At 71.4% G+C, this 95,766-nt stretch carries 78 protein-coding genes and 2 pseudogenes; 38 read left to right on the plus strand and 42 right to left on the minus strand.

From position 1 onward, the window contains the following. Window positions 1-243: 243 nt before the first annotated feature. The 5 genes from RIN75_RS28975 to RIN75_RS28995 form a co-directional block, all read right to left on the minus strand. The gene (locus RIN75_RS28975) at window positions 244-972 is read right to left on the minus strand and encodes a hypothetical protein (RefSeq protein WP_309115204.1); all 729 of its coding nucleotides are present in this window, start codon (window positions 970-972) and stop codon (window positions 244-246) included. A gap of 182 nt (window positions 973-1,154) precedes the next feature. Then, window positions 1,155-3,098: a discoidin domain-containing protein gene (locus RIN75_RS28980; RefSeq protein WP_309115205.1), complete on the minus strand. Its 1,944-nt coding sequence runs from the start codon at window positions 3,096-3,098 to the stop codon at window positions 1,155-1,157. A gap of 135 nt (window positions 3,099-3,233) precedes the next feature. Continuing rightward, window positions 3,234-4,061, minus strand: a complete 828-nt coding sequence (locus tag RIN75_RS28985) for a carbohydrate ABC transporter permease (protein ID WP_309115206.1) — start codon at window positions 4,059-4,061, stop codon at window positions 3,234-3,236. Beyond that, on the minus strand, window positions 4,058-5,032 hold the full coding sequence (locus RIN75_RS28990) for a sugar ABC transporter permease (RefSeq protein WP_309115207.1): 975 nt from the start codon (window positions 5,030-5,032) through the stop codon (window positions 4,058-4,060). Before RIN75_RS28990 ends, RIN75_RS28985 begins: the two co-directional genes overlap by 4 nt. 1 nt (window position 5,033) lies before the next feature. Beyond that, window positions 5,034-6,317: an extracellular solute-binding protein gene (locus RIN75_RS28995; RefSeq protein WP_309115208.1), complete on the minus strand. Its 1,284-nt coding sequence runs from the start codon at window positions 6,315-6,317 to the stop codon at window positions 5,034-5,036. Window positions 6,318-6,587: 270 nt separating this feature from the next. Between RIN75_RS28995 and RIN75_RS29000 the strand changes: the two genes are divergently transcribed. The 4 genes from RIN75_RS29000 (at window position 6,588) to RIN75_RS29015 (ending at window position 11,539) form a co-directional block, all read left to right on the plus strand. After that, window positions 6,588-7,616: a LacI family DNA-binding transcriptional regulator gene (locus RIN75_RS29000; protein WP_309115209.1), complete on the plus strand. Its 1,029-nt coding sequence runs from the start codon at window positions 6,588-6,590 to the stop codon at window positions 7,614-7,616. Continuing rightward, on the plus strand, window positions 7,613-9,787 hold the full coding sequence (locus RIN75_RS29005; protein ID WP_309115210.1) for an alpha-galactosidase: 2,175 nt from the start codon (window positions 7,613-7,615) through the stop codon (window positions 9,785-9,787). Before RIN75_RS29000 ends, RIN75_RS29005 begins: the two co-directional genes overlap by 4 nt. Before the next feature lie 255 nt (window positions 9,788-10,042). Further along, entirely contained in the window at window positions 10,043-11,176 is a 1,134-nt protein-coding gene (locus RIN75_RS29010; RefSeq protein WP_309115211.1) for an RNA ligase family protein, read from the plus strand. Window positions 11,177-11,224: 48 nt separating this feature from the next. Beyond that, window positions 11,225-11,539, plus strand: a complete 315-nt coding sequence (locus RIN75_RS29015; RefSeq protein ID WP_309115212.1) for a hypothetical protein — start codon at window positions 11,225-11,227, stop codon at window positions 11,537-11,539. 219 nt (window positions 11,540-11,758) lie between these two features. On the opposite strand, the gene RIN75_RS29020 is transcribed toward RIN75_RS29015, so the two are convergent. Continuing rightward, window positions 11,759-13,048 carry a methyltransferase domain-containing protein gene (locus RIN75_RS29020; protein ID WP_309115213.1) on the minus strand — a complete coding sequence of 430 codons (1,290 nt, stop codon included), beginning with the start codon at window positions 13,046-13,048 and terminating at the stop codon, window positions 11,759-11,761. Between the two features lie 35 nt (window positions 13,049-13,083). Between RIN75_RS29020 and RIN75_RS29025 the strand changes: the two genes are divergently transcribed. Together RIN75_RS29025 and RIN75_RS29030 are read left to right on the plus strand one after the other, a co-directional pair. Next, window positions 13,084-13,503, plus strand: a complete 420-nt coding sequence (locus RIN75_RS29025) for a hypothetical protein (protein WP_309115214.1) — start codon at window positions 13,084-13,086, stop codon at window positions 13,501-13,503. Window positions 13,504-13,668: 165 nt separating this feature from the next. Beyond that, window positions 13,669-14,829: a serine hydrolase domain-containing protein gene (locus tag RIN75_RS29030; protein ID WP_309115215.1), complete on the plus strand. Its 1,161-nt coding sequence runs from the start codon at window positions 13,669-13,671 to the stop codon at window positions 14,827-14,829. Between the two features lie 216 nt (window positions 14,830-15,045). Here the strand turns inward: RIN75_RS29030 and RIN75_RS29035 are convergent, their stop codons facing one another. Both RIN75_RS29035 and RIN75_RS29040 read right to left on the minus strand, forming a co-directional pair. Then, window positions 15,046-15,519, minus strand: a complete 474-nt coding sequence (locus RIN75_RS29035) for a cupin domain-containing protein (RefSeq protein WP_309115216.1) — start codon at window positions 15,517-15,519, stop codon at window positions 15,046-15,048. A gap of 37 nt (window positions 15,520-15,556) precedes the next feature. After that, entirely contained in the window at window positions 15,557-16,948 is a 1,392-nt protein-coding gene (locus tag RIN75_RS29040; RefSeq protein WP_309115217.1) for a PLP-dependent aminotransferase family protein, read from the minus strand. A 46-nt stretch (window positions 16,949-16,994) separates the two neighbouring features. Between RIN75_RS29040 and RIN75_RS29045 the strand changes: the two genes are divergently transcribed. After that, complete coding sequence (locus RIN75_RS29045) at window positions 16,995-17,936, plus strand: aldo/keto reductase (RefSeq protein WP_309115218.1); 942 nt, start codon at window positions 16,995-16,997, stop codon at window positions 17,934-17,936. Between the two features lie 89 nt (window positions 17,937-18,025). Here the strand turns inward: RIN75_RS29045 and RIN75_RS29050 are convergent, their stop codons facing one another. Further along, window positions 18,026-19,204, minus strand: coding sequence for an MFS transporter (locus RIN75_RS29050; protein ID WP_309115219.1), 1,179 nt, complete (start codon window positions 19,202-19,204; stop codon window positions 18,026-18,028). 75 nt (window positions 19,205-19,279) lie between these two features. On the opposite strand from RIN75_RS29050, the gene RIN75_RS29055 reads away from it, so the two are divergent. The 4 genes from RIN75_RS29055 to RIN75_RS29070 all read left to right on the plus strand — a co-directional run bounded on the left by RIN75_RS29055 (window position 19,280) and on the right by RIN75_RS29070 (window position 23,023). Next, entirely contained in the window at window positions 19,280-20,251 is a 972-nt protein-coding gene (locus RIN75_RS29055; RefSeq protein WP_309115220.1) for a LacI family DNA-binding transcriptional regulator, read from the plus strand. A gap of 188 nt (window positions 20,252-20,439) precedes the next feature. Beyond that, window positions 20,440-21,354 (plus strand): GDSL-type esterase/lipase family protein, encoded by a 915-nt coding sequence (locus RIN75_RS29060; RefSeq protein WP_309115221.1) that lies wholly within the window; start codon window positions 20,440-20,442, stop codon window positions 21,352-21,354. A 938-nt stretch (window positions 21,355-22,292) separates the two neighbouring features. Beyond that, window positions 22,293-22,565 carry a hypothetical protein gene (locus RIN75_RS29065; RefSeq protein ID WP_309115222.1) on the plus strand — a complete coding sequence of 91 codons (273 nt, stop codon included), beginning with the start codon at window positions 22,293-22,295 and terminating at the stop codon, window positions 22,563-22,565. Continuing rightward, a complete protein-coding gene (locus RIN75_RS29070) occupies window positions 22,562-23,023 on the plus strand; it encodes a DUF2243 domain-containing protein (RefSeq protein WP_309115223.1) in 462 nt (153 codons plus the stop codon). The genes RIN75_RS29065 and RIN75_RS29070 overlap by 4 nt, the downstream gene beginning before the upstream one ends. Before the next feature lie 14 nt (window positions 23,024-23,037). On the opposite strand, the pseudogene RIN75_RS29075 reads toward RIN75_RS29070, so the two are convergent. Beyond that, a pseudogene (locus tag RIN75_RS29075) lies at window positions 23,038-23,292 on the minus strand (transposase); the annotation flags it as partial. Window positions 23,293-23,755: 463 nt separating this feature from the next. Here RIN75_RS29075 and RIN75_RS29080 point away from each other — a divergent pair. The 6 genes from RIN75_RS29080 (at window position 23,756) to RIN75_RS29105 (ending at window position 32,105) form a co-directional block, all read left to right on the plus strand. Next, window positions 23,756-26,155, plus strand: coding sequence for a glycoside hydrolase family 3 N-terminal domain-containing protein (locus RIN75_RS29080; RefSeq protein WP_309115224.1), 2,400 nt, complete (start codon window positions 23,756-23,758; stop codon window positions 26,153-26,155). After that, the gene (locus tag RIN75_RS29085) at window positions 26,152-27,138 is read left to right on the plus strand and encodes an ABC transporter permease subunit (RefSeq protein WP_309115225.1); all 987 of its coding nucleotides are present in this window, start codon (window positions 26,152-26,154) and stop codon (window positions 27,136-27,138) included. Before RIN75_RS29080 ends, RIN75_RS29085 begins: the two co-directional genes overlap by 4 nt. Next, window positions 27,135-28,070 carry a carbohydrate ABC transporter permease gene (locus RIN75_RS29090; protein ID WP_309115226.1) on the plus strand — a complete coding sequence of 312 codons (936 nt, stop codon included), beginning with the start codon at window positions 27,135-27,137 and terminating at the stop codon, window positions 28,068-28,070. Before RIN75_RS29085 ends, RIN75_RS29090 begins: the two co-directional genes overlap by 4 nt. 51 nt (window positions 28,071-28,121) lie before the next feature. Beyond that, on the plus strand, window positions 28,122-29,753 hold the full coding sequence (locus tag RIN75_RS29095; RefSeq protein ID WP_309115227.1) for an extracellular solute-binding protein: 1,632 nt from the start codon (window positions 28,122-28,124) through the stop codon (window positions 29,751-29,753). 124 nt (window positions 29,754-29,877) lie between these two features. Continuing rightward, window positions 29,878-31,410, plus strand: coding sequence for a xylan 1,4-beta-xylosidase (locus RIN75_RS29100; protein ID WP_309115228.1), 1,533 nt, complete (start codon window positions 29,878-29,880; stop codon window positions 31,408-31,410). Continuing rightward, window positions 31,407-32,105, plus strand: a complete 699-nt coding sequence (locus RIN75_RS29105; protein ID WP_309115229.1) for a DUF624 domain-containing protein — start codon at window positions 31,407-31,409, stop codon at window positions 32,103-32,105. The genes RIN75_RS29100 and RIN75_RS29105 overlap by 4 nt, the downstream gene beginning before the upstream one ends. A 60-nt stretch (window positions 32,106-32,165) precedes the next feature. On the opposite strand, the gene RIN75_RS29110 is transcribed toward RIN75_RS29105, so the two are convergent. The 4 genes from RIN75_RS29110 to RIN75_RS29125 form a co-directional block, all read right to left on the minus strand. Beyond that, window positions 32,166-34,142, minus strand: coding sequence for an alpha-glucuronidase (locus tag RIN75_RS29110; RefSeq protein ID WP_309115230.1), 1,977 nt, complete (start codon window positions 34,140-34,142; stop codon window positions 32,166-32,168). A 95-nt stretch (window positions 34,143-34,237) separates the two neighbouring features. Continuing rightward, the gene (locus tag RIN75_RS29115; RefSeq protein WP_309115231.1) at window positions 34,238-34,408 is read right to left on the minus strand and encodes a hypothetical protein; all 171 of its coding nucleotides are present in this window, start codon (window positions 34,406-34,408) and stop codon (window positions 34,238-34,240) included. 103 nt (window positions 34,409-34,511) lie between these two features. Then, on the minus strand, window positions 34,512-35,327 hold the full coding sequence (locus tag RIN75_RS29120) for a hypothetical protein (protein WP_309115232.1): 816 nt from the start codon (window positions 35,325-35,327) through the stop codon (window positions 34,512-34,514). A gap of 694 nt (window positions 35,328-36,021) precedes the next feature. Further along, window positions 36,022-37,866 (minus strand): cellulase family glycosylhydrolase, encoded by a 1,845-nt coding sequence (locus RIN75_RS29125; RefSeq protein ID WP_309115233.1) that lies wholly within the window; start codon window positions 37,864-37,866, stop codon window positions 36,022-36,024. A gap of 222 nt (window positions 37,867-38,088) precedes the next feature. Here RIN75_RS29125 and RIN75_RS29130 point away from each other — a divergent pair, with 222 nt between their 5' ends. The 5 genes from RIN75_RS29130 (at window position 38,089) to RIN75_RS29150 (ending at window position 43,467) form a co-directional block, all read left to right on the plus strand. Beyond that, window positions 38,089-38,397: a hypothetical protein gene (locus RIN75_RS29130; protein ID WP_309115234.1), complete on the plus strand. Its 309-nt coding sequence runs from the start codon at window positions 38,089-38,091 to the stop codon at window positions 38,395-38,397. After that, window positions 38,384-39,862 (plus strand): HAMP domain-containing sensor histidine kinase, encoded by a 1,479-nt coding sequence (locus RIN75_RS29135; protein WP_309115235.1) that lies wholly within the window; start codon window positions 38,384-38,386, stop codon window positions 39,860-39,862. Before RIN75_RS29130 ends, RIN75_RS29135 begins: the two co-directional genes overlap by 14 nt. After that, window positions 39,859-40,524 carry a response regulator transcription factor gene (locus tag RIN75_RS29140; RefSeq protein ID WP_309115236.1) on the plus strand — a complete coding sequence of 222 codons (666 nt, stop codon included), beginning with the start codon at window positions 39,859-39,861 and terminating at the stop codon, window positions 40,522-40,524. The genes RIN75_RS29135 and RIN75_RS29140 overlap by 4 nt, the downstream gene beginning before the upstream one ends. Window positions 40,525-40,873: 349 nt before the next feature. Further along, window positions 40,874-42,271, plus strand: a complete 1,398-nt coding sequence (locus RIN75_RS29145) for an SLC13 family permease (protein ID WP_309115237.1) — start codon at window positions 40,874-40,876, stop codon at window positions 42,269-42,271. Window positions 42,272-42,306: 35 nt separating this feature from the next. Beyond that, window positions 42,307-43,467: a glycerate kinase gene (locus RIN75_RS29150; protein ID WP_309115238.1), complete on the plus strand. Its 1,161-nt coding sequence runs from the start codon at window positions 42,307-42,309 to the stop codon at window positions 43,465-43,467. Window positions 43,468-43,636: 169 nt separating this feature from the next. Here the strand turns inward: RIN75_RS29150 and RIN75_RS29155 are convergent, their stop codons facing one another. The 3 genes from RIN75_RS29155 to RIN75_RS29165 form a co-directional block, all read right to left on the minus strand. Then, entirely contained in the window at window positions 43,637-46,627 is a 2,991-nt protein-coding gene (locus tag RIN75_RS29155; protein WP_309115239.1) for a BTAD domain-containing putative transcriptional regulator, read from the minus strand. Between the two features lie 270 nt (window positions 46,628-46,897). Beyond that, window positions 46,898-47,260 carry a hypothetical protein gene (locus RIN75_RS29160; RefSeq protein ID WP_309115240.1) on the minus strand — a complete coding sequence of 121 codons (363 nt, stop codon included), beginning with the start codon at window positions 47,258-47,260 and terminating at the stop codon, window positions 46,898-46,900. A 218-nt stretch (window positions 47,261-47,478) separates the two neighbouring features. Beyond that, on the minus strand, window positions 47,479-48,123 hold the full coding sequence (locus RIN75_RS29165) for a class I SAM-dependent methyltransferase (protein ID WP_309115241.1): 645 nt from the start codon (window positions 48,121-48,123) through the stop codon (window positions 47,479-47,481). Here RIN75_RS29165 and RIN75_RS29170 point away from each other — a divergent pair. Next, complete coding sequence (locus RIN75_RS29170) at window positions 48,122-48,535, plus strand: helix-turn-helix domain-containing protein (protein WP_309115280.1); 414 nt, start codon at window positions 48,122-48,124, stop codon at window positions 48,533-48,535. The two genes, RIN75_RS29165 and RIN75_RS29170, sit on opposite strands and share 2 nt — an antisense overlap. A 694-nt stretch (window positions 48,536-49,229) precedes the next feature. On the opposite strand, the gene RIN75_RS29175 is transcribed toward RIN75_RS29170, so the two are convergent. From RIN75_RS29175 to RIN75_RS29195, 5 genes are all read right to left on the minus strand, one after another. Beyond that, window positions 49,230-49,832, minus strand: a complete 603-nt coding sequence (locus RIN75_RS29175; RefSeq protein ID WP_309115242.1) for a KH domain-containing protein — start codon at window positions 49,830-49,832, stop codon at window positions 49,230-49,232. A gap of 399 nt (window positions 49,833-50,231) precedes the next feature. Further along, window positions 50,232-51,209, minus strand: coding sequence for an ABC transporter permease subunit (locus RIN75_RS29180; protein ID WP_309115243.1), 978 nt, complete (start codon window positions 51,207-51,209; stop codon window positions 50,232-50,234). Continuing rightward, a complete protein-coding gene (locus RIN75_RS29185; RefSeq protein WP_309115244.1) occupies window positions 51,206-52,102 on the minus strand; it encodes an ABC transporter ATP-binding protein in 897 nt (298 codons plus the stop codon). The genes RIN75_RS29180 and RIN75_RS29185 overlap by 4 nt, the downstream gene beginning before the upstream one ends. Next, entirely contained in the window at window positions 52,099-52,494 is a 396-nt protein-coding gene (locus RIN75_RS29190; RefSeq protein ID WP_309115245.1) for a GntR family transcriptional regulator, read from the minus strand. The genes RIN75_RS29185 and RIN75_RS29190 overlap by 4 nt, the downstream gene beginning before the upstream one ends. Before the next feature lie 575 nt (window positions 52,495-53,069). After that, the gene (locus tag RIN75_RS29195; protein WP_309115246.1) at window positions 53,070-54,938 is read right to left on the minus strand and encodes a hypothetical protein; all 1,869 of its coding nucleotides are present in this window, start codon (window positions 54,936-54,938) and stop codon (window positions 53,070-53,072) included. A gap of 266 nt (window positions 54,939-55,204) precedes the next feature. Between RIN75_RS29195 and RIN75_RS29200 the strand changes: the two genes are divergently transcribed. Further along, on the plus strand, window positions 55,205-55,735 hold the full coding sequence (locus RIN75_RS29200; RefSeq protein WP_309115247.1) for an RICIN domain-containing protein: 531 nt from the start codon (window positions 55,205-55,207) through the stop codon (window positions 55,733-55,735). Window positions 55,736-56,196: 461 nt separating this feature from the next. Here RIN75_RS29200 and RIN75_RS29205 read toward each other — a convergent pair whose 3' ends face one another. From RIN75_RS29205 to RIN75_RS29220, 4 genes are read right to left on the minus strand one after another with little or no spacing between them, the layout of a single operon-like run. Further along, complete coding sequence (locus RIN75_RS29205; protein ID WP_309115248.1) at window positions 56,197-57,273, minus strand: lanthionine synthetase LanC family protein; 1,077 nt, start codon at window positions 57,271-57,273, stop codon at window positions 56,197-56,199. A 37-nt stretch (window positions 57,274-57,310) separates the two neighbouring features. Further along, window positions 57,311-57,442 carry a hypothetical protein gene (locus RIN75_RS29210; protein ID WP_309115249.1) on the minus strand — a complete coding sequence of 44 codons (132 nt, stop codon included), beginning with the start codon at window positions 57,440-57,442 and terminating at the stop codon, window positions 57,311-57,313. Between the two features lie 50 nt (window positions 57,443-57,492). Further along, window positions 57,493-59,892, minus strand: a complete 2,400-nt coding sequence (locus RIN75_RS29215; RefSeq protein ID WP_309115250.1) for a hypothetical protein — start codon at window positions 59,890-59,892, stop codon at window positions 57,493-57,495. Continuing rightward, window positions 59,882-60,673 carry a thiopeptide-type bacteriocin biosynthesis protein gene (locus tag RIN75_RS29220; RefSeq protein ID WP_309115251.1) on the minus strand — a complete coding sequence of 264 codons (792 nt, stop codon included), beginning with the start codon at window positions 60,671-60,673 and terminating at the stop codon, window positions 59,882-59,884. The genes RIN75_RS29215 and RIN75_RS29220 overlap by 11 nt, the downstream gene beginning before the upstream one ends. A gap of 519 nt (window positions 60,674-61,192) precedes the next feature. Here RIN75_RS29220 and RIN75_RS29225 point away from each other — a divergent pair. Next, the gene (locus tag RIN75_RS29225) at window positions 61,193-61,609 is read left to right on the plus strand and encodes a hypothetical protein (protein ID WP_309115252.1); all 417 of its coding nucleotides are present in this window, start codon (window positions 61,193-61,195) and stop codon (window positions 61,607-61,609) included. Between the two features lie 541 nt (window positions 61,610-62,150). Then, entirely contained in the window at window positions 62,151-62,612 is a 462-nt protein-coding gene (locus tag RIN75_RS29230) for an SRPBCC family protein (protein WP_309115253.1), read from the plus strand. Between the two features lie 141 nt (window positions 62,613-62,753). Here the strand turns inward: RIN75_RS29230 and RIN75_RS29235 are convergent, their stop codons facing one another. Next, entirely contained in the window at window positions 62,754-63,398 is a 645-nt protein-coding gene (locus RIN75_RS29235) for a VanZ family protein (protein WP_309115254.1), read from the minus strand. A gap of 154 nt (window positions 63,399-63,552) precedes the next feature. Between RIN75_RS29235 and RIN75_RS29240 the strand changes: the two genes are divergently transcribed. Both RIN75_RS29240 and RIN75_RS29245 read left to right on the plus strand, forming a co-directional pair. Next, window positions 63,553-64,677 carry a histidine kinase gene (locus tag RIN75_RS29240; RefSeq protein ID WP_309115255.1) on the plus strand — a complete coding sequence of 375 codons (1,125 nt, stop codon included), beginning with the start codon at window positions 63,553-63,555 and terminating at the stop codon, window positions 64,675-64,677. Then, a complete protein-coding gene (locus RIN75_RS29245) occupies window positions 64,674-65,306 on the plus strand; it encodes a response regulator transcription factor (protein ID WP_309115256.1) in 633 nt (210 codons plus the stop codon). The genes RIN75_RS29240 and RIN75_RS29245 overlap by 4 nt, the downstream gene beginning before the upstream one ends. 102 nt (window positions 65,307-65,408) lie before the next feature. Here the strand turns inward: RIN75_RS29245 and RIN75_RS29250 are convergent, their stop codons facing one another. Continuing rightward, entirely contained in the window at window positions 65,409-65,960 is a 552-nt protein-coding gene (locus RIN75_RS29250) for a helix-turn-helix domain-containing protein (protein ID WP_309115257.1), read from the minus strand. 52 nt (window positions 65,961-66,012) lie between these two features. Here RIN75_RS29250 and RIN75_RS29255 point away from each other — a divergent pair, with 52 nt between their 5' ends. The 3 genes from RIN75_RS29255 to RIN75_RS29265 all read left to right on the plus strand — a co-directional run bounded on the left by RIN75_RS29255 (window position 66,013) and on the right by RIN75_RS29265 (window position 68,006). Then, window positions 66,013-66,435 (plus strand): hypothetical protein, encoded by a 423-nt coding sequence (locus RIN75_RS29255; protein WP_309115258.1) that lies wholly within the window; start codon window positions 66,013-66,015, stop codon window positions 66,433-66,435. Then, on the plus strand, window positions 66,435-67,154 hold the full coding sequence (locus RIN75_RS29260; protein ID WP_309115259.1) for a hypothetical protein: 720 nt from the start codon (window positions 66,435-66,437) through the stop codon (window positions 67,152-67,154). The genes RIN75_RS29255 and RIN75_RS29260 overlap by 1 nt, the downstream gene beginning before the upstream one ends. 135 nt (window positions 67,155-67,289) lie before the next feature. Next, window positions 67,290-68,006, plus strand: a complete 717-nt coding sequence (locus tag RIN75_RS29265) for a thiopurine S-methyltransferase (RefSeq protein ID WP_309115260.1) — start codon at window positions 67,290-67,292, stop codon at window positions 68,004-68,006. On the opposite strand, the gene RIN75_RS29270 is transcribed toward RIN75_RS29265, so the two are convergent. From RIN75_RS29270 to RIN75_RS29290, 5 genes are all read right to left on the minus strand, one after another. Next, window positions 68,003-68,248 carry a hypothetical protein gene (locus RIN75_RS29270; RefSeq protein ID WP_309115261.1) on the minus strand — a complete coding sequence of 82 codons (246 nt, stop codon included), beginning with the start codon at window positions 68,246-68,248 and terminating at the stop codon, window positions 68,003-68,005. The genes RIN75_RS29265 and RIN75_RS29270 overlap by 4 nt on opposite strands. A 197-nt stretch (window positions 68,249-68,445) precedes the next feature. After that, on the minus strand, window positions 68,446-69,429 hold the full coding sequence (locus tag RIN75_RS29275) for a DUF6492 family protein (RefSeq protein ID WP_309115262.1): 984 nt from the start codon (window positions 69,427-69,429) through the stop codon (window positions 68,446-68,448). A 299-nt stretch (window positions 69,430-69,728) separates the two neighbouring features. Next, window positions 69,729-71,219 (minus strand): hypothetical protein, encoded by a 1,491-nt coding sequence (locus RIN75_RS29280; protein ID WP_309115263.1) that lies wholly within the window; start codon window positions 71,217-71,219, stop codon window positions 69,729-69,731. A gap of 51 nt (window positions 71,220-71,270) precedes the next feature. Continuing rightward, a complete protein-coding gene (locus RIN75_RS29285) occupies window positions 71,271-72,980 on the minus strand; it encodes a hypothetical protein (RefSeq protein WP_309115264.1) in 1,710 nt (569 codons plus the stop codon). After that, on the minus strand, window positions 72,964-76,128 hold the full coding sequence (locus RIN75_RS29290; RefSeq protein ID WP_309115265.1) for a hypothetical protein: 3,165 nt from the start codon (window positions 76,126-76,128) through the stop codon (window positions 72,964-72,966). The genes RIN75_RS29285 and RIN75_RS29290 overlap by 17 nt, the downstream gene beginning before the upstream one ends. A 511-nt stretch (window positions 76,129-76,639) precedes the next feature. Between RIN75_RS29290 and RIN75_RS29295 the strand changes: the two genes are divergently transcribed. Then, complete coding sequence (locus tag RIN75_RS29295; RefSeq protein ID WP_309115266.1) at window positions 76,640-77,734, plus strand: alpha/beta hydrolase; 1,095 nt, start codon at window positions 76,640-76,642, stop codon at window positions 77,732-77,734. Beyond that, on the plus strand, window positions 77,734-78,966 hold the full coding sequence (locus RIN75_RS29300) for a SpoIIE family protein phosphatase (protein ID WP_309115267.1): 1,233 nt from the start codon (window positions 77,734-77,736) through the stop codon (window positions 78,964-78,966). Before RIN75_RS29295 ends, RIN75_RS29300 begins: the two co-directional genes overlap by 1 nt. A gap of 141 nt (window positions 78,967-79,107) precedes the next feature. On the opposite strand, the gene RIN75_RS44255 is transcribed toward RIN75_RS29300, so the two are convergent. The 5 genes from RIN75_RS44255 to RIN75_RS29320 all read right to left on the minus strand — a co-directional run bounded on the left by RIN75_RS44255 (window position 79,108) and on the right by RIN75_RS29320 (window position 84,134). Further along, window positions 79,108-79,380 carry a hypothetical protein gene (locus RIN75_RS44255; RefSeq protein ID WP_375296042.1) on the minus strand — a complete coding sequence of 91 codons (273 nt, stop codon included), beginning with the start codon at window positions 79,378-79,380 and terminating at the stop codon, window positions 79,108-79,110. Window positions 79,381-79,400: 20 nt separating this feature from the next. Continuing rightward, window positions 79,401-79,583: a hypothetical protein gene (locus RIN75_RS29305; RefSeq protein WP_309115268.1), complete on the minus strand. Its 183-nt coding sequence runs from the start codon at window positions 79,581-79,583 to the stop codon at window positions 79,401-79,403. 262 nt (window positions 79,584-79,845) lie between these two features. Then, window positions 79,846-80,718 carry a calcium-binding protein gene (locus tag RIN75_RS29310; RefSeq protein WP_309115269.1) on the minus strand — a complete coding sequence of 291 codons (873 nt, stop codon included), beginning with the start codon at window positions 80,716-80,718 and terminating at the stop codon, window positions 79,846-79,848. Window positions 80,719-81,100: 382 nt separating this feature from the next. After that, window positions 81,101-81,958 (minus strand): SGNH/GDSL hydrolase family protein, encoded by an 858-nt coding sequence (locus RIN75_RS29315; RefSeq protein WP_309115270.1) that lies wholly within the window; start codon window positions 81,956-81,958, stop codon window positions 81,101-81,103. A 34-nt stretch (window positions 81,959-81,992) separates the two neighbouring features. Next, entirely contained in the window at window positions 81,993-84,134 is a 2,142-nt protein-coding gene (locus tag RIN75_RS29320; protein WP_309115271.1) for a GDSL-type esterase/lipase family protein, read from the minus strand. A gap of 792 nt (window positions 84,135-84,926) precedes the next feature. On the opposite strand from RIN75_RS29320, the gene RIN75_RS29325 reads away from it, so the two are divergent. Both RIN75_RS29325 and RIN75_RS29330 read left to right on the plus strand, forming a co-directional pair. After that, entirely contained in the window at window positions 84,927-86,726 is a 1,800-nt protein-coding gene (locus tag RIN75_RS29325) for a rhamnogalacturonan lyase (RefSeq protein WP_309115272.1), read from the plus strand. Window positions 86,727-86,877: 151 nt separating this feature from the next. After that, window positions 86,878-88,872 carry a beta-galactosidase gene (locus RIN75_RS29330; RefSeq protein ID WP_309115273.1) on the plus strand — a complete coding sequence of 665 codons (1,995 nt, stop codon included), beginning with the start codon at window positions 86,878-86,880 and terminating at the stop codon, window positions 88,870-88,872. 87 nt (window positions 88,873-88,959) lie between these two features. Here the strand turns inward: RIN75_RS29330 and RIN75_RS29335 are convergent, their stop codons facing one another. After that, window positions 88,960-90,474, minus strand: coding sequence for a cellulase family glycosylhydrolase (locus RIN75_RS29335; RefSeq protein ID WP_309115274.1), 1,515 nt, complete (start codon window positions 90,472-90,474; stop codon window positions 88,960-88,962). A gap of 241 nt (window positions 90,475-90,715) precedes the next feature. Between RIN75_RS29335 and RIN75_RS29340 the strand changes: the two genes are divergently transcribed. Continuing rightward, entirely contained in the window at window positions 90,716-92,401 is a 1,686-nt protein-coding gene (locus RIN75_RS29340; protein WP_309115275.1) for an ABC transporter substrate-binding protein, read from the plus strand. Window positions 92,402-92,413: 12 nt separating this feature from the next. On the opposite strand, the gene RIN75_RS29345 is transcribed toward RIN75_RS29340, so the two are convergent. Then, complete coding sequence (locus RIN75_RS29345) at window positions 92,414-93,700, minus strand: ROK family transcriptional regulator (protein WP_309115276.1); 1,287 nt, start codon at window positions 93,698-93,700, stop codon at window positions 92,414-92,416. A 155-nt stretch (window positions 93,701-93,855) separates the two neighbouring features. On the opposite strand from RIN75_RS29345, the gene RIN75_RS29350 reads away from it, so the two are divergent. Beyond that, window positions 93,856-93,981: a trypsin-like serine protease gene (locus RIN75_RS29350; protein ID WP_309115277.1), complete on the plus strand. Its 126-nt coding sequence runs from the start codon at window positions 93,856-93,858 to the stop codon at window positions 93,979-93,981. A gap of 196 nt (window positions 93,982-94,177) precedes the next feature. Next, window positions 94,178-94,519, plus strand: a complete 342-nt coding sequence (locus tag RIN75_RS29355) for a hypothetical protein (protein ID WP_309115278.1) — start codon at window positions 94,178-94,180, stop codon at window positions 94,517-94,519. A 249-nt stretch (window positions 94,520-94,768) separates the two neighbouring features. Here the strand turns inward: RIN75_RS29355 and RIN75_RS29360 are convergent, their stop codons facing one another. Beyond that, a complete protein-coding gene (locus RIN75_RS29360) occupies window positions 94,769-95,554 on the minus strand; it encodes a carbon-nitrogen hydrolase family protein (protein WP_309115279.1) in 786 nt (261 codons plus the stop codon). Between the two features lie 30 nt (window positions 95,555-95,584). Continuing rightward, window positions 95,585-95,766: pseudogene (locus RIN75_RS29365) on the minus strand (GNAT family N-acetyltransferase); the annotation flags it as partial.

Here is a 95,766-nt window from a genome sequence, read left to right on the forward strand (position 1 = left end):
CCCGCACCATCGTGTCCTGAACCACGTCGTCGACATCGCTGGACAGGGTCCGGCCGACGATGCTGTAGACCAGCGGCAGGTGCGCGGCCACCAACTCCTCCAACGCCCTGCGGTCCCCCGCCCGGGCAGCCACCACCACCGAGTGCTCCACCCGCGCGTCCGCCACGTCATCGGTCACGCTGACAACCTCGCCTTCCACCAAGTCGACCCCACGTACGGGAGACCTCCGCGCACCGACCCGGGTCACACGAATTTCCGAACCGATCGGTCAGCGCCGACGGCGGTGAGCACCGGCTCGGCCTCGTCGAGCCGAACAGGTACTGCGTACCCGGCGGGCACCGGGAGCAACGGCACACCGGAGAGCAGTGCTTCGGCGGGCACCGGTTCATACGCTCCAAGTCGGCACCGCTCGCAACCCTGGACGTGCCACAGCAAGGGACCCCGCCCGTGCCTGTGGTCGCCCGTCATCACCAGGCCCGGACACCGAGGTGTCGCGGTCAACGCCCGTTCGAGCAGGCGTGCCACCTCGAACCGGCGCTTCGCCCTGCTCACACCGGTCGCGACCCGGTACGGGTCCTGTCCGAGCGCATGACTCATGTCCCCTGCTCCGATGTGACCGCCGCGTTCCAACGACCACAGGGCCGGCAATTCCCTCTCACCATCCCCGAGCCGGCGCGCAGCACGTGCCGTTTCCCGTCGCTGCCGCAGCGCGGCGGCCCCGTCCAGCGGCCGGTCCACGAACCCGACCTCCATTACTGGTGCTTCGCACTCCGAACCGACCACGTCGGTGCGCTCACGGACCGCATCTCCGGTGACGGCGACGATCTCGGCTCGGGACCACCCGTCGACCTCCCGCGGCAGCCGGACCATGGCGTCCTGGACCACGTCGCAGACCTCGGCGTCCGATGACAGCACCCGGCGTACGATGTTGTACACCAAGGCCAGCGCACTCGCGGCCGATCTGTCGTCCACTCGCCACACCTTCGACCTGGACTCCCCTACGTCCGGGAGACCGTCGAGGTGCCGGGTCGATCACACAAATACCGGCCGGTGGGCACGCACCGGTGCTCGGCGGATCACGTCGGTCCGAAACGCGGACAACGCGCATGGGCCGGCTGTGAGGGCTCTGCCCACGCGCGTTCCTCATGCCAGGGTCAGCCGAGGATTTGGACCTCGGCCAGGGACAGCGGCCGGTCCGAACCCACCAACTGGACCCGGACGTAGCGCGCGGTCCGGTTGACCGGCAGGGTCAGCGTCTGACCGACCGCTTCGGCCCGGTAGCTGCTCCACACACCGCTCTGCGTCTTGAGCACATTCGGGTCGTTCGACGTAAACGGCGAATCCGACGCGAACACGTAGAAATTCCTCAACCGGTCGGCACAACAATCCGTCCGATTCCACAACTTGACCGACCCCACGGTCTTCGACGCGCCCAGGTCCACCTGCCACCACGGGTTGGCGTCCAACGGGGTCTCCGAGGTGTGCGTCACCGAACCGGAGAAGAAGCTGCCGTTGGTGTTCCCGTCGTTGGCCCGCTCTGGGCCCGCGCCGGACGGGTGCTTGCTGGACTGGGCGACGGGCTTGTGCAGCGCCAGATCACCAAAGACCTCGACCTCGGCCAGGGACAGCGGCCGGTCCGAACCCACCAACTGGACCCGGACGTAGCGCGCGGTCCGGTTGACCGGCAGGGTCAGCGTCTGACCGACCGCTTCGGCCCGGTAGCTGCTCCACACACCGCTCTGCGTCTTGAGCACATTCGGGTCGTTCGACGTAAACGGCGAATCCGACGCGAACACGTAGAAATTCCTCAACCGGTCGGCACAACAATCCGTCCGATTCCACAACTTGACCGACCCCACGGTCTTCGACGCGCCCAGGTCCACCTGCCACCACGGGTCGGTGTCCAACGGGGTTTCCGAGGTGTGCGTCACCGAACCGGAGAAGTAGTTCGCGGTGGTGTTGCCGTCGACTGCCAGCGAGGCGTCACCGCCTCCGGCGTACGTGCTGGACTGGGTGGTCGCCCTGCCTCGGGACAGGTTGCCGTCGAACGCCTTGAGCGCCAGGCCGAGTTGCTTGAACTGGGCCATCGCCGGGTCGGAGATGTGCCCGTTCTCGCGCTTGTAGCCCACGTCCCAGGTCACCGCGCCGCCGACGCGGAGAGCACCGGTGGTCAGTTCGACGAGGCGGTCGGCGCTGTAGGACATCGGTGTGTCCGGCGGGTATCCCCAGTCGCTTTGCGCGACGCCGAGGTACTGCAACTGCATCTGGGTGCCGCGGTTGTCCACCCAGCGGCCGTTGGTCGGGCGAGGCCAGTTGTTGACCCCGGTTTCGCCGGGGGTGAAGTCGGACTGGGTGGTGAGCGAGGTGAGGGGGACGTTGAAGCCGGCGTTGAAGGACAGCAGGGCGTTGGGGTTCCCGCTGCGCAGCTTCACCGCCATCTGGTCGTAGAACGGTTCGAGCTGGCTGTAGTAGGCCCCGTCGACCCAGTAGCCGTCGACGTCGGTCCCCCACTGCTGCGACCACGTGTTCACGACGTTGAGCCAGTTGGCCTGGTAAGTCGTGTTGGGCGCGCCCCAGCCCTGACTCGGGCCGCCCAACTGCTGCCGGGCGTAGTCGTCGCGTTGAACGGCGTCGGAGGTCAGGTAGACGATGAACTTGATCCCCGCCTGGTGCAGCGCCGCGCCCAACTCCTTCACCAGGTCCCGGCGCGACAGCCGCGAGGGGTGGGACTGCGTCGGCGGCACGAGCGCTTCGTAGGTCGCGTTCGGTGCGGAGAAGTAGCCGGTGTTCTGCCCGACGGAGAGCTGGAACCAGCTCGCGCCGACCGACTTCACCTGCTGGACGACGCCCGCGACGTCGAAGTTGTCCACACGAGCGTTCCACTGCTCGACGGTCGGCATGGAATTGGGGTAGTCGCTGAGGTTGCAGCCGGCGGGGCACCCCTCGGCAAGGTAGTGCATCATCACGCCGAACCGCCCCGTCATCCAGTCGGTGGCCGGGCCGCCGGCGGCCTGGGCCGGCGCGGTGGGGGTCGAGGCCAGGGCGATTCCGAGCAGGAGCGCCACTGCTGCCGCGAGAAGCGGTCGAAGTGACGTCATCGGGCTTCGACGAGCGCCGCGCACGCGGCCCTCGTGCTGTGGGCGGTGGGCACCGGCCGCCGTACGCGCGGCCGGGCACACCACCTCTCGGGTCGGGAGCATCATTGATCCTTTCTGGGTGGGGGAAGGGAGAGGTCAGCCCTTGGTCGCGCCTCCGGTGAGCCCCTTGACGAAGTGCTTCTGAAGCGCGAGGTAGAACACGAGGACGGGCAGCGTGGCCAGGAACATCAGCGCGAACACCGAGCCGAAGTCGGTCTGGTACTGCCCGATCGACCGGTACACGCCGGTCGTCACGGTCGTGCCGCGGCCGGGGCCGAGGATGACCAGCGGGTTGATGAAGTCGTTCCAGATCCACACGCCCAGGAAGATCAGGACGCTGGCGCTGGCCGGGCGCAACAGCGGGAACACCACGCGCCAGAACACCTGTGTGCGGCGGGCGCCGTCGAGGAACGCGGCCTCCTCCAGTTCGATCGGGATGCCGCGGATGAACCCGGTGAAGACGAACACGCCGAAGGGCACGTAGTAGCCGACGTTGAACAGCACCAGGCCGGGCACGGTGGCCATGAGTTCGGTGGCCTTGAGCACCTCGGTGACCGGGATGAGGATGACCTGGGGCGGGATCATGAGCCCGGCCAACAGGACCAGCGTCAGGGCGGTGGCCCACGGGCTGCGGCTGCGGGCGAGGTAGTGGCCCAGCATCGCGGACAGCACCGTCAGGACCACCACGGAGACGGCCGTGACGATGACGCTGTTGGCCAGGCTGACCCAGAACAGGTTGTCCGGTCGGGACAGCACGGCGGTGATGTTGTCCAGGGTCGGTGGCCAGGGCGGTGACGCCGGTGACGCGGAGATCTGGTCGCCGGGCTTGAACACGTTGGCCGGCACCAGGTACAGCGGCACGAAGAACAGAGCGCTGAGAACGAGCGCCACGATCGGGCGCAGCCAGGGCAGGCGTTCGGTCACAGGTCGACCTCCCGGCCGCGCAGGATCTTCAGGGCGACCGCCGTGGCGACGCCGACGATGACGAGCATGAGCACGGCCATCGCGGAGGCGTAGCCGACGTGGTTGCCGTCCAGGCCGGTCTGCAGGACGTTGAAGGCGATGGTCGCGGTGGTCCCGGCGCCGGGGCCGCCGTTGGTGATCACCTTGATGTAGTCGTAGGTCTTGAACGCGGAGATCAGCAGCACGACGGTGTTGATGGTCAGCGCCGGCGCCAGCAGCGGCCACGTCACCGCCCGGAACCGCCGCACGGGACCTGCTCCGTCGAGGGCCGCGGCCTCCTGGAGTTCGACCGGCACGCCTTGCAGGCCCGCCAAGTAGACCACGACGCAGAAGCCGATCATCTGCCACGAGATGATCGAGGCGACCGAGTACAGCGCGAAGTCGGGGTCCGACAGCCACGCGGGCGGGTCGTCCACGCCGAGGGCGCGCAACGCCCGGTTGAGCGGGCCGTCGACGTCGAGCAGCCGGGTCCAGATCACGCTGACCACGACCGAGCTGAGGATCACGGGGGTGAAGAACACGCTGCGCATCGCGTTGTAGAAGCGGCCCCGCTTGTCCAGCAGCAGCGCCACCAGCAGGCCACCGACGTTGGGGACGATCACCACGATCAGCGTCAGGATCGTGGTGACCCGCAGCGCCGTGAGGAACTCCGGGTCCTGGACCAACGCCGTGTAGTTGTCCAGGCCGACCCAGCGTCGGGGCGGGCGGAACGGGTTGGCGTTGGTCAGGCTGTAGTAGACGCTGAGCACGATCGGGGCCACGACGAAGCAGGCGTAGGTCAGGACGCCGGGAGCGGCGAAGATCCCGAAGTGCGCCAGCCGGTCCCGGATCGCGCCGCGCCGGCGTCGCCTGGCGGGAGGGGTGCCGGTCGTCCGGCCCCCGCCGGGCGCGGTGGGCGCGCGCCCGGCGGGCAGTTCGGTGTGCGTGGTCACGTCAGCTCGCCTTGGTCCACTCGGCGTCGAGGTAGGTGGCCACCTCGGCGGCGTTCTTACGGCCGGTGACCAGGTCCTGCGCCGCGGCGTCGATCTTGTCGGCCATGCCGGGCAGCAGGCCGTCGTCGGCGGTCTCCCAGCGGAACGCGTTCACGACGGCGTTCTCCTGCACAGCCTTCTGGTAAAGCTCGTAGCCCGCCTTGAACACCGGGCCCGTGTCGGCCGGCGGCTGGTAGCCCTTGATCGCCGGGAATAGCCCGTCGGCCTTGACCGACTGGTCGAGCTGTTCCTTGTCCAGCTGGAAGGCGAGCGCGAACTTCCTGGCAGCGCTCTGGTTCTTGGCGTTCGCGCTGACGATCATGCCGCCGCCGGTGTAGGCGGGGACGACCAGCTTGCCGTCCTGCGTGGGGAAGTTGAACACGCCGATCTCGAAGTCGTGCTGCTTGCTGTCGGCGCTGGCGGCGAACCAGTTGCCCATCGGGTACATCGCGCCCTGGCCGTCCAGGAACGCCTGCTCGGTGGCGGCGTAGTCGCGGGAGACGTTGTTCTTGTCGATGTAGCCCCGCTCGGCGAGGTTGCCGAACTTCTCCAGCGCAACGACGAACTCCGGGTCGGTGAACTTGACCTTGTCCTCGCGTCGCTTGCTCAGCCAGTCCTTGCGGTCGCCGTAGAGGTCGGTGCTGACGATGCCCGCGAGGATCATCGACGACGCGAAGCCGTCCTTGCCGCCGCCGATGACGAACGGCGTGGTGCCCGCCGCCTTCAGCTTCTCCGCCGCCGCCAGCAGCTCGTCCCACGTCTTCGGCTCACCGGTGACGCCCGCGGCCTGGAACAGCTTCTTGTTGTAGTAGATCGGCGGGATCGTCTGGGTGTTGGCAGGAAGCTGGAAGTACTTGCCCTGGATGGGGTTGGCCGTGGGGAACTGGAAGTCCTTGAGGTCGTCGGGCTGCCACGCGTACAGCTCGCCCGCCTCCGCGAAGCCCGCCGGCGAGACCCCGACCAGGACGTCGGGGAACTGGCCCGACTGCAACAGCTGCTTGGCGTAGGCGGTGCGGCCGTCGGCGCTGGGCGCGACCAGCTTGGTCACCTTGATCTCCGGGTGCTTGTCGGTGACCCGCTTGATCGCCGCGTCCCAGTAGGCCGGGGTGAGATTGGGTGTCTCGAAGGTCAGGAAGGTGATCGCCTCACCCCCACCGGAGCCGCTCGGCCCCACGCTGCACCCGGCCAGCGCCGCGGTGGTCAGCAGTGTCGCCGCCGCCCCGCGCAGGAACTTCCGTCGAGTCACCGATGTCATGGCGACTGCCCTTTTCCGAAACCGCGCAGTCATGAACGCGCGTACATTGAGTTGAACGGTGGGGAAGTTACCCCGGTCACATGTGTGGGTCAAGTGCCAGCCTGGCCTGCAATGACAGTCCGTTGACACGCCATCACCCACACGTCGATACTCGACACGAACCGTCGAACGCGTGTTCATTGCGAGCCCGGTGCCATGATCGTCGGCCTCGGGCGGGGTGGCCGGCACGAGGGGCCGACCACGGGAATCGAAAGGTGGACGATGGCCACGAGTGAAGAGGTGGCACGCCTGGCCGGCGTGTCCCGGGCGACGGTGTCCCGCGTGCTGTCGGGGGCGGCGAACGTCACCGAAGCCACGCGCACCCGCGTCGAGGAGGCCGCGGCGAGGCTCGGCTACGTGCCGGACGTGGCCGCGCAGAGCGTGGCCGGAGCACGCTCCAAGACGATCGCCCTGGGCTTCTTCGCCAACGACATGTGGGCGCTGTCCCAGTTGACCCGCCCGCAGTACCACTTCCACCTCGACGTCCTGCGCCACATCGAGGGCGCCCTCGCCAAGGCGGGCTACGACCTGCTGCTGCCCTCCCGGCCGACCGACGCCTCCAGCGACGGCTACGTCCGCCTGCTGCGGGCCCGGCGCGTGGCCGGCACGATCATGGTCGCCTGCCCGCCCGGGGACCTGCGCATCCAGGCCCTCGTCGAATCCCGGCTGCCGACGGTGTTCATCGACACGGTCGGCCAGGGCCCGAACGCCACCTACGTGACCTCGGACAACGTCGAGGGCGCGCGCCAGATCACCGAACACCTGCTGGAGCTGGGCCACCGCCGCATCGCCCGCATCACCGGCACCGAGACCGACCCCTCCGGCCACGACCGCCTCACCGGCATCAGAGCGGCGCTGGCCACGCGCGGCATCCCCGACGACCCCGGCCTGGCCCGCACCTCGGACTGGTCCACCGAGGGCGCCTACCGGGAGATGCGCGACCTGCTGGCCGCACGACGCGACTTCACCGCAGTGATCGCCGAAAGCGACATGATGGCCATCGGCATCCTGCGCGCACTGCACGAGCAGGGTCTGCGGGTGCCCGAGGACGTGTCGGTCACCGGGTTCGACGACATCGACCTGTGCGCGTTCACCGAACCGCCGCTGACCACCGTGCGACAGGACGCCGAGGCGATGGGCACCAGTGCCGTGCGCGCCCTGCTCGGCATCATCGACGGCACGACCGCACCGCCGATCGTGCTGCCCACCGAGGTCGTCGCCCGCCAGTCGACCACGGGCCCGCGCGCATGACCGCCACGCAGGTCGCCCACACCACGACCGCCGCTCGGCCGGACATCGAGGTCGTCCGGCTCGCCGCCGCCGGTACCGCGCTCATCGTCGGCGTCGAAGGGGCGGCCGTGCCCCGCGTCCTGCACTGGGGCGAGGACCCCGGCGCCGCCGCCCCGGACGCGCTCGCGCTCGGGACCTTGCCACCGCCACCCGTCGCCGCACTCGACGTCCCCGTGCTGCTGCGACTGATCCCACAGGAGAGCGACGGGTGGGCGGGCCGCCCCGGCGTCGCCGGACACCGCGACGGCCGCGTCCCCCACCTCAGGCTGCAACTGGCGGAACCGGTCCCGGTGACCGTGCACGAGTCCGGCGGCGGCAGCCTGCTCATCCACACCCGGGACACCGACGCCCAGCTGTCGATCCGCACCGAGCTGGAGATGGACCGGTTCGGCGTGGTGCGCATCCGGCACGAGGTGACCAACGACGGCCCCACGGCCTGCACCGTCGACTCCGTGGCCGGCCTCCTCCCGGTCGACAGCCGGGCCACCGAGGTCATGGACTTCACCGGACGCTGGTCCGGCGAACGCGTCCCACAACGCCGTCCGCTCCAGCACGGCCTGACCGCCCGGGAGTCCCGCCGCGGCCGGACCGGGCACGACGCGACCGGTCTGCTGATCCTCGGCGAGCCGGGGTTCGGGTTCCGCCGGGGCGAGGTCTGGGCGGTGCACGCCGGGTGGAGCGGCAACCACCTGCACTACGCGGAACGGCTCCCCGAACACGGACCGGTCCTCGGCGCCGGAGAACTGCTCGCCGCGGGCGAGGTGCGGCTGGCCCGCGGCGAGTCCTACCGCAGCCCCTGGGTCCACTTCGCCTGGTCCGGCAACGGCCTGGACGAGCTGTCCAAGCGGCTGCACGACCACCTGCGCGACCGGCACCATCACCCGCACGCCCCCCGACCCGTCATGCTCAACACCTGGGAAGCGGTCTACTTCGACCACCGGCTGGACACGTTGCGCGACCTGGCCGACCGGGCGGCCCGCATCGGCGTGGAGCGGTTCGTCCTCGACGACGGCTGGTTCCACGGACGCCGCGACGACACCGCCGGGCTCGGCGACTGGACCGTGGACCGCACGGTGTGGCCCGACGGCCTGCACCCCCTGGTGAACCACGTGCGCGCCCTCGGCATGCAGGTCGGGCTCTGGGTAGAACCGGAGATGGTCAACCCCGACTCCGACCTGGCCCGCGCCCACCCCGACTGGCTGCTGACCGCACCCGGCCGCCCGGCGCTGCCGCAACGTTCCCAGCAGGTGCTCGACCTGGCCCGCCCCGAGGCCTACGCACACGTCCTGGCCCACCTCGACGCGCTGGTCACCGAGTACCGCCTCGACTACCTCAAATGGGACCAGAACCGCAACCTGCTGGAAGCCGTCCACGATGGACGCGCGGGTGTACGCGCCCAGACCCTGGCGACCTACCGTCTCCTGGGCGAGCTACGCACCCGGCACCCGCGGTTGGAGATCGAGTCCTGTTCCAGCGGCGGCGCCCGCGTCGACTACGGCATCCTCCAGCACACCGACCGCGTCTGGGCCTCCGACACCATCGATCCCGTGGAACGGCAAGAGATCCAGCGATGGACCGGACTGCTCGTGCCACCGGAAATGATCGGCTGCCACGTCGGTGCCGCCACCGCCCACACCACCGGCCGCAGCACCTCCCTCTCGTTCCGCTTGGCGACCGCGCTGTTCGGACACGCCGGCATCGAATGGGACCTCACCGCCTGCACCGACACCGAACTCGACCAACTGGCCACCTGGGTGGCCCTCCACAAACGCCTACGCCCCTTGCTCCACAACGGAACCACCGTCCACGCCGACCACCCCGACCCAGGCACCCGCTTGCACGGGGTCGTCGCACCCGACCGCCGGCACGCCGTATTCAGCCTCGCCCAGCTGACGAGCGCCACAAACTCCGTCCCCACGCGCCTGCACTTCCCCGGCCTGGACCCCCACCTCCACTACACCGTCACCCTCTGCCCGGAGATCAGCATCCCGGCCACCTTCCCACCACGCCCGGTGCCCTGGCTCGTCCAGGGGAGCATCCGGCTACCGGGATCCGTCCTGTCCACCATCGGCCTCGCCGCTCCCCTGCTGGACCCGGCGCAAGCCATCGTCCTGGAACTGCTGGCCACCTGACCCCGCACAACGGCCTCTCCCCCGCGGTGGCAGGACTCGCCCCCGGTCCACACGTCGGTCTCAAGCGTCCGCGAGGCGCGGTGGCCACGCCCATCGCCACCGCGCCCCTGTCCACCACCGCTTTCGACCGGGACTCCCCACGTCCGGGAGACCATCGACGAGCCGGGTCGGCCGCACAAGTGCGCCACAGACAGGCGACATTACGACATTCAGGCTAACCTGCTGGTCGAGGGTGACTACGGGAGGCCGCCGCCGATGCCAGTCCTCCACCCGCCGGTCCCGCTGGCGCTGGCGCAGTCGGAGCGGGCTGTGCCGGACGGCCCTGGATGGTGGTTCGAGCCCAAGTACGACGGCTGGCGCGGCTGCCTGCACGTCGCCCGCGGGAAGCTGCACTCCCGCTCGGGCGCCGACCTGTCCTGCCGCTTCCCCGAGATCCTCCGCGCCGCCGAGCAGCAGGTCGGCGACCTCGTCCTTGACGGCGAGTTGGTCGCACTCCAAGCAGGACGACTGGACTTCGCCGCCCTGCAATCAGCCCCGGGCCGCCGCGCCACTGAGGGCATCACGATCCACTTCATGGCCTTCGACCTGCTCGCCGAAGAAGACCGCGACCTGCGCAAACAGCCCTACCAGGCGCGGCGTGAACTCCTCGAACAGGCACTGGCCACCGTCAGGGCACCGCTCGCGCTGACCCCCGCCACCGCGGATCGCGAACGGGCCCTGCGCTGGCTCGACGCCGACTTCGCGACCGTGGGCATCGAGGGCGTGGTCGCCAAACACGCCGACAGCCGCTACCTCGGCGACCGACGCGAGTGGATCAAGGTCCGCCACCAGGAACGGGTCGACGCGGTCGTCATCGGCGTCACCGGGACCGTCGGCCACCCCGACTCGCTGGTGCTGGCCCAATCCGACGGCCACGGCCACCTCCGCGCCGTCGGCCTCTCCCTCCCGTTGAGCCGCACCATGCGGGCGAACCTCGCAGGACGGTTGATCCCCGTCGCCGGAGCCGAACGGACCGCACTACCCGGCCCGGTCGGCGGCCTACCGGGCCAGCCGGCCGCGATGTACCTGCCGGTCCACCCCAAGGTCGTCGTCGAGGTGGAAGCCGACCCCAACGTGGAGTTCGGCCGCTTCCGCCATCGCCCCAAAGTCCTCCGAGTCCGAGCCTTATCCGCTGTGAGCGGCGCGACGCTGCCGGCGATCCACTCGCGTTCGGTGTCGGTGGCCGTAGCGACCTCGTGTCACACCCAATCCGCGATCGAGGCTGCCCACGGCACCAGTCGCGTCGTCGTGCTCACGCCAACATGGCAAGGCGGCGAGCCCTCGCGCCGCAGGGGTGACCTTGGCAATCACGGTCGCGTCGAACCGCATTTTTGCGGATTCGCGACGTAAGGTCTCCCGACGCAGCAACAGCACGTCCAGGCAGGAGCACCACCACCCGTGGCCAATACCCTCGACCCCGCACGCGCGGAGCAAGAAGCACGCACCCGCTTCGCCGACCTCGGCATCGCCGCCCCGGCCGTCCGCGACGACCGGGGCACCGTGCACTCCCCCGACGCCCGCTACGTCGAGATCCTCCGCCGCGCCCGACTGATCACCATCAGCGACGGACTCGCCGAAGCCGTCACCGCCCACCTGACCGCCACGGGCATCGAGGCCGAGGTCGACCAGGTACGCGTCGACCCAGCCGAGACCGACGAACAGGTCATGGCCATCCGCACCACCCTCGCCGGCACCCCGTCGTCGTACCGCTGAGACCCGGTGCAACCAAACTGCGGATCTACCCCCTCACCGACCGGATCCTCCTACCGGAACCGCCCGCAGCGGTTGTCGACCTGCCGCCAACCGCACGCGAGTCCGACGGCTGGATCACCGCGTCCACGATCGCCGACGCCCTGGAGCCCCACCTCCGCCTGGGTGCTTGAAGCCTTCCCGCAGCGCCCAAGCCGATGCCGCGCACGAAGTCTCCGGTGGTCAGCCCGCGCCTGCGGAGTTCGTCCTCGATGTAGCCCCAGAGGGGCGAGGACGCCCGTTAAATAGCCACAAGGTCATGTTAAGTGCAGGCACATGACGTACGGTGCGCGGTGCGCTCGCAACGGTGTTGGGCACGGGAGGACATCGATGTTGGTCACTCGAAGGTGTCGTGGTCGGTGCGGCTGCGCAGGGTTGGGAGCGGGTTGTCGGGGTGGTCGAGCCAGAGGGTGTGGGTGTCGGGGGTGACGGTGAGGCCGAAGCGTTCCAACCGGGTTGTCCGTTGTCGTTCCACGTGCGCCAAACGTTCTCGACATGCGTCCACAGTGGAGTCGGGCCGCCTTCCCGGACCTGCCTGGGGCCGTCCCCGAGGGTGACGTGGCACCACGGCCCGTCGCTGGCGGTGAGGGTGGCGGCGTTCGGGGTGCGGGTGGCGGGGTCGAGGGTGTAGCCGTGGCGCAGGTCCGGGGGCAGGGTGAAGCTGGCCAGCAGCCAGAGTTCGCGGCGGGTCTTCCACGGTTCGGCGGGAGCGGTTGTGCTGTGTTCGCGCTGCTGCTCGGCCCGCACCGACGGGGCGGGAATGCCGGTGGTGGTGGTGTGGTGGCGCATGGGCATGAACCCGGCCCAGCGGCCGGTGAAGCGGCCTTCCAGTCGGTTGGGGTGGCGGTGCAGCAGGACGAGGTTGCCCGCGCCGGAGCCGACCTTGAGGTCGGTGAGCAGGCGTGCGCCAGGTGCTGCTTGTTCGGCCCATGTCCAGGGAATGCCGGGAACGGAGCAGGTGGCGATGATCCGGTCGTAGGGGGCGTGGTCCGGCCAGCCTTGGACGCCGTCGCGGGCGGCGAGGTGAGGATGGCGGCCGATGGCGGGGAACCGCGTGCGGGCAGTGTCGACCAGCACCGGGTCGACGTCGAGGGAGTGGACGTGCTCGTCACCGAGGCGGTGGGCGAGCAGGGCGGCGTTGTAGCCGGTGCCGGTGCCGATCTCCAGGACTCGGTGGCCGTCGTGGATGTCGAGCGACTCCAGCCTCCTGACCATGAGGTCCGGTTTGGTGCTGGAGGAGATCGGCTGGCCGGTGTCGTCGAGTTCGGTGACCAGGGTGGTGGTCAAGTAGGCCAGGTCGAGGTCCGCGCCGGCGGTCTCCGGGGCTGTCCAGGTGCCGTCGGGTTGTTGGCGGTAGGCGGTGGAGACCAGCAGGTGTCGTGGGGTGGCACCTCGGTGGACTTGGCGCCCTTCTTCAGGAATCCGGTCTCGTACGCCTTCGGCGTCCGCCAGGTGCTCCCGATGCGTCGTCACGGGCATCGTCACGCGCCCCGTCGACACCCCACGTCGTGCTCGGCGGGTTCCCCGACGCCCTTGGTGTCGGCCGGACCGAGCAGCCCGACGAGCCCGACCGCCGCGCCGCCCTCTACCGCAGCCTGGTCGCCGACAAGCAGGTGCTGGTGGTGCTGGACAACGCCGCCGCCGGCGACCAGGTCACCCCGCTGCTCCCCGGCGCCGACCGGTGCGCCGTGCCGGTGACCAGCCGCGACCGCCTGCCTGGGGCCGAGCACTTGAGCTTCTCCGACGCGCAAGTGCTGCTCCCGCAACTCGACGACGACTTCACGGCGTCGATCGGCACCATCGACCCGCGATCGATCCTCGCCGCCCAGCGGAAGTACCTCGCGGCGTTCTTCGACCTGCACCTGCGCGGCCGACCGAGACCGGTGTTCGACCGGCCGGCACACCCCGACGTCCAGATCATCTTCTGATCACGCGGCCCCCGTGCAGATACATGGTTCGACCCCCCAATTCACCCCCAAGTTTGTGGGCCGGGTCTTTGAGGGTGTCTCCCTCACGCGTGGCAGGGGGTGTGGCCGCGAGAGTTGGTCCCGTCGCCGCCGGACGGGCCGGGGGTGGGACGAGGGGAGTCAGCGATGAGGATCAAGAAGGGTGGCTGGGTCGCGGGGGCGGTTGCCGCGTTGCTGTTGGCGGGGGCGGGGTCGGCGTCGGCTGATCTGGGGGCGCCGTTGCCGTTGGACGTGGACACGGCGAAGGCGGCGGAGTTCCTGCACGCGTCGCTGAACGGGAAGGCGAAGGGGTACGCGTTCGCGATCACCGAGAACGGCCTGCTGTCGCGGCAGGGATCGGGTGGGATCGCTCGGCAGGACAAGGGCACGGCGTTCACCCCGACCACGCGGATCGAGATCGCCAGTGCGACCAAGAACGTGGTGGCCGCGGCGTTGTTGAAGGTCACGGAGGCGGCGGGGCTCACGCCGGAGGAGCCGATCTGGCCGTACCTGCCGCCGGACATGCGCTCGACCGCGAAGCCGGGGTGGAAGAACGTGACGATCAGGGACATCCTGGGTCACACCTCGGGGTTGGGGCAGTTCATCGGGGACCAGTCCGATGACGAGCAGAAGAAGATGAACGCCCGCTACGACGGCATCAAGTACGCGCTGTCGGTGGCGCAGCCGGTTGGCAAGGGCATGGGCTACGACTACGAGAACGAGAACTACGCCATCGCGCGGGTCGTGCTGACCCGGCTGTGGTACCTGACCGAGACGAACCCGAACCTGGGTGTGCCGGAGTGGATCCAGCCCGGTGGTGCGCCGTGGTCGATGGCCTACATCAACCGCTACCTGTTCACCCCGGCCGGGATCGCCACGGTGAACTGCCTGGCGGCCGACCCGCAGAACGACGCGCACGGCTACCTGACCCGCACCTCGCAGACCGGCAACCTGCTGGAGATGTCGGGTGTGTCCTACGAGGCGTGCGCGAGCTACCGGGGGTTGCGGATGTCGGCGATCGACATGGTGCGGTGGCAGGCCTACCTGCGGCACGGCACGATCGTCTCCCCGCAGGTGCGGCTGTGGATGGACACCCTCCAGGACGGCGCGAAGGGTCTGGGGTGGGAGTTCGTGCAGGCCGGGACCCGCGCCCACGGCGGTGACTACAACAACGGGGCCGGCCGCGTGGTGACCTGCCACGGCCTGTTCCCGGGCAAGGTCGAGGCCTCCCTGGTCGTCAACAGCGGGATCGACGGCGGGGCCAAGCCGTGCTCCCTGCTGGCCGCCGCGGTGCAGGCCGGCAGCTGACCTCCGCACCCACAGCACGACGGCGGTGCCGGCGACCCCGGCACCGCCGTCGTGCCGCTATACCTGCGGGTCGGAGTCAATGCTTGAGTTGGTGCCGGGCCGGCGCGAGGTTTGCGGTCTCCCTCGAACGCGAGGGCCGCGCGGCAACGCCGACTGGCACCGGACGGTGAGGACGGAGGTGGTCCCTGGTGCCTGTCGGGTCGTGAACGCCACACCTCAGCGGTCGGATGCGCCGGCCATGCCGGTGGTGGGCCACGGTGGCAGGCGGCCGGCGGTGAAGTCCTCGCGCAGGGCCGTGATCCGCCCGCTGACGTGCTCGTCCAGTTCGGGCATGAGGACGACGTCGCCGTTGAAGGCCGGGTCGGTGCGGGCCTCCACCGCCAGCACACGTGTGTCCGTGGAGAGGTTGACGGCCATGTGCGGCGTGTCGGCGGCGATGTAGAGGAAGTCGCCGGGGCCCTGGATCGTGACCTCCTCCAACTGTTCCCCCAGGAAGGTCGCGGCCCAACCGTCGACCACGGTGACGACGAGTTCGTGCTCGACGTGCTTGTGGGCTTTGGACATCCCGGACGGCGGCATGATCACCACGCCGGCGCCGATGGCCCGACTGCCGGTGGTGGCGCGGTCCACACAGGTGAGCAGCGCCTGTCCTTGAAGGCTGATGACCGGTTGCAGGTTGCGCGAGGACACGGTGCGCCACCGGGGACGAGGGGTACGCGCGTGGTGATCAACCGATCAGGGACTCGCGCAGGAGGGCCACGGCGGCGGGGATCTCGGTGTCGCCGATGTTGCCGTACCCGAGGAGGAGGGCGCGGTCCGGTGCCGGCTTCACGCGGTAGTCGTCCAGGTCCGCCAGGCGCAGGCCGGCCGACGCCGCGGCGCGGACCGTGGCACGCGTGTCGACGTCCTGCGGCAGGTGCAGCAGGACGTGCAGGCCGGCGGCGGTGCCGGACGTCCGGCCCCGCGGCAGTTCGGTGGCCAGGGTGGTGAGCAGCAGGTCGCGGCGGGTGCGGAAGCGGCGTCTGGAGGCGCGCAGGTGCGCGTCGTACCAGCCGCGGCCGATGAACGTCGCCAGCGCCAGTTGGTCCAGCACGGGCGGGGCCGCCGTCACCGGGTTGGCGGCCCGCAGCGCCGGGACGGTGGCCGGCGGCGCGACGAGCCAGCCCAGGCCGAGCGCCGGGGAGAGGGTCTTGCTGACCGTGCCGAGGAGGAAGACCCGGCCGGGGTCCATGCCCTGCACCGCCGCGACCGGGCGGTGGTCGTAGCGGAACTCGGCGTCGTAGTCGTCCTCGACGACGAAGCCGTCGACCTCCCGGGCCCAGCGCACCAGGCCCGCCCGGCGCGCCGGGGACAGCACCGTGCCGGTCGGGAACTGGTGCGCCGCGCCGACGACGACCGCCCGCGCCGGGGTGCGGGCCAGGTCGTCCACGCGGAGGCCCTCGTCGTCGACCGGCACGAAGTGGACGCGCGGGCCCGCGGTCGTCACCGCGTCACGCAGCCGTGGCCACCCGGGGTCTTCCACGGCGACGTCCGTGATCCCCAGGGCGTGCAGGGCGCGGCACGTGCGGACCAGGCCGTCGGTGACGCCGGCGCAGACGAACACCGAGCTGTCGTCGGTGTCCGCGCCGCGCGAGCGCCGGAGGTAGTGCGCGAGGGTCGTCCGCAGCACCTCGTGCCCGGCCGGGTCGGGGAGGTCGAGGTCGTAGTGGACGGCGGAGCCGATGACCGACCGGACGGCGTCCGCCCAGCGCCGGCGCGGGAACGCGCGCAGGTCCGGGAGGCCGGGCGCGAGGTCGTACCGGGTGCGGGGCCGGGCCGGGGTGCGCCGCGCGCGCGGCCGGGGCGGTGTCTCGGGCGACCACGAGACCCGCGTGGCCGAACCGACCCGCCCGGCGAGGTAGCCCTCCGCGACGAGTTGCGCGTACGCCTCGGTCACGACCCAGCGCGAGCAGCCGAGTTCCTCGGCCAGCGCCCGGCTCGGCGGCACGGCGTCGCCTTCCGCCAGCTTGCCGTCCCGGATCGCGGTGCGCAGCGCGCGTGCCAGCCGGTCGTGCAGGCGTCCCCGCCCGCCGAGGTCGATCAGCGTCGCCCACGCGAAATTGGTCCGGGAAACCGTCACGGGATTGGACAGTACCGCCGGGCCGAACGGTTCTAGCGTGACCGGCATGATGGAGAAGTTGGCCCTGGGCGCGATGCTGTTCGGCACGGTCACCGACGAGCGGCGCTCGTTCGAGCTGCTGGACCGTTTCGTGGACGCGGGGGGCGTGTGGATCGACACCGCGAACTGCTACTCGTTCTGGGAGCACCCGAGCGGGTTCGGCGGGCAGAGCGAGGAGTTGCTCGGCCGCTGGCTGGCCCGCCGACCGGGTGCGCGGGACCGGGTGCGGATCAGCACCAAGGTGGGCTGCGAGCCGACCGAGGCCGGGCGGTTCCCGGAGACGGCCGAGGGGCTGTCGGCCGGTGTGGTGAAGGACGGGATCGAGGGCAGCCTCCGGCGGCTGGGCACCGACCACGTCGAGCTGTACTGGGCGCACAAGCCCGACCCGGTGACACCGCTGGCCGAGACGGTCGCCGCGTTCGACGAACTGGTGTCGGCGGGCGTGGTGGGCCGCCTCGGCGGCTCGAACTACCCCGTGTGGCAGGTCGAGCGGGCGCGGCAGATCGCCCGGGCGAGCGGCCAGGCCGGCTTCACGGCCGTCCAGCAGCACCACACCTACCTCCGGCCGCGCCCCGGCACGCGGCCCACCGTCGTGCACCGGTTCGGCGAGGTCTCCGACGAGGTGTTCCACTACCTCGAACACCACCCGGACATGGCGTTGTGGGCCTACACCCCGCTGCTGAGCGGTCGCTACACCCGCGCGGACAAACCCCTGCCCGCCGAGTACGACCACCCCGGGACGACCCGCCGCCTCGCCGTGCTGGACGAGGTCGTCGCCGAGACGGGGGCCGACCGCAACCGGGTCGTCCTGGCCTGGCTGACCGGCGGCCACCTCGACATCACGCCGATCGTCGGCGTCAGCACGGTCGAACAACTGGAGGACGCGATCGCCGGGGTGTCCCTGGAGTTGACCGCCGACCAGCGGCAGCGCCTCGACGACGCGGCGTGAGAGCCGACGGCCCGGCGCTGGGCGCGTTGCGGTTCTCGCTCCGCGCCGGGCCTTCCGTCAGGGCGGTGGTCAGGCGCCGCGGCCCCCTTTCACCGTTCCGAGCCGTGATCCTGTCGGCGGCGCAGGACGGGCACGAGCGCGAGGGCCGGGACCAGTGCCAGCGGCACCACCAGCAGCGCCGGGAGCACGCCGACGTGGGCGCCGAGGAGGCCGACGACCGGAGGTCCGGCCAGGAACGCGGTGTACCCGATCACGGCGACCACGCCGACCCGGGCGGCGGTGCGGGTGTCCCCGTCCGCGGCGGCGCTCATCCCGACCGGGAAGCCGAGCGACGTGCCCAGGCCCCACAGCGCCACGCCCGCGACCGCGGCCACCGGTGACCCGCTCAGCACGGCCAGCGCCACGCCGCCGGCGGCCAGCAGCATCGTCGTCGCCACCACCGGCACCCGGCCCCACCGGTCCAGCGCGCCCGGGCCGACGACGCGGCCGAACGTCATGGCCGCGACGAACACGCCGAACACCACCGCGCCCGCGGCCGGGCCGAACCCGTAGCCGTCGACGAACGCCACCGCGACCCAGTCGTTCGCCGTCCCCTCGGTGAACGCCAGCACCAGCACGAGCAGCCCGATGAGCAGGGTCCGGGGTTCGCGCCACGCCTTCAGGACACCGCTGCCGCCGCGCTCGGCGCCACCGCCGGAGGTGAACGACCGCACGGCGACCAGCGTGCCGCCCGCGACGACGGCCGCCACGGCCACCAGGTGGGCGGTCACCGGCAACACCGCGGCGGCCACCGCGGCCAGTCCGGCGGCGACGACCGTGCCGAGGCTCCACACGGCGTGGAAGCGGGGCATGACGGTCCGGCCGAGCAGCCGCTCCACGGCCGCGGCCTCGACGTTCATCGCCACGTTGCACGTGCCCGAGCCGTAGCCGAGGACGAAGATCCCGACGGCCGTCGCGGGCGTGGACGGGAAGGTCCCGGTGGCGAAGCCCGCCACCGCGAGACCGGTCGCGACGCCGAGCACGGACACCTGTGCCGCGCGCCGCGGCCCCAGCCGGTGGGTCACCTCGCCCGCGGTGAGCATGGCCAGGAACGCGCCCGCCGACATCGACAGCAGGAGCAACCCGAGGGCGCCGGCGTCGAGGCCGAGGGCGTCGCGGGCAGCGGGCACGCGGGCGAACCACGACGCCACCGCCACGCCGTTGAGGCCGAAGGTGACGGACACCCCGACGACGGCGCGGACGTGGTGACGGGCAACGGTGACGGTCAACGCGGTGCTCCTTCCCAGTTGCCCAGACGGGATACGTGGAAGCGCTTCCACCGCAAGTGCCGGCAGACTGGCCGCGTGATCCGCACCCCCACGCTGGCGGATGTGGCGCGACACGCCGGCGTCTCACCCGCGACCGCTTCACGCGTGGTCAGCGGGCGCGGACCGGCGTCACCCGAGGCACGCCGCCGAGTCGCCGCCGCGGTCGCCGACCTGGGGTACGTGCCCGACGCCGCCGCACGCGCCCTCGCCACGCACGGCGGCACACGGGTCGCCGTCGCCGTGATCGGCGGCACGCCCGCCGTGCTGACCGACCCCTACGTCGGCCGCGTGGTCGCCGCGACGGCCGAGGTCGCCGCCGCACGCGAGGTGGGCGTGGCGCTGCACTGGCTCCCGCTGCACGACCCGGCCGCGTTGGCCCGCCTCGCGCACGGGCGCGGGATCGGCGGCGTGGTGCTGGTCAACCCGACGAAGCCCGCGCTGGAGCTGCTGCCGAGGTCCGCGCGGGTCGCGGCCATCGGCGTCGGGTCCCGGCAGGTGCCCGCGTTCGACGTGGACAACCGCGGCGGCGCCTCCCAGGTGCTCCGGCACCTGGTGGGCAGCGGCAGGCGGCACGTCGCGATGGTCGCCGGCCCGTCGTGGCTGCCGTGCACCGAACGGGCGGTGGACGCCTACCGGCGCGTGGCGCGGGAGAACGGCGGCGAGGTGCGCCTGGTCCACGGCGACTTCACGACGGCCCGGGGTGCCGCCGCGGCGGTCGAGATCATGGCCCGGTGGCCGGACACGGACGCGGTGTTCGCGCTGGGCGACCTGGTCGCCCTCGGCGTCCTCGACGGGCTGCGGGGGCTGGGTGTGGACGTGCCGGGTGACGTGGCGGTCGCCGGGTTCGACGACATCGCCTTCGCGCCGTTGAGCCGCCCCGCCCTGACCACGACCACGAACCCGGTGGAGCAGGTCGCCGCGCACGCCGCCGCGGCCGTGCTCGACCGGCGTCCGACCAGCCCGTTGACCCTGTTCCGCTCCACGCTGGTGGTGAGGGAGAGCGCGTGAGCGCCCAGTGCGAGTTGCTGCCGTAGAGCAGCACCACAGGTGTTCTTCGAACCAACAGGAGCTGGAAGCGGCCACCGGTGGCCGTCTTCGATCCTCCGGTGCGCGAGCGGGCGGTCCACAGTGGACGTGTTTACCGCGCGGCGGGGTGGGAACCCGGGACGATCACGTGGCGAGGGGAAGGGGCCGGAGTGTCGGGACTTCGACGATCCGCACTGGTCGGCGTGCTGCTGGTGGTGCTCGGAGCGTGCGGCGGCGAGCCTGACTCGACGCCCCCGACCCCAAACTCGGCGTCCACCACCGGCGACGCCGCGCCGGCCGAACGCGTGTACGTCTCGTTGGGCGACTCGTACGCGACCGGCTACCGGCCGGCGGACGCGGGGACACCCGCGGGCGCCGACCCGGCCGGTTTCGCCTACCTCGTCGCCGAGCGGTCGCAGCTGCGGTTGATCAACCTCGCGTGCAGCGGGGCCACGTCCGCGCAGATGCGGGCCGAGCCCGGCTGCGCGCCCGGCAACCGCGGCCCCGACGCGCCGGACCCGGCGGGACGCACCCAGCTCGACGCGGCCGTGCAGGCGTTGCGCGACCACCGGGGTCGGGTGGGCCTGGTGACGGTGGTGATCGGCGGCAACGACCTGGCGCCCTGCGCGCGGGCGCAGGACGCGTTGGCGTGCGCCTCCCAGGCGGTCGCCGCCGTGCGGGCCAACCTGGCCGCCGCGCTGCCCGCCCTGCGCGAGGCCGCCGGCGACGCCCCGATCGCGGGCCTGACCTACCCGGACGTGTTCCTCGGCGCGTGGGTCTCTCCCGCGTTCCCGAACGGCCAGGACCTCGCCCGCCTGTCGGTGCCGCTGTTCCGGGACTTCTTCAACACCGCCCTCAAGGCCGAGTACGAGAAGGTCGGGGCGAAGTTCGTCGACGTCACCGCCACGACCGGCGGCTACGGACCGTTGACGGAGATGACGCAGGACCCGGCCTACGGCCGGATCCCGACGCCGGTGGCGAAGGTGTGCGCCCTGACCTACTTCTGCGAGCACACCGACGTGCACCCGACGCCCGCCGGTCACGAGGCGATCGCGTCCGCCGTCCTGTCCGCCACCGGCCGCTAGCCGGTGAAGGCGGTCGGAACCGGCAGCGCCGCCAGAACACGACCCAGCGGACAAGAGCGCTGGGACCTCACCCGTCCGTCAGACCGACGCCTGCTGCCGCGGTCAACCCTACGACGCCCGCAGCCGACCGACCCAGACCGAGCACCTCATGCGAGTACAGGAAACCTCGCGCTGGAGGGGAACGCCCCCAGCGCCACTGCGATCGTGATCGAGCCCAGCAGCCACGTCCCGACCGGGAACCTCGGCCCGTCGCCGATCTCGCGCCACGGGGTCCTTTAGCCGAGCGTCCGCATTCGAAGCGGGCTGGGCTGTCCGGTCCGCGTGGCGTCCGAGTTACGGGTGGGTGCAAGCGGGGACGACGCACTGGGCACACGCTCGCCGCCGCAGGTCGACCAGGTAGGACCTTCGTCCGGCGAGGGGAACTCCGCTCGGCAGACGGATTTCGAGCGGTTCCCGGCTTCGGGGGGTGGAAGCCGGGAACCGCGTGAGGACCGCCGGGAGGGGGGATCCCAGCGCGCGAGCAGTGTAGGCCCGCCGCCTCATGGGTGCACCTCACCACACCGCAAGGAGTTCGAGGCAGTCACGCTCGCGTAGGCGCACCAGGCAAGTCGAGGGTTCACGCTCGGCACACCGACGAAGTGCGGCGCCGCCGACCGGAGACCGCGGTGTCGTACCTCGGTCGTGTCCAGACCCTCACGCTGCCCACGACCGGGGGGAGCACCGGTCCCCAGGGCACGCAGCCCTCATGACCCACCGCTAGCCGGCAGGAAGAGACCCGGATCGTGGTGGCGGCTACCGGTTCGAAAACAGTGGCGCTGTCCTCGGTGGAGCGCGTCCGGCTTCCCGACCGCTCTTTTGCTCAGCCCTGGCGTGTTCGTAGGTGTCCCCCGGTACCACCCACGGGAGTGGTTCCCACGAACTGCGGGTACCTCGTGACCGTGGACGACTTTCTGAGCATCTACCTCCGGGACCAACGCGCGATGGGCGTGTTGTGGCGGGAGTTGGCGCGCCGCGCGCAGCGCGACAACCGCGGCACGACCCTGCGCGACCACGCCGGGCTCAAGGCACGCCTGCCCGACGTCGACTTCGACCACCTGATCGACCGAGCCGCGCGGCAACGTGCCGATCTCGAACCTTTCCGGACGCGCGCCGGAACCGGCGCGTTCACCACGGCGACCGCGAAAGTGACGACGCCGAAGGCGGGACGGTGAACAGGGCGGCGCTGCTGCTGGGGCTGGGTATCGGCGGGTTCGTCGACGGCATCGTCGCGCACCAGATCCTGGGCTGGCACCACATGCTGTCCGGCTGGTACCCACCGACCACGGCGGAGCACCTGCACCGGAACATGGTCGGGGACGGCCTCTTCCACCTGCTGTGCCTGCTCTTCATCGTGGTCGGCGTGTGGCTGCTCAACCGGTCCGGCACGCTCCCCGCGCGTGTGCTGTGGGGTGGCGTACTGGCCGGCTGGGGTGCGTTCAACCTGGTCGAAGGCGTGGTCGACCACCACCTGCTCGGTGTGCACCACGTCCGCCCCGGCCCGCACGAGCTCGTCTACGACCTCGGATTCCTCGGTTTGGGCGCGGTGCTGCTGGTCGTCGGCGTGGTGCTCGCGCGGTCCGCTCGACGGCCGGCGGGACGGTGGGTTCGCACGGACCGGACGCGGACGTGAAGAGCGCACGTCAACTCCACGGTCTCGGGCACCGCCGCCTCCCGACACCGCTCCCGGTCGGCAGTCCAGGACTCGGGCAGGTACGGCTCACGGTCCACCAGCGTCCGGCCTTTCCTGTGGCGTAGGCGAGGAACACGCCCCAGTCGGCAGTCCTCGATCCGGCCCGCGGTGCCGGAGTACTGGCGTCGCACACCGGCGGACTTGGCGCCCTTCTTCAGGAATCCGGTCTCGTCCACCACCAGCACGCCCTCACCGTCGTGACGTGGCTCGGACACAGCAAGGTCGCGGAGTGGACGACGCCCGAAGCGCGTCACCTCGTCGCGGCCCGCCTTCGTCGGCACGCCGCCGAGCATGACTCGCCCGTCGTGCCCGGCGTGTTCGGCATCGGCGACTCGGCGCGTTGGACGCCCTCGTCAGCACCGAGGTGTGGTTGCGTGGCGGGGAGAAACGGTCGGCCGGTGCGCTGCGGGGACCCCGAGAGGGAGCTAAAGTTTCGGCAACCAAGCGCAATAGTTCGGCTTTCCGGTCGCCGACGCGACGGCTCTTCGCAGGAACAATTGACGTTTCCCTTAGCCCCGGTTCATACCTGTGAACTGCGAAGACGGGGGCGGGCACGGATGTTGACGTCTTCCTGAGATCCTCACTACGGTCTCCCCACCGGATCGACCTGTCGGAAAGCGCCTCGATAGTTTCGGTCTTCACGAGGACGTGAGCGGGGGTACCTGGTCGATGATGAACAGGACGACGGACGTCGCGGTGACGCCAGGGGGCGGTTCCGTTCCGACAGCCGCCGACCGGCCCAGCCCGGTCTGGCAGGACGTCACCCTGCCCGTCGCGGAACGGGTCGACGCGCTCGTCGGCGCGATGACGCTCGACGAGAAGCTCGCCCAGCTCGTCGGCGTCTGGGTCGGCGCGAACCCGTCCGGCGAAGGCGTCGCACCGCACCAGCACGAGCTGGCCGGCGACCCCGTGGTGTGGGCGGAGGTCATCGCGTCCGGCCTCGGCCAGCTCACCCGCCCGTACGGCACCCGCCCGGTCGACCCGGTGGCCGGCGCCCGGTCGTTGGCCGCGTCGCAGCGGCAGGTGGCCGACGCCAACCGGTTCGGCATCCCGGCGCTGGTGCACGAGGAGTGCCTGACCGGCTTCGCCGCCTGGCGCGCCACCGCCTACCCCGCGCCGCCGGCGTGGGGCGCGTCGTTCCACCCGGACCTGGTGGCCGAGATGGCGGAGCTGATCGGCCGCTCGATGCGGGCGGCGGGCGTGCACCAGGGGTTGGCGCCGGTCCTGGACGTCACCCGCGACTACCGCTGGGGCCGCACCGAGGAGACCATCGGCGAGGACCCGTACCTCGTCGGCACGGTCGGCACGGCGTACGTGCGCGGCCTGGAGCGGTCCGGCGTGGTCGCCACGCTCAAGCACTTCGCCGGCTACTCGGCTTCCCGCGCCGGGCGCAACCTCGCCCCGGTGGCCATCGGCCCGCGCGAGTTCGCCGACGTGGTCCTGCCGCCCTTCGAGATGGCCGTGCGCGACGGCGGCGTGCGGTCGGTCATGCAGTCCTACACCGAGATCGACGGCCTGCCGTCCGCGGCCGACGCCGGGCTGCTCACCACCCTGCTGCGCGACACCTGGGGCTTCGCCGGCACGGTGGTCGCCGACTACTTCGCCGTCAAGTTCCTGCAGACCCTGCACGGGGTGGCCGAGGACGAGGCGGACGCCGCCGCGCTGGCCCTGGCCGCCGGCGTGGACGTCGAACTGCCGACGGTGCGCTGCTACGGCACGCCGCTGCGCCAAGCGGTCGAGCGCGGCGACGTGGACGAGGGCCTGGTCGACCGGGCGTTGCGCCGGGTGCTGCGCCAGAAGGTGGAACTGGGGTTGCTCGACCCGGACTGGTCGCCCCTGCCGGAGGACGCGGCCGAGCTCCGGCTCGACACCCCGCAGGCGCGGGACGTCGCGCTGCGCCTGGCGCGGGAATCCGTAGTGCTGTTGGCCAACGACGGCGTGCTGCCGCTGCGGCCGGACACGCGGCTCGCCGTGGTCGGTCCCCTCGCGGACGACCCGATGGCGATGCTGGGCTGCTACTCCTTCCCCGCGCACATCGGCGTGCACCACCCGGACGCCGGGCTGGGCCTGGAGATCCCGACCGTGCTCTCCGCGTTGCGCGACGCGGTGGGCGGCACCGTGACCCACGCGAAGGGCTGCGAGGTCACCACCAAGCCCGACGGCGAAGCGGACGACATCGCCGCCGCGGCGGCGGTGGCACGCGACGCCGACGTGTGCGTCGTCGCCGTCGGCGACCTGGCGGGGCTGTTCGGGCGCGGCACGTCGGGCGAGGGCTGCGACGCGACCGACCTGCGGCTGCCCGGCGCCCAGGCGGACCTGGTCCGCGCCGTCCTCGACACCGGCACGCCGGTCGTGCTGCTGCTGATCACCGGACGGCCGTACGCGATCGGCGACCTGGCCGACGGCGCGGCGGCCGTCGTGCAGGCGTTCTTCCCCGGACAGCTCGGCGGCCGGGCCCTGACGGACGTGCTGACCGGCGCGGTGTCGCCGTCGGGCCGGCTGCCGCTCGGCATCCCGGCCGACCCGTCCGGCCAGCCGGGCACCTACCTGTCCGCACCGCTCGGGCGGCGCTCCGAAGTGTCCAATGTGGACCCGACGCACGTGTTCCCGTTCGGTCACGGCCTGGGCTACGACACGTTCACCTGGTCGCCCGTGCGCGTGGTGTCGGGCGGCGAGCCGTGGACCACCGACGGCGAGGTCGAGTTGGAACTGGACGTGCGCAACCCCGGCACGCGCCCCGGCGCGGACGTGGTGCAGCTGTACCTGCACGACCCCGTCGCGCAGGTCACCCGCCCGGTCGTGCGGCTCATCGGCTACGCGCGGGTGGAGCTGGCCGGCGGCGCGTCGGCCCGCGTCACCTTCCGCGTGCCGGCCGACATCACGTCGTTCACCGGTCGGGACGGCAAACGCGTGGTGGAGCCCGGCGCGATGCAGCTGCGCGTGTCCCGGTCGAGCGCGGACGTGCACGAAGCGGTGGACCTGCGGCTCGACGGCCCGCTGCGCGAAGTGGACCACACGCGCCGTTGGCTCACCGCCGTGTCGGTCACCCACGAGGAGGTGGAGCGGGCATGACCGCCCAGATCCGCGAACCGGCGACCACGGCCGCGCCGGACCCCGGAGAACCGCCGAGAACCCCGAAAGCCGCCCGGCACCGCAGCACGTGGCGCAAGGCGTTCAAGCGCGACTGGCAGCTCTACACGCTCGCCATCCTCCCGCTGCTGTTCTTCCTGGTCTTCCGGTACGCGCCGATGCTCGGCAACGTCATCGCGTTCCGCAAGTTCGTGCCCGGCGGGAGCATCTACGGCGAGACGTGGGTCGGCCTGCGTTACGTCAAGCTGTTCGTCAACGACCCGAACTTCTGGGAGGTCTTCGGCAACACGATGGCGCTCGGCGCGCTGTCGCTGGTGTTCACCTTCCCGCTGCCGATCGTGCTCGCGCTGCTGCTCAACGAGGTGCGCTCGCGCTACTTCAAGCGGTTCGTGCAGACGGTGTCGTACCTGCCGCACTTCCTGTCCATCGTGATCGTGGCCGGCATGGTCATGCAGCTGGTGTCGCTGGAGGGTACGGTCAACCAGGTGGTCCGCGCCTTCGGCGGCGACGCGGTCTCGTTCATCCAGGAGCCGGGCTGGTTCCGCACGATCTACGTCTCCTCCGAGGTGTGGCAGACCGTCGGCTGGGGCACGATCCTCTACCTCGCCGCGTTGACCACGATCGACTCGCAGCTCTACGAGGCGGCGCGAATCGACGGTGCGAACCGTTGGCGGCAGACCTGGCACGTGACGCTGCCCGGCATCCGCCCGACGATGATCACGCTGCTGATCCTCAACACCGGCACGTTCATGGCGGTCGGTTTCGAGAAGGTCCTGCTGCTGTACAACCCGCTGACCTACCCGACCGCGGACGTCGTGTCGACCTACCTCTACCGGGTCGGGCTGGTGTCCAACAACTTCAGCTACGCCGCCGCGATCGGCCTGTTCGAGTCGATCATCGGCCTGACGCTGATCCTGTCCGCCAACGCGATCTCGCGCCGAGCGGTGGGGACGAGCCTGTGGTGACCAACACCCCGACGGGGATCGCCGAGCGGCCGGCCAAGCCCGCGGGAACCCGCCGCACCTCGCTGGACGACTCCCGCGGCTACCGCGTCTTCCGCGTCGTCAACACGGTGGTCCTGCTCTGCGTGGCCGCGGTGACGCTGTACCCGCTCGTCACCATCGTGGCCCAGTCGTTCAGCAGCGAGCTCTACATCCGCACCGGCCAGGTCAACCTGGTGCCGCGCGGGTTCAACCTCGACACCTACAAGCTCGTCGCGTCCGACCCGGCGTTCTGGAACAGCTACCTCAACACCGTCGTCTACACCGTGACGGCCACCGCGATCTCGATCGTGCTCACCACGACCTACGCGTACGTCCTGTCCAAGCACCGGCTCAAGGGCCGCGGCCTGCTCATCGGCATCGCGGTGTTCACGATGTTCTTCAACGGGGGCCTGATCCCGAACTACGTGCTGGTCAACGGCCTCGGCCTGACCAACACGATGTGGGCGGTCGTGCTGCCGAACGCGATCAGCGTGTTCAACCTGCTGGTCATGAAGGCGTTCTTCGAGAGCCTGCCCGCGGAGTTGGAGGAGGCCGCCGCGATCGACGGCCTGAGCACCTACGGCATCCTGCTGCGGATCGTGCTGCCGCTGTCGAAGGCCGTGCTCGCCACCATGGTCCTGTTCTACGCGGTGGCGAACTGGAACTCGTGGTTCCCGGCGTTCCTCTACCTCGACCGCTCGGACCTGTTCCCGGTCACCGTGTACCTGCGGAACATGATCGCCGGCGCCACCTCGGCGACGTCGGTCGGCGCGGTCGAGTCCAACGCGGTGGCCATCTCCGCGAACATCAAGGCGGTGACGATGGTGCTGACCGTGCTGCCCATCGTCGTCGTCTACCCGTTCATCCAGCGCTACTTCGTGTCGGGCGTGATGCTCGGCGCGGTCAAGCAGTAGCGCACGCGCTCGGCGTCGACGGCGGCGTCACACACCCGAGGAGACAGCACGATGCGAACCAAATGGAAGCGAGCGCTTCTGACTGCCGTCGCCGGCAGCCTCGTGGTCGGCCTGGCCGCGTGCAGCGAGGGGGACCCGGACGCGGGCGGTGGCGTCGACCTCGACGGCAAGAGGACGGCGTCGATGGCCGACTACAAGGTGGGCACGCGGTTCAAGGCGACCGAGCCGCTCGACGTCAGCCTGCTCTACCTCGACCAGTCGCACTACCCGATCAAGGACGACTGGCTGCTGTGGAAGGAGATCACCCAGCGGACCAACACCACGATCAAGCCGACGGTCGTGCCCTACAGCGACTACGAGCAGAAGCGCGGCTTGCTGATCAGCTCCGGTGACGCGCCGACGATCATCTCCAAGACCTACCCGGGTCAGGAGGAGCAGTTCGTCGCCTCCGGCGCGATCCTGCCGGTGAGCGACTACCTCGACCTGATGCCGCACTTCAAGGACAAGGTCGAGAGGTGGAAGCTCCAGCCCGAGCTGAACACGCTGCGCCAGGAGGACGGCAAGTTCTACGTGCTGCCCGGCATGCACGAGAAGATCTGGCAGGAATACTCGCTGGCGTTCCGCACCGACGAGCTCAAGCGCCTGAACCTGCCGACCCCGAAGACCTGGGACGAGGTCTACACCGTCCTCAAGGCGATCAAGGCCGCGAACCCGGACAGCTACCCGCTGTCGGACCGCTTCGAAGCCAAGGCGATCCTCAACTACGCCGGTCAGACGTTCGGCACGCCGGCCGGCTGGGGCCACGTCAAGAACACGATCTGGAACCCGTCCGCGCAGAAGTACGAGTTCACCGGCACGACCCCGGAGTACAAGCAGCTGATCGAGTACTTCCACAAGCTCGTCGACGAGGGCCTGATGGACCCGGAGAGCTTCACGCAGAAGGACGACGCGGCCATCCAGAAGTTCGCCTCCGGCAAGTCGTTCGCGATCAGCAGCAGCGCGCAGAACATCGTCAACGACTACCGGCCGAACATCGCGAAGATCCCCGGTGCGACCGTCGCGAAGATCCCGCTGCCCGCCGGGCCCAAGGGTGACGTCATCCGCGGCACGCGCCTGGAGAGCGGGCTGATGGTGTCGGCGAAGGCCGTCCAGAGCGACAAGTTCGTGGCGACGATGCAGTTCATCGACTGGCTCTGGTACTCCGACGAGGCGCAGGAGTTCACCAAGTGGGGCGTGCTGGGCACGACCTACGACAAGGACGCGGCGGGCAAGCGGACGCTCAAGCCCGAGGTGGCGTTCGGCGGCTTGAACGTCGGCGCGCCGAAGAACCTCCAGCGCGACTTCGGCTTCCACGGCGGTGTCTTCTCCTACGGCGGCGCCACCGAGCTGCTGCAGTCGATGTTCACCGAGGAGGAGGTCGCCTTCCAGAAGACGGTGGCCGACAAGAAGGTCGAGGCGTTGCCGCCGCCCGCGCCGTTGAACGAGGAGGAACGCGAGCGCGCCTCCCTGGTGGAGAGCTCGCTCAAGGACCTCGTCACGCAGTCGACGCTGCAGTTCATCCTGGGCCAGCGCGACCTGTCCACGTGGGACGCCTACGTCAAGGAGGTGGAGGCCAAGGGCTCCAACGACCTCGTCGACCTGGTCAACGGCGCGTACAAGCGCTACAAGGAGAAGAACGGCTGACCGGCGCTCGACGGCCGCCGCCCGCGCGGGCGGCGGCCGGGTCGCCGGGTCCCTTCGGTCGGCAGCGCCCGACGCGACCCGGCGACGGTGGTCCGAGGCCGAACACCGTGGCCCTGGAGGGGTTGTGAGCCGCGTTACCGTCCCCGGCGAGCCGATCGGCCGCCTGTCCCCGTCGTGGCGCCACTGCGTCGGCACCGGCCGGATCAACCTCGCGCTGCGCGCCGACCACCAGGAATCCCTGGCGCAGGTGCAGCGCGACATCGGCTTCCGCCACATCCGCGGCCACGGTCTGCTGTCCGACGACATGGGCGTGCACCGCGTGTCCGGGAACGGGGTGACCCGGTACTCGTTCACCTACGTGGACCAGGTCTTCGACCGGTTCCTGGAGTTGGGCATCCGGCCGTTCGTGGAGCTGGGGTTCATGCCGACCGCGCTGGCCTCGGGCGAGGACACGGTGTTCTGGTGGAAGGGCAACATCACCCCGCCGAACGACCGGGACGAGTGGGCCGCGCTGGTCCGCGCCGTCGTCCGCCACCTCGTCGACCGCTACGGCGTGGCCGAGGTGCGCACCTGGCCGATCGAGGTGTGGAACGAGCCGAACCTGCCCGGGTTCTGGAAGGACGCCGACCAGCAGGCGTACTTCCACCTGTACGAGCTCACCGCGCGGACCGTCAAGGACGTCGACGCCGGGCTCCAGGTGGGCGGCCCGGCGATCTCGCCCGGCTCGGACGAGTGGTGGGCGCCGTTCGCCGAGTTCGTCACCCGCCGCGACGTGCCGATCGACTTCGTCAGCCGGCACGCCTACACCTCGGGCCCCGCGCAGCACGTCCCGTTCGGCACCTACCAGACGCTCGACGCGCCCGAGGCGCTGCTGGACCAGTTCGCCGCGCCGCGCGAGCACCTGGCGGGCACCGCGCTGGCCGGGCTGCCGGTGCACATCACCGAGTACAACAGCTCCTACCGGCCCGACAACCCGATCCACGACACGGCCTACCACGCCGCCTACCTGGCCCCGGTGGTCACCGGCGGCACGGAGCTGGTGGACTCGTACTCCTACTGGACGTTCTGCGACGTCTTCGAGGAGGAGAACGTGCCGACCTCGTTGTTCCACGGCGGTTTCGGCCTGCTCACCCACCGGCAGGTGCCGAAGCCGACCTACCACCTCTACGCGTTCATGGCCCGGATGGGCACGACCGTGCTGGCGCGCGGCCACGACCACCTGGTGTGCGCGACCGACGACGGCCGGGTCACCGTGCTGGCCTGGCAGCCGGTGGGCGGCACCGACGCGCCGGACGCGCCCGAGCGGCACGAGGTGCGGCTGTCGGTCCCGCTGACCGGGCCGCGCGCGTTCGTCCGCCGGGAGCGGGTGAACGAGCACGACGGCAACGCGTTCGGCGCGTGGCGCGAACTGGGCCGTCCCCGCTCCCCCGACCCGCGTGCGCTCGACGTCCTGCGCGACTGCGCCCGCCCCGCCCTGGAACACCGGCAGGCCCCGGTCGTGGCCGGGCGGGTGGACCTCGACCTCGCGCTCGCCCGCCACGAGGTCACGTTCGTCGAACTCGTCCCCGTGCGCGCCGAGCACCACGAAGGGCTGGACGACCGGCGACTGCTCGGCGCGTCCGACGACCGGCTCGTCGCACCGCACGAGAGGCCGTGACGGTGCCCGCCGAACGACGAGGCGACCCCGCCGCCGAGATCGGCGCGGGCATCCTGTCGCGCGTCGCGTCCGTCGTGTACTGGTTCGTCGTCATCGACGCCATGATCGTGCTGACGACGGCGCCGGGCTTCCTCGCGCTGGTGTTCCTGGACCGCGGCGCGGGCAACGCGCCGCTGATCGGGCTGTGCTTCGCCCCGGTCGGCCCGGCGCTGTCGGCCGCCGTCTACGCCTGGCGGGTGTTCCTCCACGACCGGGACCTCTCCCCCGCCACGCACTTCCGCCGCGGCTACCGGCTCAACTGGCTCGACGTGCTGCGCTGGTGGCTGCCCGCGCTGGCGGTGCTCACCGTGATCGGCTTCAGCCTGGCCAACCTGGAACTGGCCGACGTGCCCGCCGGGTACGGCGTGGTGCTCGTCGTCATCGCGGTGGCGTTGCTGGTGTGGTCGACCCAGGCGCTCGTGCTGTCGTCCACGCTCGCACTGCGCACCCGGGACACCGCACGCCTGGCCTCCTACTACCTGGCGGCCCGGCCGGCGAGCGCGCTCGGCGCGTTGTCGCTGCTCATCGCGACCGGCGGGCTCGTCGTGCTCACCTCCGACTGGATCCTGGCGCTGCTGGCCGCACCGTTCACCCTCCTGCTGCTGCGCAACGCCGACCCGGTGCTGCGCGACGCCACCGAAAGGTTCACCGCGTGACCCGCCGGACGCGAAAGGGGCGGGACGCCGGAGGGCGGGCCGGTCGAACCGCCGGCCGCGCTAGTGGATCGTCCGCCCTCGCGCGTCCGGCACACCCGACTTGCGCCAGAAGTACGTGTTCACCTGGTCACGCCACTCCGCCGCACACCTCGACTGCTCCTCCAACAACGCGGTGACCCGCTCGAACACCTCCGACGGCACCCGACCCTCCAGCCGCGCCCATGTCTCGACCATCCGGGACACCTCCTCGCACCCGGCGAAGTGGGTGTCGTACACGTGCTGGATCACCGTCGTCCCCGAGTGCAGAACGTGGTCGTACGGCACGTGGTGGAAGAACAGCAGCAGTTCGTCCGGGCACGTCTCGACCGACTCGTACACGTCACGCCACGGCGCCGGGAACTGGCCGGTGAACCCGGTGCCGGTGGCCCGCGAGCGGTCCACGCCGACGCCGTCGCTGTCGGCGAAGTGGTAGGTGCCCCACGACGAGTACTCGTAGCCGTCCACGTTGGGCCCGTAGTGGTCGCCCGGGTTCACCATGAAGCCGACGCCCAACGGCGCCGTGTACCGCTCATAGGTCCGCCACGAGCCGTCCATGATGTCGTGCAGCGCTTCGCGGACCACCGGGTCACCCGGGAACGTCAGGCCGATCCACTCGTCCAGCACGGCTTCCGGCGCGAGCCGGTCGTTCCAGGCGAGGCGCCCGAAGCCGAACAGGTTGGCCTGCGCCAACGGGTGCCCGGTCCAGAACGGGTCGTCGCCCACGTTCGACACCGCCACCACGCCGCCTGCCGGTGCGCCCGCCCGGCCGCCGGCGATGTCCGCGACCGTGGGCTCGTCCTCGCCCCACGGCTGGAAGCCGAGCACCTCACGCCACTGGGGCACGAGGTGGCACACGTGCTTCTGCTGGCCGGTGTACTCCTGCGTGACCTGGAACTCGACCGCGAGCCGGGTGCGCGGCATGGCGGCGATCACCGGCGACAGCGGTTCGCGCACCTGGAAGTCCACCGGACCGGCCTTCACCTGCACCACCACGTTCGCGTCGAACGAGCCGTCCAACGGTGCGAAGTGGTCGTGGGCCGCGCGCGCACGATCGGTCTTGCGGTCGCGCCAGTCCTGCCGGTGGTTGTAGACGAACGCGCGCCAGAACACCGTGCCACCGAACGGCGCCAGCGCACGGGCCAGCGCGTTCGCCCCCTCCGCGTGGTCGCGGCCGTAGGCGAACGGACCGGGGCTGCCCTCCGAGTCGGCCTTGACGACGTACCCGCCGAAATCGGGGATCGCCGCGTACACCTCGGCGGACGTGCGGGCCCACCACTCCCGCACCGCCGGGTCGAGCGGATCGGCCGTGGGCAGGCCGCCGAGCGTCATCGGCGCGGCGAAGGTCACCGACAGGTGCACCCTGATCCCGTGCGGGCGGAACACCTCGGCCAGCCGCACCACGTCGGGCAGCAGGTCGGTCAGCAGCCGCGCCTCGGCGCGGTGCACGTTGACGTTGTTCAGGCAGACCCGGTTGACCCCGATCGAGCCGAGCAGCCGCGCATAGGCCCGGGCCCGCGACAGGTCGGCCCGGACCGCGCCGTCGGCGTAGAAGATCGAACCACCCGCGTACCCGCGTTCGACCTGGCCCATCACCGGGTGCGCGTCGACGTTGTCCCAGTGGTCCAGCATCCGCACCGGCTGGCGCGGCGCGTGCCGCTCGGCCTCCGCCGCACCGGTGAACGCCGCCTCGCCCAGCCGCACCACGTGGTGCAAGCCGTAGAGGAGGCCGACGCCGTCGATCGCGCGGACCACCGTGGTCGTGCCGGCCCGCCCCACCACGAACGCCTCGGGGTCGGTGTCGCCGTCGTCGGGCGCGCACACCAACTCCAGGTCCGCCGGCCCGTCGGCGACCAGCACGCCACCGTGCTCGGCCACCGCCGTCGCGACCTCGCCGCGGACCGTGGCGACGACCGGCCCGTCCCCGACGACGCGGACCCGGCGTGAGCCGATCGACCGGAACGCGGAGGCGGGAAGCCAAGCGGGGTGCACGCCGACCATGTGCGGGTTCCTCCCGTTGCGGGATCGGTGACCTGACCGAACCTAGGCCGCTTTCGGTTCACCGGCAAGGAAGAACGGCCGTCCACTTTCGACGTTCACGAGTGTGGACAGCGGCGAAACTTTTGCGTGGCAACGACTTGGCGGTGGTGCGCCCAACCGGTCGCGGCGAACAGCACCAGCGGCGCGGGCGCCGGCGGCGGCGCATCGGGGCCGGTGAACATCAGCGCCGGCCCGTCGGCGACCGGCCAGGTGGCCGCCACGGCCACGTCGACACCGGCCAGGTCGAGCGCGGCCGGAAGTCCGGAGCACTGGGAGCCGGTGAACGTGCCGGGCCCGTCGTCGACGGGCCCGGCCCGGGGCTGCCGAACGTCAGCGGGGCACGAGGGTGTAGTCCGACCCGACCGCCGCGATGCCGTAACGGGGCAGTCCTCCCGTCCCGGTGAACCTGAACGGCCGCCCACCGCGATCGATGCGCACCCCGCCGCGCGCACCGCCGACGACCACGTCGAGCGCCACCGCGAACTCGACCAAGTCCTGGACCTCGCCGAAGTTCAGGACGAACACCTCCGGATCACCGCGCCTCACCTGGTAGGGGAACGACGTCACCGGTGACGACCCATCGGTGTACGGCGACACCCGCGGCGGAGAGGACCCGAGGTCGACCGACATCAGCCGCGGCGGCACGTCGCTGCCGCACTCGAACCCCGACGGCATGAAGAAACCGGACGTCGGCGGTCGACTTCGCGTGAGGTCCACGATGTCGATCCCCATCAGAAGCAGTTCGCTGTCGCTCGGGTTCTGCACGGTGATCTGCAATTCGATCTCACCGGCCGGCGCCAGCGTGGCGGTCTCGCTCTTCGCCCACTCCCCCACCACATCCGTGTCCCGGGCGTCGCCCTCGACGTGCTGGAGCGCGCAATTGGGCTTGAGCAACGCGGTGTGGTCCACCTGTGGCGGGTCCGCCACGACAGCGACGCTGACCGTGCCCGCCGGCAGCGCGTGTCCGGCGGTGATGGCCGGGCCGGCTCGCCACACCACGACGACAACCGCGACCAGGCAGGCACCGACAACCAACACCAACCAACGCCATGACACGCCGACGGTGACATCACCGCCCACCGACCCGGCCTGGACCACCTGCCGGGCCCGCCCACGCATGTGGTTGCGCGATCGCTCGGGTCTCACACCGCCACCCCCGTCGGACACCGGTCGGCGAACCGACGACCCGCCGGTCGTCCGGTTCGCCGGCGGCATCCGTGGCGATGATCGGCCGGCTGCCCACGAAGCGGTCCGCAAACCTGCGGTTCCCCGACCGCGGTCGGATCGACCCGCCGACGAAAGCCGTGACGATGTCGGCGCTCGGGCTCGCTCGACGGTGAAGCCGCCTGGCCCCGCCGACCCGCGACCGCGTCCTGGCGGCGTCGAGGGCAGCCGCCTGCCGCTGGTCCGGACAGCACCGCCGCGCCGGGCTGTTCGGCTGTCGGTGTCGCGCCAGGTGGAGTCCATTGTGGATGAACGTTTGCGTGACCGCCAGGTCTGTTCGGCGGTCCCCCGAGTAGGCGGCCGGCGTCCCGAGGTGGCGGTGCATGACGCATGGCCGCCCTACGACACCTACGTCAACAGCCCCCAGGAAGGTGACCGGCTGGATCAGGAGACGGCCCGAAGAGTCGACCGACGGTGAACGGGAACACCTGGATCGGATACTGCTCCCTTCCGATCAGGTAGCGGCCACCGGCCGACTCGGCGCGGCGTTCGCCTCGCTGCTGCGTCAACGCCGTGGACACGCTGGTCCATGATCCGCATCACCAGCCGCCGACTCACCCGACACCAGTGGCTCCGAAACGGCTGCTCATGTGCTGCCGAACCGCCCACCAACCCCTCAGCCGCCGAAGGTCGCGTTCACCCACGCGGTCAGCTCGGCCCGTGCGGCGGCCACCGACCCGGTCGACGCGCCGTTGGTCACCAGCGCGAAGTGCAGGCCCGACGCCCGGGTGGACAGCAGCAGCCGGTTCACCCCGGACGTGCCCGGTTCCGGCGCGACGGCCACCGGTTCGGCGCCCGTGTAGGCGGGCAGGCCGGTCACGGCCGCGAGATCGCTCACCACCGTGGTCGACGCGGGCGGGAACGACGACGGCAGGTGCAGCTCCGTCGGCGCGGCGACACCGTTGCCGCGCCACACGAGCACACCGAACTGCCCGGCGCCGACCAGCGCCCGCACCGCGGGCATCGTGTCGGGAACGCGGTTCCACGACAGCACCGTGCCGCCGTCGCGGCCGCGGTCCTCGTAGGTGAACGCCGCCGTGCGGCCCGCGACCGCACGCGGGAACAGCCGGTCCACCACCCGACCCTCCACCGTGAGCACGTGGTTCCCGCCGTCGTCGACGCGCACGGCGGAGAAGTGCTCGTCGTTCATCGCGTCACCCTCGGTGCGGACCTTGTCCGGGTTGTCGTTCATCAGCTCGTGGTGGCGGCCGTAGTTGACGTCCCAGTGCCACTGGCTGCCCGACAGCACGGGACCGGACCCCGCCGCGTCGGCCCACCACCGCGCGCCGGACAGCCGGGAGTCCAGCGCCTGGTACATCGCCTTCAACACGGTCGGGTTCTTGTCCGACGTGTACCCGGCGACCGGGTGGCCGAACTCCGACACGATCCCGGCCGTGCCGAGCGCGCTCGCCCGGTCGCGGATCCGGTTGAAGTCCGCCGTGTACTCGCCGTCGCCCGCCTTGCCCGGCTTGAGCAGCCCCGACTGCGCCCGGCCGTCGTAGAAGTGCGAGTTGAACGCGAAGCGCTCGCCGAGCGCGGGCACGGCGGTGAACCCGCCCGGTTCGGCGAAGAAGTCCACGTTCTGGTTCCAGAACACCAGCGGTTCGACGAACGCGGGCTTGTCGGCCCAACCCGCCTCGTCCATCCGCTGCCGGAACTGCCGGTAGAAGGGCATGAGCACGTCACGTTCCCAGGCCACGCCGTCCTGGCCCTGGTCGTACCGCCCGGCGTAGGGCTCGTTGAGGGGGTTCACGCCGAGCACGAGGCGGAACGCGTCGGCGGGCAGCGCGGACTTCACGTGCCGCATCGCCTCGCCCGCCTGGTGCAGGAACTCGTCGCGGATGCGGATCGGTCCGGCGGAGGTGGTGACCTCGCGGTTGTGCCAGAAGTCGTACACGGCGGCGGTCACCGCGTTGTTGTTCTTCATGTTCTGGCCCCAGTGCACGCAGATCCCGCACGACTCCTTCGGGTAGCCGCCCGCGCGCACGACCCACTCCGGCGCGCCGTCGCCGGTGTACCAGCTGTCGCGGTTGAAGATGTAGCGCGAGTACAGGTCCTGGTGGAAGTCGAGGTAGACCCGGATGCCCTGGTCGGTGAACGCGCGGACCTGCTCGGCGACCCGGTCGAGGTAGGCGTGGTCGATCCGGCGCGGCTCCGGCTCGACCCACGCCCACGTGACCAGGAAGCGCACCGCGTTCGCGCCGGTCATCCGGCGCATCGCCACCGCGGACGACCGCGCGTCCGCCGTGCTCGCGAACGGCAGGCCGCGGTGTTCGGCGAGCTTGGCCGTGCCGGACACGTTGAACCCGCGCAGCACCACCTCACGGCCGTGCTGGTCGCGGAACGCGCCGTCGGCGACCACCACGGTGCTGTCGTCGAACCACAGCCCGTTCGGCGCCGCGACGCTCGGCGACGCCAGCGACATCAACAGCAGCACGAGCACGAGCATCGATCGCTTCACTGCGGCCGTCCCTCACTCGACAGAAGATGAAGGCATTTCACGTTCAGCGTAGCGAATCATCGTCGTTCCACAAGTGCCGCTGAGGGCGCGCTTCGCACCAGGACGAACGAGTCCGGTTCGACCACGAGGTACGCTCGCCGACGCACCAGGGCGGCGGGCTGCCGCGTCGCTTGATGAAGAAATCTTCATGCTCGTTTAATGATTCCGTCGATGCTGAGAGCGATGCTCGGACGTGTGACCCCCTCGCGCCGCACGGCAGCTCTGCTCGCCGCTGCCGCGGCCCTGTACGCGGCGGTCTTCGTCGTCTTCACCCTGGCCGGCCAGGCCGAGCCGCCCCGGATACCCGCCGAGGTGACGATCGGGGAGTCCGCCTCGTCGCCCGGCGCGACCACGTCGCCGCCGCCGACCACGCAGGAACCGCCGCCGACCACGCAGGAACCGCCCCCGGCCACGCAGGAACCGCCGCCGCCCGTGACCACGGTCGTGCCCCCGCCACCGCCGGTCGGAGACGATGACGATGACGACGACTGATCCCGTGCGGGGCACCGGCGGGCGTCGGCGAGGACGGGGCACCCGCATCCCGGCCCGGGTGAAGATCATGGCGTGGATGCTCGGGCTGATGGTGCTCGTGCTGTCCACCGTGGTGCTGGTGGTGTGGCAGCTCCTCGTGTCCGGCATGGACGACCGGGTGGCCAAGGCGATCGGGCAGGAGGCCGGCGAGTTCCACAACTTCGCCGGTGAGGCGAAGGACCCGGCCACCGGGCAGCCGATCACCGATCCGGGGCGGCTGCTGGACGCACACCTGCGCGCGCAGTACCCCGATGCCTTCGAGGTGCACCTCGGGATCACCGGGACGGGTGACGACCTGCACGTGTGGCGTCAGGGTGTGCCGCCGTACGACATCGTCGCCGACGGCCCGCTGCTGCGGACGATCGTCACCTCCCCGACGCCCTACGGCGAGGCCGAGACCCCGGCCGGGCCGTTCCGCTGGGCCAAGGTCCACGCGCTGCCGCGAAAGGGGACCGGTGTCAGCGCGGACGGGTGGTTCGTCACCGGGTACTTCCTGGACGGGCTCGGCGCGCAGGACCGTCGGACCATCGAGCTGCTGGTGCTGGTCAGCGCGGTGGGGCTGGTCGTGGCGGCAGTGGTGGCGTGGCTGGTCGCGGGCGAGATCCTGGCGCCGGTCCGGATGGTGCGGTCGGCTGCGGCGCAGATCGGCGAGGAGGACCTGAGGCGACGCATCCCGGTGCACGGCCGTGACGACATCGCGGCGTTGGCCGAGCAGTTCAACGCGATGCTCGACCGGCTCGAACAGGCGTTCCGGGCGCAGCGGGAGTTCCTGGACGACGCGAGCCACGAACTGCGCACACCCATCACGATCGTGCGCGGTCACCTGGAGGTGATGGGCGACGACCCCGCGGAACGGGCCGAGGTGGTGCGGCTGTGCACCGACGAGCTGGACCGGATGAGCCGCATCGTGGAGGACCTGCTGTTGCTGGCCAAGGCGCAGCGGCCGGACTTCCTGCGCCCGGAAGAGGTGTCCGTCGCCGAGCTGACCAGCGACATCGACGCCAAGGTCCGGGCGCTCGGCCCGCGCATGTGGGTGCTGGAGACGTTGGGCGAGGGCACGGCGTGGCTCGATCCGCAGCGGGTGACCCAGGCGGTCGTGCAACTGGCCCAGAACGCGGTGCAGCACACCTCCGAGGGTGACGAGATCCGTCTGGGGTCGTCGTTGTGGAACGGCGCGGTGTCCTTGTGGATCAGCGACAACGGCTGCGGCATCGTGCCCGCCGACCTGGAGCGGATCTTCGAGCGGTTCGCCAGGGGATCGGGCAGGCCGGCCGACCGGGGTGGCGCCGGGCTGGGGCTCGCGATCGTGAAAGCCATCGCCGAAGGGCACCGGGGGACGGTCAAGGTGCTCTCCGAGCCCGGGAAGGGCACCACCGTGGGAATCGAACTGCCCGCCGGGCCATCCACTGTGGAGGGTGCGGGATGACCGGCCGGATCCTGATCGTCGAGGACGAGCAGCGCATCGCGTCGTTCGTGGAGAAGGGGTTGCGGGCCAACGGGTTCACGACCAGCGTCGTCGGTGACGGTGACACGGCGCTCGCCTGGGCGTTGACCGGTGACTTCGACCTCGTCGTGCTGGACCTCGGGTTGCCGGGCCGGGACGGGTTCTCCGTGCTGCGGGCGATGCGTGAGGCCAAGGTGGCCACACCGGTGGTCATCCTGACCGCCCGGGACTCGGTGCACGACACGGTCGCCGGCCTGGAGGGCGGCGCGGACGACTACATGACCAAGCCGTTCCGGTTCGAGGAGCTGCTGGCCAGGGTCCGGCTGCGCCTGCGGCCGGCGGACCGGGCGCCCGAGGTGACCGTGCTGCGGCACGAGGACCTGTCGCTCGACCTGCGGACCAGGCGGGCCCGGCTGCCCGAGGCGGTCATCGACCTGACGGCCCGGGAGTTCGCCTTGCTGGAACTGTTCCTGCGGCACCCCGGGCAGGTGTTGGCCAGGGAGCAGATCCTCTCGCACGTCTGGGGCTACGACTTCGACCCGGGCTCGAACGTGGTCGACGTGTACGTCCGGGCGCTGCGCCGCAAGATCGGCAACGACCGCATCCGGACCGTGCGGGGCATGGGCTACCGGCTCGGCGTGTAGCCCGGCGACGGCCGGATGAAGGCGGTTTCATCAACCGCTCACGGGTTGTTCAGGCTCCCGCCGCAAGCTGGTCGTCATGAAGGTCGCGACAGACGGGAACACGGCGCCACCCTGGTCACCGACCAGGACCACCGCGGCCACGACCGTGCCGATGAAGGCCCCGGCCGCCACCGTGCCGATCAGGACGGTGCCGACCGGACCCCCGCCGGCCGGAACCCGGCCAGGCCAGACGCCGCCTGGCCGGCCCTCGCCGGGCCGGAACGCGCCAGGTCAGACCTCGCCGGCGGGAGCCTCGCCGCGCCAGGCCCCGCCGGGCCGGCCCTCGCCGGCGCGGCGCACGCGGGCCGTTGTGAAGGCCGGGATCGGCGCCCTGGTGGTCGGCGCGGTGGCGTTGTTGCTGTTCACCGGTGGTGCCGGGTTGCCGGCCGACGGCAAGGTCACGTTGGTGGTGTTCACCGTCGCGGTCGGCGCGTGGGTGTTCACGGCGTTGGACGACACGTACGTCGCCCTGGCCGCCGCGCTGCTCCTGGTCCTGCTCGGCGTGCTCGCCGACGACCAGCTGCTCGGCGCGCTCGGCGGCGACACGATCTGGCTGTTGATCGCCGCCTTCGCCCTGGCGGCCGGGGTCGGTGCGACCGGGTTGCCGGCGCGGGTGGCGGTCGGCCTGATCGCCAAGGCGCGCAGCGTCCGCCAGTTGGCGCACCTGGTCACGGTCGCTCTCGTGCTGACCGCGTTCGCGGTGCCGGCGACCTCGGGACGTGCCGCGCTGGTGCTGCCGGTGTTCCTCGCCCTGGCCAAAGGGCTGGCCGACCGGCCACGGGTGGTTCGCGCGCTGTCCCTGCTGTTCCCCTCGGTCATCCTGCTGTCCGCCGTCGCGACCCTGATCGGCGCGGGCGCCCACCTCATCACCAGCCACCTGCTGCTCACCGCGACCGGGACGGGCATCGGCTTCGGCCAGTGGCTGCTGCTCGGACTCCCGCTCGCCGTGGTCTCGTCGCACGCGACGGCCGAACTCGTGCTCCTGCTGTTCACCCGCCGGTCCGACCGGGTGCGCCGGCTGCGGGTCGACGCCGATCGGCTGGGCCGGTTGGCGAACGCGCCGCGCTCCGGTCGCCTCGAACCGGCCGAACGCAGGGCGCTGATCGTGCTGGCACTGGTGTCGGCGGCGTGGGTCTGCGAGCCCTGGCACGGCGTGCCTGCCGCCGTGGTGGCGCTCGGCGGCGCGCTGGTGATCACCGCGCCGAAGCTCGGCACCATCGCGCTCGGGCCCGCGCTGGCCGGGGTGCCGTGGTCGTTGCTGCTCTTCATGGCCGCGACCGCGGCCCTCGGCACGGCGTTGACCGCGTCGGGGGCCGCCGCCTGGCTGACCGGGCACATGACCGGCCTCGGCGGTGACGACCTCGCCTTCCTGGCCGCCGTCGTGGCGGTGAGCACGGTGGCGCACCTGCTGGTGCAGTCCCGGTCCGCCCGGTCGTCCGTGCTCATCCCGGTGCTCGTCCCGCTGGCCGCGGCGCTCGGCCTGAACCCGGCCGCGGTGGCCTTCGCCTCGACCGCGGCGGCCGGGTTCTGCCACACCCTGCCGTCGTCGGCCAAGCCGGTGGCGATCTTCGCCAACGTGCCCGGAACGACCACGTACACCCGCTCCGACCTGCTCAAGCTCTCGGCCCTGCTGGCACCGCTCAACGCCGTGCTCGTGCTCGGGTTCGCGCTCGTCGTCTGGCCGCACCTCGGCCTGCCACTGCGCTGACCGCCCCTGCCCGCCACCCACTTGGAGGAGAAGTCATGATGCCGCTGAAGTTCGTCGTCGCACCGAGCGGGTTCAAGGAATGCCTCGACGCGCGGGAGGTGGCCGAGGCCATCGCGGCGGGCGTGCGCCGCGTCGTGCCCGGCGCCGTGATCGACCAGGTGCCCTTGGTGGACGGCGGTGAGGGGTCGGCCAAGGCGTTGGCGGCGGCCACCGGCGGCGAGGTGGTGCCGGTCGTGGTCAGCGGACCGCTCGGCGACCCGGTGCGCGCGCACTTCGCGGTGCTCGGCGGCCCCGGCCCGCGCACCGCGGTGGTGGAGATGGCGGCGGCGGCCGGGCTGCGGTTGGTGCCGCCGGACGCCCGCGACCCCGGCGTGACCACCACCTACGGCGTCGGCGAGCTGATCGGCGCGGCGCTGGACGCCGGTTGCGAGCGGGTCCTGGTCGGGTGCGGCGACTCCGGCACCTCGGACGGCGGTGCGGGAGCGCTGCGGGCGTTGGGCGTCCGATTGCTCGACGAACGGGGCGAAGACCTCGTTCCCGGCGGGAACGCGCTGGCGGACGTGCACCACGTCGACGTGTCCGGGCTCGACTCCCGGCTGGAGAAGATCGAGCTCACGCTGGCCTGCAACCCGCACAACGTGCTGTGCGGCGACCGCGGCGTCGCCAGGGTCTTCGGACCGCAGAAGGGCGCGGGCCCCGAGCAGGTCGAGCGGCTGGCCGCGGCGATGGACCGCTGGGCGGACGTGCTGCACTCGACGTTCGGCGTGGACGTGCGGCACGTGGCCGGTGGAGGTGCGTCCGGCGGGCTGGGCGCGGGACTGGCCGCCGTGCTCGGCGCGACCCTGGTGCCCCGGTTCGAGGTGATGCTGGACCACGCCGACCTCGACGCCAGGCTGGCCGACGCCGACCTGGTGATCACCGCCGAGGGCGCGATCGACTTCCAGACGCCGCACGGGAAGGTGCCCGCCGAGGTGGCCAGGCGGGCCAAGCGGCAGGGCAAGCCGGTGATCGCGCTGGCGGGCACCATCGGGCGCGGCGCGCGGCGCAGCCACGACGTGGGCATCGACGCGTACGCGGGCATCCTGGCCGCTCCCGTGCCGCTGGCCGAGGCGATGGACAACGCGGCCGGGCTGCTCGCCGACGCCACCGAACGCGTCCTGCGCCTGGTCCTCGTCGGAGCCTCCCTCGGCCGGTGACCGCCGCTGTTCACCACTTGAACCCAAGGAACGAAACGAGGTTCCACGCCAGGTGCCGGACACCGACAATCCGATCTTGTGCGATCTGCGGATCTCCTCATGCCTTGCGGCGATGGCACCGCTCACCTGGATGAATCGTTTCGCCCGTGGGCCGGGTTGCGCGCGGCCGTCACGGCCCGACCGGCGTGCCGAGCCGGTCGAGCCTGGTCGCCATGTCCTCGACGTGTGGCATGCTCAGCTCGCCGTAGACCACCAGCGCCCGCTGCCAGTACTCGCGGGCGTGGTCGTGGTCGCCCAGTCCCGCGTGGACGTCTCCGATGCCGGCGAGCGCGTGCGCGTGCTCGTGCCGGTGCGCTTGCCCGTCCCCTGCCAGTGCTTCGCGGTAGAGCCGGAGTGCCCTGGCGTGGTTCCCCGTGGCCGCGTGCGTGGCGGCCAGCTCGTTCAGCGCGCCCGTCGCCATCTCGGAGTCGCCGATGGCGCGGGCCACCGCCAACGCGGAGTCGAGGTGCCGCAACGCCGGTTCGTGCTCGCCCAACCCGCGGTGCGCGACACCGAGCGCGCGCATCGCCAGACACTCGAGGCCGCGGCTGCCGATGTCGTGCGCGAGGGACAAGGCGTCCCGCGCGTCGGACAACGCCTCCCGGTGGCGGCCGACCTCGGCGCGTGCCCAGGCCAAGCCGAACAACGCCATCGTCTCGCTGATCCGATTGCTGTTGGCCCGGGTGATGGTCAGCACCCGCTCGTACAGGTTGGCCGCTTCGTCGTACCGGCGCAGGACGGTGAGGACCCGCCCGAGGTTGTTCATCGCCGGGACGCCCAGGCGCGGGTCGGCGGACCCCTCGAAGAACACGAGCGCGCGGCGCCAGGTGTCGGCTGCCGCGACCAGGTCGCTCCGCCGCCAGTGCGCGATGCCGGTGTTGTTCAACGTCGAGGCCTGCATCAGCCGGTCGCCGACCTGCTCGTACAGGCTGAACGCCCGGGTCAGGTGTCCGATGGCCTCGGACGCGGCCCCCGTCCAGGCCATCGAGGCGCCGAGCGCCCGTCGCGCGTTGGCCTCGGCGGCGACGTCGCCGAGTGCCTGGGCCGCGTGCATGGCGCGGGTGTGCAGCGCGACGGCGTCGTTCAGGTAGTGGCCGGCGGCGAGGTATCGCCACACGGTGTCGGCCAGCGCGATCACGTGGTCGGGACCGCCGTGCTGGGTGGTGGCGATCAGGTTGGCGCGCTCGTCGTCCAGCCAGCCGAACGCCGCTCCATAGGTGTCGAACACCGGTTTCTCGGTGTCGGTCGCGGGGACTTCCGGCCGGATCTCCGCCTCGTGCGGTGCGATGACGTCCATCGCGGCGGAGGCGGTGGCGAGGTAGTGGTCGAACAGCCGGGCGAGCGGCGCGGCGGTGTCGTCGGTGGTGTCGGCCAGTTCGGCGGCGTAGGCGCGCAGCAGGTCGTGCGGTTGGTACCGCCCGCCGGGCGTCTGGTCGACCAGATGGGCGCGTACCAGCACGTCGAGTGCCCGGCGGGTGTCCCGGAGCGGGGTCCCGGCCATGGCCGCCACCGCGTAGGCGTCCACGTCGTGCCCGGGGTGCACGCCCAGCAGCCGGAAGACCCTGGCCACGGCGGGATCGAGCTGCCGGTACGACCACGAGAACACCGCGCGGACCGCGGTGTGCGGGTCGCCCTCGACGTCCAGCAGGTCCAGCAGGTCCTGCGCCTCGGCGAGCTCGCCGGCCAGCTCGCCGAGGGTGCGGCCCGGCCTCGACCGGACGAGCTCCGCGGTGATCCGCAGCGCGAGCGGCAACCGCGCGCAGCGCTCGACCAGCACGTCGACCGCCGCGGGCTCCGCGTCGGCACGCGCGCCGAGCAGTTCCCGCAACAGGCCCGCCGCATCGGTCCGGGGGAGCCGGTCCAAGCCGATCCGGTGCGCACCTTCCCGCGCGATGAGCCCGGCGAGGGAGTCGCGGCTGGTCACCAGCGTGAAACACGTCGAGCCCGCGGGTAACAGCGGGCGCACCTGCTCGACGGTGCGGGCGTTGTCCAGCAGGACCAGCACCCTGCGCCCGTCGACCAGCGTGCGGAAGCGGGCGGCGCGCTCGGCGAGGTCCTCGGGGATCGCCGCGCCGTCCAGACCGAGCGCGCGCAGGAAGCCGGCCAGCGCCTCGGCGGCCGGGACCGGCTCGTCCGGGCCGTAGCCGCGCAGGTCCACGTAGAGCTGCCCGTCCGGGAACCGGTCGCGCACCCGGTGCGCCCACCGCACCGCGAGCGCGGTCTTGCCCACCCCGGCGGTGCCGGCCACCGCCGAGATCACCACCGGCGACCGGGCGGACGGCAACCCGTCCAGCTCCGCGAGTTCGGCCTCCCGACCGACGAATCCCCGCACGTCCACCGGGAGCTGGGCGGGCACCTCACGGCCGGCGGCCCGGTCGTCCGGCGCCGGCTCGGGCACGTCCTCGGCGAGGACCTGGCACTGCAGCTCCCGCAGCTCCGGCCCCGGCTCCAGCCCCAGCTCGCACACCAAGGTCTCCCGGGCCCGGTGGTAGACCTCCAGCGCCTCCGACCGGCGCCCGGCCCGGTACAGCGCGGTCATCAGCAGCCCGTGCAGCCGCTCCCGCAGCGGGTGCTCGGCCACCAGCTCGGCGAGCTCGCCGATGACCGCCTCGTGGAGGCCACACGCCAACTGCGCCTGGTAGAGCGACTCGGCGGCGGTGAGGCGGCGTTCGACGAGCCGCCGCGCCCAGTCGGCGAGCACCGGCACCTCCACGTCCGCGAACGGGGTGCCACGCCACAGCGCCAACGCCGCCCGCAGCGACTCGATCGCCCGTTGCGGCTCCCGCTCCGCGGCCGCCACCCCCGCCCCGACCAGCGCCTCGAACCGCTCCGCGTCGACCACCGCCGGCCGCGCCAGCAGCCGGTAGCCCGCCGCGCCGAACGACAGCCGAGCCGGGTCGTCCAGCACACCGCGCAGTCGGTGCACGTGCAGCTGCAGCTTCTGCGCGGCCCGCGGGTCCGGCTGGTCACCCCAGAGCGCGTCCGTCAGCACGTCCACCGGAACCGGCTGGTTGGCCCGAGCCAACAGCACGCCGAGCAGCGTCCGCCGCAGCCGCCCGGACAGCACCCCCACCCCCTCGCCGTGCCGTACCTCCAGCGCCCCCAACACCCGAAACTCCATGAGCCCCCGCCCCTCCGACCAGCCCAGCCAGTTTCGCGCACCCGGGCTTGTTCCGGTGTGGAAGTGCGACAAAGGCCCGGAGCGGACGACGCGTCCGGTGGGCGACCCCGCCCCCGCGCGAGGTGGAGGTCCTGCGTGCTGGTTGGCCCGAGGTCCAAGGAGCCCTCGCGCGGGCCACCGGGAACATCGGCACAACGGAGGACGCACCAGGAGAGTCGCTCCTGGTGCATCCTCCGCGGTCACCGTGCCACCGGTTGCCGAACCGGCTCGTCAGGCGTAGTCGGTCGACCAAGCCGAGCACTTGTCGAGGGCGTTGTTGACGTTCACGCAGGCCTTGTACTCGACCTTGGAGTCCTCGGCGAAGTCCTTGTCGTACTCGCCGCTCTTGTTGCACCCGCCGCTGAAGTCGATCCGCTGCTCGGAGCCGCCGCGGAGCTTGTACACGAGGTACACGGAATAGCCGTCGCATTTGGTGTCGTACAGGCGGAAGATCTCACCGTCCGAGGTGAACGTCGCCCTGGCGCCGGCACTGGTGCTCGCGCTGCTGTCGGCGTGCGCCGCCGGCGCGACCAACGCCGCACCCCCAACGGCGAGCGCGAGCGCGGAGAACGCGAGAGCCACTTTCTTGATCATGTCGTGGAACCTCCGAGTTGTTCGCTGTCCTTCGGCCCCCCGGCCGACGACACGACAAGAATCTCCGCAGCGCTTTCACCGGACTTTCGCGAGGATGAAAGCGCTCCCGGCCGGTTGGTGTTGATCAAGCGGACCAAGCCGGGGCAGGCGCCGTACCGGACCGCGCCGGGTGGCGGTGTCGAGGAGGCCGACGCATCGGTGGAGGCGGGCTTTCGGCCTCAGGAAGAGCGGCGGGCGAAGAGGAATGCCTGTGGGACTTGGGCGTCCGGGTCGCACAGCCACTGGGCGTCGATCTCGAACCCGGCGTCACGCAACCAGGAGGCCACCTTGTCCGGCTGACGGCGGTGGACGTAGACCGACATCGGGTGGCCGCCATACCCCTCCGTCTTCAACCGCGAGATGTCACCGACATGAAACCCGAGGTGCAAAGGTCCGCCCGGACGCAGCACCCGGTGGAAGTGCGCGAAGACCGTCGGCACCTCCTCGTCCGGGATGTGGATCAACGACCACCACGCGAGCAGGCCGGCCACCGACGCGTCGGGGAGGTGCAGGTCCGTCATCGAGCCCACCTCGAACCGCAACCCCGGGTGCTCACGCCGGGCCACGTCGACCATCCCCGGAGAAAGATCGATGCCGAACGCGTCGACACCGAGACCGTGCAGGTGCGCGGTGACATGCCCGGGACCGCAGCCGACGTCCGCCACCGGCCCGCCACCGGCAGCCCGCACACGATCGGCGAACACCGAAAGCGCGGCCCGAAGGTAGGGCTCGCCGGCGATGGCATCCCGCACGTAGTCGGTGTAGCTGACCGCGACCGTGTCGTAGGAGGTGCGGGTGTCGGCCAGCCAGTCGTCCGTGGTCATGACCGACACGATATTCCCAGGCCGCTGTGACGACGATCTTCCGCCCTTCGTAGAGGCCCTTTTCCAGGTGGTGGTGTGCCTCGACGACGTCGTCGAGGGCGAACACCCTGTCGATGGCGGGTCGCAGCGCGCCGAGGCGCACCCCTGGCGTCGGGGACGACACAGTGAACTCGTCGACCTCATCAGCGGCGTCTCGCGCAAAGTCCTCACCCAGACGCTGCGCCGGCTCCAGCGGTACGGTCTGGTCGAACGCCGTGCCGAGGCGCCCCGGCGGGTCGAGTACCGCCTCACCGACCTCGGCCGGACCCCCGTCGAGCCCATCGAGGTCCTGACGGACTGGGCCAGGGACCACGGCGGTGCCGTCGCCGACTTCCAGGAAGCCGCCGCCAGTGCGCCCGAACGGCCGAGGTGATCGCCGACGCCGCCGTTTCCCCCGCCATAGGATGAAACCCGTGACAATGGAGGAGCACGTCCCGCGTCCGCTGTTCGCGGGGTCGTCGCGCCGCTGGATCCGGCTGCTGCCCTGGGCCTGGGCGTTCGTGCTGCACCCAGCAAGCCCGCGACCGGTGTGATGAGCGCGCCGGTGACCAGCAGCACGATGCTGAGCAGTGCCCCTTCGGCGGGACTCATGCCCAGTTCGCGTTGCAGGAGCGGGAGCGTCGGCGTCGCCACCGACTCCAGGGCACCCGTGGCCACCGCCAGCGCGCCGAGCGCCCCGACGGCGGCCTTCCCGATCGAGGCCCGGGGAAGAGCGGTCGTGGTCATGAACGTCCCCGCCGCTCTGCTCGGGCCGGTCGGGCTGGTGGCGCGGCGTCGCCCGTACCGGCAGGCACGTACACCGCGCGGGAGTGCCGAGCCAACGCCCACGAGCGCGTGCGCGCCCGCTGCCGCTTACCCTTGCGCAACCTCATGTTCCGTCCTTCGTGGTCGTCGTTCGCGACGAGACCAGACTGCGAGGACGGTTGCGCACCAGGCGTCATACGGGGGCGCCAAGGTGTGTGTGCTACCCCGGTAGGGGGTGGATGACGAGCCTGTCCCAGGTTCCGACGATGAAGCCACCACTCCCCGATCGCCGCGCCACCGGGTACGGATGGCGGCCCTAGTCCTCAGCCCGGACGCCCGGCCCCTTCGCTGCCCGGCCCTTCCTGGTGGTCGGGCGCCTGCCAGATGTCCAGCCGCACCCGCCTGCCGGTCAACTCCTCCAGCTCGCCGCGGAGCCGGTCGGCCTCCGCACCACGACGACCGGCCAGCAGGATCGGCCGGGCCGCGCGGATACCCACCCGCAGCTGATCCACGGCCCTGTCGACCTCCACCGCCGACACCCCGACCGCCCGTTCGACGCCCCGCTGCACCGCATCGCGGATCGCGGCGTCCTCCGCAGCCTCCGCCTCGGCACGCAACTCCCGGTCCGTCACGATCGTCGAGCCGGCCGCGACCCCCGCCTCCGCGAACCCGACCACTTCGATCCGGTCGGCCAACAACCGGCCCACCATCTCCCAGCGGCCCCGTTCATCGGCCGCGGCGTACGCACGGCCCGCCTCGGTGGTCAGCTCCAAATCCACATATGAATTCAGGTGCACCCGCAACACCACCGGCGCCTGGCCGGGATCACGCCCGGCGATCACCATCCGGCGGGCCACGGTGTACTTCTCCCCGGTTTCGGCCATCCGGGCCCGGACCTGCTTCTTGAACGCGCTGTCGTCAGTCACGCCATGTCCCTCGCGGCGACGCTGCCCCGCGCCCTGGTCGCCTGGTTCGGCCGTGACCCAACTCAACGACAGCGCGAACCAGCGGCCCTTGTCCTCACAGCCACCGCGGGCGCGGGCCGCGGACAGCTCGGAGTGCGGCAGGCGCTCCTGCCGGTGTCGAGGCTACCCCACATCCCCGCTGCCTCAACCCCGAAACGGCGTTCCGGGACGAGCAGGCCGCCGCGTTCGACGAGGAGCCCCACCACGACCTCACCGATCCTCTCGTGCCGCACGGCGAAGGCCCGCGCCGCCGGCGTCACCGCCCGGTTCGCCCGCCGCGACGCCGCCCCACCGCTCTATCACCGTCGCTGCCACGCGCGCGGCCCGCGGTCGACGACCGCGGGCCGCACACCTCTGTCCTCAGTGGACGCGACGTTTGATCCGCCACACGACGACTCCGAGCAGAGCCGCGGCGAGGCCGGCGAAGATGGCCGTCTCCATCAACTGGAACGCCCAGAAACGATCCGCCGGGTGGTACTGGACCCACTTCTGGACGCCGCGCTCGTGCATGTAGGCGCTGAGCTCCATGCCGGCGCGTCGGGCAGCGGAGTCCATCTGCACGGCCTCGACGACCGACAGGTGCCGGCCTGACGAGTCCGCGTAGCCCGACACCAAGGTCCAGTCGAGGCGGTCGGCCGTCATCCCGCGCGGGCCGCCGGGGTCGAGGTCGACGTCGGTGGCGGCAACGGGTTCGGTGATGGTCCGCGGCGCCTGGAAGTTCGGGCGCAGCCACCCCGCCACGAAGACGCGGAGGGCGGCGAACGCGCCGAGGGCGACCGCGAACGCCGGCAGGCTGCGGCGCAGCAACGTGCCCGCCGCCGTCGCGGCGGCGAAGGCGAACAGCGCGTAGCCCGCCGGGACGAGTCCTTCCAGGTCGAACGCGTCTGCGCTGAACCGACCGTCGAGGACGTCCAACGGCTGCCGGAACCACGTGATCGACGACGAGAGGGCAACTGCGAGCGCCGCGCTCACCGTGCCGAGCGCGGCCAACTTGACCGCCAGCCAGCGCATCCGCGGGACGGCCTGCGTCCAGGCGAACTGCCAGGTGCCGGTTTCCAGTTCGCGGGCCACCAGCGGCGCGCCGAGGAACGCCCCGATCAGGAACGGGACCAGGTTGAACAGGGACAGCATCTTCGATGCGTACCCGTGCTCGTCGTTCAGCCGCCGGATCGCGGTCGAGCACGCGTCGGTGAGCACGCCCGCGCAGTGGGCAGCGCCGTCGGGGAACAGCGAACGCATCGACAGCCCGACCGCGAGCAGGAAGGCACCGATCGCCGCGACCAGCAGCCCCAGCGCGAGCACCTCGGCGCGGTGCTGCCGCCAGATCACCCACGTCATGCCGACACCTCCGGGTGGGCCGGCTCCTGCCGGGCGGGGCGGCGCAGGTAGGCCAGCACCAGCTCTTCCAAGCCGATCGGGTCGGCCTGCCAGCCGGGGGCGGTCACGCCCCCGCCGTCGCGCACCAGCAGCGTGGTGTGCCGGTCGCTGTGGGTGGCCTCGACGACCGTGCCCGCCCGGTCGAGGTCGGCGGTGGTGCGCGGACCGACCAGGAGGCGGTGTTCGTCCAGCAGCGCGTCGATGTCGCCGGCCAGCGCAACGCGGCTGTGGTCGAGCACGACCAAGTGGTCGCAGACGCGCTCCAGCTCCGGCACGACGTGGGAGGAGAACACGACGGTGATGCCGTCGGCGGCGACCGCGCCCATCAGGGCCTGGAGGAACTCCAGGCGGGCCACCGGGTCGAGCGCGGCCATCGGCTCGTCCAGGACGAGCAGGTCGGGCCGCTTGGCCAGGGCGAGGGCCAGCGCCACCTGGGACTGCTGGCCCCCGGACAGCGCGCCTGCCTTGCGGTCCAGCGGGATGTCCAGTCGCGCCAGTCGCCGTTCGGCGAGGCCCTGATCGAAGCGCACGTTGCACGAGCGGCCGTAGCGCAGCAGGTCGGCGACGGTGAAGTGCTTGTAGAGCGGGTGGTCCTGAGCGAGGAACCCCACACGGGACAACACCTGCGGTGTGTTGGTCGCGGGCGACTCGCCCAGGACCTCCACCGTGCCCGTGGTCGGCGCGAGCAGCCCCACGATCAGGCGCAGCAGCGTGCTCTTGCCCGCGCCGTTGGGTCCCACCAGCGCGGTCACCCGGCCCGTCGGCACGGCCAGGCTGCAGTCCTCCAGCGCCCACGTGCGCCGGTAGCGCTTGCCCAAACCGTCGGTCCGGAGCGCGTATTCGGTCGTTGTCATGCGATGTTCTCATTCTTCGCTCGGTTGACCACAGCGGTGAAGAGCGCGGTGACCGCCTGTTCGTCCAGCCCGGCGGCGTGCGCCTTCTTCAGCCACGCCTCCAGACCGCGCCGCAACGAGGTGTAGGTCGCAGCGGAGATCCCCGCCGTCGGCGCCTCGTTGACGAAGGTGCCCTGCCCGGGACGCCCGGTGACCAGCCCCTCCTGCTCCAGCTGCCGGTACGCCTTGGCGACCGTGTTCGGGTTGATCGCCAGGCTCTCGGACACCTCGCGGATCAACGGCAGCCGGTCGCCGTGCCGGAGGAAGCCCAGCAGCACTGATTGCCGCACCTGCTGGACGAGTTGCAGGTAAGGCGGCACACCCGACCGACTGTCGATCCGGAAGACGAACATGAACCCTCCTACTGCTTTACTAGTACCATAGTAAAGCAGTAAAGATCGACGACCGGCAAGCCGCGGTGCGACGCGCGCTGTCGACGACGATCGCGACCGCCGCGTGTCCGGCAGCGGTACCGACGCCGGGCGTCGCCCGGGCGCACGGCGCGTCCACAACAGAGCCTCGGCGCCACCACCGACCCCGCCGAGCGGGAATGGCTCCAGGCGGTCCTCGACGACACCGCGGCGAACCCAGCCGAGGGCCACGCACGCGGCGGAACGTGGATGATTCGGCACGCCGTCGACGTCACCGGCGGCGCGCGACGGGCGTCCGAACCCGAACCGCGGTCACCGTCACCCCGTTCGCGGTCGTGGCCGGCACGTGCGACCAAACCGCCAACGGCGTCTGCTTCACCAACGGCTGGGCGGTCAACCGGGCCTCGATCCACCTGCGGACCGTTCTTCCGCGGGTCCCTGGACAGCTTCGCGCTCCGACAACCACCCAAGCGGCCGGCCCGGCGGCCAGGCCCCAGGTGTCGTGGTCGCCGCGTGGACGTCCTGCGGCGATCCGGGGAACGTCGCCTGACCCGTGGTCAGGCCACGTTGAACGAGAAGAGCTTGCTGTACGTGCCGGGCTGTCCGTCGGCGTTGATCGCGTAGACGTCGAGGTCGTGGTAGCCGCTGGTGGTCGGGGTCAGCGTGATCGTCGCCGTGCCGTCCGCGTCGGCGGGGACGTCGACGTACTCGCCCCCGTCCACAGAGTACCGGTAGGCCGAGACCCGGGTCCAGCCCGCCGGGGGGCTGAAGGTGAACGTACCCGGCACGCCCACGCCACCGGTCGGTTCGCCGCTGTCGGTGTACACGTCGGAACGCACATCGGGCCACGGGTAGAAGCGGTGGCTCCACGTCGTCGCGCCGGAGGTCCAGCCGTTGGCGCTGCGACTGCTCACGGTGACCGTGTGGCCGGACGGGTTGTCGGCCCGGAAGGTGATCGCCGCCGTGCCGTCCGCGCCGGCCGAGACCACCTGCTGTTCCCGCGAATCCACCCGGTACACGAACTCGACGGTGCGGTCGGCCAGGGCGGGCACCGGGGCGAAGCGCAGGGTCACGTCCTGGTTCCACCTGGGCCGGTCGCCGACGACGGTGACGGAGGGGTTGGTGGCCGGGATGAGCATGGTGTACTCGGTCGGTGCCGAGCGGTTGCCCGCGGCGTCGACGGACCAGGCCGTCAGCGTCTGCGGGCCGGTGTCGGGCGGGGCGAGGGTCGTCGTGGCGGTGCCGCCGGGGTGGTCCGCCCGGACCGCGTGGTCGCCGTCCAACGGGTCCGCGCAGATCAGCCGGCCCAACTCCCCGATGGAGCAGCCGCCCACCGGGATCGTGCTGCCCCACGTGTAGCCGAACCCGACCGTGTCGGTGTCACCCCGGGCGTCGAAGACGAACACGCCGTCCTCGCCCACGGGGACCGGCGCGGAACCGTCGTGCGGTGGGTAGTTGGGCGAGGTGATCGCGGGCGTGGCCGGGTTCACCGCGTCGGCGACGAAGTGGCAGGGCGTCGACCAGGCGCCGTTGTCGGCACCGTCGGCGGCGCGTGCTTGCCAGGAGTAGACCTTCCCGTCGGTCAACCCCGGGAAGTCCGCCCTGCCCACCCAGGTGGTGCTCGCGTGCCGCGCGGTCTTCTCCGTTCGCGCGGTCGGGTCATCCTGTGGCCACAGCGCGAAGTCGACGGCCAGGGACGCCGGGCTCTGGTCGCCCGGGTCGGCGTCGGCGGGCAGCGCTTCCAGAGCCACGAACCAGGTGCTCAGCTTCGGGTAGGGAGCCGTGGTGGCGCACTGCTTCCCGGAGTTGTAGCGGTGTCTGTCCACAATGGAGGGAATGTGGTTGTGCTGCACGCTCACCGTGGCTTTGTAGTACCCGGACAACGTCCGACCGTAAGCGGTGTCGCGTTCGAACGGTGCCGGCACGGCGACTTCCAGCGTGATCCGGGGCTCGTTCCGCTCCACCGCCTCCCGCACGGCCGTCGCGACGTCGAACGACGGGGAGGCCGGGCACACCCCGGTCGCGGTGAAGTCGTCCAGCCACCGCTTGCGCCTCGGCGCACCCGCCCACGTGGGGTCCTTGGCGACCGGCGCGGTCTGCCACACCCCGATCGCGCGCTTGGTGCAGTCGGCCGTCGAACTCTCCTGGAGGTAGAGCGTCGCGCCGAGGATCTGGGCCCCGGCGAACTGCGCGACGTCGAGCGTGAGGTAGACCCGCGAGACGTGCAGTCGACCGTCGCGCTTCGAGGCGCCCAGCGGCGCGTCCTGCTGTTGCCACGGGAACGCGGTGTGGGGTTGAGCGGAGTCCGTGTAGGAGGCCCGCGTCGGGTACAGCCGCGTGGAATGAGGTGCCGCCTCCGCGGTCGTGGTGACCACGGACAGTGTCATCAACAGGGCGCTCGACAGGGCGGTCAAGGATCTTCGCAACAAGGCTTCCCCCTCGTCCTGCCCGCGAGGATCTCTCGCGGTGGGGTCGAATGCCGATGGTCCCGCGTACCGATCCCACCCGTCCGGGGTTCGGCCGAGGTTGTCCCCTTTGCCTCAGGACGTTGCGGCGATCGGCGCCGGGATGGGCAAGATCGAGGCGGGTCTTCCGGGCCTCCGCGAGCATCTCGCCGGTTTCACCCGTAGCGGCGGCGTTCACGGTTATGTACGCTGCAGGGGCCTTGATCAAGGAGCAACGGGGGGTTGCCATGTCCTTGTTTCGTCATGCTCTCGTCGCCTTCGCGACTCTCGTTCTCACACTCGGCCTGACGCCCGCCGTCCAGGCGAAGACCGACGACGTCGGCATCCTGGCGTCCGTCAGGATCATCAACCTGCACACCGGCCGCTGCCTCGCGATCCAGGGGTCCAACAACGTCAACGGCTCACCGGCGTTCCAGTACGACTGCATCGGCAGCGCGGCGGACCAGCACTGGAACATCGAGTACATCTCCGCTGGGCGGAGCCGGATCCGCAACGCGTACACCGGCAGGTGTCTCGCGGTCCAGGGCGCGAACAACGTCAACGGCGCACCCGCCTTCCAACACGACTGCGCCGGCTACGAGGACCAGAACTGGAACATCTTCGACGAGGGAAGCGGCGGCCGGTACGTCAAGATCCAGAACTCCTACACCCAGCGTTGCCTCGTCATCCGGGGTGCCGACAACTTCAACGGGTCACGGGCGTTCCAGTTCGACTGCCTGAACTACCAGGACCAGAAGTGGGTGCTCCAGACGGTCTGAGACACGAGCTCGGTCGGCCGGCGCCCGGCAGGCGTCCGCTTGCCCTTTGAGGTCCCGGTCGGCGATGCGCACGCCGGTTGATCACGCAAGCAGCCCTTGGTCGGTCATCCCTCTTGCGACAGAAGGATGTTCGACCAAGGGCTGCGTGCTCGTTCGTAGCCGCGCTGGAGACCGGCAGCACATCGTGGACCGCGCTGCTGGACGCGGTCAACCCGTCTCCGATCATGGCCAGGAGCCCTTCGGCGGCGCCTGCCGCGTTTCGCTTCATCTTCGCCTGATCCTCCACAGCCTGCCTCAGCTCGCGGAGCCTGACGGTGGCCGGGAGCGGGCCGCTCCGGGTGTCGCCGCTCTCCAACCCCTCTTCCGCCGCACAGAGCACGGCGGCCACCCACGTCTGCCGGTAGCCGGTGGGGTTTGGCCCGGTGGCGCGAAGTGTGCGTTCGTGCCACCCGTTCGTTCGATCAAGACAGGGCGAGGCAGGGCAGCCAGCTGCGGTCGCGGCCGTCCGCGGTGAGGAGGGCGGCGAGCACGCCGGCTGCACCGGACAGCAGGCCCGTACCGCCCATCCGCAGCACCTCGTCGAGCCGGGTGTGCAGGTGGTCACGGAGCCAGTCGCGGAGTTCGGCGGCCGGGGTCGAGCCCGCCTGCCGGGCGAACGCGTCGGCCACGAGCAGCATGCCCGCGGCGCCGTGGCAGACGCCCAAGCCGTCGAGGTGGGTGTCGGGGTCGTACTTCGCGCACAGCGTGCCCATCGCCGCGAGGCCGATCTCGCGGAACTCCGCACCCGCGCGGCCGAGCGCCCGGCCCGCGGTCCACAGCGCCCAGCTGACGCCGGGGGTGCCGTAGCACCAGCCCTGCCTGCCCGGCTTGCCGCGGCCGCGCGGGGACCAGGTGAGGATGCCGCGACTGTCGGTGGTCGTGCGGGCCGCCAGCCAGGCGGCCAGGTTCCGGATCGCGTCCGGCTCGGCGCCCGCCAGGCTCAGCGCGGCCAGCGGGCCCGCGGCGCCGTGGGCAAGACCGGTGAGGATCTCGTCCTGGCTCCAGCCGAGCAGGGGGTGGCCGCTGTGGGCGCCGATGCGCAGCCCGGAGAGGTGGGCGTCGGCGAGGGCGGTCAAGTGGCCTGTGAACGGGGCCAGCCGGTCCGTGGACACCGGTGTCGACCCGGCGAAGTGTGCCAGCAGGGTGCCCGAGGGCCCGCTGACCAGGTCGTAGTCGGCGAACCCGACGGCGGTGGTCCGCCAGCGGCGGTGTGCGGCGGCCTGGCCGAGCACGGCCTCGGCGCGCTCGGCCGCGGAGTCGGCGCCGGGGATCAGGCGCAACCCGGCGACGACCCCGCCGAGCCCGGTGAACAGCCCGGTGCCCGCGGCGGCGCGGACCGCGCCGCGCAACCAGGTCCGGCCCGCCTCCGGGTCGGCCACCAGCGCGGCGAGCACGGCGGGTCCGGGATCGGGACCCGCCGTGCTCGCCGATGACTTCCAGGAGTCGAGCAGCGTCCGCGCGGCGGTCACCACGTCGCGTTCGGCTTGGGGTGCCGCCATCAGCGCTTCCTCCCGGTCGCGCTCATCAGCACCGGTATCAGCGATCGTCGTCGTCGCAGTCGATCAAGCTGCACAGGAGTACGGACGGGGTCTTGTCGTCCACGGCGACCTCGGTTATCTGCGCGTCGAGCTGTTCGACCAGCTCGTCCAGTTCGAGTGCGGATTGCATGGTTTCCCTCGTTTCACTCGTCCCACCGGTGGTCCGGTGGTGCTCAGGGGTCAGGACACGGTCGCCATCGGCTGTGCGCGGCGCAGCGCCCCGGCGGCCCTCTCGGCGAGCGCAACCGGGTCGGCCTGGTGGGGCAGTCGCACCAGCAGCTGGGCGGCGAACCGGTGGTCGTGGTCGTCGCGCACCACGAGGTGATCGGGGTCGGGCAGCATCTCCTCCAGCGCCAGCTCAGGCACCTCGGCGTGGGCGAGCAGGCGATCGATGACGCGCAGCGCGCCGAGGCTGTCCAGATCGATCGGCAGCGGACGGCGCCCACCCGCCACCCGGACGAAGTTCCACCGCGGCGCCCCTGCCCAGGCCCGCAGCCGGGCCAGCTCCCGCACCCGGGTCGCCAGGGGCGCGCCCGGCGCGGGCAGACGGTCCCGGGGGACCAGCGCGGTCCGGCCGGCGAGCACGAGCCCGCCGCCGATGACGATCCTGGGTGTCCGGGTGCGGCCGGGGAAGGCTCGGCCGGGGTCGCCGGTGGTGAACGGCGCGGCCAGCTCCGCGACCGGGTTCGCGGCGGTGAGCAGAGCGAGCACGACATCCCATGGATGCGGCGCGGCGCGCGTGGCGTGGTAAACCGGCCACAGCCGGCGGCCCGACGGGTCTTCGGCGATCACCCGGCCGTCGGATTCGCGGATGGTGATGCTCCGCAACGGGAGGTACCGGGTCATCGGCTCGGCGAGGTAGGCGGACGGGTCGGCGTCGCCGGTCCACGTGTCGGTGTAGCGGGGGCGGCGCACGGTGTTGGCGCCCCGCACCCCCAGCGGCGGGACGAGAACCTCGACCGGCTCCGCGCCGCACCGCGCCGCCGCGTGCGCGAGGAACGCCCGGTATGCCTCGACCTGGGGGACGCGGCCGTGCAGACGGCCGAGTGCCTCCGCGAACCGGGCGTCGACGACGCCTGCCGGAACGACGGCTTCCAGCACGGCCCGGCCGTCGGCCATCGGCCGGACCAGGCAGTCCACCGGCCATGCCGGCGGGGTCGCCGCGGGCGCGCCCACGGCGTCGAGCACGTCGGCGCTGATGTCGATCTCGTCGCCGGGCTGCCCGCCCAGCCAGTCGCACAGCCGCGCGTACGCCGTCCCCGGCTGCGCCGTCGGCCACGCCCTCGCCCGGCGCGCCTTGCGCCTCGGGCACTCGTTGTCGAGGAACTCCGCGACGATCTGGGTGATCGGCCGCGGTCGGCTGCCCACGAGGCCCAGGACCGGGTGGCGTCCGGACCGACCCGTCGACAGCACCGCGGCCAGCCTGCGGGCCTGCGCGACGAGATCTCCCAGCCGGGCCACGTCGGCGAGCGCGACGTGGCCGACGCCCTGTCGGTAGACGTCCACGAAACCCGGCCGGTCGTCGCGGCGGGGCCGGTCGGACCAGCCGTCCAGTTTCGCCGCGGGCGGCGCGGACACCTGCACGACGCCGAGCCGCACCAGGTGCCGCAGGAAGTCCCGGGTCACCGCGCGCCGGTCCGGGAGGGGGGCGAGCAGTTCCAGGACAGCAGACGTCCGCAGCGCGGTGTGCCCCAGCACGCGCCGGACCGCGTCCACAGCGGACGTGCAGCGGATCCGCACGAACCTCAGCCCGCCGGGGTGATCGACCCAGCAGCACAGCCGGTCGCCGCGCGTCCAGTGCAGGGCGGTCATGCTCAACCAGGCGTCGGGCAGGTCGTCGGCGGCGGCCAGGGACCGACGCCCGTCCTGGATGTCGGCCACCCGGTGCACCGCATGCGCGCCGACGCGTAAGTCCCCCGGTCCTGGCCCCAGGTCGACCAGCGCCACCTGCGCCAGCCACCCGCGCGGCGTCGGCTTGAACGCCGAGCGGGCCATCAGTCGCAGCAGGTAGTCCGCGCGCTGCCGCAGCCGCTTGGCCGTCCAGTCCTGTCGCGCGGCCAGCCGCTCGCCGATCTCGGCGACGATCTCGGGCGCGGTGTTGGTGAGGATGCGGGTGATGGCCGGACTGGCGGTGACGATCCGCCAGGGCAAGCCCACCAGGCGCGCCTGCTCGGTGCCGATCTCCTCGGTGAGACCGCGTTCGGCGGCCGCCAGCCCCTCGGCGCGATCGGCGGCGCTGAGCAGGCTCTCGGCGAGCGCGTCCCCGATGCCCAGGGTTGCCGAGACAACCGCCAGCCGACGGCACGCGTGGGCGTCGACCAGCCCGCCGCGCCGCAGCACCCGCACGGTCGCGATGGCCAGGCGGCGCAGCGAGTGCGTCAATTCCGGATGCGGGACGAGTTCGTCGCCGACACGCAGGGCCAGTTCCCGCCCGAACCACCGGTAGTCCAGTTCGTCGTCGAGGTGCGCCCGGATCCGGTCGAACAACGCGGTGTTGCCCAGGTCGGCGAGTGCGGCGGCGGGTACGCCCGCCACCCGCAACAGGCAGGCGGAACCGGTCGGGGCGTGGTCAGCGCACATCGTCGTTCCCCCGCGGGCGTGACGCGCCGAGCGCCGTGCTGATGAGGATCTGGGTACCGAGGCCGAGCGCCGCGCGGTTCCAGTGGAAGATCACATACCAGGCCAGCGCGTCCGGGGTGGCCTGCCAACGGGGGATGAGCGAGCCGATCAGGGCAGCGTGCCGGTCGACCAGCGCGAGTGCGGCGGCGGGCAGGGCGGTGCGCAGGGCCGCGGGTCTGTCCCACAGGGCGCGCAGGCCCGCCGCCGCGTGCGCGGTCACGGGCGCGTCGGCCGGGCACTGTCTGCCCGCTGCGGCCACCGCCCGCCAGACGGCGCAGTCGACCCCGATAGGCACCACCTGGCGCAGCATCGCCATGGAGAGCCGCCATGCCGGTGTCTTGGACTGCTGGGTGTGGAGGTCGAGCCAGGTCAGCGCGTCCACCGTGAACAGCCGGTGGACGTGGTGCATGGCTTCCGAGCCGCCGAACCGGGATTCCTCCGGGATGTAGGACGCGGGCTGGGCGTCGGAGATAAAGCCCGCGTCCCGCCACCCGAGCGCGTGCAAGAGGAACTCGGTGCGCACGGCCGAAGCGTGTTCCCCGCACGCCGCGAAGCGCACCCGCAGCCCAGGCGGCTTGTGCATGAAGAAGAATTCGGTGATCACCTCGCCGCGCAACCACTCCCGGGCGATCCGGGCGATCTCCGGATAAAGCCGCCGGACCTGGCTCAGGGTGGCGGTGAGGTCGACCTGCACCCAGTCTCCGGTCGCCGTCGCGGCGGGCCGAGCCGGCAACAGGGCCACGGCGGACTCCCTTCGACCAGGAGGCCGGTCATGACGAGGAGGAGCCAACTTGTCGGCCGTCAAGATCGCTCACGCGCGCCCGGTCCACCGGCAAATCATTGACGTGGAGACGCACCGCGAAGCGGCTCGCACGAACGATGTGGCGAGGCGGTCGGGCGTCGACTGCAGCGCCTTCACCACGTCAGGCCCCATCCAGGGCTGGGGTGTTTGAACGTCGTTCCCAGGCCGGCGACCGCGGATCGGTCGACCCCCATCTGCCGGGCGAGCGTCTCCTTCGTGTCTCCCATTACTTCCCGGTCGTCCGCAGGTCCTTATCGCCGCACACCCATAAGCTCCCTCCCGCCACTACCACCAGGATCGTCCCCGTGTTGTCGCAGGTCAAATCTGAAATGTGCCGAAGAGATCTCAGACCTCGACGGATATTCACCCGATCGGCGCGCACCGCGCCCCGGCTTTCCCACCCATACGATCGACGCAAGGCCGGTTGCCAAAAGTCACCCTTTCGTGTCTCCGCTTTGAGTGGCGAGCACTGACGGTGAAACTCCGCGGTTTCACCCAGCCGCTCACTTCCCCCAAGCCGCGGCAACGGCGCAGTATTTCCGCCACCCGTGCGAAGAACCTCGAGAGACGGCACCTCGACACGGCCGTCCGACAGGAACGCGAACAGCAGCCACCGCACTCCGCAGGGCCATCGCCCACACCGACACCGAGATCAAGCGAACCATCCGCAACCTCGAACTCGTCGACAATCCGGACCGCGACCTCATCCGCGACGTCAACCAGCGCCGCGCCGAGCTTCACACCGAAAAGGAGCACCCCGAAAGCCGGCTCGCCGAGGCCGAGCAGCAGGCCATCAACGCCCCCCGATCCCGACCTGGTCAAGACAGCCCACAACGCCGCCGTCATCTGCCTCGAACACCCACGGCGGCGTCGTGACAAGCAGAAACAAAACCGTTGCCGTTCGACGGGGACGCGCAGCAGCGAACCCGCATGGAACTACCGCTGATCCCGGCAGGCTCCACGGGCGGCAGGAGCGAGGCGGTGGTGGATCGACCAACTCGTGGACGGCTCGCGAACGCGGTCGGCCAAGACGCTCAGGCAGTTCTCCCAGAGGCGTGCCCCACGCCCACGTGGCCTCCGCACGCATCCGGTTCGCGAGTTGGCGACGCGACAGGGTCCGCAGAGGCGGCCTGTCATGATCGTTGATCACGGCGCGACCAGACGTGGTGCGGCCAGGGACAGGGTGTTCGAGCTGGGCCTGCCGATTAGCGGTTGTCGGCGGCCCACGTCCGGACGTCGGGCTGACGGTGCGGGGTCGAACCCGAGCCCGCACCAACAGATCGCGTGCACGGACCGATCACACGACGTCCCGTAACACGACGTCGGTGTTCGACGACTTGGTCAACTGGGCACGCACCCCGCGGCCCGCCCGTGCGGCGCTTCCCCCGAAGTGCTCGCGACGCACCAGGAGACCACCATGGCCCTGTCGCCGAAGTACTCCGTCTACCACTCAGCCGTCCTCGACGCAGACGCCGACGAGGTGTGGGCGAAGGTCCGGGACATGATGGTGCTGCTCGACATCGTGTTCGGCGAGGGCGTCGAGAACGCCCACTGGACCCACGGCGGCTCGGCGAAGAAGGTCCCGTCGACGTTCGAGTTCACCCTCCTGCCCAACCACGACGTGGCCGTGGAGGAAGTCGTCGGCCGCTCGGAGACCGACCGCTCGCTCACCTACCGCTCGGTCGCGCAGGTGCTGTTCATCGTGGACTACGTGGCCACCTACCGGGTCCGGCCGGTGACGAACGAACCGGGCCGCAGCTTCATCGACTGGGAGCGCGAGTTCCGCGTGGTCCCCGGCGCGCCGGCCGGTTTCCTGGACGACCTGGAAGCCCTCTTCGTCCAGGAGATCGCGACCGTGAAGGCGCACTTCGCCGCCTGACGACGGCGACGGGGCGGGCCGTCCGCGCGACGATCGGCGACCACGGGTCTGGCGCGAGGGGCGACGTGGTGAAGTTGGACGCGCGGGTCCGGGCACGGGCGGCTTCCGACAAGCACAACGGTCACGGCGGTGTCGAAGCGTTCACCGTGAAGGTTTGCGCGGTTCGAGTCGGTCGACGACGGATGCGGCCGGAGACGTCCTTCGGAGCAGCGTTTCTCGGGCTCCGGCGAGCGATGAACCGGGCAGCGCGATGCGCCGCAGCGCGGGCAGGGACTTGACCAGCAAGTACCCGAGCACGCCGCCCAGCGTGTTCGCGAGGAGGTCGTTGACGTCAACGCTGCGCCCGCTGCGCGCGAAGACGTAGATCAGCAGCTGCGCCACCTCGATCGACGCGCTGAACGCCAGTGACAGCGCCGCCACCCGCCCGGCGCTCGCCGCCCTCGCCGACACCAGCGGCAGCAACACGCCGAACGGCACCAGCATCACCACGTTGAGCACGAACGACGGCACGTCCGCGGTGAGCAGCGGGAACCAGTTGACCTGCTCGTACCACGCGGTCTGGTTGGCGTGCGGACCCCGCTGCACGTCGATCGGGAACAGCGTGAAGTGCACCACCCCCGCGACGTACGACCCGGCCGCCGTCCGGGTCGGCAGGTGTCGCCCCGTCCACCCCGGCCGACCGCGCGCCGCGCGCGTCACGAGCACCGCGCCCCACAGCGCCAACGCGGGCACGAGCACGTACCACGACTCGATCCCCACACCCGCGTAACCGACGTCATCCCACATTCGCGACCTCCTGATCGGACTCGGTGCCAGCCTGCGTCCGGGCACGCCGCGCGGACCTCCGTCCTCCGGCAGGTCTTGCGCGCCCACCTCCTCCTTTCGGCAGACCCCCTCCCGACTGATCCGACGACCACTCCCCGGTCTCTACGCTGGAAGGGTGCGGTTCTTCGTCCGAACAGCGGTCCCCTGGCTGGCTGCCGCGTGCGCGTTCGTCGCCCTCGGCCTGGTCGACCTGTGGCTGGGCGAGTTCAGCGGTCAGGGCAACGTGCGCCTGCCGTGGGCGGTGGCGGCGGTGGCAGTGGCCCTGTGCGCCGGGTGGCCCGGCCCGCGCGGCCTGCCCGCACTCGCGGCGGCGCAGGCCGCCTGCGCGACGGGCATGTGGTGGGCGACCCGGCACGACCAGTCGGTGGAGATGCCCTTCACCCTGTCCGCGACCACGGCCATGCTCGGCGTGCTCGGCCTGCTGGTGTGGCGCGGCCAATTCCGGTGGACGGCCGTCGCGGCACCCGTCCTGGCGTTGTCGGTCCTGGTCCAGCCGCTGCGGGGCGACGTCGAGGACCTGCGGACGGCGGTCGGTGTGCTCGTGCTCGCACTCGGCATCGGGGTCGCCGTGACGGCCGGCCTGGCGGCCCGCCTGACCGCCGCCACGCGGAGGCGGCAGGTGGACCGCGCCCGCGCCGCGCAACGCGCCGAGTTCGCCCGCGACCTGCACGACTTCGTCGCTCACCACGTCACCGGGATCGTGGTCCACGCGCAGGGCGCGGCGGCGGTCGCCGCCACCCGTCCCGACCTCGTGCTGCCCGCGCTCCACGAGATCGAGCGCGCCGGCACCGAGGCGGTGGACGCCATGCGCCGCGCGGTCGGCCTGCTGCGCGACAGCGGCGACGACCTGGTGCCCGGGGTCACCGAGGTGCCGGCTTTGGTGGAGCGCTTCCGCCGCACGTCGGGCCTCCTCGGCGAACTCGACGTGCGCGGCCCGTTCACCGACGTGCACCCCAGCACCTCCACCGCGGCCTACCGCGTGGTGATGGAGGCGTTGACCAACGCGCGCAAGCACGCGCGGGGCGCCACCGCCGTGGACGTGTCGGTCCACCGCACCACCGGCCACGTCGAGATCCGCGTGACCGACAACGGCCGCTCCGTTCCCGACCACCCCGGCGGCTTCGGATTGCGCGGCCTGCGCGAACGCGTCACGGCGGCGGGTGGCACCCTGTCCGCGGGCCCGGCCCCGCACGGGGGCTGGGCGGTCCGGGCCAGCCTGCCGGTCGAGAAGGAAGCATGACGATCACGGTCCTCATCGCCGACGACCAGGCGATGGTCCGCACCGGCTTCCGCATGATCCTGTCCGCCGAACCGGACATCGAGGTCGTGGGCGAGGCCGTCGACGGCGTGGAGGCCGTGTCCATGGCGCGGGACCTCGACCCGGACGTCGTGCTGATGGACGTCCGGATGCCCCGCCTGGACGGCCTGGAGGCGCTGCGCCGGATCAGCGGCCCGAAGGTCGTCGTGGTCACCACTTTCGACGACGACGAGCACGTGCGCGAGGCCCTCCGCCACGGCGCCTCCGGTTTCGTGCTCAAGACCTCCGGCGCGACCCTGCTGGTGGAGGCGATCCGCGCCGCGGCCTCGGGCGAGGCCCTGGTGAGCCCGGCGATCACCGTGCGCATGCTCCGCGAACTGGCGGGCCGACGCCCCGAGCCCCGTGACGTGCCGCTGTCCCCCCGGGAACTGGACGTGGTGCTCCTGGTGGCGCGCGGGCGCACGAACGCCGAGGTGGCGCGCACCCTGCACGTCACGGTCGGCACGGTCAAGACGCACCTGGCGGCGGTCCAGGCGAAGCTGGGCGTGCGCAACCGCGTCGAGATCGCCGCTTGGGCATGGGAGTCGGGCCTCCTCGACGCCGAGAGGTGAGCGACGGGATCGGCTTGAGTCGGAGGAGCCGGCGGCCGCCACCGAGGTCGCCGCCCGTCCGCGACCCGGGGTCGGCGGTCCCGCGGCACTGCTCGCGGTGGTTCACAGCAGGGCCAGGGCAGAGCGCTCCCACACCTCGTCGGGCACCGTCCCCGGGAGGAGGGCTTCCTGCTGGGCCAGCCCGCGCAACAGCGCCGACAGCGGCACCGCGATGGCGTGCGCTTCCTGCTCGGTCAGGTCACGGCCCCGGTGGGAGCGGCCCGTCAGCAGGGGTGTGAGGGCGGGCAGGGCCACCCGGGCGCGCGCGGACGGGTCTTCCAGGACCAGGCCCAACGCCTCGACCTCCAGGCGCAGGAGCCCCGGTCCTTCATCCGAGGTCACCAGCGAGCGGTAGGCGCGGACGTGGGCGAGGACGGTGTCGGTGACGTCCGGTCCGGGCGGCACCTCGATCCGCCGACCGACCTCGTCGAGCACCGCGAACAGCAGTTCCCGCTTGGCGCCGAACAGCGAGTAGATCGCGCCGGTGGTCAGGCCCGCCCGTTCCGCGATCAGCTCGATGCCCACGCCGTGGTAGCCGCGCGCCAGGAACAACTCGCGCGCCGCCCCGACCAACGCCGCGGTGTTGCGCCGCCTCTTGTCCTCCCTCTTGCCCACCAGGTTATCGTAGCGTCACTATTTGATAGTGACTCTACGGAATTGAGGACCGATGCACCGCTTCCCCACCGCCGGCGAACTGGCCGAGGGCCTCGGCGGCCGCACCTACGGCATGTCCCGCCGGGGCGAACCGCTGCTCGTGACCACCATCGGCACGGGCGAGCGCAACGCGCTGGTGTTCGCGGGCCCCCACCCCGACGAACCGGTCGGGTTCCTCACCATCCGCGCCCTGGCCCGCGTCCTGACCGGGGAACCGGCCCGGCGGGCGGGGATGCGCTGGCACCTCGTGCCGTGCGTCGACCCGGACGGCGCCCGCCTCAACGAGGGCTGGTACGCCCACCCCGGCGACCGCGCGGCCTACGGCCGCCACCACTACCGCCCCGCGTTCGCCGAGCAGGTCGAGTGGACCTTCGGCGACCCGATGCCGGAAACCGCGGCCCTCGCCGCCCTGATCGACGAGCTGCGGCCGGCCTGATGTGCTCGCTGCACAACGGCCAGTACGGCGGTGTCTTCCACTACGTCAACACCGACGACGCCGAGTTGGCCGCCCGCCTGTCCGAGGTGCCGGCCAAGCACGGCCTGCCACCGCACAACGCCATCTGGGAAGCGCCCGACTCGGCCGTGCTCGCGCCGGGCGTGCTGCGGATGCCCTCCGTGCCGGGCCTGGTCAGCAGCGCCGACTACGCGTCCCGGCACGGCACGACCACGGTGATCACCGAGGTGCCCTACTGGGAGGACCCCCGTGCCGGCGACACCTCCCCGTGCGGGCGAAACCTCGCGGAACTCGTGGGCGAGGCGATGGCACTGCTGGACGAGACCGCCGCCGCCCTGAAGATGATCACCCCCGAACCGGTGACCGACACCCCGTTCCACCGGGCCTACCAGGACGGGCTGCGCATGCTGCACGGCGTGCGCGCGAACTGGTCCAACCAGGTCGACCGCCCGGCGACGGTGGCCGAGCAGTGCTCGTTCGAGGTGCTGCCGCACATGATGCGCATCCGGCTCGCCGGGGCGCTGCTGCGCGTCCTCGACGCCGAGCGGCGCCCGGCGACCGAGGCCGAAGCGGTCTTCGGCCACTGGTGCGAACTCGCCGACCGGTCGCTGCCCGGCACGCCCATCCCCCTGCACCGCCTGGCGGACGTGCAGGTCGAGTCGGCGCTGGTCGCCGCGCACGCCGTTTCGAAGACCGCCTGACGCCGTCGAAGCAGGCGTCGCCCCGCCACCGGTTGGTCCAGCAGCCCGGCTCGCTCAGATCGATCAGGACCTCCAACGCGAACCGGAGCGCCACAACCGCACGGTGACCCGGGAGGCGCTGGAGAGGATCCTCCCGTGGTCGCACTCTCCGGTGACATCACCCGTTCGGACCCGTCTCCAGCACGCTCCGCACACCTCTGGTACAGCATGGAATCCGAGTTCTGGTACGACTCCTGGGCCGAGGGCGGCACGAAGACCAGCTTCCACTTGCCGAACGTGCACGAGCACGCCCTCCTGCTGGACCGCCTCGGCCTCGTGGCCGGCGCCCGCGTCCTGGTGCCGCTCTGCGGCAAGACCGCCGACCTGCGGTTCTTCGCGGAGTCCGCGGCGGAGGTCGTCGGGGTCGAGCTGGTGCCCCGGGCGGTCGCCGAATTCTTCGCCGAGAACGACCTGGACCCGGTGGAGGAGGAGCCCGACGTCTTCCGCTGCGCCAACCTCGTGATCCGCCGCCAGGACATCTTCACGCTGACACCCGAGGCGCTCGGCCCGGTGGACCTGGTGTACGACCGGGCCGCGCTGATCGCGTTCCCCGACGACATGCGGCAGCGCTACGCCGAGGCGATCACCCGGCTGGTGCGACCCGGCACCCGGTACTTCCTCAACACCCTGGAATACCACCCGAGCCTGCCGACGCCGCCGTTCACCGTCGGACCGGACGAAGTCGCCGACCGCTTCGGGGACGCGTTCGAGGTCGAGCACGTGGCCGCCGAACTCCGGCCGAACCACCGGATGGTCGAGAAGTTCGGGCTGACCAGCCTGGTAGAACACGGCTTCCTGCTCCGCGCGCGCTAGTACGAGCTGTTGCAGCGCGCCTGACCGAACACCAGGTAACCGCTCTGCACACCGGAACTGTCGACGCTGCCGTCGCAGTTGACGGCGCGGAAACCGTTGAACTGGGTGTGCTCCGGGTCGGCGTACCACTGGTACAGGCAGGCGTAGCCGCTCTTGCACACCGGGATGGCCTGGGCAGCGGACGGCACCAGAGCGACGACCCCGAGTGCCGCGGCGACCGCGACCACCAGACGACGAATCACGGTGGACCTCCCTTGCTCAAGGGGCCTGCCGCCCCGGTGGCGAACGTCCGCTCAGGATGGCAGCGGGACCGCCCGCAGCGACATCGCCGATCGGCAGAACGCTTCGGGATCACCGCCACAGCGTGATGCACATGCTCGCGGCACTCGACCTCGCCCCGGGGTGGATCCACTATCCGTTCCGCTGGAGAACGCGCGGTTCACGGCAGGACCAGCGGTGCGAGGGCAGGCACGACGCTCAGTTCGCCACCCAGCAGGGACAACTTCAGCGGGGCGCCCGGCGGCAGCTCCCGGCGCAGGTCGTCGGGGATGTAGTCCATGGTGGCGATGCGTTCGGCGTAGTCGAGGAACCGGTGGCACCCCACGACCCGCACCTCGGCCGGGCGCGGGGCGTCGAGCACGTCGGCCAGGGTGAAGCCCCCGGCGGCGGTGGACTGGACGACCTCGACGGCCGACAGGTGACGCATCGCGACCCGCTCGGGAAACAGCAGACACGCGAAGTGCCGGTACAGCACGTACTCCGACGCGCCGGTCCACTTCGACGACTCGCTGGTGGCCAGGAACGCCCGCCAGAACGGCGCGCCGTGAGCCTGTTCCACCCGGCGGGTCAGCTCCGCCGACACCACCCGGTCGAACACCATGTGGTGCTGCATCCCGCTGAAGTGGTCCACCGGACGCCACCCCGGCACCAGGCGGGCCGCGGCGCTCAGCGCCGAGTGCCGCGACGGGGCCGCGGCTCGTCCGCCGTTCACCCAACGCAGCGGATATCCCATGGGCAGCCGCACCCGACCGTCGTGATCCACGAACGACACATCGGCGACGAAGGCGATGTCGGCGTCGACGACCAGCACGTGATCGGGCGTGTCACTGTCGAGCAGGTCGAAGCAGCGCAGTTTGAGCAGCTGTTGGAAGTACCACGACGCGTTGGTGTGACGCGACCCGGCCGCCCGCAACGCCTCCCCGACGTCCCCGATGCCCGGCCTGATCGATGCCTCGTCCAACCACCGCACGCGCTCATCGGCCGCCGTCACCGGGAACCGCGACACGACGTGCACCGCGCGAACGGGGTTGCGGCAGTGGCGCAGGACCGAATCCAGGCACAACCCCACGTCACCCGCGTCCTTCGGCGCGATCGGGATGACCACGTCCAATTCCGGCAGGCTCACATCGACCACTGACGACACGAGATCATCCTGATGCGGCACCGGAGTGCGCACACCGCCGATCGGCGGAACCGCATCACGTGCCGGGCCGGTCGTCCACGTCATGCGCTGTCCCTGACGCACCGCACCCGCTGCTCCTCGCGTCGACCGACGACCAGGTGGTTCCGATCGACCCGACCGCGCCTGCCGGTGGTACGACCGGTCGGGGAAGTCCCCCGTTCCTCCACATCGGACACTGGCGCCCGACGCGGGACCTGAACCCACCTGGGCCGCCGGTCGTCGGCGCGGTCGCCGCGGAGGGGGTCCTCCGCGGCGGCGGGTCAGGCCGTCCGGGCCCCGTCGGCGGCCAGGCGGAACCGGAAGTCGCGGAACAGGTCCGTCTCCGGCGCGTTCGCGCCCCGCAGGCGGAGGGCGTAGCTGATCAGGGCGTGCGGGATCATGTACAGGCGCAGCCCTTCCTCCGTCGCGCCCTCGGACATGTTGTCGATGACCCAGTCGATCGCCGAGCTGCCGCGGTAGCGCTCGCGCGGCTCGAAGACCAGTTCGGGGGCGCCGATCTCGCCGAGCACGTTGAGCGCGTAGCTGACCGGGAAGCTGCGGTTGGCGCGGTTGGCCGGGGTGCTGTCTAGGTCGGTGAAGGAGTCGACCATCTTGTGCAGCGCCTCCTCCGGGATGAGGTCCATCCGCCCGGTCTGCATGGCCACCTCGATGATGTACGGGTAGGCGATGCCGTTGGGGAAGAAGTTGGCACCCGGGTCGACCTGGTCGAGCACGGCCGCGATCTCCTCCACGTACCCGTCCAGGTCGGGCAGCCGGTCGCGCAGCCGGCCCAGGTTGTGCAGGCCGACGATGTAGTACTGGCTCATGTGGACGCGGTCGCTCCACGGCACCTCGGACAGCAGTTCCTCGGCCTCGGCCAGCCAGTCGACCGGGTCGTTCAAGTACTCCGCCCGGCCGCTCATGGCGATCGCGTTGAGCATGCACAGCAGGGGGTAGACCTTCGACCAGGCGGTCGGCAGCTCCTCCGGGAACGACGGGAAGATCCCGATCTCGTCGGCGCGCGCCATGTAGTGCAGGGTCTCCCGCATGTAGTCGCGCTCGCCGTCGAAGATGTACTCGTCGTAGCCCAGCAGCGAGAGCACCGACATGAACATCGAGCCGGACCGGCCGCGGAAGTAGGGCGCCGGGATGTTCTCCAGCAGGCCCAGCGCCTCCACGACGCGGTTGCGCTCGGGGGTGACCAGCCGCTCCTTCAGCCCGACCTGCCCGAGCGCGAGGAACACCGCGGAGCTCGCGGACAGCCGCTCGTAGTCGCCGTGCCGGCCGCGGTTCTCGTCGGGGATCTGGTCCGGCGCGATCTCGTCGAGCGTGTCCAGCACCTCGGCCGGGAAGTCACGTCGGTCGTTGACCAGCAGGGACACGTCGAGGCCGAGCTTGGCGAACGAGTCCATGACGAGGCAGCCGGCCAGCGCCCGGTAGTAGGGGTTGCGCTCGGCGCGGGCGGCGTCGAGCAGCGGCTCGACCGCCTGGTCGACCCACGTGCGGTCGCGCGCGGGGTCGTTGACCTTCAGCACGAAGTCGCCCAGGTCCCGGCAGAACAACGCGTACGCGTTGGACGGCAGGACCTTCGCGGCCAGCTGGTCGAGCGCTCGTCCGATGTGCCCGGCGACCGCGGGGTCGTAGTCGACGGGGTACTGCCCGAGGCCCAGGGCGCGGATCATGCGGCTCCACGGCGCGGTGATCATGCGGGACTCGTTCGACAGGTCCGTCAGCCCGGAGACGGGGAGGGTGCGGGAAGCGGTGGTGGTCATGGTTCTCTCGGTCCTTCGTGGTCGGTCGGTGTGGGGTCGCGGGTGGCGGGACTACGCGGCGGCGGCGCGGCCGGGCAGCGGCGGGACCGGCAGGCCGAGGAACTCGGTGCGGCGCCCCTCCAGCATCTCCAGGGCCCAGTTGAGCCACTTGATGCCCTCGCAGTAGATGGCCACCGGCCGTCGCTGCGACTGGTGGTTGTCGATCAGGGTGCCGCCCAGCTCCGCCTGGAAGTGGAACGGCGGCATCGCGGTGAAGTGCGTGCCCATGACGAAGGCGAACCGGATCAGCCAGTACGGGTCGTCGCGCAGGTGCGGCGAGCCCGGGTCGTCCAGGCCGTACACCTCGGTCATGATCGGGGCGAAGTGGTCCTCCATGCCCCGGGGCGCGTCCGGGTCGACCGGTCCGCCGGCCACCGCCACGTCACGCACCCGGTACGCCCGCTGGTAGGGGTTGCCCTCGGTGAACTCGATGTCGACGCTGGGCGTGCGCCCCGGACCGCACCGGACCCGCAGCGCGAAGTGCTCGTGGTGCAGTTCGTCGTAGTGGCCGATGGAGTTGTGCCAGGGCTTGTTGTCGTACATCGGGTCGTCGCGGGTGTCGGCGCCCGTGCTGCGGAAGCCGATCGCCCTCGGGTCGAGGAACCTGATGCCCAGCGACGCGGCGGTGACGGCGGCCAGCGCCGCGTCGACCTCGTCGGCCGGGGCGCCGGACTCGATCAGGCGTTGCGCCCGCAGCAGCGGTCCGATGTCGGTGATCTTGATGTTCTCGGTGTTCGTGTCGCCCATGACCAGGGAGTGCACCCGCGGCTCCAGGACGTCGAGGAACGCCGGGTTGCCCCGGAACCGCCTCAGCAGGGCCGCCGAGTTCAGGTAGGACACCCCGTTGACCACGATCCGCTCGGTGTCGATCAGGTGCTCGTCGAACGTGCGCGGCGCGGTGCGGCGGCACAGGTCCAGCCGGTCCTCGATCTTGCGGAAGTAGGAGTCCTCCAGCGTCCGGCCGGGCGCGGGGACGCGGTTGACCGCGTGCACCTCGTCGTTGAGGACCTTCAAGACCACCGTGTACAGGCGGGCGATCACGGCGGGCGGCGGGCAGTGCTCGGCCACGAACCGGCTGACCTCCGTGCCGGGCACGTAGCTCATCTCGTAGATGACCTCCTTGTGCGTGGTCCGCTCGTCCTGCCGGAGGTGCTCCGGGACACCGATCTCCCGCTCCAGGCTCGCGAAGGCTTGGGGGAAGTACGGGCGCACCGACTCGGGCAGGGCCTTGAGGTACTCCGCCTGGTTGCGCGCCTTGGCGAACGGCGGCAGCATCACTCCCTCGCCGTCGCGGTTCCACCGGGCGGTGGTCAGGGCCTCGCTGAGGATCTTGCGGACGTGGACGCGGTCGTCGCCCTCCTTCCTGATGAAGATGGTCATGGACTCGCTGCCGCCCTTGCCGAAGCCGACGACCTCCTCGCCGCTGTCGACGTAGGCGTAGACGACGCTGCTGAGCAGGTTGCGGCCGCGCGCGTGGCGCAGCACCTCGCGGTACTCGGCGGTCAGCGACAGCGTCGACCGCGTCTCGAAGTCGTCCAGGGCGGGGTTGGCCCGCTTGCGCCAGATGTCGGTCGGCGACCGCACCGCGATGACGTCCGCCCGGAACGGGCCGGTGTCGAAGTGCGCGGCGTCGAGCGTCGAGCCGAGGGACAGGATCTGGCAGTTGCCGTTGAGCTTTATCCGGCGGACGGGTGAGTCGAGGGTGCTAGGCGATGACGACACGGGTCGCAACCTCCAGATCGATCTTCGCGTGCAGGGGTGTGCCCGCCGGGGAGAGGACCGGGACCTCGGGTGTCCGCAGCGAGGCCAGCACCCGTTCCAGGGCGGCCCGCGCCTCGTCGGTCTCCATGCCGGAGCGCAGGTAGGCGGCGTAGAGCCGCACGACGTCCGGCAGCGCCGCCGCCCCGGACGCGGCCAGCGCGACCAGCCAGCCCATCGGGTCGCTGCCCGCGAGGTAGTGGTCGTGCTGGAACGCGGCGGGCCGGTGCAGGCGCAGCAGCCGGAACAGCGTGTACTGGTAGACCAGGTAGCCGAGGGCGAGCTGGTCGACGGTCGGGGTGGTGACGCCGGGCAGGGTCAGGAACCCGTCGTCGGTGACGCCGAGGCTGTCGAACACCTGGTCGTAGATCTGGCGTGCGAGCGGCTGCGTGTCCAGCAGCAGCCGGGTGTTGACCGCCAGGTCGGCGTAGTCGAGGCCGGGCAGGTGGTCGAAGTGGATCACGACCACCTCGTGCTGCTCGACGCCGGTGAGGCTGCGGTCGCCGACGACCCCCGCCGCGTCGACCACCTTCAGCTCGGCGAACACCTGGCCGAGTTCCTCGGCCTCGCCGACGATGCGCTTCTTCAACCGGGCCTGGAGCACGAGTTCGCCCGCGTCGAGGTCGACGTGATCGCGGTAGTTGTACGTGTGCTGGAAGGTCTCCAGCAGCTCGTGGAACGCGGGCGACGCGGACCGGTCGCGGTGGGTCGCCTCGTCGGCGACGACGCGCCCGATGGTGCGGTAGAGGTACCGCTCGCAGAACCGGTCCTCCCGGGAGGCGCGGAAAACCTCCCGCAGCGCGTCGTGGTGCCGGTCGGTGATCCGGTCGGCCGCGGTCCGCAGGTCCGCCAACTGCCCCAGCACGGTGTCGGCCAGCCGCACCGCGCGCAGGAACTCCTCCGCCGCGCCCGCCGTCCCGGTGTAGGAGGTGACCGGCACGTCGAGGTCGTTGTCGACCAGCAGCCGCACCGACTTGCCGCCCAGGCCCAGTTCGACGATCGCGTCCGGGCGCAGCGCGTCCAGCGTCTCCGCGGTCGCGCGCGACGCCATGACCTCGTCGATGATCGCCAGGACGCCGTTGCGGACCTCGGCCGCCGTGGTGAGCAGGCCGGCGTTGTTGTTCGACACGACCGGCGTGTGCGGCTTGCGGAACACGACTCCCCGGTCGGCCATGAACCGCTCGAACGCGTGGCGCACGGCGGTCATCCGCTCGGCGTGGGCGAGGAACGTGGTCGGCGGCTTCAGCTCCTCGACCGCGACGGCCGGGAAGCCCCCGGCGAACCGGTCGAAGGCGTCCTTGGCGCCGGCGCGGACGTAGACGTTGGTCTGGCGGTGCGAGTAGACCTTGTGCACCTCGACGTCGGAGGTCGGGAAGTTCCGCGCGATCGCCGCCAGGAGCGCGGCGAGGTCCGCGGGCTCGCCGCGGAGCCCGACCACGTGGTGCGGCTCGGTCACCAGCGGCCGACCGCGCAGCGACTCCGGCAGGTACGCGGCCAGTTCGGCGGCCAGTGGGTCGTCGTCGGCCACGCCGTCCGCGGCCGTCAGCAGCAGCGGGGTGAACGCGTGCGCGAGCCTGGTCCCGTCGGCGACGGAGAGGGCGCCCGCGGCCACCGCCGCCGTGATGATGCCGAAGCTCTCACCGGTGTAGCCGGCGAGGCGCAACGGCACGCCCGCGTTCGCCGCCGTCACGCGCAGGTGGATGTCGAGGGCGAGGCCGTGCGCGAGGAAGGCGGCACCGATGAAGCCCTGCGCGGCGAGCCGGTCGCCCGGCACGTTCTCGGGGACGAGCAGCAGCCGTTCCGGGCCGGGCAGGCCCAGCGCCCGCGCGCCCTGCTCGTAGACCTCGACCACCTCGGGAATGCCCGAGTCGAGCAGGCCCCGACCGAGATCCCGGTAGAACGACCGGCTGCCGAGACCGGGGAAGAAACCGACGACCTGCCGGCCGCGGTCGATTCCGAGCAGGTCGCCCCGCGCCGTGCCGATCGTCCGGCGGAATTGTTCCCGGGAGAACAGGAACGCGTTGGCCCGCGACAGGGAACGCACCAGGGTCGTGGATTCCCGGAGGTTGTCCGGGGTGATCAGAATGGCCGCCGGCGCGTGGTCGACCCCGGTCACCGACCTGGTGACACCGCTGGCGGCGGGCGCTATCCGGTCCATCACGAAAAACGTGAAGAACTCGCATTCCCGGAGTTCGTCCACGAGCGCCAGCAGATCCTCCGCGCTCGCGTCCGCGACGAACGCGGGGTCGATCGGGTGGGCCGCCGCGAGCCGGTCGGACACCGCCGGGTCGGCGAAGGTCGCCCGCAGCGAGTCGATGTCGTCCGCGCCGATCCCGCGCAGGACCGCGTGCCGCGACGCCCGGCGGATCGCCAGCACCGGCCGGACGCCGCGCCGCAGGCGGGTGGCGGTCCGCGCGGTGGTGTCCAGTGCCCGTTGCAGCTCGGGGTCGAGCCCGTTGCGGCGCAGTTCGATCGAGGCGCGGTGGAGGTTCTGCGCGAACTCCGAGCCGCCGGTCCCCGGCTCGCGGCTCATCGCGGCGGCCGCGGCGCGCACCCACGGGTGGATGGCGCGCACGTCCGCACGACCCAGGATCCCGGCCAGGAACTCGTCGATCCCGGGCACGCCGTGCAGCAGCGCGCCACCGGGCTCGGCCGCGCCCTCGACCAGCCAGTAGCCGGGGCGCAGCAGGTCGAACAGGCACTGCCGCAACGCGGGCGCCGCCACGCCGCGCTCGTCGCGGTCGCTGAACAGGAACACCGCCTGGCGGTCGTGGTCGAGCACGAAGTCGGGCACACCGCCGTGCGGCGCGGTACCGCTCACGTCGAACGGGACCTCCGCGACCACGTCGCCCCGCCGGCAGCTCAGCCGCACCCGGTCCGCGTGGATCTCGACGTCCGCCACGTTCGGCAGGTCGACCGCGGCGGACGCGTCGGTGATCGCCTTTTCGAGGCTCGCGTAACCGTGCGGGTAAGCACGTCTCAGGGACGAGGCGACCCATTCCGGAATAGCGGGTCGGGGCGGCGTCGTGATGCGGCGGGCGTCACCGCCGGAAATCACCGCCGCGCGACCGCCCGTCCTCCCGGTCGTCGCCGTCACGAGAGCTGATGTCATCACAACCACATTCCTCGCCGTCGAAAGTTCCGCCCGTCCCCCCTGGTCGGGCGGGTTCGAGTTCGACAGGTAGGAGTGCGGCCCCCGGTGCCGGATACGTGCCGGTGGCGCGGTGGAGACAGATTCCGGTCAAGTTGGTCCACTCGGCCGATCCGTCGCGCCGGACCGGGAACCAATTGCCCGAACCATAGGCTCTGCCTTGAATATCAAGGGTTTCTTAAGTCGCCGATAATGAGTCCGATCGGGGGGTTCGTGATACGTGTCCTGGATCACACCCGGCTCGGGCGCGCACCAGGTGGTTCGCCATGGTCAGGCTTCGACGGTCAGGAGGCCGGTGACGGGGTCGGAGCTGGGAATGTCGTCGGACCAAAGGCCGTGGCGTTCGGCCCGGAGCCGGATGACCGCTGCGCGGTCGGTGGTGGGAGGTGCGGCGTCGGGTCCCAGCGGTGCGGGCTCGTCGCCGCGACGAGCAGGATGCCGTCGTCCCTGGCCTTGCGGGTGATCCGTTCCGGTGACATCCGGGAGGGTCGTCCTCGCGCAGCAGGCGGAACAGGTCGCGTACGCGCGGATCGGTCGCCAGGGCGGGAGCGACCCGCTCATCCTGCCGTCGGTGCAGGACGGCTACGTCCGGCAGCGGTGCGCGACCGGCGGCTTCGTCGACCACGGTGGTCCCATGACACCGGTGGCCCGTTCGAACGTGACACCCCTGCCGTGGCGTGGCGCATGGCGACCGAGCCTTGGCGGGGAGCTGCCGTCCGGGGCGTTGCGGCGACCGGACGCCATCGGTGTGAGGATGGGTGTCGTGGACATTCGCCGCAGGAACAACGTCGTGGTGACCGGCAATCCCGAAGGGCCGGTGGTGGTGCTGGCCCACGGCTTCGGCTGCGACCAGAACCTGTGGCGGCTCGTCGTGCCCAAGCTCGCCGGGGACCACCGGGTGGTGCTGTTCGACCACGTCGGGTCGGGTGGTTCGGACCTGTCCGCCTGGAGCCCCGAGCGGTATTCGACGCTGCGCGGGTACGCCGAGGACGTGGTGGAGCTGTGCCGCGAGCTGGACCTGCGGGACGTGGTGTTCGTGGGGCACTCCGTCGCGGCGATGATGGGCGTCCTGGCGGCGGCCGACGCCCCCGAGCTGTTCGCCAAGCTGGTGCTGCTCGTGCCCTCGCCCCGCTACCTCGACGACGGCGACTACCGGGGTGGCTTCACCGCCGCCGACATCGACGAGCTGCTGGAGTCCCTGGACAGCAACTACCTGGGCTGGTCGGCCGCGCTGGCCCCGGTGATCATGGGCAACCCCGACCGCCCGGAGCTGGCCGAGGAGCTGCGGGAGAGCTTCTGCCGCACCGACCCCGACATCGCCCGCGCGTTCGCCCGCGCCACGTTCCTGGCCGACAACCGGGCCGACCTGGCCCGGGTGACCGTGCCGACGCTGGTGGTGGAGTGCGCGCACGACGCGATCGCGCCGCGCGGGGTCGGGGCGTTCGTGCAGGCCCAGATCCCCGGCAGCACCCTGGTCACGCTCGACGCCGTCGGCCACTGCCCGCAGCTCAGCGCCCCCGACCGGACGGCGGCGGCGATCGCCGCGTTCACCGGGGCACGCCCGTGATGGTCGGCGGCGAACCGCCTCCTGGTCGCGACGGGGACCTGGACGACCCGGCCTTCGCCGGCCTGCTGGAGGAGAGCGCCGAGGACCTGTACGAAAGCGCGCCCTGCGGCTACCTGTCCACCATGCTCGACGGCCGGATCGTCAAGGCCAACGCCACCCTGCTGGGCTGGCTGGGCCGCGGGCGCGAGGAGGTGGTGGGCCGCCTGCACTTCTCCGACCTGCTCACCGTCGGCGGCCGGATCTACCACGAGACCCACTTCGCCCCGTTGCTCGCCATGCACGGCGAGGTCAACGGCATCGCGCTGGACCTCGTGACCGCGTCCGGCGACCGGCTGCCCGTCCTGGTCACCTCGGTCGTCCGGCGCGGGCCCACCGGCGCGCCGCGGGTGGTCCGCACGACGGTGTTCGACGCCCGCGAGCGGCGCGCCTACGAGCGTGAGCTGCTGCGCGCCCGGCGGCAGGCCGAGCAGGAGCGCGACCGGATCGAGCAGCTCGCCACGACCCTCCAGCGCACCCTGCTGCCGCCGTCCCTGCCGACCGTGCCCGGGATCGAGGTGGCGGCGCACTACCACCACGCCTCGCCCGACCAGGTGGGCGGCGACTTCTACGACCTGTTCCCGCTCGGCGACGGCCGGTGGGGCTTCTTCCTCGGCGACGTGTGCGGCAAGGGCTCGGTCGCGGCGGCCGTGACGTCGCTCACCCGGTACACGCTGCGGGCGGCGGCCGTCACCGACCCCGGGCCCGAGGCGGTGCTCCGGACCCTCAACACCGTGCTGGGACAGGAGGTCGTGGACGGCGTGCCGAGGTTCTGCACGGTGGTGTTCGGCGTGCTGGAACCGGCCGACGAGCAGTGCCGCGTGACCTTCGCCGGCGGCGGCCACACCCCGCCCGCGGTGCTGCGCGCCGACGGCACCGCCGCCTACCACCCGACGACCGGCGGCCAACTGGTGGGCGTGCTGCCCGACGCCCGCTTCGTCACCCGGCACCTGACCCTGGCGCCCGGCGACACCTTCCTGCTCTACACCGACGGCCTCACCGAGGCCCGGACCGCCGACGGCCCGGACACCCGGTTCGAGGAGGAGGGCTTGCTGGAGTTCCTGCACCAGGCGCCACCGGCGGCGGCCGAGCTGGTGAGCGCCCTCGCCGCGCGCCTGGCCGCGTTCGGCGACGGCTTGGAGGACGACGTCGCACTGCTGGCCCTCGGCCTGCCCGGCTCGGGAGACCGCCCGTGACCCCCTTGGGCGTCGTCCACCGCACGTTCCGCGGTGGCGGCCCCGCGATCATCTCCCGATCAGGAGATGATCGCGGCCCGGACCACCGCCTTTCGGGCGGCGGCCCCGGATCGGGACCGCCGCGTCAGAACGCGTGTGCGGTCACAGCTCGCAGGCCGTCACGCGCTCGCCACCGGTGCACCTGTCCGCGCTCGCTCCGCCGTCCAGGGAGTCCAGGCCCGGGCCGCCGTCCAGGACGTCGTCGCCCGATCCGCCCGTCAGGACGTCGTCACCCGGGCCGCCGAAGAGCGTGGACGGCGTGTCGGTGTGGTTGGCGAGCAGGTCGTTCCGTTGCCGCCGCGCAGGACGATGCCCCGGACCTCGGTGACGTCGCAGACCACCCGGGTCAGGTCGGACCGGTCGGAATGCCGGCAGCCGTCGGCCGCGACGAGCGGCTACGAGTCCTGGACCACGTGGCCGGCGCCGCCGGGCAGGAGCGAGACCGTGGTGGAGCCGCCCCGGTGCGGTCCGGCGTTGTAATGGAGGTCCGGGCTGACGGGCTCGACGTAGACCACGGCGGCCTCCAGCGTGTACAGACCTGCCCCGTTGCTGATGCTCTCGACGTCGCTGTAGATCACGTCGAGTTGGTTTGGGGATCCGAACTTGTACTGGACCGCGTCGTAGCCAAAGCCGCCATGGACTGCCGGTGACGGCGCTCAGCAGCGCCGTGAACGCCACAAGCGCCACGGCGACCACGCCCCCTCGTGTCCTGCCTCGCACGTCTCCCCCTTCGGGTGTGGTCCTCCGGTTCCCGGAGGTCGGCACCGTTGTAGCCCGGCGGCCTTGTGATCGGGTTGTGGTCGGGGCCGCGCCTGGCCGGCGCGGCCCCACCGGGATCGGTCAGTACACCTCGCAGGCGGTGTAGTTGTCGCCGTAGAGGCAGGTGTCCACCTCCGTGCCGCCGTCGATCCAGTCGTAGCCCGGGTCGCCGCCCTCGATGTGGTCGTTGCCGGCCTCGCCGTACAGGTGGTCGCCACCAGGGCCGCCGTACAGGAAGTCGCCGCCCTCGCCGCCGAGGACGGTGTCGTCGCCATCGGAGCCTGCCAGCGTGTCCACCGAACCGAAGCCCTGGATCCAGTCGCTCTCACCGTTGCCGTTGATGTAGTTGACGGCGCTGTTGCCGTACAGCCGGTCGCGGCCCTCTCCGCCGTACAGGTCCTCCACGTCCGACGCGATCGTGTCGCCCTCGCCCGCCGCGCCGTCGTCCTGGCTCACGCCGTCCGCGTCGGCCGTGACCCCCTCGGCGTAGCCGTAGTAGGTGACGCCGTCGCGGCCGCCGCCACCCCAGAACTGGTCCTTGCCGCTGTCGCCGCGCAGGATGTCGTCACCGGGGCCGCCGTGGATGTTGTCGTCGCCCGCCTGGCCCCACAGGATCGCGGGCAGCGACAACCAACTGGTGATTCCGTCGCTGCCGCCGCCCGCGAAGACCTGGACGCGCTTCACCCCCGAGCTGTCGCACGCGACGCGGGTGTGGTCGGCCGGCGTGGGGTACCAGCAGGTGATGCCGGGCGTGATGTCGACGATGTCGTCGAACAGGATCCACGCGCCGGAGTGCTGCACGGAGATGCTGTTGTTCACGCTCCCGGCCTGGTACACCAACGTGTCCACGGACAGCGCGACCTCGCCGACACCGACCGCCGACGCCGTGCCGGTGGTCAGCAGCACGGGCGTCGCCAGCGCCGCCGCCACCCCGAGTCCGATGATCCTCTTCATGTGCTTCCTCCGAATCCCGGGAGCCCTCGCCCCCGACCGGGATCAGCACACCGGGGCCGGCTTGTGATCGGGTTGGGGTCGGCCTGTGGTCGCCACCGTCGAGCGGCTGTCGGTCTCGGCGAAGCCGCGGCGTTCGCCTTTGCCCGCGCGGTGGACCCGCCGAGGCGGTGAACGGCTACGCCCACTTCGGTTCGGGTGGAGACGCGCAGTTTCGCGAATAGGTGGGACAGGTGGCTTTCCACGATTCGGGTCGAGCCCTGTGGGAATGAGCGGGCGCGGAAGGCCTTCTGCCCGGCCAACGAGCCAGGAGCATGCGGCCCGCGTGGATCGAGCTGCGCCTTCACTCTCCCTGTTGATCACGGTTGGAGCGGTTGAGCTGTGACTAGCGCAGGGAGGAAGCGAGGCCGATCCCCTGTTCCCGCAGTGCCCTGGCGACCACCTCCGCGATGCGGGCGGCACCGGCGGCTTCGAAGTGGGTGTGGTCGTTGCAGAAGAAGGCACCGACCGCGCCCTCGCTGTAGTTGCCGTCGTTGGGGCACAGGCGCAGCGAGTTGTAGAGGGCGACGCTGCGCCGGTGCAGGTCGATCACCGGGACCTGGTCGGCCTGGCCCTGCGCGATGGTCTCGTCGACGAACCCCCGGTTGCCGACCGCGGTCGAGCCGGAGCAGCGGATCGCCGCGACGGGCGTGACGAACACCGGCTTCACGCCCCGCGCCTTGGCCTCGCGCGCCATCGTGCCGAGCAGTTGGCGGTAGCGGGTGGTGCCCACGTGGCGCGGGCAGTTGCGGTCGCCGTCGTTGATGCCGAACTGGATGATCAGCCAGTCCCCCGCCCGCATGCCGCCGGCCGCGAGCATACCGGACCAGCGCGCGGCGTAGGTGCGCGGGCTGACCACGCACTCCCCGGTGGAGTCCTTGGTGCTCTTGACGTTCGACTCGTAGAGCCAGGTCTGGATGCTCCGGCCGCCCACGGCGTTGTTGACGACGGTGACGTCGTCGTTGAACAGCCGGTCGAACTCCCGGCCCCAGCCGACCGGGCACGTGCCGCTGCCGTTGGCCATGGTGGAGTCACCGGCCAGCCACACCTTGAACGGCGCGGCGGCGGCCCCCGGACCACCGGCCCGCGGCGCGGGGCACGGTGCCGGGGCGGGTGCGGCGTTCGCCGGTGCCACCACGGCCGCCATCGCGGCGCACACGGCCGCGGCGACCGCCAGGTACCTGCTCCGTGCGGGAATCCCCATCGATCCTCCTGTCGTTTTCGGCGGACTGCGGGCGTCAGCGGACCTGCGTCGACCGGATGACGTTGAGCCGGACGGCTTCGTTCAGCACCAGGTTCGACATGGCGGCCGCGCCGTACTCGGAGAAGTGGGTGTTGTCGCCCTTCTCCCTGGTCAGGAACAGCCTTTCGGAAGCCGTCGCGCCGAGTTGTTCGACCAGGGTGGCGGAGAGCGAAGTCAGGTCGATCAGCGGTGCTCCTTGCGCGCGGGCGACGGTCTTCACCTCGTTCGGCAGGTTGACGCCGAGTTCGTTGACGTGGCGGGCGGTGGCGGTGAGGCGCCCGGCCGAGTCGAACAACCGGCGGACCGGTGGCGTCACCAGGACGGGGGCACCTCCGGCCGCGCGCACGTCGCGCACCATGCGGGTGAGGTTGTCGCGGAACGCGGTGGCGGTGGTCCGCTTGTCGTTGTGCCCCAACTGGATCACGACGGTGTCGCCGGCCCGGACCTGGGACCGCACGGCGGGGAACAGCGCCGCGTTGGACAGCACCGAGCCGGAACTCTCGCCGGAGTCCGCGTAGTTGGCCACCGACAGGCCTTCGCGCAGCAGTCGGGGCAGCGCTTGGCCCCAGCCGGCGTAGGGGGCGACGGGCTGGTCGCACACGGTGGAGTCGCCGACCAGGAACAGCGCCGGCGGCCTGGCCTGCCTGACCGTGACCGCCTCGACCGCCGGGGCGCGCCCGTCGAACACCAGGGTCAACCCCGGGGTGCCGGTGCCGCCCTGACCGGTGGGCTGTCCCTCCGGGGTGCGGACGTTGACGGTCAGGACCCGATCGGTGAGCTGGCCGGCGCCGGTGTCCACGGCGGAGAGCACCCGGCGACGAGCCTCGGCGGTGACGCCGGTGTTGGCCGCCCGGGTGGGACTGCCCAGCCGCACGGTCACGTCGTAGTGGCCGGGGGCGACGTCGTAGTGGCAGGTGATCGGACCGGTTCCGGTGCAGCCGGCCGGCGCGGCGTCCGCCGGCGCGGCGCCGGGGGTGGTGAGCGCGGAGGACAGGATCGGGGCCAGGCGGTCGGCGATCTTGCGGTGGCCCTGGTCGTTGGGGTGGACGTTGTCGGTGGTGTCGGTCGCCTCGACGATCCAGCCCGTGGTGTCCACGAACCGCACCTTGGGGTCGTCGACGATCCGCACGGCGGCCTGTGTCTGGGGGATGAAGCGCTTCCGGAAGGTCTGCAACGCCAGGACCGTGGCGTTCGGGTACTTCGCCTTGGCGCGGCGGATCAGGGTGACGTAGGCGTTCTGGAACTGCTCACCGGTCACGCCGTGGCCGACGTCGTTGGTGCCCAGGTTGATCACCACGGCGTCGGCGCGGTAGCGGGAGAAGTCCCAGTTCGCGGCGTTGGCCTGGAGGCCGGTGCGCAGGAACCGGTCGCTCATGCCGATGCAGCCGTCGGCCGCGGAGACCAGGCACGCGCCGCCCACGGCGATCTGGGTGTGACCCGCGCCCAGGCGCTCGCCGACCAGCCACCCGTAGGCGGTCAGCGCCTGCTTGGACGACTGCTGCCCGACGGTGATGGAGTCGCCGACGAACTCGATGGTCTTGCCCGGCACGGGCGGCGCGAACGTCGCGGCGCCGGCGTCCAGCTCGATGCCCCGGTAGACCGCGTCACCCCGGTAGGACCCGGCGACCGGCCGGTAGGACACGCGCAGTGTGTGGTTGCCCGCAGCGAGCGGGATCGGGGTGAGGTCCACCGTGCCGCCGCGGTTGACGTAGGACACGTCCGGGCCGCCGTCGATGCTGACGAAGAAGTCGATCGCGTTGCGCTGCTTGAGCTTCACCGTCCGACCGGTGAAGCCGACGACCAGGTAGGCGCCCGCCCACTCGGAGACGTACGCGGTCGGGTCGGCGGTGTTCCACCGGCCGAAGTACTTCACGTTCGGGTCGGTGGGGGCGCCGGTGCCGCCGGGCGTGCCGCTGCCCAGCCGGACGAGCTGCCACTGCCGGCTGGCGCCCGAGTTGATGTCGTACTGGGAGACCCGCGTGCCCTCGGCGGCGGACTTGACCTGCATCGCCTTGCCGCTGTGCCGGGCGACCACAGCGGTGGCCGCGGTGTCGATCGTGGCGGCCCGAGCCGACGGCGCGGCCGGTGCGAGCGCGAGAGTCGCGACCGCCACCGCCAACACCGATGCCGATCGCATGACCACACCGCATGACGACGATGTCATGTGCGTACCTTTCGCCTTGATGGGCACCGCATACGTAGTCCACTGTGGACGCAAGAGGATCCGCCGGTCCCGTTGGACACGGCGATCGCCCACACCCTGGTCGAGTTCGCGAGCGCCACCGCCACCCTTCGTCGCCGACGCCGGAGGCACTCCCAGCGTCTGTCGTCGGTTGTGAAACGATTCAAATCACGCGCCGGCGTTATGGAAAGCGTTATCCAGTTGCTGGTCGCAGTACTGATCAGACCGCTTTCGCGGCCCGGGTCGATGTCGGGGTTTCGTTGTCGCCCATGACGTTCCGGCGACAACCCTGCCGTGGAGACCGTACGAACGCCGCCGTCCCGGTGTCAACAGCCCGGAGCGAAAACCTTTCGAGCGCGGTTCGGACATCGCCCGAACGGGCCAGCATCGGCGGCCACATCGAGTCCTGGCGTCCCAAATGGCTCGCACCCTACCTCACTAGTCCACTGTGGACAGTGTATCAGCCGGGCGAAATAACCGAAGTCGGTCTGTTTACACACCGCATTCAGGGAGCTACTGTGCACGTTCACAACCCTGGTCGCTGTCGCCTGCCGCACCTCCCCCGGTCCCACCCGTGCCCGATTCGGACCGGAACGGCACCACGGTCCCACTGTCCTCTGTGGATGATCACGGGCTTTGACAACGGCCGAGCCCGGGCCATCCGCATTCCGCCGCCATGGGAAGCACAACTCCGACGAACGGAAATCTGCCATGCACAGATCAACGTTGATACGTGCACTGCTGGTCATGACGTCGTCAGTCCTCGTGGCCGGCGCTGTGACGCACCCGACCGCAGGAGCCGCGCCCGACGTCCCGCGGGCCGAGAGGCTGGACCGCGGGCTCGTCAGCGTCCACACGGGGAAGGGCAACTTCCTCAGTTGGCGGTTGTCGGCGGGTGACCCGCCGGGTACGGCGTTCAACGTCTACCGCGACGGCACGAAGGTGACCTCCACTCCCCTCACCCGCACGAACTTCCAGGACCACGGCGCGCCGGCGAACGCCGTCTACGCGGTTCGTCCGGTCGTGGGCGGTGTCGAGCGGGCGGGTGCCGCCGCGGCGGAAGGCGCGTTGCGGATGTCGCCCCACACCGGAGGCGAGGTGGGTGTCACCGCGAGCACGAGGGACGTGCCGTTGCAGATCCCCGCCGGGGGTTCGACGCCGTCGGGCAGCTTCACCTATGAGGCCAACGACGGCAGCGTCGGCGACCTGGACGGCGACGGGCAGTACGAGATCGTGCTGAAGTGGAACCCGACCAACGCAAAGGACAACGCCCAGTCCGGGTACACCGGCAACACCATCCTCGACGCCTACAAGCTCGACGGCAGGCGGTTGTGGCGGATCGACCTGGGCCGCAACATCCGCTCGGGCGCGCACTACACGCAGTTCCAGGTGTTCGACTACGACGGCGACGGCCGGGCCGAGGTGGTCGTGAAGACCGCCGACGGCACGCGATCGGGCACCGGTCAGGTGATCGGCAACGCCAACGCAGACCACCGGAACTCCAGCGGCTACGTGCTGTCCGGACCGGAGTTCCTGACCGTGTTCCGCGGCAGCGACGGCGCGATCCTGGACACCGAGAACTACGTGCCCCCGCGCGGCAACGTCTCGGACTGGGGCGACAACTACGGCAACCGCGCGGACCGCTTCCTGGCCGCGACGGCCTATGTGGACGGTTCGCGGCCGAGCATCATCATGGCCCGCGGCTACTACACCCGAGCGGTGATCGCCGCGTGGGACTTCCGCGGCGGCCAGCTCACCCGCCGCTGGACCTACGACTCCGGCCGAGGCGGCGCGTACGGGCAGGGCAACCACAACCTGTCCATCGCGGACGTGGACGCCGACGGGCGCGACGAGATCGTCTACGGCTCGGCGACGATCGACGACAACGGCACCCTGATGTACAGCACCGGTCTGGGTCACGGCGACGCCCTGCACGTCGGCGACCTCGCGCCGAGCAGGCCGGGCCTGGAGGTGTTCACCGTCCACGAGTGGACCAGCTCGCCGGCGATGGACGTGCACGACGCGCGGACCGGCCAGTTCCTCTACCGCGCGCCCTCCTGCGGCTGTGACACCGGGCGCGGCGTCGCCGCGGACGTGTGGGCGGGCAGCCCCGGCGCGGAGATCTGGTCCTCGTCGGTCGGCGGTCTGCGCAGCGCGGCGAACGGCAACCAGGTCGCCGCCCGCAAGCCGGGCTCGCAGAACTTCGTGATCTGGTGGGACGGCGACGCGCAGCGGGAACTGCTGGACGGCACCCAGATCACCAAGTACGGCACCGGCGGCGACACCCGCCTGCTCACCGGCTCCGGGGTGGCGTCCAACAACGGCACCAAGTCCACACCGGTGCTCCAGGCCGACATCCTCGGCGACTGGCGCGAGGAGGTCATCTGGCGCACCACCGACAACCGGGCCCTGCGCATCTACTCCACCACCGACCCGACGAGCATCAGCCGTCCGTCGCTGATGCAGGACCGCCAGTACCGACTGGCCGTGGCGTGGCAGAACACCGCCTACAACCAGCCGCCCCACCCGAGCTTCGCCACCCCGTGACAACGCACCCGACGCTCCTGCCGCCCTTCGCGGGCGGCAGGAGCACCTGCCCTGTCCCGAAACCCGATCACCTGTTCCGCACGGCCCTCGCCCACCCGTTCGGCGACGGGTGGGCGAGGGCCGCTGCGCTGCCGACTGGAGGACTCGACGGATGACGACGCACTGGCCCACCTCGGGGCTCGGTTTCGGCGGGGACTACAACCCCGAGCAGTGGTCGGCGGAGGTGTGGGACGAGGACGTGCGCCTCATGAAAGAGGCGGGCGTGAACATCGTGACCCTCGGCGTGTTCAGCTGGGGCGCCCTCGAAGTGGCCGACGGCGTGTTCGAGTGGGCGTGGCTGGACCGCGTCATCGACCTGCTGCACCGCAACGGGATCGCCGTCGACCTGGCCACCCCCACCGCCTCGCCGCCGCTGTGGCTGCTCGCCGCCCACCCCGAGATACTCCCGGTCAACGCCGACATGACGCGGCGCCACCCCGGGGCGCGGGACGGCTGGTGCGCGAACTCCGCGACGTTCCGGCGCTACGCGTTGCGCATGACGAAGGCGCTCGCCGAGCGCTACGCCGCGCACCCGGCGGTGGTGCTGTGGCACGTGAGCAACGAGATCGGCGGCGGGAACCGGCGCTGCCACTGCGACGAGTCGCTCGCCGCCTTCCGGGGCTGGCTGCGCCTGCGCTACGGCTCGCTGGACAACCTGAACCGCGCCTGGGGCACGGCGTTCTGGGGGCTCCACGTCACCGACTGGGACCACGTGCCGGCGCCCCGCGGCGTCGAGGCGCACAACCCGGCCCTGGTGCTGGACTACGACCGGTTCTGCTCGGACTCGCTGCTCGACCACTTCCGGGCCGAGCGCGACGCCATCCGCGAGTTCGCGCCCACCACGCCGATCACCACGAACTTCATGGTCGGCCCCCACCAGGACGTCGTCGACTACCCGCGCTGGGCCCGGCACGTGGACGTCGTCGCCAACGACCACTACACCGTCCCGACCGACCCGCTGTCGGCTCAGGACATCGCGTTCAGCGCGGACCGGGTGCGCGGGATGACCCCCGGTCGCGGGCCGTGGCTGCTCATGGAGCACTCGGTCAGCTCCCACGCCTGGTACCCCGTCAACCGCGCCAAGGCGCCCCGAGAGCTGGTCCGGGACAGTCTCGGGCACGTCGCGCGCGGCGCCGACGGCGCGCTGTTCTTCCAGTGGCGGGCTTCGTTGCGGGGCGCCGAGCAGTTCCTCCAGGGCATGGTGTCGCACGCCGGTCCCGACTCCAAGATCGGCCGCGAGGTGCGGGAGCTGGGCGCGGTGCTGGGCCGGCTCGCCGAAGTGCGGGGCTCCACCGTGGCACCGGCGCGGGTCGCGCTGCTGTTCGACAACGAGGCGGGGTGGGCGTTCTCCCGAGGGCTCAAGCCGCACAAGGAGATCGGCTACGGCGACGAACCACGAGCCTGGCACCGCGCGCTGTGGACTCGCAACGTCCTGGTCGACGTCGTGCCCCCGCGGACCGACCTGAGCACCTACGACCTGGTTATCGTGCCGACGCTGTTCCTGGTGGACGACGAGTCCGCCGCGCGCGTCGCCGCGGTGGCCCGACGCGGTGGCGTGGTCGTGGTGACCTGGATGTCCGGCATCGTCGACCACGAGAACGCCGTGCGGCCCGGCGGCTACCCCGGTGCGTTCCGCGAGCTGCTGGGCGTGCGGTCCGAGGAGTTCTTCCCGCTGCACCCCGGTGAGCGCGGCCGACTCGACTCCGGCGCCACGTTCCACACGTGGTCGGAACTCATGGACGTCGTCGACGCCGAAGTGGTCGCGCGCTACGCCGACGGTCCGCTGGCCGGTGGGCCCGCCCTGACCCGCCGCGCGGTCGGCTCGGGCACCGCCTACTACGTGTCCTGCGCCCTTGAGCCCGAGAGCATGGACGAGTTCGTCGGACAGGTGCTGGACGACGCGGGCATCGAACCGTCCGGTGGCGGAGCGGGCCTGGACGTGGTGCGCCGCGAGAAGGACGGCACCACGTGGGTCTTCGCCCTCAACCACGGCGACGAGGAGCGCCGCGTGGCGGTGAAGGGGGTCGAGTTGGTGACCGGGGAAACCGTCGACCACGAACTGGTCGTGCCGGGCCGCGAGGTGCGCGTCGTGCGGCAGATCCGGTGAACGACACCGGGCGTTGACCGGCTGTTGCGAGGTCGGCCGGCCCGCCGGGGTAGGCGGGCCGGCCGGGTCCTGGTGTGGTGCGGGTGGTTACGGCGTGACGGAGAGCAGGTGCGCCTTGAAGCCCTCGCCGATGCCGGGTTCGGGCGTGCCGGCCCAGTCCTTGATCAGCACGGCGCCCGTGGTGCAGCCCCAGGGGTTCCAGGTCCACGCGAGGTAGCTGATGTGGTGCGCGTCGGCCCAGTCCACCAGCCGCTGCATGTAGTCGAAGCCGCAGTTGTCCTGGCCGAACTCGCCGAGCACGATCGGGACCTGTTGGGCGAGCGGGGCGATCTGGGCGTCCCAGCAGGTTTCGTTGGCACACGCGTTGAAGCTGTACGCGTGCCAGGACGCGGCGATGTTGTTCAACGGGTCGATCGGCTTGTGCGCCAACCACTCCCGCATGTCATTGGACCACTCCAGACCACCCAGCATCAGGACGTTGGTCGCCCCCGTCGCCCGGACCGCGTCGACCAAGTCCTGCATCCCGGCGGTCTCGTAGGGCAGGCCGGTGCACATGCCGCCGTCGCGCCAGCACTTCCAGCCCAGGGTCTTGTTCCAGTCGGCGGCCATCTCCGGGTACGGCTCGTTGAACAGGTCGAAGACCACGGCGTCGTTGCCCTTGAACGCATTCGCCACGCCGGTCCAGAACTGCGGCGCGTAGCGGGCGTCGGGCATCGGCTTCTGGCAGGTCGCGTGCTCGTCCTTGCAGTGCCAGTCCGGGCTGTTGGTGTAGGCGCCCCAGGTCCAGTGCAGGTCGAGGATCACGTTGATCCCGTTGTCCACCAACAGATCCACGTAGTCCTTCACGTGCTGCTGGTAGGTCGCGCCGCCGGGCGTGCCGTGGACACCCAGCCAGCACTCCTCGTTCAACGGAATCCGCACCGCGTGGATGTTCCAGGTCTTCATCGCGTCGACCGACGCCTGGTCCACCGGGCCGCCGTCCCACATGCCCTTGCCCTGCACACACGCGAACTCGCCGCTGGACCGGCTCACACCCAGCAGCCGGTACGGCTTGCCCTCGGCGGTGACCAACCTGTTGCCGGAAACGCGCAGCTCCGGCGCGGGACCGTCGACCGGCGGAGTGGTTGTCGTAGTGGTGGTGGTCGTGGTCGTCGGGGTGGTGCCGGTGCACGTGGCGCCGTTGACGGCGAAGTCCGTCGGCTTGGCGTTGCTGCCGCTGTAGGAGAAGTTCGCCCCCATGCTGACGCTGCCCTTCGGGGGGATGGTGCTGTTCCAGCTCAGGTTGGTGACGGTGATCGTCTTGCCCGACTGGGACCACGCACCGCTCCAACCGTGTTGGAGGGTCTGGTCACCGGCGTAGGTGTAGGTCAGCGTCCAGCCGTTGACCGCCGACGAGCCCAGGTTGGCGATGGTCACGTTGGCGCCGAACCCGCTGCCCCAGTCGTTGGTCGTGTAGTCGACCCGGCACGCGAACGCCGCCGCCGTGCTCGCGTCACTCGCCCACGACCCACCCGCCGCCGCCATCAGGGCCGTACCCGCGATGGACACCGCCGCGCCCAACGCGGCGAGCGCGGTGCGGCGTTTCCCGACTCTTCCCAACATCAGCACTCCTTTGTGCAGGGCCGATCAACGGAAACGGTTCATTGACTCTGGGAGCGTTCCCAGAGAGGGTTACGCAGGAAGCCGAAGTAAGTCAATAGCCCTTGCGGGCCGCTGAGGTGGACCGCAGCGCCACCACCGGCCGAACCATCCGATCCTTGACCGGCTTACTTAGGTAACTTAAATAATGGCCTTCTGGGCGGCTGTCGTCCCCGCCGCCGCACGACACGTCGAGGAGGACGTCGTGAGGGTGTCGAGGAGTGCCCGCAGGGGCGCACGGACGGCGACCGCCCTGTTAGTCGGCGCCGTCGTGGCCGCGGGCTGCGGACCGTCGGGCACCTCCGCCGGGCCCGGGAGTTCCACCCTGGTGGCCTACACCGGGCAGTCCGGCGACTACCAGGTCAACTTCAACCCGTACGCGCCCACCAACATCGGCGGGACCGGGACGATCTTCCAGACCCTGTTCTTCTACAACGTCGTCCGCGACACCGAACCGGCGCCGCGGCTGGGCACCGGGTTCGCCTGGAACGCGGACGGCACGCGACTGTCCATCACCCTCCGGGACGGCGTGACGTGGTCCGACGGCCGGAAGTTCACCGCCGCCGACGTCGTGTTCACCCTCGACATGATCAGCAAGCACAAGGGGATGAACAGCAGCGGTTACGCCGGCCGGGCCGAGGCGGTCGACGACAAGCACGTGGTCGTGACGTTCGACCGGCCGTCGTTCGCGGACGGCCCGGCGATCCTCGGCAGGACGTACATCGTGCCCGCGCACAAGTGGAAGGACATCGCCGATCCGGCGGTCACCGTGGTGGAGGACCCGGTGGGCACCGGCCCGTACCTGTTGGAGGAGTTCAAGCCGCAGGCGTTCACGCTCAAGGCGAACCCGGGCTACTGGGGTGGTGAGCCCGCCGTCAAGAAGGTCCGCTACCTCGCCCTGTCGGGCAACCAGGCCGGCGCCGCCGCGCTCAAGGCGGGCCAGATCGACTGGCAGACCGGGCCGGTGCCGGACCTGGAGGACGTGGCGGAGAACTACCCCGGCTACCGGGCCGTCGTCACCCCGGTGAACCAGATCGCGCTGGTCACGTGCAGCAGCGCCGCCCTGGGGTGCCGGGGTCCGCAGACCGACCCGGCCGTGCGCCAGGCGATCTACCACGCGATCGACCGCGCTCAGGTCAACGCGCTGGCGTTCGAGAACACCGGCAGCGACATCTCGCCGAGCTTCCTGCTCCCCCGCCGCGACGGCGCCCTCATCTCCGACAAACTCCGCGACCGCACCGCCCCGATGAAGCCCGACCCCGCCAAGGCGCAGCAACTCCTGGAGAGCGCCGGCTACACCAAGGGTCCCGACGGCATCCACGCCAGGAACGGCGAGCCGGTGTCGCTGACGCTGAGCGTCGTCGCCGGCTGGACCGACTACATCACGGCGGCCGACACGATGGCCCAGCAGCTCCAGCGCGCCGGCATCAAGGTCACCCTGCAGCAGGTGTCCTGGAACGAGTTCGTCGACGCCAGGGACCGCGGCAACTACCAGGTGATCGTCGACTCGCTCTACCAAGGCCCCGCACCGGACCCGTACTACCTCTACAACTACTTCTACAGCACCGCGCAGACCGCCGAGGTGGGCGCCAAACCCGGCCCGAACGTCAGCCGGTTCTCCGACCCGCGGGTCGACCAGGCCCTCGACGCCCTCAAGCTCCTCGACCCCACCGACACCGCCGCCCGGCAGCCCCACCTGGAGACCATCCAGACCCGCGTCGAGCAGGCGATGCCCTACATCCCCGTGCTCACCCAGGGCACGATCAGCGTCTACCACGACGCCAAGTTCACCGGCTGGCCCACGGAGAACGACCTGTACGCCTTCCCCGCCGTCTGGGCGAGCCCCGACAACGCGGAAGTCCTCGTGCGCCTCAAGCCCACGGGCAAGTGAACCCGGGTGGCACTACTGGCCCGTGCTCCGCGCCGGGAGCAGGTGGTCACGCGCTTCGTTCGCGCCGGCGGGCGCCGACCGGTCCTCGGGTCGGCCGCGGCCGAGGGTCAACTCGTTCTGCAAGACCAGGACCGCACCGCCGATCGCCGCCGCGTCCGACCCGTTGACCGACGGCACCACGCGCACCGGGTGCGCCCGCCGGGCGAACGACCTGCGGTCCAACTGCTGCTGGATCACCGCCTGGTAGATCGAACCCGCCACCGCGAAGCTCTGCCCGGCCAGCACGATCGTGTCCAGGTCGAACAGGACCGCGACGGTGACCGCGGCGTGACCGAGGTAGCGCGCCGACCGCTCGACGAGTCCACGCGCCTCGGCGTCACCGGCGTTCGCCGCCGCCGCGATCCGCGAGAACTCGGTCAGGACGTCGTCGCCCGCCGGGTCGAGCGCCAGCCGTCGGGCGAGGCCCGGCGTCGCCAACGCCTGCCGGACCACCGCCGACGGGCCGGCGTAGTTCTCCAGGCACCCGATGTTGCCGCACGTGCACTCGTCGCCGTGGACGTCGATCGAGACGTGGCCGATCTCCGCGGTGTTCGACGAGCTGCCCCGGTACACCTCGCCCGCGACCACCACGCCGCCGCCGATCCCGGTGGCCATGTAGATGCAGCCGTAGGTGCTCCGCGGGTCCACCGCGCCCATCCAGTACTCGGCGATCGCGGCCGCCGCGGCGTCGTTGTCCAGCAGCACGGGCAGGCCCAGGCTCTCCGAGAGGCGCCCCGCGACCGGGTAGTCGCACCACTCCTCGGTGGGCTGCGGCGTCAACAGCACACCCGCGCTCCGGTCCTGCGGACCGTAGCTGACCAGGCCGACCCCGAGCACCTTCGCGCGCTCGACGGCCGCCGTCGTCAGCAGTGCGTCCACCTGCGACGCCACCAGCGGCAACGCCCGATCCGGCGGCATCGACGCCACACCGTGAAACGAAGTCCGCGCCACCGGCCGTCCGGCCAGGTCGACGAGCACGATGACGCACGCGTTGCGCTCAAGCTGGACACCCACGCCGTAGCGGGCCGGTGGGTTGAGCTGGACCAGCGTGCGCGGCTTGCCGCCCGTCGACGCGCCACGACCCACCTCAACCACCAGACCGTCGCCCAGCAGCTCCCGCACGACCTCGGAGATCGTCGCCCCGGTGAGACCGGTCGCCGCGGCCAGTTCCACCCGGCTGATCGTCCGCGCGGCCCTGATCACGTCCAGCACCAGGCCGCGCGTCTTCGACCGGCTCGCCCACACCGGGCTCCTCGCCACGGAACCTCCCTCACCCGACCTTGGCCAGGCTACTTCACCTGCGGTTCACGCCGGCGTCGCCGCGGCCACCGGGCGAGCCGCTCATCTGCGGGTTTGCCGGGCGCGGACATGGCGGTGGGGGTGTGAGGTGCGCTCGCACCTCACACCGACCGCTGATGGCCGGGGGCAAGGAGATCGGCATCGTGTCCTGGGGCGACGGCTGCGCCAAGCCGAACAAGCCGGGCATCTACGTCCGCGTCTCCACCTACACGTCGGTGATCGACGCGCAGATCCGTTCCTGATCCGCACGGTTCGCCAGCGCGCCGGGTACCTCACGCGAAGGAAGGGTCGCCGGGAACCGCCACTCCGGCGACCCTTCCGTCCAACCGCACCGCGACACACCGGTCCGCCGACACCCTTGACGCCGGACGAGACCTCGACCAGTCGCCCACCCGCGACAACGCGCGGGTGGGCGGCGTTCGACCGACAATTCCGGTCATGAGCGACACCTCGCTCCGGATCGTCGGCACACTCGCCGATCTCGGCGTCGTGCGGTCACTCGACGAACTCGTCACGGCGCACGTCGCCGCCCACGAGGGCCAAAGCCGCGAGCAGGTCGAGATCGCCTACCGGGCGGCGATCGACCGGCAGCTCGCCCCGCACGGACTCGCCCTCGACAGCCGTGACCGCGTGGTGGCGCTGCGGCCCCTACCCGAGGGCCTCGACGTGGCGGCAGCGGTCCGCACCGCCCTCGACACCGCCGACCTGGCGTCCATCGCCCGGGAACACCGGACCGAAGGCGCACCACCACCGCCTCTCGACCTGCGCGACCCGCGCTGAACGAGTGGTTCGCCCAGCCGGGTCCGCCCTCGGCACGACTCGGACGCACCTCGGCGTTGGCCAAGCCGTGCCCACCACGACCAGCGCTTCGGGGCCCGATGACAGCGGCACGGCGTCGACGAGTCGCTGCCGCAGCCCTTCGCCGTTCTCACTCGCCGCACGGCGGTGTCGAGAAATGCCAGTGCGGACAGGCGCTTGCCGAGCACCGCCTCGATGTGCCGAACCCTTTTCCGCCCCCGGTCGGCCGGGTCAGCCGACCGGGCGCAGGTACCCGGCCTTCGCGTCGTCGGCGCGCAGCCGGTCGAGTTCGGCGCGCTCCAGGACGGCGATCACGAGCTGCGGGTCGGTTCCCGCCTCGACCAGGCGACGCCCGTCCGGGTGCCACACGCCGCTGCCGCCGCACGAGCGCCAACCGGGACCCGCGCCCGCGAGGTTGGCCACCAGCGCGTACATCCGGTGGTCCATCGCGCGGGCCGCGGGGTGGAGGTCCAGGCGACGCTCCTGCCCCTGGGTGTACAGCGCCGACACGGCGTAGACGTCCGCGCCCCGCTCGGCCGCCGCACGTGCGTGTTCGGGGACCGCGGCGTCGTAGCAGACCGCGAGCGCGACCCGCCAACCGTCGACGACCAGCGGGCGCGCCGGCACCCCGGGCCGGAACAGGTCCCGCTCGGGTCCGTGCAGGTAGCGCTTGCCGACCACCTCGACGGTGCCGTCCGGCGACAGCGCGATCGACGCCAGCAGCCGATCGCCGTCGGGCCCGAGCCACGCCGCGCCGACCACGGTCGTCACCCCGTGGGCGCGACTCGCCTCTCTGACGACGTCCAGCCGCGGGTCCTCGGCGGTGACCCAGCACGCCGGATCGCCGAGGCGGTCCAGGTCGTAGCCGGTCAACGACAGCTCGGGGAACAGCAGCAGCCGCGCGCCCGAGTCCGCCGCGGCGGCGACGGTCGTGGCCGCGCGCCGCGCGTTCTCCGCGACGTCACCGGGCACGGGCGCGTCCTGCGCGACGGCGACCACCAACTTGTCCGATTCCACACCGGGCATCATTCCTGGCGAGCCCATGCGTCAGTCCCGGGTGGACGTCGTGCCGGTGAGGCTGAGCGTCATGAACACGCTGTTCGGGTCCGGCAGGTAGTCGGCGAACGGCGGGCACGGCACGAAGCCGTGGCGGGCGTAGAGACGGCGGGCCGGTGCGAAGAAGTCCTGGGTGCCCGTCTCCAGGTTGATCCGGCGGTAGCCCCGCCTGC

This window comes from Saccharothrix sp., assembly GCF_031180885.1.
Lineage (GTDB): Bacteria > Actinomycetota > Actinomycetes > Mycobacteriales > Pseudonocardiaceae > Actinosynnema.

What these genes read in the sequence shown, in the direction of transcription:
- RIN75_RS28980 (WP_309115205.1), bottom strand. Translation starts at nt 3,098, where the DNA reads ATGACGTCACTTCGACCGCTTCTCGCGGCAGCAGTGGCGCTCCTGCTC.
- RIN75_RS29000 (WP_309115209.1), top strand. Translation starts at nt 6,588, where the DNA reads ATGGCCACGAGTGAAGAGGTGGCACGCCTGGCCGGCGTGTCCCGGGCG.
- RIN75_RS29005 (WP_309115210.1), top strand. Translation starts at nt 7,613, where the DNA reads ATGACCGCCACGCAGGTCGCCCACACCACGACCGCCGCTCGGCCGGAC.
- RIN75_RS29010 (WP_309115211.1), top strand. Translation starts at nt 10,043, where the DNA reads ATGCCAGTCCTCCACCCGCCGGTCCCGCTGGCGCTGGCGCAGTCGGAG.
- RIN75_RS29030 (WP_309115215.1), top strand. Translation starts at nt 13,669, where the DNA reads ATGAGGATCAAGAAGGGTGGCTGGGTCGCGGGGGCGGTTGCCGCGTTG.
- RIN75_RS29045 (WP_309115218.1), top strand. Translation starts at nt 16,995, where the DNA reads ATGATGGAGAAGTTGGCCCTGGGCGCGATGCTGTTCGGCACGGTCACC.
- RIN75_RS29080 (WP_309115224.1), top strand. Translation starts at nt 23,756, where the DNA reads ATGAACAGGACGACGGACGTCGCGGTGACGCCAGGGGGCGGTTCCGTT.
- RIN75_RS29085 (WP_309115225.1), top strand. Translation starts at nt 26,152, where the DNA reads ATGACCGCCCAGATCCGCGAACCGGCGACCACGGCCGCGCCGGACCCC.
- RIN75_RS29095 (WP_309115227.1), top strand. Translation starts at nt 28,122, where the DNA reads ATGCGAACCAAATGGAAGCGAGCGCTTCTGACTGCCGTCGCCGGCAGC.
- RIN75_RS29110 (WP_309115230.1), bottom strand. Translation starts at nt 34,142, where the DNA reads ATGGTCGGCGTGCACCCCGCTTGGCTTCCCGCCTCCGCGTTCCGGTCG.
- RIN75_RS29130 (WP_309115234.1), top strand. Translation starts at nt 38,089, where the DNA reads ATGCTCGGACGTGTGACCCCCTCGCGCCGCACGGCAGCTCTGCTCGCC.
- RIN75_RS29135 (WP_309115235.1), top strand. Translation starts at nt 38,384, where the DNA reads ATGACGACGACTGATCCCGTGCGGGGCACCGGCGGGCGTCGGCGAGGA.
- RIN75_RS29140 (WP_309115236.1), top strand. Translation starts at nt 39,859, where the DNA reads ATGACCGGCCGGATCCTGATCGTCGAGGACGAGCAGCGCATCGCGTCG.
- RIN75_RS29150 (WP_309115238.1), top strand. Translation starts at nt 42,307, where the DNA reads ATGATGCCGCTGAAGTTCGTCGTCGCACCGAGCGGGTTCAAGGAATGC.
- RIN75_RS29155 (WP_309115239.1), bottom strand. Translation starts at nt 46,627, where the DNA reads ATGGAGTTTCGGGTGTTGGGGGCGCTGGAGGTACGGCACGGCGAGGGG.
- RIN75_RS29160 (WP_309115240.1), bottom strand. Translation starts at nt 47,260, where the DNA reads ATGATCAAGAAAGTGGCTCTCGCGTTCTCCGCGCTCGCGCTCGCCGTT.
- RIN75_RS29170 (WP_309115280.1), top strand. Translation starts at nt 48,122, where the DNA reads ATGACCGACACGATATTCCCAGGCCGCTGTGACGACGATCTTCCGCCC.
- RIN75_RS29165 (WP_309115241.1), bottom strand. Translation starts at nt 48,123, where the DNA reads ATGACCACGGACGACTGGCTGGCCGACACCCGCACCTCCTACGACACG.
- RIN75_RS29180 (WP_309115243.1), bottom strand. Translation starts at nt 51,209, where the DNA reads ATGACGTGGGTGATCTGGCGGCAGCACCGCGCCGAGGTGCTCGCGCTG.
- RIN75_RS29185 (WP_309115244.1), bottom strand. Translation starts at nt 52,102, where the DNA reads ATGACAACGACCGAATACGCGCTCCGGACCGACGGTTTGGGCAAGCGC.
- RIN75_RS29190 (WP_309115245.1), bottom strand. Translation starts at nt 52,494, where the DNA reads ATGTTCGTCTTCCGGATCGACAGTCGGTCGGGTGTGCCGCCTTACCTG.
- RIN75_RS29200 (WP_309115247.1), top strand. Translation starts at nt 55,205, where the DNA reads ATGTCCTTGTTTCGTCATGCTCTCGTCGCCTTCGCGACTCTCGTTCTC.
- RIN75_RS29205 (WP_309115248.1), bottom strand. Translation starts at nt 57,273, where the DNA reads ATGGCGGCACCCCAAGCCGAACGCGACGTGGTGACCGCCGCGCGGACG.
- RIN75_RS29210 (WP_309115249.1), bottom strand. Translation starts at nt 57,442, where the DNA reads ATGCAATCCGCACTCGAACTGGACGAGCTGGTCGAACAGCTCGACGCG.
- RIN75_RS29215 (WP_309115250.1), bottom strand. Translation starts at nt 59,892, where the DNA reads ATGTGCGCTGACCACGCCCCGACCGGTTCCGCCTGCCTGTTGCGGGTG.
- RIN75_RS29230 (WP_309115253.1), top strand. Translation starts at nt 62,151, where the DNA reads ATGGCCCTGTCGCCGAAGTACTCCGTCTACCACTCAGCCGTCCTCGAC.
- RIN75_RS29235 (WP_309115254.1), bottom strand. Translation starts at nt 63,398, where the DNA reads ATGTGGGATGACGTCGGTTACGCGGGTGTGGGGATCGAGTCGTGGTAC.
- RIN75_RS29245 (WP_309115256.1), top strand. Translation starts at nt 64,674, where the DNA reads ATGACGATCACGGTCCTCATCGCCGACGACCAGGCGATGGTCCGCACC.
- RIN75_RS29255 (WP_309115258.1), top strand. Translation starts at nt 66,013, where the DNA reads ATGCACCGCTTCCCCACCGCCGGCGAACTGGCCGAGGGCCTCGGCGGC.
- RIN75_RS29260 (WP_309115259.1), top strand. Translation starts at nt 66,435, where the DNA reads ATGTGCTCGCTGCACAACGGCCAGTACGGCGGTGTCTTCCACTACGTC.
- RIN75_RS29280 (WP_309115263.1), bottom strand. Translation starts at nt 71,219, where the DNA reads ATGACCACCACCGCTTCCCGCACCCTCCCCGTCTCCGGGCTGACGGAC.
- RIN75_RS29290 (WP_309115265.1), bottom strand. Translation starts at nt 76,128, where the DNA reads ATGACATCAGCTCTCGTGACGGCGACGACCGGGAGGACGGGCGGTCGC.
- RIN75_RS29300 (WP_309115267.1), top strand. Translation starts at nt 77,734, where the DNA reads ATGGTCGGCGGCGAACCGCCTCCTGGTCGCGACGGGGACCTGGACGAC.
- RIN75_RS29310 (WP_309115269.1), bottom strand. Translation starts at nt 80,718, where the DNA reads ATGAAGAGGATCATCGGACTCGGGGTGGCGGCGGCGCTGGCGACGCCC.
- RIN75_RS29315 (WP_309115270.1), bottom strand. Translation starts at nt 81,958, where the DNA reads ATGGGGATTCCCGCACGGAGCAGGTACCTGGCGGTCGCCGCGGCCGTG.
- RIN75_RS29320 (WP_309115271.1), bottom strand. Translation starts at nt 84,134, where the DNA reads ATGCGATCGGCATCGGTGTTGGCGGTGGCGGTCGCGACTCTCGCGCTC.
- RIN75_RS29325 (WP_309115272.1), top strand. Translation starts at nt 84,927, where the DNA reads ATGACGTCGTCAGTCCTCGTGGCCGGCGCTGTGACGCACCCGACCGCA.
- RIN75_RS29330 (WP_309115273.1), top strand. Translation starts at nt 86,878, where the DNA reads ATGACGACGCACTGGCCCACCTCGGGGCTCGGTTTCGGCGGGGACTAC.
- RIN75_RS29335 (WP_309115274.1), bottom strand. Translation starts at nt 90,474, where the DNA reads ATGTTGGGAAGAGTCGGGAAACGCCGCACCGCGCTCGCCGCGTTGGGC.
- RIN75_RS29350 (WP_309115277.1), top strand. Translation starts at nt 93,856, where the DNA reads ATGGCCGGGGGCAAGGAGATCGGCATCGTGTCCTGGGGCGACGGCTGC.
- RIN75_RS29355 (WP_309115278.1), top strand. Translation starts at nt 94,178, where the DNA reads ATGAGCGACACCTCGCTCCGGATCGTCGGCACACTCGCCGATCTCGGC.